Source organism: Paenibacillus psychroresistens (assembly GCF_009728935.1).
Taxonomy (GTDB): domain Bacteria; phylum Bacillota; class Bacilli; order Paenibacillales; family NBRC-103111; genus Paenibacillus_AC; species Paenibacillus_AC psychroresistens.
The window spans coordinates 3,494,741-3,610,083 of sequence record NZ_CP034235.1 but is presented as its reverse complement, the minus strand read 5'-3'; the positions used below and the strand labels follow the sequence as shown (position 1 = coordinate 3,610,083).

General features: G+C 40.9%; 118 protein-coding genes (1 of these 118 cut by a window edge). 4 read left to right on the top strand and 114 right to left on the bottom strand.

The window, feature by feature from the left end; translation table 11 throughout:
• The 93 genes from recA to EHS13_RS15750 all read right to left on the bottom strand — a co-directional run.
• Positions 1–886 carry the 5' portion of a recombinase RecA gene (gene recA, locus EHS13_RS16205; protein WP_227013955.1) on the bottom strand. 158 nt of this gene lie to the left of the window's left edge, so 886 of the gene's 1,044 nt are visible here — the first part of the coding sequence; its start codon is at positions 884–886; its stop codon lies beyond the left edge, outside the window.
• Positions 887–1,148: 262 nt separating this feature from the next.
• Positions 1,149–2,396 carry a competence/damage-inducible protein A gene (locus EHS13_RS16200; protein WP_155701337.1) on the bottom strand — a complete coding sequence of 416 codons (1,248 nt, stop codon included), beginning with the start codon at positions 2,394–2,396 and terminating at the stop codon, positions 1,149–1,151.
• Between the two features lie 63 nt (positions 2,397–2,459).
• A complete protein-coding gene (gene pgsA, locus EHS13_RS16195; RefSeq protein WP_155701336.1) occupies positions 2,460–3,035 on the bottom strand; it encodes a CDP-diacylglycerol--glycerol-3-phosphate 3-phosphatidyltransferase in 576 nt (191 codons plus the stop codon).
• Entirely contained in the window at positions 3,032–4,360 is a 1,329-nt protein-coding gene (gene rimO, locus EHS13_RS16190) for a 30S ribosomal protein S12 methylthiotransferase RimO (RefSeq protein ID WP_155701335.1), read from the bottom strand. Before rimO ends, pgsA begins: the two co-directional genes overlap by 4 nt.
• Positions 4,361–4,469: 109 nt before the next feature.
• Complete coding sequence (locus EHS13_RS16185; protein ID WP_155701334.1) at positions 4,470–4,964, bottom strand: YajQ family cyclic di-GMP-binding protein; 495 nt, start codon at positions 4,962–4,964, stop codon at positions 4,470–4,472.
• A gap of 113 nt (positions 4,965–5,077) precedes the next feature.
• Positions 5,078–5,239, bottom strand: coding sequence for a hypothetical protein (locus EHS13_RS36405; protein WP_193571507.1), 162 nt, complete (start codon positions 5,237–5,239; stop codon positions 5,078–5,080).
• Positions 5,240–5,301: 62 nt separating this feature from the next.
• Positions 5,302–6,156 carry a RodZ domain-containing protein gene (locus tag EHS13_RS16180; RefSeq protein ID WP_227013954.1) on the bottom strand — a complete coding sequence of 285 codons (855 nt, stop codon included), beginning with the start codon at positions 6,154–6,156 and terminating at the stop codon, positions 5,302–5,304.
• Between the two features lie 27 nt (positions 6,157–6,183).
• Positions 6,184–6,945 (bottom strand): DUF3388 domain-containing protein, encoded by a 762-nt coding sequence (locus EHS13_RS16175; protein WP_155701332.1) that lies wholly within the window; start codon positions 6,943–6,945, stop codon positions 6,184–6,186.
• Between the two features lie 86 nt (positions 6,946–7,031).
• The gene (locus EHS13_RS16170; protein ID WP_155701331.1) at positions 7,032–7,763 is read right to left on the bottom strand and encodes a hypothetical protein; all 732 of its coding nucleotides are present in this window, start codon (positions 7,761–7,763) and stop codon (positions 7,032–7,034) included.
• A 77-nt stretch (positions 7,764–7,840) separates the two neighbouring features.
• Entirely contained in the window at positions 7,841–8,089 is a 249-nt protein-coding gene (locus EHS13_RS16165; RefSeq protein ID WP_155701330.1) for a DUF3243 domain-containing protein, read from the bottom strand.
• A 99-nt stretch (positions 8,090–8,188) separates the two neighbouring features.
• Positions 8,189–8,938 (bottom strand): elongation factor P 5-aminopentanone reductase, encoded by a 750-nt coding sequence (gene ymfI / locus EHS13_RS16160; protein WP_155701329.1) that lies wholly within the window; start codon positions 8,936–8,938, stop codon positions 8,189–8,191.
• On the bottom strand, positions 8,935–10,221 hold the full coding sequence (gene yfmH, locus EHS13_RS16155) for an EF-P 5-aminopentanol modification-associated protein YfmH (protein WP_155701328.1): 1,287 nt from the start codon (positions 10,219–10,221) through the stop codon (positions 8,935–8,937). Before yfmH ends, ymfI begins: the two co-directional genes overlap by 4 nt.
• Before the next feature lie 3 nt (positions 10,222–10,224).
• Complete coding sequence (gene yfmF / locus EHS13_RS16150) at positions 10,225–11,508, bottom strand: EF-P 5-aminopentanol modification-associated protein YfmF (protein WP_405083565.1); 1,284 nt, start codon at positions 11,506–11,508, stop codon at positions 10,225–10,227.
• A gap of 74 nt (positions 11,509–11,582) precedes the next feature.
• Complete coding sequence (gene sleB / locus EHS13_RS16145; protein ID WP_155701326.1) at positions 11,583–12,416, bottom strand: spore cortex-lytic enzyme; 834 nt, start codon at positions 12,414–12,416, stop codon at positions 11,583–11,585.
• A gap of 217 nt (positions 12,417–12,633) precedes the next feature.
• Complete coding sequence (locus EHS13_RS16140; protein ID WP_155701325.1) at positions 12,634–15,126, bottom strand: DNA translocase FtsK; 2,493 nt, start codon at positions 15,124–15,126, stop codon at positions 12,634–12,636.
• A gap of 89 nt (positions 15,127–15,215) precedes the next feature.
• Positions 15,216–15,443, bottom strand: a complete 228-nt coding sequence (locus tag EHS13_RS16135) for a YlzJ-like family protein (RefSeq protein WP_155701324.1) — start codon at positions 15,441–15,443, stop codon at positions 15,216–15,218.
• On the bottom strand, positions 15,440–16,189 hold the full coding sequence (locus EHS13_RS16130) for a ClpP family protease (RefSeq protein ID WP_155701323.1): 750 nt from the start codon (positions 16,187–16,189) through the stop codon (positions 15,440–15,442). The genes EHS13_RS16135 and EHS13_RS16130 overlap by 4 nt, the downstream gene beginning before the upstream one ends.
• 148 nt (positions 16,190–16,337) lie before the next feature.
• Complete coding sequence (locus EHS13_RS16125; protein WP_155701322.1) at positions 16,338–18,014, bottom strand: ribonuclease J; 1,677 nt, start codon at positions 18,012–18,014, stop codon at positions 16,338–16,340.
• Between the two features lie 188 nt (positions 18,015–18,202).
• Positions 18,203–19,090 (bottom strand): 4-hydroxy-tetrahydrodipicolinate synthase, encoded by an 888-nt coding sequence (gene dapA / locus EHS13_RS16120; RefSeq protein WP_155701321.1) that lies wholly within the window; start codon positions 19,088–19,090, stop codon positions 18,203–18,205.
• Positions 19,091–19,219: 129 nt separating this feature from the next.
• Positions 19,220–20,437: an aspartate kinase gene (gene dapG / locus EHS13_RS16115; protein ID WP_155701320.1), complete on the bottom strand. Its 1,218-nt coding sequence runs from the start codon at positions 20,435–20,437 to the stop codon at positions 19,220–19,222.
• 49 nt (positions 20,438–20,486) lie between these two features.
• Entirely contained in the window at positions 20,487–21,524 is a 1,038-nt protein-coding gene (locus EHS13_RS16110; RefSeq protein ID WP_155701319.1) for an aspartate-semialdehyde dehydrogenase, read from the bottom strand.
• 33 nt (positions 21,525–21,557) lie between these two features.
• A complete protein-coding gene (locus EHS13_RS16105) occupies positions 21,558–22,154 on the bottom strand; it encodes a dipicolinate synthase subunit B (RefSeq protein ID WP_155701318.1) in 597 nt (198 codons plus the stop codon).
• On the bottom strand, positions 22,151–23,050 hold the full coding sequence (gene dpsA / locus EHS13_RS16100) for a dipicolinate synthase subunit DpsA (protein ID WP_155701317.1): 900 nt from the start codon (positions 23,048–23,050) through the stop codon (positions 22,151–22,153). The genes EHS13_RS16105 and dpsA overlap by 4 nt, the downstream gene beginning before the upstream one ends.
• 186 nt (positions 23,051–23,236) lie before the next feature.
• Positions 23,237–23,716 carry a dUTP diphosphatase gene (gene dut / locus EHS13_RS16095; RefSeq protein ID WP_155701316.1) on the bottom strand — a complete coding sequence of 160 codons (480 nt, stop codon included), beginning with the start codon at positions 23,714–23,716 and terminating at the stop codon, positions 23,237–23,239.
• Positions 23,673–24,926 carry a M16 family metallopeptidase gene (locus tag EHS13_RS16090; protein WP_155701315.1) on the bottom strand — a complete coding sequence of 418 codons (1,254 nt, stop codon included), beginning with the start codon at positions 24,924–24,926 and terminating at the stop codon, positions 23,673–23,675. Before EHS13_RS16090 ends, dut begins: the two co-directional genes overlap by 44 nt.
• Positions 24,927–24,947: 21 nt before the next feature.
• A complete protein-coding gene (locus tag EHS13_RS16085; protein WP_155701314.1) occupies positions 24,948–25,973 on the bottom strand; it encodes a polysaccharide deacetylase family protein in 1,026 nt (341 codons plus the stop codon).
• Positions 25,974–26,246: 273 nt separating this feature from the next.
• Positions 26,247–28,331, bottom strand: a complete 2,085-nt coding sequence (gene pnp / locus EHS13_RS16080) for a polyribonucleotide nucleotidyltransferase (protein WP_155701313.1) — start codon at positions 28,329–28,331, stop codon at positions 26,247–26,249.
• Positions 28,332–28,620: 289 nt separating this feature from the next.
• Positions 28,621–28,890: a 30S ribosomal protein S15 gene (rpsO, locus tag EHS13_RS16075; RefSeq protein ID WP_155701312.1), complete on the bottom strand. Its 270-nt coding sequence runs from the start codon at positions 28,888–28,890 to the stop codon at positions 28,621–28,623.
• A 185-nt stretch (positions 28,891–29,075) separates the two neighbouring features.
• Entirely contained in the window at positions 29,076–30,011 is a 936-nt protein-coding gene (locus EHS13_RS16070) for a bifunctional riboflavin kinase/FAD synthetase (RefSeq protein WP_155701311.1), read from the bottom strand.
• Positions 30,012–30,026: 15 nt separating this feature from the next.
• Positions 30,027–30,938 (bottom strand): tRNA pseudouridine(55) synthase TruB, encoded by a 912-nt coding sequence (gene truB, locus EHS13_RS16065; protein ID WP_155701310.1) that lies wholly within the window; start codon positions 30,936–30,938, stop codon positions 30,027–30,029.
• A complete protein-coding gene (locus tag EHS13_RS16060; protein ID WP_155701309.1) occupies positions 30,935–31,930 on the bottom strand; it encodes a DHH family phosphoesterase in 996 nt (331 codons plus the stop codon). The genes truB and EHS13_RS16060 overlap by 4 nt, the downstream gene beginning before the upstream one ends.
• Complete coding sequence (rbfA, locus tag EHS13_RS16055; protein WP_155701308.1) at positions 31,927–32,283, bottom strand: 30S ribosome-binding factor RbfA; 357 nt, start codon at positions 32,281–32,283, stop codon at positions 31,927–31,929. The genes EHS13_RS16060 and rbfA overlap by 4 nt, the downstream gene beginning before the upstream one ends.
• Positions 32,284–32,290: 7 nt before the next feature.
• The gene (gene infB / locus EHS13_RS16050; protein ID WP_155701307.1) at positions 32,291–35,074 is read right to left on the bottom strand and encodes a translation initiation factor IF-2; all 2,784 of its coding nucleotides are present in this window, start codon (positions 35,072–35,074) and stop codon (positions 32,291–32,293) included.
• Between the two features lies 1 nt (position 35,075).
• On the bottom strand, positions 35,076–35,396 hold the full coding sequence (locus tag EHS13_RS16045; RefSeq protein WP_155701306.1) for a L7Ae/L30e/S12e/Gadd45 family ribosomal protein: 321 nt from the start codon (positions 35,394–35,396) through the stop codon (positions 35,076–35,078).
• On the bottom strand, positions 35,383–35,697 hold the full coding sequence (gene rnpM / locus EHS13_RS16040) for an RNase P modulator RnpM (protein WP_155705386.1): 315 nt from the start codon (positions 35,695–35,697) through the stop codon (positions 35,383–35,385). Before rnpM ends, EHS13_RS16045 begins: the two co-directional genes overlap by 14 nt.
• A gap of 32 nt (positions 35,698–35,729) precedes the next feature.
• A complete protein-coding gene (nusA, locus tag EHS13_RS16035; RefSeq protein WP_155701305.1) occupies positions 35,730–36,827 on the bottom strand; it encodes a transcription termination factor NusA in 1,098 nt (365 codons plus the stop codon).
• 75 nt (positions 36,828–36,902) lie between these two features.
• Positions 36,903–37,361: a ribosome maturation factor RimP gene (gene rimP / locus EHS13_RS16030; protein WP_155701304.1), complete on the bottom strand. Its 459-nt coding sequence runs from the start codon at positions 37,359–37,361 to the stop codon at positions 36,903–36,905.
• Positions 37,362–37,543: 182 nt separating this feature from the next.
• Positions 37,544–41,872: a PolC-type DNA polymerase III gene (locus EHS13_RS16025; RefSeq protein ID WP_155701303.1), complete on the bottom strand. Its 4,329-nt coding sequence runs from the start codon at positions 41,870–41,872 to the stop codon at positions 37,544–37,546.
• Between the two features lie 112 nt (positions 41,873–41,984).
• Positions 41,985–43,433, bottom strand: coding sequence for a proline--tRNA ligase (gene proS, locus EHS13_RS16020; protein WP_155701302.1), 1,449 nt, complete (start codon positions 43,431–43,433; stop codon positions 41,985–41,987).
• Between the two features lie 30 nt (positions 43,434–43,463).
• A complete protein-coding gene (gene rseP / locus EHS13_RS16015; RefSeq protein WP_155701301.1) occupies positions 43,464–44,720 on the bottom strand; it encodes an RIP metalloprotease RseP in 1,257 nt (418 codons plus the stop codon).
• 212 nt (positions 44,721–44,932) lie between these two features.
• Positions 44,933–46,075 carry a 1-deoxy-D-xylulose-5-phosphate reductoisomerase gene (locus EHS13_RS16010; protein ID WP_155705385.1) on the bottom strand — a complete coding sequence of 381 codons (1,143 nt, stop codon included), beginning with the start codon at positions 46,073–46,075 and terminating at the stop codon, positions 44,933–44,935.
• 18 nt (positions 46,076–46,093) lie between these two features.
• Entirely contained in the window at positions 46,094–46,900 is an 807-nt protein-coding gene (locus EHS13_RS16005) for a phosphatidate cytidylyltransferase (RefSeq protein ID WP_319633427.1), read from the bottom strand.
• Positions 46,901–46,917: 17 nt separating this feature from the next.
• The gene (locus tag EHS13_RS16000; RefSeq protein ID WP_155701299.1) at positions 46,918–47,682 is read right to left on the bottom strand and encodes an undecaprenyl pyrophosphate synthase; all 765 of its coding nucleotides are present in this window, start codon (positions 47,680–47,682) and stop codon (positions 46,918–46,920) included.
• 7 nt (positions 47,683–47,689) lie between these two features.
• Complete coding sequence (frr, locus tag EHS13_RS15995; RefSeq protein WP_155701298.1) at positions 47,690–48,244, bottom strand: ribosome recycling factor; 555 nt, start codon at positions 48,242–48,244, stop codon at positions 47,690–47,692.
• A complete protein-coding gene (gene pyrH / locus EHS13_RS15990; protein WP_155701297.1) occupies positions 48,244–48,972 on the bottom strand; it encodes a UMP kinase in 729 nt (242 codons plus the stop codon). The genes frr and pyrH overlap by 1 nt, the downstream gene beginning before the upstream one ends.
• 75 nt (positions 48,973–49,047) lie before the next feature.
• Positions 49,048–49,698: a translation elongation factor Ts gene (tsf, locus tag EHS13_RS15985; protein WP_155701296.1), complete on the bottom strand. Its 651-nt coding sequence runs from the start codon at positions 49,696–49,698 to the stop codon at positions 49,048–49,050.
• 145 nt (positions 49,699–49,843) lie between these two features.
• Entirely contained in the window at positions 49,844–50,542 is a 699-nt protein-coding gene (gene rpsB / locus EHS13_RS15980) for a 30S ribosomal protein S2 (RefSeq protein ID WP_155701295.1), read from the bottom strand.
• 212 nt (positions 50,543–50,754) lie between these two features.
• Entirely contained in the window at positions 50,755–51,297 is a 543-nt protein-coding gene (locus EHS13_RS15975) for a hypothetical protein (protein WP_155701294.1), read from the bottom strand.
• The gene (locus tag EHS13_RS15970) at positions 51,290–51,811 is read right to left on the bottom strand and encodes a DUF6115 domain-containing protein (protein ID WP_155701293.1); all 522 of its coding nucleotides are present in this window, start codon (positions 51,809–51,811) and stop codon (positions 51,290–51,292) included. Before EHS13_RS15970 ends, EHS13_RS15975 begins: the two co-directional genes overlap by 8 nt.
• 31 nt (positions 51,812–51,842) lie before the next feature.
• Positions 51,843–52,175 carry a hypothetical protein gene (locus EHS13_RS15965; RefSeq protein ID WP_155701292.1) on the bottom strand — a complete coding sequence of 111 codons (333 nt, stop codon included), beginning with the start codon at positions 52,173–52,175 and terminating at the stop codon, positions 51,843–51,845.
• Between the two features lie 16 nt (positions 52,176–52,191).
• Positions 52,192–53,601, bottom strand: a complete 1,410-nt coding sequence (locus EHS13_RS15960; protein WP_155701291.1) for a flagellar assembly protein A — start codon at positions 53,599–53,601, stop codon at positions 52,192–52,194.
• Between the two features lie 22 nt (positions 53,602–53,623).
• Positions 53,624–54,412, bottom strand: coding sequence for a FliA/WhiG family RNA polymerase sigma factor (locus EHS13_RS15955; RefSeq protein WP_155701290.1), 789 nt, complete (start codon positions 54,410–54,412; stop codon positions 53,624–53,626).
• 15 nt (positions 54,413–54,427) lie between these two features.
• On the bottom strand, positions 54,428–54,814 hold the full coding sequence (locus EHS13_RS15950) for a hypothetical protein (protein ID WP_155701289.1): 387 nt from the start codon (positions 54,812–54,814) through the stop codon (positions 54,428–54,430).
• A 3-nt stretch (positions 54,815–54,817) separates the two neighbouring features.
• Positions 54,818–55,312: a chemotaxis protein CheD gene (locus tag EHS13_RS15945; RefSeq protein ID WP_155701288.1), complete on the bottom strand. Its 495-nt coding sequence runs from the start codon at positions 55,310–55,312 to the stop codon at positions 54,818–54,820.
• The gene (locus EHS13_RS15940) at positions 55,309–55,896 is read right to left on the bottom strand and encodes a chemotaxis protein CheC (protein WP_155705384.1); all 588 of its coding nucleotides are present in this window, start codon (positions 55,894–55,896) and stop codon (positions 55,309–55,311) included. Before EHS13_RS15940 ends, EHS13_RS15945 begins: the two co-directional genes overlap by 4 nt.
• Before the next feature lie 39 nt (positions 55,897–55,935).
• Positions 55,936–56,397 (bottom strand): chemotaxis protein CheW, encoded by a 462-nt coding sequence (locus tag EHS13_RS15935; RefSeq protein ID WP_155701287.1) that lies wholly within the window; start codon positions 56,395–56,397, stop codon positions 55,936–55,938.
• Between the two features lie 30 nt (positions 56,398–56,427).
• Entirely contained in the window at positions 56,428–58,485 is a 2,058-nt protein-coding gene (locus EHS13_RS15930; RefSeq protein ID WP_155701286.1) for a chemotaxis protein CheA, read from the bottom strand.
• A 35-nt stretch (positions 58,486–58,520) separates the two neighbouring features.
• Positions 58,521–59,576 carry a protein-glutamate methylesterase/protein-glutamine glutaminase gene (locus EHS13_RS15925; RefSeq protein ID WP_155701285.1) on the bottom strand — a complete coding sequence of 352 codons (1,056 nt, stop codon included), beginning with the start codon at positions 59,574–59,576 and terminating at the stop codon, positions 58,521–58,523.
• Positions 59,577–59,628: 52 nt separating this feature from the next.
• The gene (locus EHS13_RS15920) at positions 59,629–60,504 is read right to left on the bottom strand and encodes a MinD/ParA family protein (protein WP_155701284.1); all 876 of its coding nucleotides are present in this window, start codon (positions 60,502–60,504) and stop codon (positions 59,629–59,631) included.
• On the bottom strand, positions 60,497–61,741 hold the full coding sequence (gene flhF / locus EHS13_RS15915; RefSeq protein ID WP_155701283.1) for a flagellar biosynthesis GTPase FlhF: 1,245 nt from the start codon (positions 61,739–61,741) through the stop codon (positions 60,497–60,499). Before flhF ends, EHS13_RS15920 begins: the two co-directional genes overlap by 8 nt.
• On the bottom strand, positions 61,738–63,771 hold the full coding sequence (gene flhA, locus EHS13_RS15910; RefSeq protein WP_155701282.1) for a flagellar biosynthesis protein FlhA: 2,034 nt from the start codon (positions 63,769–63,771) through the stop codon (positions 61,738–61,740). The genes flhF and flhA overlap by 4 nt, the downstream gene beginning before the upstream one ends.
• A 39-nt stretch (positions 63,772–63,810) precedes the next feature.
• Positions 63,811–64,902 carry a flagellar biosynthesis protein FlhB gene (gene flhB, locus EHS13_RS15905; protein WP_155701281.1) on the bottom strand — a complete coding sequence of 364 codons (1,092 nt, stop codon included), beginning with the start codon at positions 64,900–64,902 and terminating at the stop codon, positions 63,811–63,813.
• A gap of 34 nt (positions 64,903–64,936) precedes the next feature.
• On the bottom strand, positions 64,937–65,713 hold the full coding sequence (fliR, locus tag EHS13_RS15900) for a flagellar biosynthetic protein FliR (RefSeq protein WP_155701280.1): 777 nt from the start codon (positions 65,711–65,713) through the stop codon (positions 64,937–64,939).
• Between the two features lie 9 nt (positions 65,714–65,722).
• On the bottom strand, positions 65,723–65,992 hold the full coding sequence (gene fliQ / locus EHS13_RS15895) for a flagellar biosynthesis protein FliQ (RefSeq protein WP_155701279.1): 270 nt from the start codon (positions 65,990–65,992) through the stop codon (positions 65,723–65,725).
• Between the two features lie 23 nt (positions 65,993–66,015).
• Positions 66,016–66,816 (bottom strand): flagellar type III secretion system pore protein FliP, encoded by an 801-nt coding sequence (gene fliP, locus EHS13_RS15890; RefSeq protein ID WP_155705383.1) that lies wholly within the window; start codon positions 66,814–66,816, stop codon positions 66,016–66,018.
• Positions 66,816–67,427 carry a flagellar biosynthetic protein FliO gene (locus tag EHS13_RS15885; RefSeq protein ID WP_155701278.1) on the bottom strand — a complete coding sequence of 204 codons (612 nt, stop codon included), beginning with the start codon at positions 67,425–67,427 and terminating at the stop codon, positions 66,816–66,818. Before EHS13_RS15885 ends, fliP begins: the two co-directional genes overlap by 1 nt.
• Positions 67,428–67,465: 38 nt before the next feature.
• Positions 67,466–67,828 (bottom strand): response regulator, encoded by a 363-nt coding sequence (locus EHS13_RS15880; protein WP_155701277.1) that lies wholly within the window; start codon positions 67,826–67,828, stop codon positions 67,466–67,468.
• Between the two features lie 26 nt (positions 67,829–67,854).
• Complete coding sequence (fliY, locus tag EHS13_RS15875) at positions 67,855–69,171, bottom strand: flagellar motor switch phosphatase FliY (protein ID WP_155701276.1); 1,317 nt, start codon at positions 69,169–69,171, stop codon at positions 67,855–67,857.
• Positions 69,161–70,159 (bottom strand): flagellar motor switch protein FliM, encoded by a 999-nt coding sequence (gene fliM, locus EHS13_RS15870; protein WP_155701275.1) that lies wholly within the window; start codon positions 70,157–70,159, stop codon positions 69,161–69,163. The genes fliY and fliM overlap by 11 nt, the downstream gene beginning before the upstream one ends.
• Before the next feature lie 37 nt (positions 70,160–70,196).
• A complete protein-coding gene (locus EHS13_RS15865) occupies positions 70,197–70,673 on the bottom strand; it encodes a flagellar basal body-associated FliL family protein (RefSeq protein ID WP_155701274.1) in 477 nt (158 codons plus the stop codon).
• A complete protein-coding gene (locus EHS13_RS15860) occupies positions 70,674–70,898 on the bottom strand; it encodes a flagellar FlbD family protein (RefSeq protein ID WP_155701273.1) in 225 nt (74 codons plus the stop codon). It lies immediately after the preceding gene.
• 66 nt (positions 70,899–70,964) lie between these two features.
• Positions 70,965–71,786, bottom strand: coding sequence for a flagellar basal body rod protein FlgG (gene flgG / locus EHS13_RS15855; RefSeq protein WP_155701272.1), 822 nt, complete (start codon positions 71,784–71,786; stop codon positions 70,965–70,967).
• A 109-nt stretch (positions 71,787–71,895) separates the two neighbouring features.
• The gene (locus EHS13_RS15850; RefSeq protein WP_155701271.1) at positions 71,896–72,282 is read right to left on the bottom strand and encodes a TIGR02530 family flagellar biosynthesis protein; all 387 of its coding nucleotides are present in this window, start codon (positions 72,280–72,282) and stop codon (positions 71,896–71,898) included.
• A gap of 4 nt (positions 72,283–72,286) precedes the next feature.
• The gene (locus EHS13_RS15845; protein WP_155701270.1) at positions 72,287–72,745 is read right to left on the bottom strand and encodes a flagellar hook capping FlgD N-terminal domain-containing protein; all 459 of its coding nucleotides are present in this window, start codon (positions 72,743–72,745) and stop codon (positions 72,287–72,289) included.
• Positions 72,746–72,775: 30 nt separating this feature from the next.
• On the bottom strand, positions 72,776–74,266 hold the full coding sequence (locus tag EHS13_RS15840) for a flagellar hook-length control protein FliK (protein WP_155701269.1): 1,491 nt from the start codon (positions 74,264–74,266) through the stop codon (positions 72,776–72,778).
• A 36-nt stretch (positions 74,267–74,302) separates the two neighbouring features.
• Positions 74,303–75,205: a MotE family protein gene (locus EHS13_RS15835; protein ID WP_227013953.1), complete on the bottom strand. Its 903-nt coding sequence runs from the start codon at positions 75,203–75,205 to the stop codon at positions 74,303–74,305.
• Between the two features lie 26 nt (positions 75,206–75,231).
• Complete coding sequence (gene fliJ / locus EHS13_RS15830; protein ID WP_162463133.1) at positions 75,232–75,672, bottom strand: flagellar export protein FliJ; 441 nt, start codon at positions 75,670–75,672, stop codon at positions 75,232–75,234.
• A 2-nt stretch (positions 75,673–75,674) separates the two neighbouring features.
• Complete coding sequence (gene fliI, locus EHS13_RS15825; protein ID WP_155701267.1) at positions 75,675–77,000, bottom strand: flagellar protein export ATPase FliI; 1,326 nt, start codon at positions 76,998–77,000, stop codon at positions 75,675–75,677.
• Positions 76,993–77,814: a FliH/SctL family protein gene (locus EHS13_RS15820; protein ID WP_155701266.1), complete on the bottom strand. Its 822-nt coding sequence runs from the start codon at positions 77,812–77,814 to the stop codon at positions 76,993–76,995. Before EHS13_RS15820 ends, fliI begins: the two co-directional genes overlap by 8 nt.
• Positions 77,807–78,823 (bottom strand): flagellar motor switch protein FliG, encoded by a 1,017-nt coding sequence (fliG, locus tag EHS13_RS15815; RefSeq protein WP_155701265.1) that lies wholly within the window; start codon positions 78,821–78,823, stop codon positions 77,807–77,809. The genes EHS13_RS15820 and fliG overlap by 8 nt, the downstream gene beginning before the upstream one ends.
• 15 nt (positions 78,824–78,838) lie before the next feature.
• Positions 78,839–80,434 carry a flagellar basal-body MS-ring/collar protein FliF gene (gene fliF, locus EHS13_RS15810; RefSeq protein ID WP_155701264.1) on the bottom strand — a complete coding sequence of 532 codons (1,596 nt, stop codon included), beginning with the start codon at positions 80,432–80,434 and terminating at the stop codon, positions 78,839–78,841.
• 44 nt (positions 80,435–80,478) lie between these two features.
• Positions 80,479–80,781, bottom strand: coding sequence for a flagellar hook-basal body complex protein FliE (gene fliE / locus EHS13_RS15805; protein ID WP_155701263.1), 303 nt, complete (start codon positions 80,779–80,781; stop codon positions 80,479–80,481).
• Between the two features lie 17 nt (positions 80,782–80,798).
• On the bottom strand, positions 80,799–81,251 hold the full coding sequence (gene flgC / locus EHS13_RS15800; protein ID WP_155701262.1) for a flagellar basal body rod protein FlgC: 453 nt from the start codon (positions 81,249–81,251) through the stop codon (positions 80,799–80,801).
• Between the two features lie 3 nt (positions 81,252–81,254).
• Positions 81,255–81,662: a flagellar basal body rod protein FlgB gene (gene flgB, locus EHS13_RS15795; protein WP_155701261.1), complete on the bottom strand. Its 408-nt coding sequence runs from the start codon at positions 81,660–81,662 to the stop codon at positions 81,255–81,257.
• Positions 81,663–81,894: 232 nt separating this feature from the next.
• Positions 81,895–83,286 (bottom strand): ATP-dependent protease ATPase subunit HslU, encoded by a 1,392-nt coding sequence (hslU, locus tag EHS13_RS15790; RefSeq protein WP_155701260.1) that lies wholly within the window; start codon positions 83,284–83,286, stop codon positions 81,895–81,897.
• A 90-nt stretch (positions 83,287–83,376) separates the two neighbouring features.
• Positions 83,377–83,919, bottom strand: a complete 543-nt coding sequence (hslV, locus tag EHS13_RS15785) for an ATP-dependent protease subunit HslV (protein ID WP_155701259.1) — start codon at positions 83,917–83,919, stop codon at positions 83,377–83,379.
• A gap of 117 nt (positions 83,920–84,036) precedes the next feature.
• Complete coding sequence (gene xerC, locus EHS13_RS15780) at positions 84,037–84,930, bottom strand: tyrosine recombinase XerC (RefSeq protein WP_155701258.1); 894 nt, start codon at positions 84,928–84,930, stop codon at positions 84,037–84,039.
• Between the two features lies 1 nt (position 84,931).
• The gene (gene trmFO, locus EHS13_RS15775; protein ID WP_155701257.1) at positions 84,932–86,251 is read right to left on the bottom strand and encodes an FADH(2)-oxidizing methylenetetrahydrofolate--tRNA-(uracil(54)-C(5))-methyltransferase TrmFO; all 1,320 of its coding nucleotides are present in this window, start codon (positions 86,249–86,251) and stop codon (positions 84,932–84,934) included.
• A 113-nt stretch (positions 86,252–86,364) separates the two neighbouring features.
• Positions 86,365–88,461, bottom strand: a complete 2,097-nt coding sequence (topA, locus tag EHS13_RS15770) for a type I DNA topoisomerase (RefSeq protein ID WP_155701256.1) — start codon at positions 88,459–88,461, stop codon at positions 86,365–86,367.
• Between the two features lie 45 nt (positions 88,462–88,506).
• The gene (gene dprA / locus EHS13_RS15765) at positions 88,507–89,604 is read right to left on the bottom strand and encodes a DNA-processing protein DprA (protein WP_155701255.1); all 1,098 of its coding nucleotides are present in this window, start codon (positions 89,602–89,604) and stop codon (positions 88,507–88,509) included.
• Positions 89,605–89,720: 116 nt separating this feature from the next.
• Positions 89,721–90,653: a succinate--CoA ligase subunit alpha gene (gene sucD, locus EHS13_RS15760; protein ID WP_155701254.1), complete on the bottom strand. Its 933-nt coding sequence runs from the start codon at positions 90,651–90,653 to the stop codon at positions 89,721–89,723.
• A gap of 29 nt (positions 90,654–90,682) precedes the next feature.
• Positions 90,683–91,852: an ADP-forming succinate--CoA ligase subunit beta gene (gene sucC, locus EHS13_RS15755; RefSeq protein WP_155701253.1), complete on the bottom strand. Its 1,170-nt coding sequence runs from the start codon at positions 91,850–91,852 to the stop codon at positions 90,683–90,685.
• A gap of 216 nt (positions 91,853–92,068) precedes the next feature.
• Positions 92,069–92,305 carry a hypothetical protein gene (locus EHS13_RS15750; protein WP_155701252.1) on the bottom strand — a complete coding sequence of 79 codons (237 nt, stop codon included), beginning with the start codon at positions 92,303–92,305 and terminating at the stop codon, positions 92,069–92,071.
• A gap of 166 nt (positions 92,306–92,471) precedes the next feature.
• Between EHS13_RS15750 and EHS13_RS15745 the strand changes: the two genes are divergently transcribed.
• On the top strand, positions 92,472–94,028 hold the full coding sequence (locus EHS13_RS15745) for a YifB family Mg chelatase-like AAA ATPase (protein WP_155701251.1): 1,557 nt from the start codon (positions 92,472–92,474) through the stop codon (positions 94,026–94,028).
• A gap of 445 nt (positions 94,029–94,473) precedes the next feature.
• Here the strand turns inward: EHS13_RS15745 and EHS13_RS15740 are convergent, their stop codons facing one another.
• Entirely contained in the window at positions 94,474–95,064 is a 591-nt protein-coding gene (locus EHS13_RS15740; RefSeq protein ID WP_155701250.1) for a hypothetical protein, read from the bottom strand.
• A gap of 24 nt (positions 95,065–95,088) precedes the next feature.
• Positions 95,089–95,256, bottom strand: coding sequence for a hypothetical protein (locus tag EHS13_RS15735; RefSeq protein ID WP_155701249.1), 168 nt, complete (start codon positions 95,254–95,256; stop codon positions 95,089–95,091).
• Positions 95,257–95,498: 242 nt separating this feature from the next.
• Here EHS13_RS15735 and EHS13_RS15730 point away from each other — a divergent pair, with 242 nt between their 5' ends.
• A complete protein-coding gene (locus tag EHS13_RS15730) occupies positions 95,499–96,338 on the top strand; it encodes a cohesin domain-containing protein (protein ID WP_155701248.1) in 840 nt (279 codons plus the stop codon).
• A 124-nt stretch (positions 96,339–96,462) separates the two neighbouring features.
• On the opposite strand, the gene EHS13_RS15725 is transcribed toward EHS13_RS15730, so the two are convergent.
• On the bottom strand, positions 96,463–96,714 hold the full coding sequence (locus EHS13_RS15725) for a YolD-like family protein (protein ID WP_155701247.1): 252 nt from the start codon (positions 96,712–96,714) through the stop codon (positions 96,463–96,465).
• A gap of 181 nt (positions 96,715–96,895) precedes the next feature.
• On the opposite strand from EHS13_RS15725, the gene EHS13_RS15720 reads away from it, so the two are divergent.
• Complete coding sequence (locus EHS13_RS15720; protein ID WP_155701246.1) at positions 96,896–97,126, top strand: LSm family protein; 231 nt, start codon at positions 96,896–96,898, stop codon at positions 97,124–97,126.
• 60 nt (positions 97,127–97,186) lie between these two features.
• Here EHS13_RS15720 and EHS13_RS15715 read toward each other — a convergent pair whose 3' ends face one another.
• From EHS13_RS15715 to EHS13_RS15695, 5 genes are read right to left on the bottom strand one after another with little or no spacing between them, the layout of a single operon-like run.
• Positions 97,187–97,567, bottom strand: coding sequence for a YraN family protein (locus tag EHS13_RS15715; protein ID WP_155701245.1), 381 nt, complete (start codon positions 97,565–97,567; stop codon positions 97,187–97,189).
• Positions 97,564–97,857, bottom strand: a complete 294-nt coding sequence (locus tag EHS13_RS15710; protein ID WP_155701244.1) for an EscU/YscU/HrcU family type III secretion system export apparatus switch protein — start codon at positions 97,855–97,857, stop codon at positions 97,564–97,566. Before EHS13_RS15710 ends, EHS13_RS15715 begins: the two co-directional genes overlap by 4 nt.
• Positions 97,854–99,656 (bottom strand): hypothetical protein, encoded by a 1,803-nt coding sequence (locus EHS13_RS15705; protein ID WP_155701243.1) that lies wholly within the window; start codon positions 99,654–99,656, stop codon positions 97,854–97,856. Before EHS13_RS15705 ends, EHS13_RS15710 begins: the two co-directional genes overlap by 4 nt.
• A gap of 59 nt (positions 99,657–99,715) precedes the next feature.
• Entirely contained in the window at positions 99,716–100,324 is a 609-nt protein-coding gene (locus EHS13_RS15700) for a ribonuclease HII (protein WP_155701242.1), read from the bottom strand.
• 13 nt (positions 100,325–100,337) lie between these two features.
• Positions 100,338–101,252: a LysR family transcriptional regulator gene (locus tag EHS13_RS15695; protein WP_155701241.1), complete on the bottom strand. Its 915-nt coding sequence runs from the start codon at positions 101,250–101,252 to the stop codon at positions 100,338–100,340.
• Between the two features lie 107 nt (positions 101,253–101,359).
• Here EHS13_RS15695 and aroA point away from each other — a divergent pair, with 107 nt between their 5' ends.
• The gene (aroA, locus tag EHS13_RS15690) at positions 101,360–102,715 is read left to right on the top strand and encodes a 3-phosphoshikimate 1-carboxyvinyltransferase (protein ID WP_155701240.1); all 1,356 of its coding nucleotides are present in this window, start codon (positions 101,360–101,362) and stop codon (positions 102,713–102,715) included.
• 68 nt (positions 102,716–102,783) lie between these two features.
• On the opposite strand, the gene ylqF is transcribed toward aroA, so the two are convergent.
• From ylqF to fabF, 13 genes are all read right to left on the bottom strand, one after another.
• Positions 102,784–103,644, bottom strand: a complete 861-nt coding sequence (gene ylqF / locus EHS13_RS15685) for a ribosome biogenesis GTPase YlqF (protein ID WP_155701239.1) — start codon at positions 103,642–103,644, stop codon at positions 102,784–102,786.
• Positions 103,645–103,660: 16 nt separating this feature from the next.
• On the bottom strand, positions 103,661–104,233 hold the full coding sequence (lepB, locus tag EHS13_RS15680) for a signal peptidase I (protein WP_155701238.1): 573 nt from the start codon (positions 104,231–104,233) through the stop codon (positions 103,661–103,663).
• A gap of 66 nt (positions 104,234–104,299) precedes the next feature.
• On the bottom strand, positions 104,300–104,641 hold the full coding sequence (gene rplS / locus EHS13_RS15675; RefSeq protein ID WP_155705381.1) for a 50S ribosomal protein L19: 342 nt from the start codon (positions 104,639–104,641) through the stop codon (positions 104,300–104,302).
• Positions 104,642–104,788: 147 nt separating this feature from the next.
• Entirely contained in the window at positions 104,789–105,535 is a 747-nt protein-coding gene (gene trmD, locus EHS13_RS15670; protein WP_155705380.1) for a tRNA (guanosine(37)-N1)-methyltransferase TrmD, read from the bottom strand.
• Positions 105,535–106,056: a ribosome maturation factor RimM gene (rimM, locus tag EHS13_RS15665; RefSeq protein ID WP_155701237.1), complete on the bottom strand. Its 522-nt coding sequence runs from the start codon at positions 106,054–106,056 to the stop codon at positions 105,535–105,537. Before rimM ends, trmD begins: the two co-directional genes overlap by 1 nt.
• A gap of 73 nt (positions 106,057–106,129) precedes the next feature.
• On the bottom strand, positions 106,130–106,360 hold the full coding sequence (locus EHS13_RS15660) for a KH domain-containing protein (RefSeq protein WP_155701236.1): 231 nt from the start codon (positions 106,358–106,360) through the stop codon (positions 106,130–106,132).
• A gap of 24 nt (positions 106,361–106,384) precedes the next feature.
• Positions 106,385–106,657 (bottom strand): 30S ribosomal protein S16, encoded by a 273-nt coding sequence (gene rpsP, locus EHS13_RS15655; RefSeq protein WP_155701235.1) that lies wholly within the window; start codon positions 106,655–106,657, stop codon positions 106,385–106,387.
• Between the two features lie 140 nt (positions 106,658–106,797).
• Complete coding sequence (gene ffh, locus EHS13_RS15650; RefSeq protein ID WP_155701234.1) at positions 106,798–108,168, bottom strand: signal recognition particle protein; 1,371 nt, start codon at positions 108,166–108,168, stop codon at positions 106,798–106,800.
• Positions 108,169–108,194: 26 nt separating this feature from the next.
• Positions 108,195–108,557, bottom strand: a complete 363-nt coding sequence (ylxM, locus tag EHS13_RS15645; RefSeq protein ID WP_155701233.1) for a YlxM family DNA-binding protein — start codon at positions 108,555–108,557, stop codon at positions 108,195–108,197.
• A gap of 108 nt (positions 108,558–108,665) precedes the next feature.
• The gene (ftsY, locus tag EHS13_RS15640) at positions 108,666–109,655 is read right to left on the bottom strand and encodes a signal recognition particle-docking protein FtsY (RefSeq protein ID WP_155701232.1); all 990 of its coding nucleotides are present in this window, start codon (positions 109,653–109,655) and stop codon (positions 108,666–108,668) included.
• A gap of 41 nt (positions 109,656–109,696) precedes the next feature.
• Entirely contained in the window at positions 109,697–113,275 is a 3,579-nt protein-coding gene (gene smc / locus EHS13_RS15635) for a chromosome segregation protein SMC (RefSeq protein WP_155705379.1), read from the bottom strand.
• Positions 113,276–113,379: 104 nt separating this feature from the next.
• A complete protein-coding gene (gene rnc / locus EHS13_RS15630; RefSeq protein ID WP_155701231.1) occupies positions 113,380–114,078 on the bottom strand; it encodes a ribonuclease III in 699 nt (232 codons plus the stop codon).
• 9 nt (positions 114,079–114,087) lie between these two features.
• On the bottom strand, positions 114,088–115,332 hold the full coding sequence (gene fabF / locus EHS13_RS15625; RefSeq protein ID WP_155701230.1) for a beta-ketoacyl-ACP synthase II: 1,245 nt from the start codon (positions 115,330–115,332) through the stop codon (positions 114,088–114,090).
• Positions 115,333–115,343 lie beyond the last annotated feature (11 nt).

The window sequence follows — 115,343 nt, the reverse complement described above, 5'->3', positions numbered from 1 at the left end:
TTTCACCTTCGAATGAATACCAAGCACCGCTCTTATCCACGATATCCATCTCGGTACCAATATCAATCAGGCTGCCTTCTTTGGAAATGCCTTCACCGTACATGATATCAACTTCAGCTTGTTTAAAAGGAGGAGCGACTTTGTTCTTCACTACTTTAATGCGTGTACGGTTACCCACTACATCGTTGCCTTGCTTGATGGATTCAATCCGACGTACATCCAAACGAATAGTGGAATAGAATTTAAGAGCTCGTCCACCTGGAGTAACCTCTGGATTACCAAACATAACGCCGACTTTTTCCCGAAGCTGATTAATGAAAATTGCGATAACCTTGGACTTGTTGATTGCACCTGATAGCTTTCTTAAAGCCTGTGACATCAATCTTGCTTGTAGGCCGACATGTGAATCTCCCATGTCCCCTTCGATTTCAGCCTTAGGCACCAAAGCCGCTACGGAGTCAACAACAATAATATCGACCGCACCGCTTCGTACAAGTGCTTCTGCAATTTCAAGTGCTTGCTCGCCTGTATCGGGCTGTGAAAGCAACAACTCATCTATGTTGATCCCAAGCTTGGCTGCATAGGCTGGATCCAATGCATGCTCGGCATCAATAAAAGCAGCCGTACCGCCATTCTTCTGTACCGATGCAATGGCATGTAGCGCAACTGTAGTCTTACCTGAGGATTCAGGTCCGAATACTTCAATAATACGCCCGCGTGGAAAACCACCAACTCCAAGAGCAATATCAAGGGCTAATGCTCCAGTGGAAATAGCTTCAATTTGCATATGCGTGGATTCGCCAAGCTTCATTATGGAGCCTTTTCCAAATTGTTTCTCAATATTACGTAAAGCCATTTCTAACGCAGCACGACGATCAGCAGCCAAAAGACTCACTTCCTTCTTTGATTATATTTACATGATAACTTCTTTTTGCCTTCTTGCCAAGTGTTTTTTCGAACATACATTCGTTTTTTTGATAAATGCAGCTTTTTAGCTAAGTCCAAACAAAAAAACCGCTACAAAAGAAGGTCTCTTTTGTAACGGTTCTTCCGCTAACTATTGATACCAATATATACCAAACTTTTTATTTGTGCAATAGTTTTTTTAAGACGGCTAAGCCATTTATCCTTGCATGTTAAATATACAGCTACTCCACTAGCCTTTTCCATAAATGATATAAAGCCGTTTTGGCAGATTTAAGCTTGATTAAATCACGGCCGCCTGAATGTGTCACATTAACTACTAATGTGGGTTGCCCCTTTTGAGCAACTCCAATATACACTAGCCCAACAGGTTTACCTTCAGATGGGTTAGGGCCTGCAACGCCTGTTATTGAGATAGCATAGTCCGACTTCATCAAAATTAATAATTGCTCTGCTAATACTTGAGCCGTTTCAGCACTAACCGCACCTGGCGCACCTTCACCTTCTAACATCGTGGTTGGTACTCTCAGAAGCTCATGCTTTACTTGATTGGAGTAACAGATGATCCCGCCAAGAAAGCTAGTAGAACTGCCTGAAATAGAAGTAATTAGATCACTTAGCAAGCCACCTGTACAGCTCTCAGCTACGGCTAATGTAGCATTTTTCTCAGCCAATAGCCGCAGAACAGCTTGCTCAATCCCAATATCTTCTTGCGCATAAAGATAGAGGCCCAAACGATCACGAATCATTTGCACTGTGGAAGCCATTTGTAGATTAGCTGCTTCTTGGGAATGTGCTTTGGTAGATAAGCGAATCGTGACTTCCCCTTCTTTTGCGTAGGGGGCTATGGTTGGATCCTGCTGACTCTCGATTAAATCAAGCAGAGCATGCTCTAACGAAGACTCGCCAATCCCGCAAAATTTAAGCATTGTTGAGTATAGCGGCATTTCATCCCTCATGACCGTACGCAGCCAATCTTTGGCATAATTCTCGAACATGGGCTTCATTTCACGAGGTGGACCCGGCAGCAGCACATAATGTGTACCGTCTAACGTCATTGCGTTCCCAACAGCCATTCCAGTATCATTCAACAGGGCATCGCTGCCAGCGATCATTAAGGCTTGTCTAGCATTGCTTTCAACCATAGCTATGCCCCGTGCTTCGAAGAAAGCAGTTATCCTGTCCATGGAAGGCTGATGCATAATTAATTCGCGTTGGAGAAATGCAGCAAGCACATCTTTGGTTAAATCGTCTAACGTCGGCCCTAAGCCACCTGTAAAAATAATCAGCTCTGCCCTATCTTTAGCAAGGCTGATTGCCTGCTTCAACCGTGCTTCATTATCACCAACAACGGTTTGAAAATAACCATCTATCCCCATCGCTGCACATTGCTGAGCAAGATACTGTGCGTTGGTATTAACAATTTGACCTAACAAAAGCTCTGTTCCTACTGCGATTATCTCTGCTTTCATCTAAGCTTCATCCTTCCCTATTCGAAAAAAAAACAATAGGAGGTCCTATTGTTTTTTTCATCCTCAATCTGAAAAATTGATTACATGTTTGTTTTTGACAAAATAATCAACACCCGAGTAGACCGTTATGATAACGGCTGCCCAGCTAGAAATTAAATCGAAACGAATGTCGATAAAGTTAAATGGAAAATTGTTAAGCAACAAAGCAATAATCGCTGTGATCTGAATGCCTGTCTTCCATTTCCCCAGCTTGCTTGCCGCCATAACGATACCTTCTAATAGCGCAATTTGCCTCAACCCTGTTACAGCGAACTCTCTGCCAATAATGACAATAACTATCCAAGCATCAATTTTCCCGAGTTCAACCAAATAAACCAATACCGCCGTTACCAGTAATTTATCAGCAAGTGGATCTAATAGCTTGCCCAGATTGGTAACAAGCTTACGCTTACGGGCGATATAGCCGTCTAAACCATCCGTACTGGCAGCAATTATAAAAACAAAGGTAGCCAGAATTTGATTATAGGTAATGGTAAAATCAGAAAGATGGATAACCGGGAATGTTTTGACCTGGAGGAAAACCATAATCACAGGTATAAGAGCTATTCTTGCAACCGTGATTCGGTTGGGTAAATTCATACAATACCCTCCCCAGACAAATCATACTCAAACGAATGCGTGATTCTTACTTTGGTCATAGAACCAATGGTTGCCGTGCTGCTTGTTACAAAAACCTCTCCATCTATTTCTGGAGCATCATATTGTGAACGTCCAATGTAGACATCATTACGCCCGTCATAACGTTCGATCAGAATATCCAAATCCTGTCCAATGCGATTGCCATTGCGGGTTTTGGAGATTTCACGTTGAATTTCCATCAAGGTGTTGTTGCGGAACTCTTTAACATCCTCATCTACTTGATCAGGCAAACGTGATGCTGGCGTATCTTGCTCCTGTGAATAACTGAAGACACCCAAACGGTCAAATTCCATTTCGCGCACAAAAGTAACCAAATTATCAAAATCCGTTTCTGTTTCGCCCGGAAACCCGACAATAAGTGAAGTACGTAGGGAAACATTGGGAATTTTGGCACGAATTTTGAGAATCAGCTCTCTTGAATCGCGTTGTCTGCCAGGTCTATTCATCCGTTTCAGGATCCGATCTTCGCTATGCTGAAGCGGCATGTCCACATATTTACAAACTTTTGGGTTATTTGCTATGGTATCAATTAATTCATCTGTAAAGAATCCAGGATAGGCATAATGCAATCGAACCCATTCAATTCCGGGTACATCTGTAACTTTATTCATTAAGGTAGGCAGCATAAAGGAATCATATAAATCCGTACCATAATTAGTCGAATCCTGTGCAATCAAGCTGATTTCCTTTACACCCTGTGATGCCAATTCAGTCACTTCACGGATAACAGACTCCATACTGCGACTACGGAATTTACCACGCATAATCGGAATACTACAAAAAGTACACGCGTTATCGCAGCCTTCAGCAATTTTCACATAAGCCGTATAACGTGGTCCGGATGAGCGTCTTGGCAATGCTTGCTCGTAATTAAACACGGGATTTCCGACCATCACCGGCTTATGGCCTGCTAATGCCTGCTCGACAATGTCATTAATGTTATGAAAATCGCCAGTACCTACGATTCCGTCAATCTCAGGCATTTCCTTCATTAATTCTTCCTTGTAACGTTGTGTCAAGCAACCTGAGACGATAAGCGCCTTTAAATTCGCTGTTCGTTTCAAATCCGCCATATCTAGAATAGTATTAACGGATTCTTCTTTAGCTGCATCAATAAAACCGCAGGTATTCACGATAATAACCGTTGCATCCTCTTTGTTGTCGGCTATTAAGTAGCCTTTTTGATGGACTAAACCGGTCATGATTTCAGAATCAACTAGATTCTTCTCGCATCCGAGTGTAACCACCATTATCTTTTCTGTCATTACGAGATCCCCCAATATAGTGCAATTCATTGCAATTCAAGATGAACGGGCTACAAAGAATAAAGTAGCCCGTTAACATTATAATTATAATACATCGTTATAGGAATTGCTACCCGCGAAAATTGTTGAACTGCAGCTCCAAGGGTAAATCCGCTTGTTTAACAATTTGCATAATCTTCTGCAAGTCATCCCGATTTTTGCCTGTAACTCGAATTTGATCGCCTTGAATTTGGCTGGTTACTTTTAATTTGGAATCACGAATGAGGATATTAATTTTCTTAGCGTCCTCTTGGCTTATCCCTTGCTTTAAGGTAATTCTTTGTCTAACTGTTGTCATAGCTGCTGGTTCAACTTTACCATGCTCCATATTTTTCAAAGAAATTCCACGCTTGGCCATCTTCGAAGTCAATATGTCTACAACGTTCTGCAGCTTAAATTCATCATCGGAGACTAGGACTAGCTCTTCTTTTTCTAGCTTGATGCTGCTTTTGCTGTTTTTGAAATCAAACCGAGTGTCAATTTCTTTCTCGGCTTGGTTAATCGCATTATTCAATTCGGCCATATCAATTTTCGAACAAATATCAAACGAGTTTTCTGTACTCATGCCAAACACTTCCTTTTCTAAACAATCGTTAGTTCATTATAGCAAGTTTTTCTACATAATAAAAGAAGACACCCCATTAAGCTTAAGGATGTCCTCTAAAATACTGCTCCGAACTAATGTCTTCGAACTGGCACACGAAACATATCCAGCAGCCCTAACACAATATGTGCAAGACCAAAACCAAAAATTCCGTATCCCCAAGCACTAGGTGTTAAGTACCAGCCCAATAAACTGACTATAACCCCCAGCCCTGTTACAACCCAGCTTGTTGGCATTTGCTTAACCTCACTTTTACAGGAATGAATAACTACCGTTATCCTCCCCTATAGCAAGGCGTTTATGCGAGCTCAAATTGAAATTTCTTTACATTAGGTAAATCTCCCACGGGGATAATCACACCGTTTACTTTCACTTCTGCCGCATTGGCTCTTCCCAGCTTAACATAGACAGGTTTTTCCAAGCTCCAGATTTTCTTACCAGTGGTGGTCTCCAGATTGCCGGTCTCAATCAACTTCTTGCTATTGACTCCACTCACTTCATCAATTTCAAACCAACATTTATCTGTGGCAACACTTAGCTCTAATTCAATTTTGGTGGCGTTCGAAATAATATAATAATCAACTCCATTAGCACTAGAAGCCAACTTAACTTCTGCTAGGGGACTGGATGCCTGTGGGGTTGGAGTATTCGGTTCAATTGTCGCAATAGGTGTTGCGTTAGGGTCAACCACATCAACTGCTTTGTCAGTTAGGCGAGGACCTTGTTCCTCGGTATTGTTAGTATTATCCGCCGTTTTACTGTTCTTATCTATAAAATAATAGGCTAAAACAATAATTAAAACCAAGAAAGATATAAAAACAAGCGTAGTGATTCTTTTGCTCCAACGGTCGTTCGTTTTAATACCCGATCTTTTGCGATGGTTAGGCTCTACCTTAGATTCGACTTGAGAAGCAGGAATCACATTCCGATAAAGACGAAGCACCTCATTAGGGTCTAAGCCCACACTCTCCGAATAGCTCTTAATAAATGCCCTTACATAAAAATTTCCTGGCAGCAATTTATAATTGCCATCTTCAATGGCTTCTAAATATCTTTTTCGAATTTTAGTGGTTTCTTGCATATCCTCCAAGGATATCCCTTTTTCCAGCCTAGCCTTTCGCAACAACTGTCCCAATTCCGACAAATGGTTCACCTCCCGTCAACGTATCTACTATAATTTTTAAAAGCCTTCATCAAATGGAGTCGTAAAGCTATCATAGGAAATCTCTTCATCCGGTGAATTACGCAATTCGATAATATAATCAAACGTATGATAATCATATTCCGATTCGCGAATAAAAATATCGGGGTGTTCTATGACCTTGGTCGATGGCATAGCCATAATTTGTTTCAATAAGCTGTGATGCTTTTCATTAGATCGCATGGTCGAAACAATACCGTCAATTATAAATATATTGTTGGGATTCAATTCATCCTCAGACATTTGATTACGAACCGTTTGGCGAAGCAATGTGGAAGAAACAAAATTCCAACGTTTATTCGAGCATACACTTCCAGCAATAATGGACTCTGTTTTGCCGACACGCGGCATCCCGCGCAAACCAACGACCTGATTGCCGTCTCTCTTGAAAATCTCACCTAAAAAGTCCACAAGTAAACCAAGCTCGTCCCGTGTAAACCGGAAGGTTTTGCGATCATCCGAATCACGTTCTATGTAACGGCCATGCCTAACAGCGAGAATATCGACTAATTTAGGGGTGCGTAAAGCCGTAATAGTAATATTATCTACTTTACTTAGCATTTTACCCATAAGCTCAATGGTTTCATCATCATCGGTTTGCAGAAGCATGCCGCGAGTACGATCTTCGACTCCATTAATCGACATAATATTAATTTCCAGCATTCCCATTAAAGAAGCAATATCACCAAGCAAACCAGGGCGATTCTTATGAATCCTGTATTCCATGTACCATTGTTTCATTCTGTGGTCCAACCCCTATTCGATGACAGACTATTATTCTACATTATTCTACAACATTTGCTTATTTCCTTTATTGCCTTCATTAATTAGTAATTAATCTTCATTTGCTGAGTTGTGTAGTAATGCAGCCCTTTTTCAAAGCTATTCAATTGAATCACTTTTAACTGATCTGCCCAAATGGAAGGCCAAATTAATATAACAGCTCCCGGCTTTTGGAGATTAATTGGCGGAATATTCGGACTTGGTGTTGGTGTTGGCGTAGGTATGTTTCCATAAGTAACGGAGCCAACAGAATGATAAATTCCATTCATAGTTAGCTGTTGTTGCTGAGCTTGTTGTGTGCGGGCAACCGCTTCATTCCATTGAGTCGTCAAAAGGCTAGCATTCAATTGATATACAGCAACATTATCTGGTATGGTCGTTGGGATAGCTTCCAGATGGGTAGCATCAGAAAGCACAATCCAGCGTTTATCTGGAGCTTTTCCAGCTTCTGTTAGTGTGGTAGGCGTTAAATCTGAGCTTATAACCATAATGTAGGAATATGGAATCTGATTTATTTTATTAATAAGCAGGTCGTCTACCACGTTCACCTGCTGAAGCCATTCATAGGTAATCAACTCAGTTTGCTTCCAAGTATTAAGAGTTTGAACTAGCTGATTCTGTAAAGACTTGTCTAACGAAGGTGAGGTTAAGATTAGAATAGCTTTCTTTTGCTTAAGCAAATCAACTGAAGCTGTTGGAATGGGGTGACCACACGCCGTTAAAAGGACAAGAAGAAACAAATAAACAAAAAATAGCCTTATTTTATGAAAATACATCGACATTATTCCTTTTTAATTTCAGTATATCACGAACTACAAAGAAAAGCCCCCCTATAGAGGAGGGCGAGTCAACTTTACTTGCTAACTAATTTGACCATCAAACTCGCCATCGTTTTACGTTCTTGTTCATTCCCGATATCCCAAAGCTCCTTCAAAATACGTTCCTCGGGATTTTCTGGATCAATTTTATCCTGCAGGAATTCACCAATTTGAAAGGCCAGCTTGGTCACCGTCTCTTCACTCATCCCAACGGATTCAGCTTGTGAAACACGTTCACCTAAGAATTGCTTCCACTTGTCAAACGATTTTAATACAGTTGCCATACGTAAACCTCCTCATCTTAGACTAATAGCAATAACAGTTGTACTATTCGCTTTTTAGCCGGAGTTTATTCACGCAAAGCATTTCCAATTTAAGGTGATTTATGTAAGCCATCCACCATTTGGGCTAATAATTTGCCCAGTAATATAGCTAGATTCCGGCAAAGCCAAAAAATAAACCAATGATGCGATCTCGTCCGGCATGGCAAATCGTCCAGCAGGAATCTCACTTTGAATAGCAGTTACTTCCTCAGCAGCTAAATGGTTCATCATAGCTGTATCCACAGCCCCCGGTGCCACTGCATTCACAGTGACATTCGAAGGGGCAAGCTCCTTGGCTAAGGCTTTTGTAAAGGCATTAATGCCTCCCTTGGTTGTGGAATAGGCTACTTCACAGGAGGCACCTGATATTCCCCAGATAGACGAAACGTTAATAATTCGACCATATTTAAGCTGGACCATTCGTTCCATAAAAATCTGCGAAGTAAAAAAGGTACCTTTAAGATTAACATTCATCAGATCATCCCATTGCTCTTCGGTGACATCCGCCAGCATCCCATAATGGCTAATGCCAGCGTTATTCACCAGAATATCAGGCAGCATCTCATGTTTAGCGAGCTTCTCCTGCATCTTCAATAGCTGCTCTTTGCTGCGAATGTCAGCAGAAATGGTAAGCACCTTAGATCCCTGCTGCATACAGCTCCGAGCCACCTCATTAGCGGCCTCATGCCCCTGATTATAGTGAATCACAATATTCATGCCTACAGCAGCAAATCGTTGCGCTACGGCAGCCCCTATACCTCTGCTCGCCCCAGTAATCAAGACGGTTTGTTGCTTAAAAGGGGTTGTCATGCCTGCTCACTTGAGACTAGAGATGCTGCCATCTGCTCCCAATTAAAATGCTTGCGCATCCGCTCATTTACATGGCCCAATGTCATTTCTTGATAGATCTGCAGCATGCTAAACAGATCACCACCCCTGAATTGGTATTTAGTAAATTCATTGGCAATGGATTCCGGTGAATTCAGCATCCGCAGAAAACCACCTGTTCGCTTCTTGCGGGTTCGCTCGAAATCTGCTTCGGCTACTCCTGATTCAATAACCTCCCCAAGCAATTCCTTAATACGATTCAGCAAAGCTTCTGGATTCTTCGTGTCCCCGCCAATAATTGAAAAGGCATAATCCCGATCACAATTGTATTCATGCCCGAAATTATCCGAGATTAAATTCTCATCATACAGAATTTGATAAATCGTTGAGCTCGGTCCGAATAGCACATCCATCATAACCTTCATCGTCAGCTCTAATCGCAGCAATTCCAGTCCTTCCACGTGCGGTGGAGTTTCTTTAAAGCCGAACAAATATTTCGGTAAGGAAACCGGCAATTGGGTCGCTTTAAGCTTGATGGCTACCCCGCTAGGCTCATTGTCAAAAATCCGCCGTATTTCACCCTGAGCTTTATAGCCTTTAGCTGCTTGGTTGTCACGGACGAGCTGCATAACCTGCTCGGGATCAACTCCGCCAACAATGAACAACATCATATTGCTTGGGTGATAGAACGTGTGGTAGCAAGCGTATAACGTCTCTTTCGTAATATCTTTAATCGACTCAATCGTGCCTGCGATATCAATATGAATCGGATGCGTTTTGTACATAGCCTCAATCAATCCAAAATAAGAACGCCAATCCGCATTATCCTGATACATCGTAATTTCTTGATTGATGATCCCCTTTTCTTTCTCGACATTTTCATCGGTAAAATAAGGGTTTTGCACGAAATTTAACAAAGTGGTCAGATTAGCGTGAATCTGTTCGGTTGCTGAGAACAAATAAGCGGTACGATCAAAGCTAGTAAAAGCATTGGCCGATGCGCCTTGTGAAGCAAATGTGGCAAAAATATCACCTGTTGGCTCTTCAAACATCTTATGCTCCAAGAAATGGGCAATTCCGTCGGGAACTCGAACTTCAGCTTCACCACTAGCTTGAAAATGGTTATCAATAGAACCATAACGAGTGCTAAAAGTCGCATATGTTTTCTGAAAGCCTTCCTTTGGCAAAATAAAGACCTTCAGCCCGTTATCCAGCTGCTCGGTATATAATTTTTCATTCAAGTGCTCATAATTCAAAATTTCCATCGTTTAATCCCCCTTTTGATCGCGCAGGAAGTATAGGGTATCCAATTGCACCTTTTGGGCAACCTTGGTGATTTGAGGGCGGTCGACTTTCTCAATGGCATCGATAAGCTCGATGACGGAGCGTTCAACCCCAGACAATACACTATTGTAATCAAACGAGATCATCTCGAATGCCGAATCATTAATTTCCCTTAGCTGATTAGCAATCATCGCTTGGGTTTGTGAAAGCTCGAGCTCGGTAATATCACCTTGGCGCATAGCTTCAAGCTGTTGCTGAATAATCTCGGAGGCTTTTTCATAGTTCTCCATTTCGATACCGGAACGAATCGCCAGGATGCCTTTATGGCCATCTAAACGTGAGGAAGCATAATAAGCTAAGCTTGCTTTCTCTCTCACATTAATAAATAGCTTGGAATGTGGATAACCACCCAATACTCCGTTATACATGAGCAGAGCACTGTATAATTCATCGGCATAAGTCGCATTGGTCCGCAGTCCCATATTCAGCTTGCCTTGCTTAATATCTAATTTTTCAATGACCGTCCGAACCTGCTTGACTTCATGATAAGTTGATCTCAAGTTATAGGTAGCGGCTGATTCACGTTTTAGCTGAATGGCGTTAGCCACATATTCAGACACTTCTGCTAATGTCGTATTGCCTACCACATAAATATCGATCGGCGCTTCCTGTAACCATGCCCTATATTTCTCATGCAACGAAGCAGCACTTAAGCTCTGTAAAGCTTCAATGGTCCCTAGCTGGAATAAACGATACGGCTCGTTTTTGCACATTTCTTGCATGCAGCGTTCTTCGGCATAACGAATTTTATCATTAATGACCGCTTCAATCTTGCGACTCACTGTGAGCTTCTCAGCTTCCACATATTTCTCTATAAAATGATTATCCTCCAGTGCAGGCTCTGTTATAGCACCACCGAGAAAACCAATGGCTTGCGCTAATAAAGATTTCCCACTCTCATTCACATAACGATCTTCAATGATGTCCATTCGAAATTGCACAATTTGATAATCCCCACGTTTGAAAATATCAAAACCAAAGCCTGCTCCATACAAATCATCTAATTTCTCACGGAAGGCTTTCGTTTCGGGATAAGCTTTAGTCCCTCTTCGTAGTACATGGGGCGTTAAAGCAATTGGGGTAACCGTTTCTTCGGTTAATGGACTGCCAATATATACCGAGATAGCAAAGGTCTTAAATTGCTTTGTCGGCAATACATGAACTCGAATATTATTGATGCTGCTGCGTTCGAACGTTGTATTCTTCAAGCTGCTGCCTCCCTTCATTTCACCATACCATTATATTCCAAGCTCGAGAAAAGAAGCAACATGGGAGAAATAGTTTATATGGCAAAAATATGTTTGCCAATCGTTTTAACTTGCTTGCGTGTCCAAATCCATTTAGAGGTTGCCGTTTCTGGGTTAAAATAATAGATACAGCCATTTGTAGGATCAATGCCGCCAATTGCATCATTCACGGCTTTTTTAGCTGTCTCATTTGGCGTTAAATTGATTTGGCCATCTGCAACTGCCGTAAATGCACCTGGCTGATAAATAACGCCGTATATGGTGTTGGGGAAGCTTGCATTTCTCACGCGATTGAGAATAACCGCTGCCACAGCGACTTGACCAATATAAGGCTCGCCTCGAGATTCGCCATAGACTGCATTTGCCATCATCCTTAAATCATTAGCCGTCATACCCGCCATGGAGCTCGGTGTTAACGAAGCTGTATCATCTTTAGGTGCATTCGAGGGATTACCTGCAACCGGTTTATTCTGCTTCCAATCAGCCGTAGGTGCCCAATTTTTAGTCGCTTGCCATAGCTTGAGCTTGGTTTTGGCACCAACAATTCCATCCACCTTCATACCAAACTCAGATTGAAAATATTTCACTGCTTTTAAGGTTTGGAATCCGTATTGTCCGTCCACACTTCCTTTAAAAAAACCAAGATGCTTCAATCTTCCCTGCAGCTCAAATACATCTTCCCCTTTAGCTCCGTAATGAACGGCCGAATTACTAAACGTCTCTTGAGCATCATGAGCAATTTTTGCATGCTTAAATTGATAACCTCCGTACAGCACAACTACCAACAATACAGTAAACACTACAAGTCGATTTTTCTGGTTTTTTTTCACTTCACTCAACCTTTCTAATTTACTGTTAGCAGTCAACATATAACTATTGCCGGTTAACAGTGTAACTGCATCAATTTCAGTTTGCAGTTATTATTGGAAAGGAAGAATTGTTCTATGCATCAAAGGATAAATGTCTACACCGTCTTTCTGAAAGAAAACGGTGCGTTTGTTTGAATTATATGAGCTGCATATAGGTGAAACCTAATCTTTCTTATATTGCAAAAAAATAAAACGGTTGGGATTTCTCCCTACCGTTTTATGAGCTCATGCGGTTATGATGAAACTGTTCAATCGAGAGTAACACCTCTCTTGGTTTGCTGCCTTCATAAGGTCCTACGATCCCCTTGGCTTCCATGGAATCAATTAAACGAGCTGCTCGGGTATAACCAATTCGCATTCTCCGCTGCAATAAAGATACAGAGGCTTGCTTGGCTTCAACTACAATCTGCACAGCTTGATTGAAAAGATCGTCTTCCACTTCTTGGGGTATATCGTCTTTCTCTTCCAGCTCAGGCACCATTTCTTCCTGATATTGCGCTTCCTCTTGTTTACTTACAAAGTGCACAACGGACTCGACTTCCTCATCGGAAAGGTAAGCACCCTGCACACGGACTGGCTTCGATGCACCTACAGGTAGGTAGAGCATGTCTCCACGTCCTAGAAGCTTCTCTGCGCCCCCCATATCGAGGATAGTTCTCGAGTCAACCATAGAGGAAACACCAAAGGCAATTCGCGAAGGAATATTGGCTTTAATGACCCCCGTAATAACATCCACAGAAGGTCTTTGTGTTGCAATAATCAAATGGATTCCCGCTGCACGTGCCATTTGAGCTAATCGCGTAATGGAATCCTCGACATCGTTCGCTGCGACCATCATTAAATCCGCTAACTCATCAACAATTACAACGATTAATGGTATTGGAGGCATTGGGTTGCCGGCTTGTCCGTTTGCAAGCAAGTTATTGTAGCCTTCAATATTACGTGTACCCGTTTTGGAGAAGGCTTCATAGCGTTTCTCCATTTCTAGCACGACTTTCTTCAATGCAAGCGAAGCGCGCCTTGGATCTGTTACAACAGGTGCCAAAAGATGCGGAATCCCATTGTACATATTCAATTCGACCATCTTCGGATCAATCATCAGAAATTTGACTTCTTCTGGCTTAGCTTTATATAAGATGCTCGTAATAATTCCATTAATACAAACTGACTTCCCTGAGCCCGTAGCTCCTGCTACAAGTAAATGCGGCATTCGAGCTAAGTTAGCTACGATAGGCTGTCCCGAAATGTCGCGTCCCAGTACAACGGATAACTTGGCGGCTGAATCACGGAATGCAGAGCTCTCCATGACTTCACGCATAGTTACAATCGATACCTCTGAATTGGGCACTTCGATCCCAATGGCAGATTTACCTGGAATTGGAGCCTCCATCCGAATGTCTTTTGCCGCTAAAGCAAGTGCGATATCATCCGTTAAACTAACAATACGACTGACCTTAACACCTACGTCAGGCTGAATCTCATAGCGAGTTACAGCAGGCCCAATGACAACGTCAAGCACCTTTACTTTAACGCCAAAACTCTCTAATGTGGTTTCCAGTTTTCTAGCATTCGCTTTATAGTCCAAGGAGCTTCCAGCTTTACCTGGAGCGGGCAAGGACAATAGACCTAGCGATGGGAGTTCATATGGCTTATCTGATTTTTTACCTGTTGCTTCGACAAAAGGAATATCCGTTGCCTCTGCTTGTCCTTCAGCAGGCTTCTTAATCACTATTACAGGAGGAGGAGACATATCTATAATAGGCTCCACTTGATCTTGAAAATTTCGAATGAATGGAAGTGGTTCCTCTTCTTCTACGGGACTTACAGGCTGAGGCTGGGCCCGTTTAACTTCCTTAGGTAAAAGCTGAATTAACGGCGCTATCGGATGAGCAGGCTCCTCATCATGTTCCTCAGGAGTAGATGGGAAAATTTCAAAGAAAACCGATTTAGGCTTACCTTTAGGACGATCGGAGAAATAATTCTCTTCATCGAGCTCATCATCCATCGGGTTATGTATTTTTTGTTTTTTCACTTGAATGACTGGGCCTTTGCGGATCGGACCCTCATCTTTGGCTGTAAACCAGCCTGATACTCGTTCTAGAACACCTGACTGCATGCCGCTAGTCCGGTTTCTTAGCTTGCCTATTAAGTCAACAACAGAGATGCCTGTTATCAAGATAATACCGATTAAACAAAGCGTGTAAGCAATTAAATTCGACCCCAAATTACCAAACAAGAAATAAAGTGTCGCATATAATAAAGCTCCAACCATTCCTCCGCCAACATTTGTAGCTAGAATGGGTGCGTCTGGCACATCTGGCTCTAAGCCATCCATCATGCTTGCCCAGGTAACTTGAATAATATTAACCGGTATCTTAAGATCATCTGTTGAGTTTATGGAGTGGATCATGGACATATGATTGATCACTAACCAACCAAATAAACCAAGGACGACACCCGTTTTCCATCTGCTCCAGCTCGAAGGCCAAACACGCTTCATCATTACATAAAGTCCGATATATATACAAATAATCGGGATCACCTTATCGGAGGTTCCAATTAAGAATCGAAACATATAAGTTAAAGCTCGGGCAACTCGACCTCCACCAGATAATGCGATGACCGACAATATTAAAATAACAATGCCGTATAGCTCGTACCTTAAAGAGGTTTTAGCTGCTGTTTTCTTCTTTTTCTTGCCTTTGGCCAAAATGTTCACCCCCATCCTTGCTAGTATAGCATACAATAGGGGGCGATATAAGTGGTTACAGTCCTAAATTGAATACAGGCGTTCTCATTTCACAGTTCAACACTAGGCTGATAGAAAATCATCGTCCCAGGGTTATAAAGTGGATTTAAGTAATCTTCAGGACGGCAGCTAAGCAAACGCACAATTTTGGCTTGGTCTACACTTACTCTTTCCACTTGCATGGGGATTCCTCCCACCACTACTTCAACATAATTGTAGGTTTGTTGATCCATGCCTGCAAATATTACCTCCATGGGCATGATGGAATACATCGTCATTGAACTAAGCCTCCTCGCATGTTTCGCTCAGCTTCAATTCGCTGGTTTAACTCTCTAATCGCATCCCCTACGCCACCAATTGCATTTATCAAGCCAAATTTAACAGCATCTCTTCCGACGACAGTTGCCCCTATATCGCGTGATAGCTCACCCATCCGAAACATTAATTCCTTCAGCTTTTCCTCTGTCATTGCCGAATGGGATGTAATAAAGCGAATAACTCGTTCCTGCATTTTTTCTAGGTATTCAAAGGACTGAGGAACCCCAATCACCAAACCATTCAATCGAATGGGATGGATAGTCATCGTAGCGGATTCCGCAATAATTGTATATTGAGCAGAAACAGCAATTGGCACACCGATACTATGCCCGCCTCCAAGCACTAGGGCGACTGTTGGCTTAGATAAGGATGCAATCATCTCAGCAATAGCCAATCCAGCCTCTACATCCCCGCCTACGGTGTTTAGAATGATTAAGACCCCTTCAATCTTCGGGTTTTGCTCTGCCGCTACCAATTGTGGAATGAGATGCTCATACTTCGTCGTTTTGTTCTGCGGAGGCAGGATCAAATGACCTTCAATCTGACCAATGATAGTCAAACAAATAATATTCGATTCGCCAGGTGTAGCAAGCACAGTTTGACCAAGCTGTTGGATATTTTCTAGAATCGGATTTCTCTTCGGATCATTTGGATCGATGGGTTGTGGAAACTCTTCTTGTTTCTCAGGATTAGATGGGGTTAGCATAGTTCCTCCTTGAATTGTACTCCGTATTATCAGTCTATCGTAGTATGGTTTACCTCATCATTCTTATCCCACTTTTCGCAACAAAAAACTCCTCAAACCATAATGGCAAGAGGAGTCATATTGAAAAATTATAAGAGTGGTAACGGGATTATACTTCCATGATGATCGGAAGAATCATCGGTCTTCTTTTCGTTTGCTCATATAAGAATCGACCAAGCGCGTCTTTAACATGTGTTTTTAGTGAAGCCCACTCGTTTACATTCTCGCTCATCAATTTGTTCAAGGTTGTCGTTACAATCCGATTTGCTTCATCCAGCAAGCCTTCAGATTCACGTACGTACACAAATCCTCTTGAAATAATATCAGGTCCAGAAAGTACTTTACCTTCTTGCTTACTCAAGGTAACCACGACAACTAGAATACCATCTTGTGATAATAATTTACGATCACGAAGTACGATATTGCCTACATCGCCAACCCCTAGCCCATCAATCAATACATTACCTGCTTGTACTCTGCCTGCTTTACGAGCGATACCATTGACAATCTCAACGGTTTCCCCATTATCGACGATGAAGATATCTTCTTTAAGCACACCAACATCTTCTGCTAAATTTGAATGCAATTTCAACATGCGATATTCACCATGAATCGGCATAAAATATTTGGGTTTCATCAAGTTAAGCATCAGCTTCAATTCTTCTTGACTGCCATGTCCCGATACGTGAACACCAGATACAGATCCTGGTCCATAAATAACATGTGCTCCTAAACGGAACAATTCATCTACAGTTCGTCCCACGTATTTTTCATTACCTGGGATAGGTGTTGCAGCAATAATAACGGTATCTCCTGGCATGATATCGACTTTACGGTGAGTAGCTCTTGCCATACGTGTTAACGCAGACATAGGCTCGCCTTGACTTCCAGTCGATAGAATAACAACACGATCTGAAGCCATTCGATTAACTTCTTCCGGCTCAATAAGCATACCTTCCGGTATACGCAAGTAGCCAAGCTCAGAGGCAATGGAAACCACATTAACCATACTTCTACCAATTACGGTTACTTTACGGTTGGTTGCTTCTGCAGCGTCAATAACTTGCTGAACCCGATGAATGTTGGATGCAAAGGTAGCTACAACAACACGTTGCTTCGCCTTGGAAAAAATACTTTCAAGCTCAATCCCAACACTTCTTTCAGAACCCGTAAAGCCTGGACGTTCTGCATTCGTACTATCGGATAGTAGCATTAATACACCTTTAGTACCAATTTCCGCCATGCGATGCAAGTCTGCGAAATGACCATTCACTGGTGTTTGGTCAAATTTAAAATCTCCAGTATGCACTACATTACCTTCTGGTGTTTCCAAGCATACCCCTACGCAATCCGGAATACTGTGATTGGTTTTGAAGAAAGTTGCTTTAATGACACCTAAAGGCAATTCTGATTCTGCTGTAATAATATGGCGTTTGGTATCACCAAGTAAATTGGCTTCTTTTAATTTGGATTCGATTAATCCCATGGTCAATCTTGTAGCATAAATAGGCACATTCAATTGGCGTAATACATAGGGTAAACCACCGATATGATCTTCATGTCCGTGAGTAATTAAGATGGCTCTAACTTTATCTCGATTATCGAGTAAATAAGTAATATCTGGAATAACAATATCAATTCCCAACATTTCTTCTTCTGGAAACTTCAAACCCGAATCCACGACTACGATATCGTTGCCATATTGCACCACATACATATTTTTACCAATTTCGCCCACGCCGCCTAGAGCGAAGATGACCAATTTTTCATTTATTTTCTTTGACAAGACAATACCTCCTAATTTTGAATTGACGACGATCCTCCGATTCGCGCACCTATACTGCTAAATCGCAACATGATGTTTTTGTTGCCAGCTAGCCGTTTGAAAGAAACCGCACCATTCTCTTGACCTTATTATACATGAACAAAAACTACAAAAACAAGCCATGCTCCGTTACCAATACTTATTACATGCTATTGGATGCTCGTTTTCAGGGTATCCATTAACGATTTTAAAAACTGCTCTTCTTTTTCTGTAACATCGATTAAAGGCAATCTGACGCCACCCACTTTTATGCCTCTTAATTGCAAGGCATGCTTGATAGGAGCGGGACTTGGCATCCGGAAGATCCCTTTAAAAATCGGGAATAGCTCTGCATGAAGCTGAGTAGCCTTAGCATTCTCACCTTGTAAAAAATGAGTAATCAATTGTTTCATTTCAACGCCAATTATATGGCTGGCAACACTAACAATTCCATAGCCACCAATTGCCAAAACCGGCAAAGTTAGCGAATCATCACCACTATAGACTTTAAAATCTTTAGGTACTCTTGTCACAATTTGTGTCATGTGATCCAGATCTGCATGCGCTTCCTTTGAAGCTACAATATTAGGAATTTGCGCTAAACGCACAGTGGTTTCATAAGCGACAGATATCCCCGTGCGATGTGGCACATTATAAAGCATGATTGGTAATTTAGTGGCTTCAGCTACAGCCTTGAAATGCTGATATAAGCCTTCTTGCGAAGGGCGGTTATAATAAGGCGCAACTACCAGAACACCGTCTACACCCAGCTTTTCCGCTTCTTGTGTGGCATGTATGGAGCTAGCTGTTGCATAACTGCCTGTACCTGCAATAATTTTGCAACGTCCTTTGGCAATTTTCACAGCCATTTTGAAGAGTCTAAACTTCTCTTCTTCTGTCAGCGTTGGAGATTCACCCGTTGTCCCACAAATGACAATACTGTCGGTTTTCTGAACCTCGATCAAATAATTAATTAAAACCTCTACCTGTGACCAATTTACTTGAAGATTTTCATCAAAAGGTGTGACCATCGCTGTCACTAATCTCCCGAAATCCATGTGTTGTCCTCCTCAGGGTTTTCGTAAGAAAACCGTCATCGTAAGCATAGTCTTGGGTTTTCATAAGAAAACCGTCGTCGTAAGCATATGCTGGGCTTGCTTTGGCAAGCCTGCATCGTAAGCATAATCTTATACTGCTAACTTAAATTTGGCATGAAGCGTGCGAACTGCTAGAACCATGTCCACTTCATTAACAAGCACCCAAATGGTTGTATGTGAATCCGAGGACTGAAGAATAGTAATGTCCGCATCCATTAATGCTTCGACAATATTCGCCATAATTCCCGGTACTTCATTCATTCCTCCACCAATAACAGAAACCTTTGCACAATGCGAAGTACTTTTGACATGATAGCCTAACGGCTCTAATGCTTCTAAAGCAAGTGCAGCATCGCTTTCAAATACCGTATAAATAACTCCCATTGGATTAACATTTATAAAATCTACGCTAATCTTATGCTGTGCCATTGCTTTAAAAACATGCAGCGAAGTATCATATTGTCCTTCTCCATTCAACACAGTAAGCTGTGTTAACGAAGGCACATAGGCAATTCCTGTTACATAACGATCAATAACTGTATTCGTTTCCAGCTTTAAAGCTTCCAGACTAGCTACCAAAGTCCCTGTACCTTCGGTAAAAGTAGAACGAATACGTACAGGCAAATTAGCTTGCATGGCAATTTCTACAGCTCGAGGATGGATTACTTTGGCTCCATGATGTGCCAAATGGCAAATTTCATTAAAGGTTACATATGATAAAGGCTTGGCATCCTCGACAATACGCGGATCAGCTGTGAGCACCCCATCAACATCTGTAAAAATATCGACTATTTCTGCGTTTAGGGCTACACCTAAAGCTGTAGCCGTGGTATCACTGCCACCTCTTCCAAGTGTAGTGAAATCGTGATCCACTGTCGCGCCTTGAAAACCTGTAACAATCACAACCTTCTGTTGCTTCAGCAAATCCAAGATCCTTTGAGGATTAATGGACAGAATCTGCGCATTGCCAAAACGATCATTCGTTGTGATTCCTGCTTGCTCACCGTTTAACACGGCCGCCTCAATATGCTCTGCGTTTAATAAGCTGCAAAGTGTAACCGCAGATATGGTTTCCCCACAGCAGAGAATCATATCTCGCTCTCTTGGAGAAAGCTGATTGCCATTTAATCCAACCCAATCAAGCAAAGTGTCTGTGGCGTATGGATCGCCCCTTCTTCCCATTGCGGATACGACGATTACGAGATTGAATGCTTCGACTAAAGCTCGCTTAATATGATTAATTACATGGATTCTAGCTTCTACGGAAGAAAGGGAGGTGCCACCGAATTTTTGAACTAAAATTCGCATGAACAAACCTCCTCTTAAAACAAGGATATACGGCTATACAAATAAATTTTTATTGTTCTAACGCAATGTATTCAGCAATTTGCACAGCATTCCATGCTGCGCCCTTTAATAAATTGTCAGATACAATCCACATATTTAAAGCTTTGGGATTGCTTAAATCTCTACGTACACGGCCTACAAAAGTTTCTAGCTTCCCTGCTGCTTCAGATGCTAAAGGGTACAGCTGCTCGTTTGGATTGTCTTGGAGTACAATACCAGGCGCATTTGCCAGCAAGGACTTTACTTCATCGATATCAAAATCTTCTTTTAATTCGACATAAACCGACTCCGAATGACCATATACAACAGGAATACGTACGCAAGTAGCTGTAACCTGCAACGTTTCGTCCCCCATAATTTTCTTGGTTTCGAGAATCATCTTCATCTCTTCATTAGTGAAACCATTGTCTAAAAACTTATCAATTTGTGGAATGGCATTAAACGCAATTTGATGTTTCACTGGCAAAGAAGATACCGGTAGAATTTCTGGCTGAACTTGCTTTTCATCCAAAACATCACGTGATTGACTTAACAATTCATCAATCGCCCGAGCTCCAGCTCCCGAAACAGCTTGATAAGTAGATACAATAATACGAGAAATTCCATAACGATCATATAATGGCTTTAGCGTTGCAACCAATTGAATGGTCGAACAATTGGGATTAGCAATGATCCCTTTGTTTTCATTAATTTTCTCGATATTCACTTCTGGAACTACGAGTGGAGTCTCTGGATCCATACGATATGCACTAGTATTGTCAATACATACAGCACCGCTTGCAACTGCATGTGGAACCAGCAGCTTGCTTATATCTCCACCTGCACTAAAGAAGGCAATATCAATACCATCAAAGCTTTCTGGTGTTGCTTCTTCCACAGTAATTTCCTTGCCTTTAAAAGCAATTTTAGTTCCAGCTGAACGCTTTGAAGCTAACAGCTTTAACCGATCAATCGGGAAATTCCTTTCACTCAGCAAACGAATGATTTGTTGACCAACTGCGCCTGTTATTCCAACAACTGCAACATTAAAAAGCTTCTGGTTCGACATCGCCTGTAACTCTTCCCTTCAATAAAAATGATTCTATGAAAAATTGAATCTTTCGATAAGCATGGGTTGAAATTGTTTTCCCTGCAGTGCACTTTCACACGTTGGCATAATCAAATCCATGCGAGCTACCAAAGAATTCGGCTTGGCAATGGGTGCGTCTTGCCCATAAGGCACAAAATAAATATTCTTAGTGATTAACAGCTTTGCTATATTAGCGGCGTTCAGACCAAGTCCATCATTAGTCGAAATCGCCAAAACGAGCGGTCGTTGATTGCGCATCTGAGCCTTGGCAGCCATTAATACGGCACTTTCGGTCATTGCATTTGCTAATTTACTTGTGGTATTGCCCGTACAAGGAGCAATAACCAAGACATCTAATAATTTGGAAGGTCCGAGCGGCTCGGCAGAGACGATTGTAGAAATAATGTCATTCCCTGTTATATCTTTCAGCTGTTTTTGCCAATGTTCAGATGTACCAAATCGTGTATCTGTTGACATCAAGGTGTTGGAAGCAATTGGAATGACTTTGGCTCCGGCATCTATAAAACCTTGAATCTGTGGCATAACCTCTTCAAAAGTGCAATGAGATCCTGTTAAAGCGAAACCAACCGTTATCCCTTGCCAATTCATTGTCCATTCCCCCTCGTCATAAGCTGATTCATAAGCAATTCGCTAAGCGTCTTGGCTATGATTCGTCCAGCTGTTCGAGGAGCAACTATTCCTGGTAAACCCGGTGCTAACATGGCTTTGATCCCCCGCTTTTCCGCAAAACGGAAATCGGTGCCTCCTGGTTTGGAAGCTAGATCAATAATTAGGGCGCGGTTTGGAATATTAGCAATAATTTGTGCTGTGACTATCATAGTCGGAATTGTATTAAAAAGCAAGTCAATATTAGTGACTTGATGGCTTAATTCCGTTGTGTAGAAGGGCTCCAGCCCCATCTCCCAAGCACGTGCGAACTGCTCTGGTTTGTGTACTCCGATCTTTACATGAGCACCTAAAGCTTGCAGCATTCTAGCCAGTGTCAATCCCGTTCGGCCAAGTCCCAACACCATACATTGCGAATCGTGTATAGTAAAATCCGTATTCTGGATGGCCATCATTAAAGCACCTTCCGCTGTAGGAATGGAGTTAAAAATCGCCACATCATCCCGTTCAAAAAGCTCAATAAGTTCAATAGCTTGATCCGAGCATATTGTTTTTAGATAATTTTTAGCCATACCCGTATAGACCTTTGCATGCTTTGGCAATGCAGCGATATGCTCACTCGTCAAAATCAATTCACTGGTTGAGAAAATAGATTCCACACACCCTTTTTCATCTGTACCTACAGGCGGCAGAATTATCGCATCCATCGTGTGCAAAACCTCTACGCTTAACGTCGATTTGGTGATCCCGTTAAATGCATATTGCAAGTTATCAAACCCGATTAATTGTACGGATGCATCCAGCTCAGAAAATTTACGAATAACTTCAAGCTGCCTAGCATCTCCTCCGATTAATGCGATCTGTAATCCCGTTAGCATCCGTTTCCCTCCATCGTAAAGCCACTTTCGAATACAGTATAGTATGCTTAAGCCTAAAGATGGGTTACAGGTTTGCTTTGCTTTCAGAACCCGATTATTAAATGGTGATAACATAAAAAATCGCATTCTCTAAGACATACTGTCTCAGTAGAATACGATTTGTATAATCATTTATTCTTTTCACAATCACTTGCCTGTATGCCCAAACCCACCGGTCCCACGAACCGTATCACTTAATTCTTCAACCTCTTCAAGCTGAATCTGCGGAACGATTTGGAATACCATTTGGGAAATGCGTTCATTGCGTTGAATAATAAAAGCTTCTTTACCGTGATTGATCAATAAAACCTTAATTTCGCCTCTGTAATCAGCATCGATAGTGCCAGGAGAATTCAAGGCTGTGATCCCGTGCTTAAAGGCTAATCCGCTGCGAGGACGAATTTGAGCTTCCAGCTCAGCTGGCATTGCAATCGCAAAGCCTGTTGGGACTAGCACTCGTTCACCGGGATTAAGCGTTAATGGTTCAGCTACAGCAGCGTACAGATCGAAGCCGCTCGCTAAATCAGACATTTTCTGTGGCAGCACTATATCTTCATTTCCGGGTAATCGTTTGATTTCCACCTTATAGGACAAGCTGATCCCTCCTGAAATCTTTAATCGCAACATCGCTTTGTCCAACCATTGCTAAGGCAAATGGACTAGCAAATAATTGCTTGATCAAGGAGTCAATTTGCTCCATTTCAACGGCTTCGATTCTGGCTAAGGTTTCATCAAGCGTATAATGCTTGCCAAGCATTAGCTCATTCTTCCCCATGCGGTTCATTCGACTGCTTGTGCTCTCCAGACTTAAAATCAAGCTTCCTTTTAGCTGCTCCTTGCCCTTACGTAATTCGGATTCTGTCATACCCGTTGCAATCATTTCACCAATGATATCCAAAGAAACCTTAAGAACTTCCTCTGTTTGTTTAGGCGCAGTTCCTGTATATAACGTGAATAACCCACTGTCCATATAGGAGGAATGATAAGAATAAACCGAATAGGCTAACCCTCTTTTTTCTCGAATTTCTTGGAATAACCGCGAGCTCATCCCGCCGCCAATCGTATTATTCAACAGAATCATCCCATAAATCCGTTCATCCAATATCGAGCAGCCTGGTAAGGAAAGACAGATATGATTTTGTTCGGTTTGTTTGGTTTGATATACGGCTTCTCCTGTGAAAGGTGGTGCTATATATTCAGAGCTAACACCGTTATTGGCAAATTGGCCGAAATGCTGTTCAATCAATTCAAGAATGCGATCATCCACATTGCCCGCTACACTTATTACCGTATTTTGAATATTGTAATGATCCTTCATGAACTGACGTAAATCCTCCGAAGCCAGCGCATTTAAATTTTCTTCCGTACCTAATATGGTATAACCTAGGGAATGCTCACCGTAAGAAGCTTTAGCTAATAAATCATGAACCAAATCATCTGGAGTGTCATCATACATTGAAATTTCTTCTAGAATGACATTGCGTTCCTTATCGAGCTCTTGCACATCAAATTGGGAATGGAAGAACATATCTGCTAAGACATCTATTGCAATCGGTAAATGTTCGTCTAGAACCTTTGCATAATAACATGTATATTCCTTGGTAGTAAATGCATTAACATTTCCGCCAATTCCGTCAAATACTTCTGCAATATCTTTAGCCGTATATCTATCCGTTCCTTTAAAAAGCATATGTTCAATAAAGTGCGAAATCCCGTTTTGCACAGTCGATTCGTTTCTAGAGCCAATTTTCACCCAGATGCCGAAGGAAACGGAACGTAAAGTCGGCATTTTTTCTACTAATACTCTTAAGCCATTTGATAATTGATGCTTGTTCATGTGCAATCTCCTCTACCTGCTTTAATGAATTTCTTGAACAGTCTTTACGCGATCTGACGATAACAATTCACTTACAGTGCCTACAACTAAGCCTTTTCGTTTCGCATCTTTAATTATCGCTTCCAACGCTAAGCTAGAAGCTGCCGTGGGATGCATCAGAATCATAGACCCAGGCTCGAGCCCTTTTGTTACCCTTTGGATAACCGTTGCAGGACTAGGCTTAGTCCAATCCAAGGTATCAATGGACCATAAAATCGTTTTTAATTGCAGCTGATGGGCAATCTGCACCGTTTCCTCATCGAAATCACCAGATGGAGGTGCAAACAATGTATTCTTAATCCCTAAATTTGTTTCAAGCAATTGCTGCGTTTTTACAATTTCGCTTGTAGCTCTCTCTCGACTTAGCTGACTCATGTTCTTGTGGGAATAAGCATGATTGGAAAGCTCATGCCCTGCCTTGCCGATTAATGCCGCAGTGTCCAAATGCTTGGATAGCCAAGAACCGTCAAAAAAAAATGTAGCATGAACATTCTCATTATTCAACACTTGAAGGATAGTAGGAATAAATTCATCCCCCCATGCCACATTAATTAGCAAGGAAATCATCGGTTTTTGCGGATTCCCTTTGTAAATCGGATTAGCCCCTAGATCTCGCAATTCAATCTTTGGCTTTATCTCTTTATATACGAAATGAATCGGTTGGTCAAGATTGGCATGCTTGCTGAGCTCAAAAGTTTTCTGAATATCTACCTCTAAGCCATTATAGCCCGGAATAGCTTTCCATACACGATCTACCTTTGCATCAATCGCAGGAATCCTTTTTTTGTCTGCTTCCGCAGTTATCTTATCTAACCAAGCTTGATCATTGGTTGATGATAATGGCGCTGCAGTTGTGTCACTTACAAACACGAAAGCTCGATTAGTGCCCAGCTTGACTTGTTTGATGTAATCCTCGACACCTGTCATTCTCGCAAAGCTCCAAGCAACCATTACAAAGAGACAACTTGTTACCAGTATCAGCCAAGGGTTATTCTTCGTTTCATTCATGATCCTATCTCCCCATATTCGTCTATGGGACTTTATATGCGAATTGGGACAAGATTAGACCTCTCTAAGCAAGGATAAACGGCTCGTCGTTTTTCTAAAAGAAAACGGTACGTTTGTCCGGAAATATAAGATCAGTATAATATAAAATTAATACTTTCTTAGATTTCAAGCAAAAAAAGAGCAGATTAACACGGATAATGGGCAACTAAAACGTTGTCCATTTTCCGTGCTAATGACTCTTTCCATTCCAATCTATACATGATACTCAACTAATTAAGGAGTTAATACCGCTTTACGTGAAAGATTTACGCGACCTTGTGCATCAATTTCTGTTACTTTAACCGTAATTTTATCTCCTACGGAAACAACATCAGAAACATTAACTACTCGTTCAGAGGATAGCTGTGATACATGCACTAAGCCTTCTTTGCCAGGCAGTACTTCTACAAAAGCGCCGAATTTCTCTACACGTTTAACCGTACCTAGGTAAACCTCACCAACGATTAACTCACGAACTATACCTTCAATAATCAATCTAGCTTTTTCGATCATTTCAGCATTGGATGAAGCAATGAAAACTCGTCCATCTTGTTCGATATCGATTTTAACGCCTGTTTCTTCAATAATCTTGTTGATGATTTTACCACCAGCCCCAATGACATCACGGATTTTATCCGGGTGAATGTTCATGGAGATGATTTTTGGCGCATATTGGGAAAGCTCTTTTTTCGGCTCACTGATACGTTGCAGCATTTTGTTAAGAATAAACAATCTGCCTGCTTTAGCTTGTGCTAATGCTTCATCGAGAATCGCACGGTCGATACCGTTAATTTTGATGTCCATTTGAATCGCTGTGATTCCTTTTGCTGTACCTGCAACTTTAAAATCCATATCTCCAAGATGATCTTCCAATCCTTGAATATCCGTAAGAATCGAGAAGAAGTCGCCTTCTTTAATCAATCCCATAGCAACACCAGCAACCGGTGCAGTAATTGGAACGCCTGCATCCATCATAGCCATTGTGCTTGCACAGATACTAGCTTGTGAGGATGAACCATTGGATTCAAGTACCTCTGAAACTAAGCGAATCGCATAAGGGAAATCGACCTCAGAAGGAATAACCATTCCTAATGCACGTTCTCCTAGAGCACCATGTCCAATTTCTCTGCGGCCTGGAGGACGCAACGGACGGGCTTCGCCTACGCTAAACGGAGGAAAGTTGTAGTGATGCATGAAACGTTTGGATTCTTCTAAATCTAGGCCATCCACTCTTTGTACATCGCCTAAAGCACCCAAAGTACAGATACTAAGTGCTTGCGTTTGCCCACGTGTGAACAAACCAGAACCATGCACACGAGGAAGAATGCTGATATCGCAATCAATCGGACGGATTTCATCCAAAGCTCGTCCATCAGGGCGGATTTTATCTACTGTAATTAAACGGCGAACCTCGTCTTTAATAATGTCATGTAAAGCTTCATGCAAATCAGCTATTTTTTTCGGTGTTTCTGCATATGCTGAACTAAAGTGTGCGGCAGTTTCAGCATTAATTGCATCAATTGCTTCTTCTCTTTCCAGCTTTTCTTTTATTTTTAAAGCATCGATTAAACGAGCTTCTGCATAACCACGAACGTCAGCATTCACTTCAGGATCAATCACCTGCAATTTAACTATCATTTTCGGTTTGCCCACTTCAGCAACAAATTGTTCAATGGCTGCAACAATTTTCTTAACTGCTTCATGGCCAAACATAATCGCTTCAAGCATGACTTCTTCTGTAACTTCATGAGCTTCGGCTTCTACCATCATGATAGCATCCTTAGTTCCAGCTACAACAACGTAAATTTCTGTTTTTTCATTCTGTTCTACAGACGGATTAATGATAAACTCTCCATTAATTCTGCCTACAATAACACCAGCCACAGGTCCGTTAAAAGGTACGTCAGATATAGCCAATGCTGCAGAAGTACCAATCATAGCTGTCATTTCTGGCGAACACTCTTGGTCAACGCTCATTACTATATCAACGATTTGGATATCATTACGAAAGCCTTCAGCAAATAAAGGACGAATCGTACGATCTGTTAAACGACTGGATAGAATCGCTTTTTGTGAAGGTCTGCCTTCACGTTTATTAAAGCCTCCAGGAATCTTACCAACCGCATACATTCTTTCTTCATAATTCACGGTTAGTGGGAAAAAATCCAATGGTTTAGGCTCTGTTGATGACGTTACCGTACATAATACAGCTGTATCTCCGTAACGTGCCATGACCGAACCATTGGCTTGCTTAGCTAGACGGCCTGTCTCTAAAATCAATGTTCTGCCGCCAACCTCAATTTGTATTCGCTTTTCCATATGTTTCCTCCTACATTCGTTTGTTAAATATAAGCATTCATTTCTTATCTGCTGATAACGAGCAACAATTGAAGATTCCATTCCTAAATTGTACGAGCATTTTCATGCAATTTAGGAATAGATCTGGCAACAAGCTGCCCGTTATCAGGCATAACGTAAACTTTCTGCCAAGGAATATCAGTTTAAAAGTATAAAATATATACTTGCTGATATTACAAGAAAAAGCAACCCTGTTGCCCATGCAAACAAGCAGCAGGGTGGAACAATGGTTGCTTTCCATCTTAATTCATTATCTACGAAGTCCTAATTTTTCAATTAGCGCGCTGTAACGTCTAACATCATTATTTTTCAAATAAGTTAGAAGCTTACGACGTTGACCAACCATCTTCAACAATCCGCGACGGGAATGATGATCTTTCTTATGCTCACGAAAATGTGTCGTTAAGTTCACGATATTTTCCGTAAGGATAGCCACTTGTACTTCTGGTGATCCAGTATCGGATTCATGAACTCTATGTTCTTGAATCACTTGATTCTTACGTTCTTGTGTAATTGCCATCCTATTCACCTCCTTCAATCGATATGATCCCCAATAGCCGAGAATTCGTTGGTGATACGAGCATCCAAGCTACGGTTCCAGCAATAAAAATTCGACTCTTCATTGCCAACGAAAATTATACCATAGATCACTTGTAGAAGTAAACAAAACTTAACCGAATATTGAGCCTAATCAAGAGTATCCAATTAACTCAGTATTCTTTTAGCTTCTGCAGCATCTTGATTAATTTGCTGAACGAGTTCATCTTTAGAAGCAAACTTGCGTTCAGAGCGAATGTAGTTGATAAATTCAACTTCAATAGTCTCCATATAGATCATTTGGTTAAAATCAAATATATGCGCTTCTAGAGTGATTTTCACTTCATTTTCGTTAAAGGTTGGCTTTGTGCCAATATTCATTACCGCATTGTACACTTTACCATGAAGGTTGCATCGTACCGCATAAACACCTTTTCGGGGAATTACGTAATCTTCAGCAGGCTCAATATTAGCTGTTGGGAATCCGATCGTTCTCCCTCGTCCATCGCCAGTTACAACTTGTCCACGAATCAGATAGGTCCGTCCAATTAACTCATTGGCTGCTTCAATAGAGCCTTCAAGTAAATTTTCACGAATGCTCGTACTGCTTACCTTCTCTCCCGATAAATGAAAAGGCGGAACAATTTCAACAGAAAACTTACCCAGTCCCATTAGCTCTAAACCTTCTGGGGTTCCTCTACCTTCACTTCCAAAAGTGAAATCAAACCCAACAATAACAGAAACCGCGCCTAAAGCTACAAGCACACTTTCAACAAACTCCTCAGGGCTAATTCTTGAAAATGCCAATGTGAAGTCCATTAAATAAACATATTCAATCCCCATCGCCTCAAATAACTTCATCTTATCCTGAAGTGGAGTTAGATTTTGCTCATATTTGGACTGTCCTAGGACAACACGCGGGTGTGGATGAAAAGTCATAATGGAGGCTGGCAGCCCTAGACGTTTAGCAGCTGATGTTGTTCGCTGAATGACTTCTTGGTGTCCCAAATGAATGCCGTCAAAATCTCCTAAAGCCATCACTTGTTTAACAGTATTCAGTTCATTAAAAGTTGCGGAAGGGTAGTTTACTTCTATAATTTGCATATCGATCTCCTACAATCAATTAAATACTTTTTCGGGCGAAAAGCTTTTGGACTCGTCCTGCCAACGAAAAAGGCCAAGAAAACGTTCATCGTTTGAATATAGCCGAACTATTTCTTGATCTTCATATACATCGTTAGGTAGCGAGCTTAGATGAATTTTTTTTCCTTGCATTGCATGAAGGGCTTCCAATTCTGAAACCTGACAAGAAGGCAAATGTGCGATTGCTTGATCCGTTGCTATCATTCTGGATGAAACATCGTTTTTCTTAGCAAGCTCAGAAAGCTCCTCTAACGTGATGCAATCAGCCAATAGAATGGGGCCTGTTGCTGTTCGCACTAACTCTGACATCACTGCTGGATATCCCAATGCTTGGCCCATATCTACACACAAAGTACGAATATAAGTACCTTTAGAGCATTTAACACGAAATTTGATCTGTGGATGGTCAAGCTCCAAATCCAACTTGATTAACTCAAGCTCATAAATTTCAACCTGGCGTGATTTACGCTCGATAACCTGTCCTTGTCTGGCAAGATCATATAAACGCTGCCCGTCTACTTTTATTGCTGAATACATGGGAGGAACCTGATCGATGATGCCGAGAAATTTAGCAAATACTCTATGAATATCAGCCTCTGTCAAATCGACTTTCTCCACTCGTTCTATTACGGTTCCCGTCATGTCTTCTGTATCCGTTGCTAGCCCAACCGTTAGAACAGCTTCATATTGCTTGGGTAAATCCTGAATGTATTCTACCACACGAGTCGCTCTACCAATACATAACGGCAACACACCGGTCACCTTAGGATCCAGTGTGCCGGTGTGACCAATTCTACGAATGCCGAGAATGCCTCTGACCTTAGCAACAACATCGTGGGATGTAAAATCCACCGGTTTAATGACCGGCAAAACTCCTTCTAATGTCATTGCAGCTTCAGACCTACTTCCTTGACAACCTTAGTTATAGTAGCTTGTAGTTCGCCAGGTATCGTACAGCCAGCAGCACGGAAATGACCACCACCGCCAAATGATTTGGCAATAAGGGCAACATCGGCGATTCCGGCAGAACGCATACTGACTTTATATTTATTAGTCTCTACTTCTTTGAATAAAATCCCTACTTCAATTCCCTCTATATTACGCGGGTAATTGACCAAGCCTTCCAGATCTTCGTTAGACGCTCCAGCTTCGGCAATATCCTGCAAAGATACGCTAACCCATGAGATTCTCTTATCTGCTGTAAAAGCAAGTGTACTTAATGCCTTTTGCAGTAAAATAACATGTGAATAAGTTAGCTTTTCCAGTAAACGGTCAGCTAAATCATTGCCATCAACACCTACTTGCAACATTTCTGCAGCAATACGCATTACTTTAGGTGTGGTGTTTGCATATCGAAAACCACCTGTATCCGTTAATAGACCCGTATAAATAGAATCTCCTAACTCAGTAGACCAATTTAGCTGCAGCTCCATCGTTAAATCATACAAAACTTCTGCCGTTGCAGCAGCATCTTCGCGGATTAACTGGAAAGCACCATAAAAATCATTGGTACGATGATGATCTATATTGAGAATTTGCGTTGTTGGGCTAAATAGAGATTTTACTTTGCCAATACGTGAAAAATCAGCACAATCTACCGCAATGACATGCTCAAAAGTCCGTGATGGTGCTGCCTTAGAATAATCAATAATTCCGTCAAAACCCCATAAAAAATTAAACTTACCCGGTGTATGACCTTCATTAATCATCGTAAATTTTTTATTCAGCTGCTTAAGCATCCAACCAATGGCTAACGTAGAACTAGCGGCATCTCCATCAGGATCGATGTGAGATACCACTAGAAAATCATCGTTGCTAAGAATAAATTGCTTGGCAGCTGCCAATTGTTGCTCGTATGTGGTTGCTGTATTTCGACTCATAGCTCTGTTTTTCCTTCATTTAGTTTGCTTATGATATGCTCAATTCGGCTGCCATAAGCAATCGATGAATCCAAAATGAAAAACAATTTAGGTACAATCCGCAAGCGGATCCGTTTGCCTAGCTCTGTACGAATATAGCCATTCCCTTTACTAAGCGCCTTCAAGGTGTCTTCCTTTTCTTGATCAGATCCAAGAACACTAAGATAGACTTTGCATTCCGAAAGATCGTTGGTGATTTCCACACCTGTTACAGTAAGAAATCCAATTCGCGGATCTTTTAGCTCGCCTTGTATAATTAAGCTTAATTCTTTTTTAATTTGCTCACTGACTCTGCCTGTGCGGACTTTTGCCATTATCTAATCACCTCTCAACGGTTTCCATTACGAATGCTTCTATAATATCTCCATCTTTAAAGTCATTAAATCTTTCCAAAGTTATCCCACATTCATACCCTTGAGCAACTTCCTTAGCATCGTCTTTGTAACGTTTAAGTGAATCAATTTTACCTTCAAATACGACAATTCCACCACGAATCAAGCGAACTTCAGCGGAACGTGTAATTTTACCTTGAGTGACCATACAGCCAGCGATTGTTCCGACCTTAGTTACTTTAAATGTGCTGCGTACTTCAGCATGGCCGATAACAACCTCTTTAAAGATTGGATCGAGCAAGCCTTTCATAGCTGCTTCAATTTCCTCTATGACGCTATAGATAACACGGTGTAGACGAATATCGACTTTTTCTTGGTCAGCTGTTGCTTGAACGGCTGCATCTGGGCGAACATTAAATCCGATAATAATCGCATTAGAAGCGGAAGCAAGAATGATATCTGATTCCGTAATCGCGCCAGCACCCATATGGATGATTTTAACACGAGCGCCTTCAACTTCAATTTTCTCTAATGAGCCTTTGAGTGCTTCAACTGAGCCTTGAACGTCACCTTTAATGATTACGTACAAGTCCTTCATTTCGCCTTCTTTAATTTGCTTATAGAGATCATCCAATGTAACGCGTGTGTTAGCACCGATCTCTGATTGACGTAATGTAATCGCTCTGCGTTCTGCAATATTTCTTGCTTTACGCTCGTCTTCATAACATAGGAATGGATCGCCTGCTTGTGGAACTTCATTAAGTCCTGTAATTTCTACAGGGGTTGAAGGACCGGCTTCTTTGATTTTCTTGCCTTTGTCATTAACCATGGCACGCACGCGGCCAAAGCAAACACCAGCTACAAAGCTATCTCCAACTCGCAAAGTTCCGTTCTGAATCAATACGTGTACAACAGGGCCTTTTCCTTTATCAAGCTGCGCTTCAATAACTGTTCCTCTAGCTCTTTTGTTAGGGTTTGCTTTTAGCTCTTGCACTTCTGCAACAAGTAAAATCATTTCCAACAAATGCTCAAGCCCCAAACGTTGTTTAGCGGAAACCTCGACATAGACAGTATCTCCACCCCATTCTTCGGGAACCAAAGCGTACTCAGTCAATTCTTGTTTGATCCGATCGATATTTGCACCGGGTTTATCAATTTTGTTGATAGCAATCAGAATTGGCACATTAGCTGCTTTCGCATGGTTAATTGCTTCAACCGTTTGTGGCATAACGCCATCATCCGCTGCAACAACTAGAATGGTAATATCCGTTACTTTCGCACCACGCGCACGCATTGTTGTAAAGGCTTCGTGACCAGGAGTATCAAGGAAAGTAATTTTCTTACCGTGTACTTCCGTTTGATAAGCACCAATATGCTGTGTAATACCGCCTGCTTCACCTTCAGTAACACTCGTCTGACGAATCGCATCCAGCAAAGTTGTTTTACCATGATCGACATGACCCATGATGGTTACAACAGGAGGTCTTTCGCTCAAGTCACCATCTTCATCTGTTTCCAGAATAAGCTCGAAATTATCTTCATCTACTGGAATTTTCATTTCAACTTCAACACCAAAATCTGTGGCAAGCAATTGAATGGTTTCCAAATCTAATTCTTGGTTAATATTAGCCATTACACCTAGGTGTAATAACTTTTTAATAACCTCTGATACATCTTTGTGCAACGACTTGGACAACTCGCCAACTGTCATTTCACCGCGTACGATAATTTTCTTCGGTGTGTTGTCCACCTTTTCTTTATAAACAACGGGAGCCTGATTTCTACCTTTGCCGTAACGACTGTTTGAACGGTTTTGTCCGCCTTTGTTCGTTCCGCCACGATTGTCATCAAACCGCTTTGTTGGTGGTTTTGCTTTTTTGGCAACACCATTGCTGTCTAGGTCCTCGTTAATGGAAGGAGGCGCCACAGTTGGTTTAGTTGCTCTAGTTTCATTGAATCTTTGTGGAGGCGCAGAGGATTGACCGCTGCTGCGATTCGTACTTGGATCAAATGTACGGCGTGAATTATCCGTACCTTGGTTACGATTAGTATTAACCGCCCCAGTTGTACCTGTACCAGCGCTTTGCCCTTGCGGACGTTGGCCTTGGCCTGATGATGATGTCGGACGTTGTCCCGATGATGCAGGACGTTGTGAACTGGAGCTATTATAACCGCCTGTTGAGCTGCCACTTGGTCTAGCACTTGAGCTTGAGCCTGTAGAAGGTCTGCTCTGTCCTTGACCTGATGATGCTCCAGCAGGACGATTGTTGTTATAAGGCTGAGAAGGACGTGAAGTACTGCCTTGACCCGGTGTATAAGGTCTAGCTGGCGTGGATTGCGAATTCGAACGCAATTGTCCACCCTGCGAGCTTGAAGATGTGCTGCTTGTAGCTGAGCTTACTGCAGGACGTGGTGCTGCCGCTACCGGTTGGCTAACCTTTGGTTGCTCCGCAATTGGCGCTGCAACAGGCGCGTTAGCTGCTTGTTGTGCGGCTGCCTGAGCTTTCGCTGCGGCTGCGGCTGCTGAAGCTGCTGTTGCAGCGGCTTGCTTAGCTGCATTTTCCGTTGCCGCTCTCTTAACTGCTGCATTGGATTTAATATCATGAAAGAACTTCTCTACTGAAGATACGGCATCATTTTCCATTACGCTCATGTGGTTGTTAACACCGATTCCTAACCTCTTTAATATGGTAATGATCTCTTTACTGCTCATGTTTAAGGATTTCGCATATTCATATACGCGCAGCTTATCTTTATTGTCTTGTTTATCCAAACTACTCCACCTCCGCGGGTTTTACCGAACACTTTATTATCATTTGTGCAAAGCCTGAATCCATTATCGCAATGACAACTCGCTCGGCCTTGCCGATACTTGAACCTAATTCATCACGACTGCCGCTTTCCAGTAGACGAACCTGGTAAGAGCTGCATTTATCTCTATATTTTTTCTGTGCATTGCTCGAAGCATCTATAGCTAGGATAACCAATTTGGCTTCACGCGATCGGATAGCGCTCATTACACCTTCATCGCCCGTTACCAACTTGCCTGCACGCATCGCCAAGCCCAAGTAAGAGAGCATTTTATTGTTCGTCATCAGGTATCTCATCTCTGCTGAGTAAATATTCATCTTCGACCCGAATAAAGTCTTGGGCCAGCTGTTCATAAATAGAAATACTCACGTTTTGTTTCAAAGCACGATCAAAGGCTTTGCTTTTTTGTGCAAGCTTAAAGCATGCTATTTGGGCACACAAATAGGCGCCTCTTCCTGCTTTTTTACCGCTCTGATCAATTTGAATTTCTTCCTGCGGGGTACGTACAACCCGGATTAATTGCTTTTTAGGCTTCATTTCTTGGCAAGCCACGCATTTTCTTAAAGGAATTTTTCTTTGTCTGATCATGACTGACCACCTACTTTATCGTACGACGTTTAATCAACACTAACGGAATCTTGACGCATTTCATCGGATTGCGATTTAGGCCTGCCATATTCCTGCTCAGCTTGAGTTTCGCTCTTAATATCTATTTTCCATCCGGTTAACTTAGCTGCTAAACGTGCATTCTGTCCTTTAATCCCAATCGCTAAAGACAATTGATAATCAGGAACAATCACACGAGTCATTTTCTCGTTTTCGAATACGTTGACCTCAATGACCTTGGAAGGACTGAGTGCATTTGCTACGTATTCTTCAACGGAGTCTGACCAACGAACAATATCAATTTTTTCTCCACGCAATTCGTTGACAATGGTCTGCACACGAACCCCTTTTGGACCTACACAAGATCCAACAGGATCTACTTCCAAATTACGTGAATGTACCGCAATTTTTGAGCGGAAGCCAGCTTCTCTTGCAACAGAACGAATTTCAACAACCCCATCAAAAATTTCAGGAACCTCAAGCTCAAAAAGGCGCTTTAGCAGCCCCGGATGTGTACGAGATAAGAAAATTTGTGGTCCTTTTGTCGTATTCTCCACTTTGGTAATGTAGGCTTTAATCCGATCTCCATGCTTGAACTTTTCAGTTGGCATAAGCTCGTTCAACGGCAATACCGCTTCTACCTTGCCCAAATCCACATATATATTACGTGCATCCTGACGTTGGACAATACCTGTAACAATATCATCTTCTTTTTCAATGAATGCCGTATAGATCAAGCCGCGTTCAGCTTCACGAATACGTTGTGTAACTACTTGCTTTGCCGTTTGAGCAGCAATTCGCCCAAAATCACGTGGCGTCACTTCAATCTCAACAATATCAGCTAATTGAAAATTGCCACTGATGTCGCGCGCAGCTTCAACAGAAATTTCTAATCTAGGATCCAAAACTTCTTCGGTAACCGATTTGCGAGCATAAACTCGGATCAAGCCAGTTAATTTGTTGATATCCACACGCACATTTTGCGCCGTGTTAAAATTACGTTTATAGCTCGAGATTAATGCAGCCTCAATGGCTTCAAGTAAGATGTCTTTGCTAATGCCTTTTGTACTTTCGATTTCGTGGAGCGCATCAATAAAGTCAGTATTCATTTGGTAGGAATTCCCCCTTTCAAAATTAAAAACATACAAGAACCGTATAATGTGAAACTTATACTTTCTAATATTTTAAAAAAGAATCGCTTGTCTTGCACTCGCGATCTTGGCGCACTCAATGTTAACTTTTTTCTTACGCGTCTGAATTGTTAAAGTTTCCTCATCATAAGACAGCAGCTTTCCTTCAAATTCCTTCAATCCATCGATTAGCTCATAGGTAGTGACAAAAACCTGCTTATCAATTACCTTACGATAATCATCCGGCTTTTTAAGCGGGCGCTCTGCGCCAGGCGAAGAAACTTCAAGAAAATATGCAGTCGGAATAGGGTCATTCTCATCCAGCTTTTCACTCAAAAATTCACTAACACGTCCGCAATCATCAATATCTATGCCTTGCTCTTTATCTACATAGATGCGTAGAAACCAATTGCTGCCCTCTTTTAAATATTCAACATCTACCAGTTCAAAACCATGTTCATCCATAAAAGGTTGGAGCATAGCTTCAACGATTGATTTGATTTGCGAACTCAATTTAAAACCCTCCTAAGGATAATTCAAAGTATTTCCAATTTTTTACTAAGTCTATATCAAAATGTAAAGAGTGGGTTTCCCCACTCTTCAGTCGCGTAATGATATCAACAAGTTTACCAAAATAGATTATACCATAACAGAACTTTCCACACAAGGGTTAGCCTTTTCAACTGAATCCGTGATTAAAATAATGAAAGCTGGTTGGATTCAGGCATTGCCCCAAAGCAGCCTAACGCATTTAGAAGCTCAATTACTGTTTTGGAAACTTTGGATTTTTGCTGAAAGTCTTCTATTGATAAGAAGTCACCATACTCCTTCGCCACCGCTATTAGCTTAGCGGCATTTTCACCAACACCTGCTACCGATGAAAAAGGTGGAATTAGCGAATCTCCTTCTATAATAAAGCGCGATGCATCCGATTTATAGATATCAATGGATTTGAAATTCAACTTGCGTGACGTCATCTCCAAGCCCATTTCCAGAATGGAAATCATCGCTCTTTCTTTAGGCAAAGCTTGAAAGCCTTTTGATTCAATCTCCAATAATTTTCGTAGAATTGCGTCATACCCTTTACAGAATAACTCCACATCAAAATCTTCGGCACGAACGCTAAAGTAGGTCGCGTAATAGGCAATAGGATGGTACACCTTAAAATAAGCCGTTCGTACTGCGGAAATAACATAAGCGGCGGCATGCGCCTTAGGAAACATATACTCAATTTTTTCACAGGAATCGATATACCAAGCAGGTACTTTATGCTTTTTCATATCGTCTTTCCATTCCTCGGTTAACCCTCTACCTTTACGTACACTTTCCGTTATTTTGAAAGCTAAGCTTGCGTCCATATTAGCTTTATAAATCAAATAAAGCATGATGTCATCCCGACAGCCGATAACCGTTTTAATATCGCAAGTACCCTTTTTAATTAACTCCTGAGCATTCCCAAGCCATACGCCTGTACCATGAGACAAACCAGATATTTGCAATAAATCGGCAAATGAGGTTGGCTTTGTTTCTTGAAGCATTTGGCGAACGAATTTAGTGCCCATCTCGGGTACTCCGAAGGTAGCAACTGGTGAACGGATTTGGTGAGGTTCAACCCCAATTGCCTCAGTTGAATTAAAAATACTCATAACCTTTTGATCATTCATCGGAATGGTTGTTGGATCAATTCCTGTTAAGTCCTGCAGCATTCGCATCATAGTCGGATCGTCATGACCCAGGATATCGAGTTTAAGGAAATTTTCTTCGAATGCATGGTAGTCAAAATGAGTTGTCTTCCATTCTGAGCTTTGATCATCCGCAGGGAACTGCACTGGGGTAATCTCTTCTACATCGATATAATCCGGAACAACTACAATTCCGCCAGGATGCTGGCCTGTGCTGCGTTTAACTCCTGTACAGCCTGAAGCAAGCCGGTTTAACTCCGCATTACGCCAGCTTTTCCCTTTATCCTCTTCGTACTTCTTCACATAACCAAATGCCGTCTTATCCGCCACAGTACCAATGGTTCCTGCACGAAAAACATTTTCCGGACCGAACAAAATTTTTGTATAATTATGAGCAATAGCTTGATATTCCCCAGAAAAGTTCAAGTCAATATCGGGAACTTTATCGCCTTTAAAGCCAAGAAAAGTTTCAAAAGGAATATCCTGACCTTCTCCTCTTAGGTTTTCTCCACAATTGGGGCATGGCTTACTAGGTAAATCAAATCCGCTTGGAATACTGCCATCCGTAAAGAATTCATTATATTTACAAGCTCTGCAAATATAATGAGGCGGCAAGGGATTTACTTCCGATATACCGAGCATAGTCGCTACAAAAGAAGATCCAACTGATCCCCGAGATCCAACCAAGTAACCATCTTCATTTGATTTTTTAACTAGCTTCTCTGAAATTAAATAGTTGGCGGAGAAACCGTATTGAATAATCGGTTTCAATTCCTTTTCTAGACGGGCTATAACAATTTCCGGTAATGGCTCTGCATAAAGCGAAGCCGCTGTTCGGTAACAGGTTTCGCGGATTTCATCGTCTGCACCTTCAAAGATTGGGGAAAATAAGCCATTATCAGCAGGGCCGCCTTTTTTAGGAAACAACGATATCTCTTCAAATTCATCTGCTAGTTTAGAAGTATTGCTTACCACGACTTCCATCGCCTTGGACTCGCCAAGAAATTGGAACTCACGCAGCATTTCCTCCGTTGTACGAAGGTGAACATCTGGTTTATTCTGGTCCTTCAAAGGGCTAAACCCTGTTATCCCAAAGATGGTAATATCGCGATTTATTTTTTCGCGTGGATGGAGATAATGGACATTGCCCGTAGCAATGACCGGCTTATTCAGCCGATCTCCCATCTCGCAAATCCGGCGAACCGTCAGCTCCAGACTTTCCCTGCTGCCGACAAACCCTCTGTCCACTAAATGCATATAGTTGCCAATAGGCTGAATTTCCAGAACATCATAGAATGCGGCAACTTCTTCCGCTTCCTCTAAGGATTTATTAAGCACAGCTTCAAAAAACTCGCCTTTATCACAGCCTGAATTAATGTGCAGACCTTCTCTTAATTGAATTAATTTACTCTTGGGAATCGAAGGTACTTTGTTGTAATGCTCGGTATGAGAAATAGAAATTAACTTATATAAATTCTTTTTGCCAATCGCATTTTTTGCATAAATACAGCAGTGAAACGGGCGTGTATTACGCAAATCAATCCCTGCGTAATCGTTCAAATGATGCAAATTACGGATATTACGCTCTGATGTCTCTTTGATTAAACTTGATAAAATGTGGCCAAGTGCTTCAGCATCCGCAATCGCCCGATGATGATTATCCAAGCTAATCTTAAATTTATCTGCCAATGTGTTTAAACGGTGGTTCTTCATGCTAGGAAATAAAAAACGTGCAAGCTCCAATGTATCTAGGACCGGATTCATGAGTTCTGGCATCCCTAATGTTTTGCAATTGGCTTGTATAAAACCCATATCAAATCTAGCATTATGGGCAACTAATACGGCGTCTCCAATAAACTGGGCAAATTGCGGAAGCACAGATTCGATTTCTGGGGCATCCTTTACCATATCGTCGGTGATATGAGTTAGCTGCGTAATATTATAAGGAATAATTTCGTGCGGATTAACAAAGCTTGAGAACTCACCAATCACCTTGCCATCTTGCATTTTCACTCCAGCGATTTCAATAATTCGATTGTTCATAACAGACAGACCTGTCGTTTCTATATCAAAAACAACATAGGTTGTACTCTCTAAATCCAAGTCAATAGAGTTAAGTACAATAGGAATAGAGTCATTTACAACATTAGCTTCAACCCCATAAATGATCTTAACTCCATGTTTCTTCCCTGCCTTATTCGCATCTGGATAGGATTGCACACCGCTATGATCGGTAACCGCAATAGCTTTATGTCCCCAGCGAGCTGCTGTTTTAACATATTCACCTATAGGTGTAATTCCATCCATAGTGCTCATAGTCGTGTGTAAATGAAATTCGACCCTTTTGTGTTCAGCATTATCCATACGGTCCATTGGTGCGACGATTTCATTGATATCATTAGGAATAAGCATCAGCTCTGGCGGCTGCCCAAAACGATCATACTCCACTTTGCCGCGAACCTTTATCCACTTGCCATTTGCTATTAAATTATATATTTTTAGATCTTCTTTTGTTTTGACAAAGGCCTTCACCATTAAGGAGTCCGTGAAATCCGTTATATAAAATTGATAGAGGGTTGTACCGGTTTTGAGCACCTTGACCTCAATTCCAAAAACCATGCCTTGCATCGTAATTTTCTTCTCTTCTTCAACAATTTGTTGAATGGGTACCGGAATATCTCTGATTTCATAACCTACCATGAGCTTTAATTCGCCTTCAGTAGCTTTGGAAGCTTCCACATCCTTCTCAATCGCGGAAACTAAGTTCTGCGTAAACATTTTATCTTCTTGCTCGTTTTGTTGAAAGTATTGCACTCTTTTTAACTCAATTTCGTTAGATTCAGTCACATTAAAACGTACGGTAAATTCTCGAGCAAAAAAATCACGAAAATAACGCTGGATCCATAATTCTCCGCTTTTCTTTTTGACTATCTCCATGCCAATTTCTTCTAAAATACTTACCGTAATCACATCGCCATTGAGCTCATATTTGGCATCTCTAATATAACCATTAATCGACGGCACCGCCTTTTTGATCCATTCACTGCAATGCGCCCAATAGGTATTTATTAAGCTATCTGACGAAACTTCTGCTAAATCATATTTCACGATAAAGTCAATCTGAGCAATGTGAGCAAACTTATCACGGATCGTTTTACAGAAGATTTGGTAAATGTCAGAAGGTAGGATTTGTTTCTTAGCAAGCGTAAAGGTCCATTGACTGTTACTGCGACTAACCTCAACCTGGTCTATGTATCCTTCAGCAAAATGCCCATTAATGATCTCACTGGAAAAAAGTGCTTGTTGCAGCAATAATTCAAATCGTTCGCGTTTTTTAATCATTTCATTTCTCCTAAAAGTTTTCGTTGGAAAACTCGCATAATCTCGTTAAAAAAAGCAAAGGGCAATGGACTTACTCATCCGCTGCCCTTCTCTATTATATACATAAATCAAATTAATAGGAACGTCCAAAAACTACTGTATGCAAAGCTGGTTCTTCACAAACCAAGCAATGCGTTTTATGCTCCGCTGGCGAGAATGGAATATTGCGGCTTGTTGCACCTGTCTCTTCTTTAACCTCCGCTTCACATGCTGCTGAACCACACCAGCCTGCTAAAATAAATCCACGTTTTTTCTCCAGATATTGCTTCATTCCATCCAAGGAATCAACCGAAGTAAAGTTATCCTCACGGAATTGCTTAGCCTTTTCGAACATTTCTGTTTGGATTTCAGCTAGTATTTGTTCAACCTCTTGAACAAGGTTTTCTTGTTTTATAATTCTTTTTTCACCACTCACTCGCGAAACTAGCACCATTTGGCCATTTTCCATATCACGAGGCCCCAACTCAATACGCAAAGGAATTCCACGCATTTCGTATTCATTGAATTTCCAGCCAGGTGTAACGTCTGCACGATCATCAACCTTAACTCTAATTCCAGCTTGTTTTAATAATGTGTATAGTTCATTCGTTTTTGCCAAAACAGGCTCACGTGATTTAGGAGGACCAATTGGAATCATTACCACTTGAGTAGGAGCTACTTTCGGTGGAATGACTAGTCCGCGATCATCTCCATGAACCATGATCAATGCTCCGATTAAGCGCGTGCTTGATCCCCATGAAGTGGTGTGTACAAATTGATGCGTATTCTCACGATCCAAATATTTAATATCAAAAGCCACGGCGAATTTAGTTCCTAGGTAATGAGAGGTTCCTGCTTGAACGGCTTTCCCATCTTTCATCATAGCTTCAATCGAATACGTATCTACTGCGCCAGCGAATCGCTCAGAAGGTGTTTTTTGACCTACTATAACTGGAATGGCTAGGAAATCTTCAACAAAATCACGATAAATTTCTAGCATTTGCATGGTTTCTTTCCGAGCATCTGCTTCATCTTCATGCGCCGTATGGCCTTCCTGCCACAAAAACTCACTTGTGCGGATAAAAGGAAGCGTACGTTTTTCCCATCTTACCACATTAGCCCATTGGTTGATCAATAAAGGCAAATCACGATAGGAATTAATCCATTCCGCATACATATGGCCAAACATGGTTTCTGAAGTAGGACGAATAGCCAGACGTTCTTCTAGCTTCTCACCTGCTGCTTCCGTTACCCACGGCAGCTCTGGATTGAAGCCTTCGATATGATCCTTTTCCTTTTGAAAAAAGCTCTCTGGGATAAATAATGGAAAATAAGCATTACGGTGGCCTGTTTCCTTAAAGCGCTTGTCCAGCTCACGTTGAATATTCTCCCAAATTTCATAGCTGTCCGGTTTAAAGACAATACAGCCGCGCACAGGTGAATAACTCATTAAATCTGCTTTTTTAATAACGTCCAGATACCACTTTGAGAAATCCTCACTTTGTGGCGTAATTTCTTTTACAAATTGTTTTTCATCTGCCAACTAGACCACCCAATCCCTCTATACCTTCCACTAACCATTAATTAAGCGGAGAATATCGTTATATGTTACAACAATCATTAATAGCATTAACATCGCAAACCCAATAAAGTGAACTACACTTTCCCGACTAGGATCAACAGGTTTGCCTCTAACAGCCTCAATACCTAAGAATACCAATCGACTTCCGTCTAATGCCGGGAATGGCAAGAGATTAAATAAGCCTAAATATAAGCTCAAAATTCCTGACCAGAGGATCATCGGCTTGATGCCTTCATGGGCTATCTGCGAAGTAATTTGAATCGTTCCTACGGGTCCGCTTAATTCATCCATTTTGAATTGTCCAAGCACAAGCTTTTTCAAGCCTGAAACAATGCTTTTCGTCCAATAAACCATAGTATCCCAGCTGCTAGTGACTACTTCCTTAAAAGAAGCATTACGGCTGTCAAAACCTACGACTACCCCAACTTTAGGACTTCCATTGTCAAGCGCAGGTGTAACCTCGGTTTGTTTTTCCTCTTGGCCTCTTATAATAATCCAATTCATTGGTTGATCTTTCGATTTTTGAATCAAATCGATAAATTTCTCACGATCTGCATTTATTGGGATATGATTGACTTCTTTAATAATGTCTCCAGCTAGTAAACCTGCTTTTGCAGCAGGTGAATCAGCATTTACTGTATCCAGCTTAACATTGCTTGCCACACCGCTCAATGCTACAAAAAGCACAAACAAAACAAAAGCGAGCAAGAAATTCATCAGTGGACCAGCGAATATCGACAAAGCACGCTGCGACACTGTTTTGCTGCCAAACTGACGATCCAATGGAGCAATTTGCGTTTCGCGACCTTTAGTGACCATTATTGCTTGTGGGTGCACGTCAAAGCGCTCCGTATCACCTTCAATACTCAGCATAACAAATAATTGCTTTTCCAGATCAATTTGCTCCACAGTCCCTTGAATAGCCAGAGAGCGCTGATCTAACTGATCTGTGAATAAATGAGTGACCTGATTGTCCTTGATCTGAAGTGCAACACGTTGCCCAGGCTGAATAATCACAATCTCTGGATCTTCACCCGCCATGCGCACAAACCCGCCAATTGGCAGTAAACGTAGTGTATATCTAGTTTCACCTTTGGTATAAGAGAAGATTTTGGGGCCAAAGCCGATGGCAAATTCGCGTACTAATATGCCCGCTCTTTTCGCAAAATAATAATGCCCCCATTCATGCAGCGACACCAAAACAAAAAACATGAGCACGATCTGTAAGCCGATTTGGATCGATTGCATTATGGTTCCTCCTTAGAGTTTTCTTCAAGAAAACTCACATCGTAAGCATAAACCAAGCTTGCCTTGGCAAGCTGTCATCGTAAGCATAAACTTCATAAGCATGAGCTCATTATCTGAGTTTGCTTAATGTTTATGATATAAGATTAACATTATTCATAACAATAATACAAACTCACAGCTATTCCCATTCATCTTTCCCTTACGGACTGAGATCAGTTGATAGCAGCAGCCTTTTCCCTTGCCCAACGATCTGTATAAGCTATCTGCTCTAAATCAGGATTAGCTACGGATTGATGCAATTGCATCACACGTTCAATAATTTCTTCAATTTGGAGAAACTTAATTTCACCAGCCAGAAATCGAGCAACGGCGATTTCATTGGCAGCACTATATACAGTTGGGACAGAGCCACCTTCTTTACCTGCTTCAAATGCCATACGCAAACAAGGAAAACGTTCATAATCCATCTCTTGGAATTGTAAGGTACCTATCTCTGTTAGCTTCAACGGCTTCGTTGGAGTTGGGAACCTATTCGGGTAAGTTAGAGCATATTGAATCGGCACACGCATATCCGGATTGCCTAATTGAGCCATGACACTATAATCGACGAATTCAACCATGGAATGAATGATACTCTGGGGATGAAGCATGACTTCAATTTGCTCATACGGAAGCTGAAATAACCAATGTGCCTCCATAACTTCTAGTCCTTTATTGACCATAGTGGCTGAATCAATTGTAATTTTTGCTCCCATAGCCCAATTGGGATGTCGCAGCGCTTCTGCTACGGTAACATCTTTTAATTGCTCACGGCTTCTATCCCGAAACGAGCCACCCGATGCCGTAATAATTATCTTCGATAGCTGAGCTCGTTTTTCTCCATTCAAGCATTGAAATATAGCCGAATGCTCACTATCAATGGGAATCAGCGAAACTCCATGTTTAAGTACCTTCTCAGTCACCAAATGGCCTGCTGTAATCAAAGTTTCTTTATTAGCTAGTCCAATATTTTTGCCTGCTGCAATGGCTGCTAAGGTCGGCCTTAACCCTTGGCTTCCCACTAGCGCAGAAACAACAAAATCAGCATCCGTTGATGCTGCAATCTCAATTAGTCCAGCTTCACCATAGAAAACCTCGGTTGCCCCTGTTATGTAAGACGATACTTCATCAGCTAATGCTTTTGTTGCTACCGATACTTTTTTAGGCTGAAATTGTTTGATTTGTTCCAGTAATAACGAAACATTCGAGCCTGCTGAAAGTGCTTCAACCTGATAGCTTTCCCTATCATGTGCAATGACATCTAGTGTTTGCGTCCCAATGGATCCAGTAGATCCTAGAATGCTGATTCTTTTTATCATATTGCCTCCCAAGCCTTATAAATGCGGAATTAATCCTAAAAAATGAACGAAGGGAAATACAATCAGCCAGCTATCCACTCGATCTAACACGCCGCCGTGACCAGGTAATAACGCTCCTGTATCTTTAATCCCGTAGGTACGTTTATAGGCTGATTGGATAAAATCACCGACTTGTCCAATTATCGCAATGACAACTCCTAAGATAATAGCATCACGTATCGACAATAACTCCGGCTTAAAATAGGAGAATATTAAACTCACAATAACAGCTAAAATAATACCGCCCACTGCACCTTCATATGTCTTCTTAGGACTGATTGCAGGCCATAATAAATGCTTACCAAACAGTACGCCGCCAAAATAAGCTCCTGAGTCTGCAGACCATATGCCAATTAGCACAAGTGAAGTCCAGAATAACCCATTTGAATCCAACAATCGTGTTTCCATAATATAATGAAAGCCTAAGCCCAAATAGACAATACCAATAAAGACTAATCCTGCTTGATTTAACGATACTTTATTCTTTGTAACAACAGTAGTGAATAAGAATAATAACATAAACATCCAGATGATCTTTTCCCATGAAAGTATTTGTTCGATTCCAAATTGATGCCATGGAACACCAATGATAATCACACCGATTAGCCCCAGAAGATAGAGGATTCGGCTTTCTTTCAATTTAAGCATTCTCATGTATTCATCAAAACCAATTACGGCGAGTCCCATAATAAGTGCGGTAAACAAATAGCCTCCGAGAATTAATACTCCTAGAAAAAAAACGCCTGCGATAAGTCCAGTAACTAAGCGCTGCTTCAACTTCATTCCTCCATCATAAAAACTTACAGACCACCATATCTACGAATACGCTGCTGGTATTGTTCGATGGCTTCAAAAAAATGCTCTTTGGAAAAATCCGGCCAATAACAAGCTGTAAAATATAATTCCGTGTAAGCCAGCTGCCAAAGCATAAAATTGCTTAAACGCTGCTCACCACTTGTTCGGATTAATAAATCCGGATCTGGCAGCTCGTCGGTCTGTAAATAACTGGAGAACATTTCCTCATCGAGCTGCTCTAAATGGACTTTACCCGCTTGAATATCCACAGTCACTCGTTTCATGCCTTCGAGCATTTCTTTGCGACTGCCATAATTCAAAGCAAAGTTAAGGATAAGCCCGGTATTGTTTTTCGTTCTATCTACCGCTTCATCCAATGCTTCAAGAGTGTACTCAGGGAGACCTTCTCGCCATCCAATGACGCGAACTTGAACGTTCTTCTCAATAAGCTCGTTTAGTTCAAGTAATAAAAATTGCTGCGGAAGCTTCATCAAATAATCAACCTCATCGCGTGGACGAGACCAATTCTCTGTGGAGAAGGCGTATAAGGTCAAAATTTTAACACCTATTTCGTCAGCAGCAATGGTTATTCTCTTAACAGCTTTCATCCCAGAATGATGACCGGCAATACGCGGCAAACCTCGTTTTTTAGCCCAGCGCCCATTACCATCCATGATAATGGCAACATGATGAGGTACCTTATGCACCGATATTTCCGATTGTAAGCTCACGGATTTTTTTTTACCCAGCCCTTTTATCCAGTCCATCATCGTGTGGTTACACTTCCATTATTTCTTTTTCTTTGGTAACTAAGGTCCTATCTACTTCTACAATATATTTGTCCGTAGTTTTTTGGATATCCTCTTGATGACCTCTGGACTCATCCTCAGATATGCCCGCTTTTTCTAATTTCTTGATAGCATCATTAGCATCACGACGAATGTTACGAATAGCCACTTTTGCCTCTTCACCCGAACGTTTTGTTAATTTCACTAAATCTGCACGTCTTTCCTCGGTTAAAGCAGGAATGCTAATGCGAATTGCGATCCCATCATTGGAAGGATTTAAACCCAAATCAGATTTCAGAATTGCTTTTTCAATGGCTCCCATAGACGACTTATCCCAAGGTTGAATCAGCAAAGTGCGTGAGTCTGGTGTATTGATATTAGCTAGCTGTGTCACAGGTGTTAGTGCGCCGTAATATTCAACTTGAATCCGATCCAAAAGCGCAGATGAAGCACGGCCTGCACGAAAAGAAGCTAATTCTTTTTTTAATGAAACGATCGCTTTTTCCATACGTTCTTCTAAGTCTTTTTTAATTGCCAGTGGCATTAGGATACACTCCCTCTGATAATAGTACCGATTTGTTCACCAAGCACAACACGTCTAATATTGCCCTCTTCTGTGATTGAAAAAACAATTAGTGGAATATTGTTATCCATACAAAGTGAAGCGGCTGTTGCATCCATGACGCCTAAATTCTTATTCAGCATGTCCATATAAGTTAACGTTTCAAACTTCACTGCTGTCGGATCTTTGGAAGGATCGGCGGAATAAACACCATCCACTTTGTTCTTAGCCATTAGGATGACTTCGGCTTCAATTTCAGCTGCCCGAAGTGCTGCAGTTGTATCTGTTGAGAAGTAAGGATTGCCTGTGCCAGCCGCGAAAATAACGACTCTGCCCTTTTCAAGATGCCGCATGGCTCTTCTTCTTATGTAGGGCTCTGCGACCTGCTGCATGGTAATTGAGCTCTGTACACGTGTAGGTACGCCAACATTCTCTAATGCATCTTGTAATGCAAGTGAATTCATTACAGTAGCTAGCATTCCCATATAATCTGCAGTAGCCCGATCTATTCCTTTAGCACTGCCTGCAATGCCGCGCCAGATATTACCGCCACCGACTACGATCGCGATTTCAATGTTTAATTCGTGGACTTTCTTAACTTGCTCCGCAATGGATACAATGGTCTGCGAATCAATTCCATATCCCAATTGACCTGCAAGAGCTTCCCCGCTTAATTTGAGTACGATACGTCTGTATTTGGGTTGTTCCATTTTAATTCCTCCCGTTACTAAAGCTTAAAAAAGAAGGAACACATAGGTGTTCCAACATAGTTTCAGCTTGTTTGTTTATTTTTGTGTTTGTGCCATAACTTCTTCGACAAAATTATCTACTTTTTTCTCAAGTCCTTCGCCTAGTTCGAAGCGTTGGAAACGACGAATGGTAATGTTTTCGCCAATTTTACCGATTTTTTCATTCAACAAAGATGCGATAGTTTTATCGGGATCTTTAATAAATGATTGCTCCATTAAACAAAATTCTTCGTAATATTTGGAAATGCGGCCATCGACCATTTTCTCAACAATTTTCTCTGGTTTGCCTTCGTTTAGAGCTTGTGCTCTCAAGATTTCGCGTTCTTTATCCAAATCTTCCTGAGGTACTTCTTCTCTTCTCACATAACGTGGGTTAGAAGCTGAAATTTGCATAGCAATATCTTTAACAAACGCTTTAAATTCATCCGTGTTAGCTACAAAATCAGTTTCACAGTTAACTTCAACTAGCACACCAATTCGTCCGCCTGCATGAATATAAGAACCTACTGCGCCTTCAGTTGCAATCCGTCCAGCTTTATTAGCAGCCGCGGACAAACCTTTTTCACGAAGCAAATCTAATGCTTTCTCAATATCACCATTTACTTCATCTAGTGCTTTTTTACAATCAAGCATTCCTGCTCCAGTTCTTTCACGAACCTCTTTAACCATTGCTGCTGTTACTGCCATTTATAATTCCTCCTTAGAGTTTTTGTATAATAACTTTCTTCGTAAGCATCATCTGAGTTTTTGTAAAAAAAATTTCGTAATCTTAAAAAAAGAGTGGTGATGGGTTACTACACCATCAACCCACCCTTTTGTGTTTGCTATATGATTAAGCAGTTGTTTGTTCGCCTTGGCGACCTTCAATAATAGCATCAGCCATTTTTGCAGTCAAAAGCTTTACGGCACGAATCGCATCATCATTACCAGGAATGACATAATCGATTTCATCCGGATCGCAGTTTGTATCAACAATGCCCACGATTGGAATACCTAATTTGCGAGCTTCTGCTACTGCAATACGCTCTTTACGCGGATCAATAATGAACAATGCGCTTGGTAAACCTTTCATGCCTTTAATTCCGCCTAAAAACTTCTCTAGACGATCTTTTTCTTTACGAAGAATGATTACTTCTTTCTTAGGAAGTACTTCGAATGTTCCATCAACTTCCCATTTCTCTAATTGATGCAAACGGTCAATACGCTTTTGAATCGTTTGGAAGTTTGTTAAAGTACCGCCCAACCAACGTTGGTTGATATAGAACATTCCACAACGTGCTGCTTCTTCAGCAACTGAATCCTGAGCTTGCTTTTTTGTTCCTACGAACAAAATCGTTCCATTGTCGGCACCGACGGATTTTACAAAGTTGTAAGCCTCGTCAACCTTCTTGACCGTTTTTTGTAGGTCAATGATATAAATACCGTTTCTTTCTGTGAAGATGTAACGATCCATTTTCGGGTTCCAGCGACGCGTTTGGTGACCGAAGTGTACTCCGGCTTCCAATAGCTGCTTCATGGAGATTACTGCCATCTTCTTTCCTCCTCATGTTTTGGTTTTTTTTGTTTACCTCCGCTAGTCGCACCTTCAACATAAGACTTTCATAGAAAGCACCCTTACCTGAATTGAATAGCGTGTGTGATAACACCGTCAATTACTATATCATAATTGATAGTTCTGATGCAAGTTTAAAAACGTCTTTTTAAAAGTGATTAACCTTAGTGTCCTATTGAAAGAATGAAGCTTTATTTACGAGTCGTTATTTTATTAATGATATCTTCGTCCTTCTCATCGGGGAGAAATGTGAATGTACCAATCCGAATGATCCGATCTAGCTTGAGTTGACTAAGCGCATTATCAAATGCTTTTTTGTCCTCAATAATCCCCTTTTCGAATAATAAGCTCGAAACCTCTGATGAGGTCATTCCATTTTCAATGATCACAGACGTACCAGAAGGATCTACAATAGTTGCTGCTGGAGCTGTAGTAGGGACAGCTGGCTCATCTGTTTTAGATGCGGCTGGAGTTTCTACGGGAATTGTTGTTGGAGTTGAGCTTGGTGCAGCTGGAATATCTGTAGTTTCTGTTGGTTTAGTTGGTTTAATGGTTGAGAAAGGTGCTAGGGAGGCCGTTGGTACTACAGAAGGCGAAATAGATGGCGACGGGCTTTGAATTTCATTGTTAATCGTCTTGTCATCCATTACAGAAAAATTCATTAATTGCAAAAGACCCGCCCCCAAGATCAGGCCTAGCCCTAACCCGTACAGGAATCCTTTATTTTTAAACACGATTTTGTTCCTCCTGCTTCGCAAGCTGAATAATCAACTGGACTTCGCCTTTATTCAAATTCAATTTTTTAGCTATATATTCAACAGCCTTTCCTTGTTCATGTAAGGAAAAAAGCTCCGAATAACGCTCTTTCATCTGCATAGGCAAAACTTCTTTTACTATTACAGGAGTCACTTCTTCAGACTGATCTCTTGTAGGCTGCTTGTTCTGCTCATGCCATTTATTTAAGACGATGCTCTTTATTTCACTGGAAAGATCATAATTTTGCTTTTCTAATTGATCTACTTTAGCTATAAGACGATTCATTTGTTGTTCATGATCCGTTTTAATTTGAGCAACGGATTGGAGAAGTTGATTATTCTCTTCTTCAATTTCGTTTGCAAAATGCTCCATAGTATCTTCGATTTCTTTAACCATATTTGCGTTATCATTCGTGACCGATCTAGGCGCAAAAAAAGAAATGACTATACATACCAGACCAAGCAATACTACTAATATCCAGGGTTCATACATTGCGATCACCTTCTTAATTTACTGAAACAATTTATAATGAGAAATCAATATGTTTACCTTTATAGGGATGCCCTCCACTAACAGAAGACCGTGATCCCTCCATAGTCTCCGCGGCTTTAACTTGTTTCTTTTTAGTCTGCTTCAACATTCTGTTTTTGCCATTTTCTTCATCATCACGTATTACGTGGTTAACGGACTCATCCACTTTACTACTCTTTTGCCGTGAAGATTCAGCACCTCTCTCGAGTGTTGTAGCTAACATGGCTTGATCCAGAACAGGCTTATGCATCAGCTGATTCTGCTTCATGCCTGTTTCCGTGCTTTTCTGAACAGCAATTTGCATGTCGATAGCTTTGAAACTCATAGGATCGCCTCTTTACTTAGCGTATGGTCATCATTACAATATCGCCATCTAATAATCTAAAATAGACTCTTGAAATGGGGTCTTTAATAAACTTGGTATACCTGCCGATTACTATCTTGGTTCCCCCATACATCATGGAAGCTACCTCTACTCGTGCTTTTTCTGTATCCTCTAACGACTTCTCTATTTCAAGGACACGATCCTTGCATTGATTTTGTTCATCTATGGTCTGTTTCTTAGAGTTCGCCAACCTAATTTTCATCGAGACTTTTTCAGGTGATAACAATCCGGCCGCTGCCATTTGATCTAGCATTCCAAGTGCTTTATCCGTCTTCTCCAAAGTTTCCATATGTACTCTCAATTGACCTCTCAATTGAAGCATTTCATTGCGTAATTCAGGCAGTACGCCAACCTCAATAACGGTATTGGTAGCCATAGAATTTCCAATGGTTCTGGCAGCTACTTTTTCCCCTGCTTGAATCATTCCACCAACAATTAGCCCTTTAACACCTTGGCAGATCACATCTTTACCAGCACGAATCGTGGAATGCATAATGCTCTGAGATACAAGCACATCTTCGCCTGCTTCAACAATCCCATCCTGGATAAATGCCGTTTTAACATTCTTGCCTGCTTTAACAAGACCTTTGTTCTGACCAATAATACCGGCGCTAATTTCAATTGAGCCTGCAGCATCTAGTTCTGCACCCTCCACACTGCCAATGATCCGAATATCTCCATCTGCTTTCACCTTGAATCCTGATCTAACGTTGCCACGAATGACAATGGTACCTACAAAATCTATATTGCCAGTGTTATAATCAACATCGCCATTTACTTCGAAAATTGGAAAAACATTGATTTTTTCACGATCTGTAGAGACAACCATCCCGTCAATGGCAGCAAATAAGAAAACTTTATCAGCATCCATAACGACATTTTTACCTATTTTGAAGCGATCTTCCTTGCCTGTTTTTGCGAATAACACTTCACCTGTAACTGCCTTGCCATTAATTCCATCTTTAGCGACAATTCGTTCAGCAATTAACTCGCCTTTACGTACATTGTTGATGTTTGCTACTTCTTTATAATCAACTGTACCGTCTTCCATTTCCAATGGTTTTTTGCCCTTGCGTTTTAATTCGAATAAAAAGTTTATATAACCGCTTTCACCTTCAACAGGCGTATCCCCAGAAGCAACTATTGTCTTCGATTTAAGATATTGATGCGGATTATTAGCAATGTTATTTAATACTTCGTGTTGGACACCATAAATTATAAAGTTTGTTTTAAGCACAGCATCCAGCTGCGCTTTGGAACATTTAAAATCTTCATCGCAATTAGTGAAATGAATAGTAGCGGTCAATTTATCATTAGATACCGTTACATTGATATAAAAATCAAGTGGAAAAGTTTGGTCGCTCATATTAATTCACTTTCCTTCCGCTTTATTGCTCATTAAATAATTGGATTTTCATTCTACCTAACGTTCCTTTTAATCTAAGAATAGCTTTAGAATGTAATTGGGAAATACGAGAAGGTGACAATGACATCACTTCCGCAATTTCACTTAATGACAATTCGTCAAAGTAAAAAAGCGAAACAACTATTCGTTCTTTTTCAGTTAAGCGTTCGATGGCCTTTTCCAAGGTTTCTTTCAAGAAAAATTCATTGACTTTATGTTCAGGATTTTTAGCTTTCTCATCAATGAGCAGTGATAATCTAGTTTCCGACTCTTCTTCACGAATAGGTTCATCAATCGAACAAATCGTAGTGATCGCCACATCCTGAACCATTTGTTGGAATTCAGCTTCTGATATTTGTAAAAATTGACTAATTTCAACATCCGTTACAGAACGCAGGTGTTTTTGCTCCAGCTTCTGATAGGCGTCTTCTATTTTTTTTGCTTTTTCTCTAACAGAACGAGGTACCCAATCACCTTGCCGAAGCCCATCAATAATGGCACCACGAATTCGCCAGGAAGCATAGGTTTCAAATTGCAGCCCTCGTTGATAATCAAACTTTTCTATAGCATCAATTAAGCCCATTATACCATAACTGACCAAATCTTCTTTGAATATATTTTTGGGCAGGCCTATTGCTAAGCGATTAGATACAAAGTCTACTAAAGGAATATAGTATTCTATTAAAGATTTCTTTGCCTCGATCAATTCTTCTTCTTTCCACTGCTTCCACAAATCCATATTGGATAAATGAGATTGCTTTGGAGCAATCATGAACGATCACCATCCTTAATCTTCTGACATATGGCGAATTGCCTTTACCATTTCCTCAGGCTCTAAGACACGTTTTGAAACTAATTTAGGTGGGTTTAAAGGAATAAACTCAGATGACTCTGCTTCTTTTTCCTTATCATTCCGTATAAGCTGGTGAATTTCATCCGACTCATCAGGTGTAATCAGATCAAATTTATTACCAATGTGCGTTTCCCCTGGAGCTGTCAATAACAGCGTTCCAAAAATCCATCTAAACAGGAATGCGACTAAGAAAAGAATAATACCGCTATAGATCCCGTTTTTAAGGGCTGTAGTAAAAATATTATTCGGAATTGAAATAATAAAACTAAGAATAAAACCAAATACTCCTAACACTACATTCCATAGAATGGTGCCAATCATCGCTTATAATTCCTTAATTCCATGTTGGACACTTCGAATAAGAAGCATTCCTGTTTCGCAATTAAACTCAATAGTTCTTCCATAGCTTCCACCCGTATCTTCAGCTTTTAATGGTATCGCAAATTTTTTCAGCATTTCTTTGCAGGATTCCGCATTCCGCGGACCAATTCTCATCGTATCACTTTGACTGGAAAAAGCGAACATTTGTGCTCCACCAGCCATTTTCGCTTCTAATCGAGATACATTTGCTCCAAGTGCTTTCATTTTTTCAATCATATCCGGAATAGCCGTATCTGCATATTTGGCTACATTTAGCGTACCTTCTTTGGCTATTTCAGATGAAGGCAGCATAACGTGCGCCATGCCTGCAACCTTAGCTTTGGCATCGTACAAAGTAACTCCCACACAAGAGCCTAAACCAGTTGTTTTTAAGATACCAGTTAAATTAACAACCTTTAGGTCAGCCATAGCAACTTTTATAAAATTGTCTTGAATCATTGTGGGGATACTCCTAAAGCTAAGAATATTTTTTGAAAGGATTCTGGGTCAGGGATTAAAAAGAAATGCCCTTCGATTTCATCCGTGCCATCCAAAAATTTGGTATCAATAAAGAGAGCATGATCCCCCATTTCCCCATATTGCAATAAACCATAGCTCAGAATTGCACCTGCCATATCTATAGCCAAAGAGGGGACGGTAGGAACCATATAAAGATTAGTGAAATCTGCAAGAGAGGTTAAATAGGAGCCTGCTAGAATATTGCCGATTTCATTCAATGCTGATATTTCCATCTCTGAGTAGCTATCTTCGTTTTCGACTTCTATCCCTACCAGGTTTCTCAGCATTTTTTTGGCAGACTCTTGACTTAGAATAAAAAAGATATTACCAGGTGTTTCTCCTTCTACTCTTAAGAAAATAGCAATAACAACCTGCTCTGAGCCTCCCACACTATTGGAGATTTCCTCAAATGGAACCATTCTTACGGTTGGCACGAGCATATCCACTGGCTTATCAAGCAGTCTAGATAAAGCGGTAGCTGCATGGCCTGCGCCGATATTACCCACTTCTTTAAGAACATCCATATGAAAATCGGCAAATGGTTTAAGTTCGCTCACGTTGTTTTACTCCTCAATATTCTCTAATTGAATAATTTCGCTTTTACTTAATACTTCACCTAAGTTTAGAAGCACCAACAAACGTTCTTCTGTCACTCTAGCAACCCCACGTAAGTATTTGGCTCTAATTCCGCCTACTATCTCAGGTGGATCATTAATCGTATCCGAATCCACATCGATAACATCATTCGCTGAATCTACGATTAAACCAACTTCCAATTCATTAGCAGCTACGATGATAATACGCGTGTTCTCTGTATATTCTTTCCCTTGCATTCCAAATCGTTCTCTTAAGTCAATAATTGGAATTACGATACCTCTTAAGTTAATTACACCTTTGATAAAAGGCAGCGTTTTGGGAACGCGAGTAATCGGCTGCATTCTTTCAATTGTTCTAACTTTTTCAACTTCAACCCCATATTCTTCTTTACCTAATGCAAAAACAATGACTTTTACCTCTTCGCCCATATCATGTACCTCCATAAAGTAAAATAAGTGCTATTTAATCAAAGCGTTCGTATCGATAATTAAGGCGACTTGTCCATCTCCTAATATCGTAGCCCCAGATATGGCAACAACATTGGCCAAATATTTACCTAATGTCTTCAAAACAATTTCTTGCTGGCCAATGAATTCATTGACGATTAGTGCGGCTAGTTTTTCGCCTTTTTTGATAACAACAATCTCTGTTTCATTGCTAACAAAATTAGGATCAGCAGGTATCTCAAAAAATTTCGTTAAAGATATTAACGGAATTACATTGCTGCGGAAATTCACGAATAAATTCCCATGAATGGTACGAATCTTATCATTCTGGATCACAGCCGTTTCAACTATTGAACTGAGTGGAATTGCATACTTCTCATTCTCAACACGCAATAGCATTGCTGATATTATGGATAAAGTCAGTGGCAGCTGTACAGAAAATTTAGTTCCTGCTCCTAGCTTCGACTCTATGGTTACATGTCCACCTAACGAATGGATCTTCGTCTTCACAACATCTAAACCAACACCGCGACCAGAAATGTCTGATATTTTGTCTGCTGTACTGAAACCAGATGCGAACAAGAGCTGATAAACATCTTCATCTGTCATTTTACTAGCTTGATCAGCGGCAACAATCCCATTCTTAATCGCTGTCTTTAGGACTTTTTCACGATTAATGCCTCTGCCATCCTCTTCGATCTCAATAAATACGTGATTCCCACTATGGAAGGCTCGCAGATTAATGGTTCCTGTCTCTGTTTTCCCAGCTGCAATTCGATCCGTGATTGGCTCAACTCCATGATCTACTGCATTTCGCAATAGATGAACCAATGGATCACCAATCTCATCAATAACGGTTCTATCCAACTCTGTATCTGCACCTGTAATGACTAAGTCGACTTTTTTATCTAATGATTTAGCAATATCACGAATCATTCTTGGAAAACGATTAAACACGGTATCAACAGGTACCATGCGTAATTTTAAGACGATGTTCTGAAGATCACTACTTACGCGAGATATATGTTCAACGGTTTCGATTAAATCATTACGACGAATTTCACTAGCAAGCTGCTCTAAACGTACTCGATCAATCAATAGCTCACTAAATAGATTCATTAAGGAATCCAATCGTTCTATATCCACTCGTATCGTTCGATTGGATACGGGCACATTAGCTGGAGCTGCTTGTTGACCAGATGTATCTTTAAGAGCTGCCGTGTTAGGGCTAGGTGCTGCAATGGATACATTTTCTGGAGCTGCAGTTGCCGCAATTTCATTTGCTGCATTAAAGTTCTCTCTAGTAACCATCTTCAAGCTTTCACTATCAATAGGAACAACGCTGACACTTTCAATCTCAGAAACATTAGAAATGCTTTTTTCAAGTATTTCTTGTGAGATACTAGAGATGAAATAGACGGAGAAAACCTTTTCAAATTTCTCTTGTTCAATTTCTTGAACAGAAGGAGTCGATTTAACAACTTCACCGTTTCTTTCAAAAACATCAAAAACCATATAAGCTCTCGCTGCTTTCAAGACACAATCATCACGTACAGCCACTTCCACATAAAAAACTTGATGTCCAGAAGCTAATGCCTGCTCCATTACGGAGTATTGAAACTCATCGATAATTGTAGCTGGAATAGTTTCCTTGGCTACAGCCACTGTAGAAGCAGTTTGTTTCAAATGATCACCGGCAACGATAGCCTTCAAATTCGTCACAATTAACGAAACATCCGCTCGTCCAGTTCCACCTTGCACAATATCCTCTACCATGGCTTCTAATGCATCCGTACTCTTAAATAAGCAATCAAAAATCACCGCATCCATCTGCAGCTTAAGGTTACGCAATAAATCCAGTACATTCTCCATTTGATGCGTGAGTGAAGCAATATCCTCATAACCCATTGTAGCGGACATGCCTTTTAACGTATGCGCGGAACGAAAAATGTTGTGAACGATCGCAATATCATTTGGATTTTGCTCCAAATTCATCAGGTTATCATTCAATGCTTGCAAATGCTCTTTTGATTCTTCAATAAACATGGAAAGGTATTGATTTAATTCCAATTGCATACACCTCCGTAAAGTTTCAATATATGCCGCTATTTCACAATATCTAAAATCAATTGCTCAGCAATTTTTTGTTGTGGCAGGATATGATCTACACAAAGTAGCTCTACCGCTGCCCTAGGCATGCCGTACACTATACAAGTTTCTTCGGACTCCGCAATGGTTGATACGGCTCCTGCTCTTTTTAAAGCTAGCATCCCTTTGGCTCCATCACTTCCCATTCCCGTCATCAACACCACATATTTCTTAAGCTCTGTAAAAGGAATCAATGATTCAAACATCATATCTACTGAAGGTCGATGTCCAGAACGCGGATCTTCCTTAGAAGTACGTAAACAAAAGTTTTTCAAGCCATCTTTATAAATGGTCATATGGAATCCACCAGGTGCGATGTATGCCGTACTTGCTTCTAAAGGCATGCCGTCTTCAGCTTCAACCACACGAATATTCGAAATCGCATCCAATCTTTGTGCCAAGGACTTTGTAAAATTAGGCGGCATATGTTGCACTATGACAATAGGTGCAGGGAAAGCTTCTGGAATCATGCTTATCACCTGCTGCAAGGCTCTCGGTCCTCCTGTAGAAGTACCAAGAGCAACAATTTGATTGAAGCCTTTGTGTATGGACCTATTGACTGACGTCGGTTTACGTTCCAAGATACTAGGTTGAATAACGTTATTCTTCACTTTTGAATGTACCGCGATATCAAGCTTCTCAAAAAGCAACTGTTTGACTTTATGTAAGTCCAAAGAGATAGACCCTGAAGGCTTCTTAACAAAATCCACAGCACCCCACTCTAGGGCTTGAATCGTTTCATTGGCCCCTGCTTTCGTTAAATTACTCAGCATTATGACCGGTGTAGGGGATTCTATCATAATGATTTTTAAAGCTTGTAAACCATCCATTTCTGGCATTTCTACATCCATGGTAACAACATCTGGCTTATGCAGCTTGGTTTTCTCAACAGCATCTCTACCATTCTTTGCTGTTGCTATCACAGTGTAAAGCGGGTTTTCTGAGATTAAATCGGAAATGAGCTTTCGCATAAATATTGAATCATCAACAACAAGTACCTGATAGGGTGGCATGCGCTTTCCCCTCCTTCATGATGTAATAGCTAAATTGTTAGGAAAATTCACTTTATTTAAGCAGTTTAATCATTTTACTTAAAAAACCTTTTACACCTGAAACCTGAGTTTCAACTTCTGTTATGTTTTGACCTTTGATGAAATGATCCGCTAACTCTTTAATGCTTCTTGAAGCATTGCTGTTGGGAAACGCTATCGTAAAAGGAATTTGCCTTTTTACTGCTTTGGAAACAAAGCTATCGTCAGGTACATAACCCAATGTTGGAATTTCAATCTGTAAGAATTTTCTAGCTACAAGACTGATTTTATCAGCTGTGTATTGTCCCTCTTTATCATCTGTTACGCGATTAATTACTAGACGGAATGGGACCTTATAATCCATATTGTGCACCATCTTGATGATCGCATAAGCATCTGTAATAGAGGTTGGTTCAGGTGTAGTGACGACTATCGTTTCCTGTGCGGCTAAGATAAATTTAAGCGTTTCCTTAGATAAGCCTGCACCGGTATCAAAGATTATAAAATCAACATGACCATTAAGCTGGCCTACTTGTTCTGCAAAATAATCCAGCTCCTGCTCAGTCAATCGCAATAAATCCGTAAATCCAGAGCCTCCTGCTATAAATTCTAAATCGTGATAGCCTTTATGAATAATTTCCCATATTGTCTTCTCACGCTTAAGCAGGTGATATAAATTAAATTTAGGCGAAATCCCCATTAATACATCAATATTGGCTAAACCAATATCAGCATCGAACACCAGCACTTTATAACCTTTGGTCTGTAAAGTAAGGGCAAAATTAAGGGTGAAATTCGACTTTCCAACCCCACCTTTTCCACTTGTGACTGTGATAACCTTTGTTGTTCGTGTTTGAGTTTCATTCTGCGATTGGACCAAATTCCGTAAGCTTTGTGCCTGATCATTCATCGCTGGTAGCCCCCATAATCAGGCTTATGATTGCATGCTCATCAGCCACTGTAATATCGTCTGGAACGTTTTGGCCGTTAGTTACGTAAGAAAGTTTTAGTGGAAAGTCATTCAGTAAATTAACAATCGAACCATAAGAGTCCGTTTCATCCATTTTTGTGAATAACACTTTATCCAAATTGAACTTTGAAAAGTTGTCTGTAATTACTTTCATATCTTTATATTTAGTTGTTAGACTTAAAACGAGAAAGGTTTCACTCTTGCCTCTGCCTTGTAAAAGTGCATGTAATTCGGATACATACATTTCATTCCGGAAATTGCGACCAGCCGTATCCATAAAGATTAGATCGCGATCTTTAAGCTGAGCAAAAGCCTTATTCAAATCCTGAGGTGAAAAAACAACTTCAAGCGGAATGTTCAATATGGTTGCATATGTTTTTAATTGTTCGACTGCTGCTATTCGATATGTATCTGATGTAATAAAACCAACCTTACGGTGATGCTTCAGAACTTGCTCTGCAGCAATTTTGGCAATGGTAGTAGTTTTCCCAACACCTGTTGGTCCAACAAAATGTACGACTTTCGTGTCAGCAGCAATGTATTTGGATGCATCGGTTTTGATCAGATGCAACAAATAGTTTTTGGCAATTGCATGAACATTGCTAGCCGTTAACTCATCACCAGAGCTTAGGAGTTCATCATCCACGCGGTCTAGAACCTGTTGAATAATTAATGGGCTTACTTCCTGTGCAATTAACTGCTCTTCCAAGGCTGCAAGTATAGGATGACGTTCTACTGCTGTAAATTGTGATCGCGATGCAAGCTTACTCATCATTTCTTTCATCTGTCGAATCTCAGTAAGCACTGTATCATCTTTGGCAACTGATTTATCCACAACAATGGGAGGCATATGGTTTAAGATAACATCCGGCACATAAGGCAACGGTTCCTCTAAAACAGCTACTGAGCTGATTTGAGCTAGAACACTTGCTGCTGTAGCTTGAGCTTGTGCAATTGGTGTTTTTATTTCTTGTTTTAGAATAGGCTTTGCTTTATTAGTGCTGGCTTGCGTATCTAACGCTGCAATCACTTCTATTTTCTTTTTGGAGAATAAGCCCAAGAATCCACCAATCCGGATTTCCTTAGTATTCAGAATAACAGCGTCTTTTCCCAAGTCACTTCGAATTTTCTGCAAGGCGTCAGGCATTGAATCCACGATATATTTTTTTACTCTCATAAATTCACAACTCCCATGCTTTGAATTTCAACACTTGGTTCCAATTCACTGTACGATAAAACTGGAATGTCTTGCATGGTACGTTCAAGTAGTTGTCTTAAATACATGCGTATCGTTGGTGAGGTAAGAATAACAGGCTGCTGACCGGATTGAATCGCTTTATTCACCTGTTCGTTTAAACGATGGTAGATCATTTGTGAAGAGGATGGATCAAGTGCAAGGTATGACCCTTGATCAGATTGCTGAACAGCTTCAGCTATCCGTTTCTCCAATGCAGGCCCTACTGTGATTACCTTTAAGGAATCCCCTGATGAAGCATATTGTTGTGTGATTTGACGAGATAATGCCTGCCTTACATACTCCGTTAGAATCTCCGGATCTTTAGTATAACCACCATTATCAGCTAACGTCTCTAAAATGGTAACTAAGTCACGTACGGAAATTTTTTCTCTAAGCAGCTTCGACAGCACCTTCTGCACGTCACCAATCGACAGCATACTTGGGATTAAATCGTCTACTAGCGCAGGATAAGATTCTTTGACACTTTCCACCAAAGTTTTCGTTTCTTGGCGTCCAACCAACTCATGTGCGTGCTTTTTAATCACTTCCGTTAAATGTGTCGCAACTACAGATGGCGGATCGACAACCGTATACCCGGAAAGCTCTGCTCTCTCTTTCATTGCTTCATCTATCCAAATAGCAGGCAGACCAAAAGCAGGCTCTGTTGTTTCAATTCCCGAAATTGAATCATCATCAATTCCAGGACTCATAGCTAAATAGTGATTTAGTAATAATTCACCACGAGCCACCATATTTCCTTTAATTTTGATCATATATTCATTAGGTTTTAGTTGAATATTGTCGCGAATTCGGATAACAGGTACCACTACACCCAATTCTAAGGCACATTGTCGACGAATTAAGATAATTCTGTCTAACAAATCGCCGCCTTGCTGAATATCAGCCAATGGAATCAGTCCATATCCAAATTCAAATTCGATTGGATCCACTTGCAGGAGACTTATAACACTCTCGGGACTTCGAACTTCCTCAATTTGCTGCTCTTCTTCCATCTGGACATTTTCAACCTCTTTACGCTGTAGGTTGGATTGCATTTTTCTCGCTGTTATATAGAGAATTATGGCAATAGGGTAAGTTGTAAAGATCGATATAGGCGTGAATGTTCCCAATAAAAATATGGTTCCTGAAACGATATACAGTAGTTTGGGATAAGAAAAAAGCTGTGTGGTTAAATCAGACGCTAAGTTACCTTCTGACGCAGATCTTGTCACAATTAATCCTGCAGCAGTTGAGATTAGTAACGCTGGAATTTGACTAACAAGTCCATCTCCAATAGTTAGAACGGAGAAAGTCCGGCTTGCTTCACCAAAAGACATACCCGCTTGAGTCATTCCAATAATCAAACCACCAATTAAATTGATGATTAGAATAATAATCCCTGCAATTGCATCGCCTTTTACGAATTTACTGGCACCATCCATGGCACCATAAAAATCGGCTTCTTTTTCAATCTTTCTACGTCGCTCTCTTGCTTGCTGCTCATTAATTAATCCGGAATTTAGATCCGCATCAATACTCATTTGCTTACCTGGCATTGCATCCAATGTAAATCTAGCGCCTACTTCAGCAACACGTTCAGCACCCTTAGTAATTACGATAAATTGCACAATTACAAGAATAAGAAATACTACGAGTCCGACAACAATATTCCCTTCAGAAACGAAGGAACCAAAAGTAGCAACAACATTCCCTGCCTCATGCTTCGCCAAAATATTCCGAGTCGTGGAAATGTTCAGCGCTAATCGAAATAATGTCGTAATCAGCAAGAGAGAAGGGAAAATCGAGAATTCAAGTGCTTCTTTGGTATTCATAGAAACCAGCAAAATAATTAACGCTAATGTGATATTAATAATAAGAAGAACGTCTAACAGTAAAATCGGTAAGGGGACTACCATCATCAAGACAATACCAATGATACTTACTAAAATGACGATATCCTTAATTTTCATTGCTTGACGCTCCTCCTTTGTTATTTCTATTTTTGCTTATTAACTGGATTTACCTTTAATCTTGTAAACATAGGCGAGAACCTCTGCAACAGCCTGAAATAAATCAGCCGGGATTGATTCACCAAGTTCAACCTGATCGTACAAAGCCCGAGCTAAAGGTTTGTTTTCCATCATGACAATATTGTTCGATTTCGCAATCTCTCTGATCTTGAGTGCTAAATAATCTTTACCTTTGGCAATGACTTTAGGTGCTTCCATTGCAGTAGCATTGTACTTAAGCGCAATCGCATAATGAGTCGGGTTGGTAATGATCACATCTGCATTAGGAATTTCCTGCATCATTCGCTGCATGGCAAGCTTACGCTGTCTTTCTTTGATTTTCCCTTTAATTAAGGGATCACCCTCGGACTTCTTATATTCATCTTTAATATCTTGCTTTGACATCTTTAAGCTTTTTTCATGCTCATATTTTTGATAAATGTAATCGAATAGAGCTAGCACCACTAAAATGGCACCTATTGTAATGCCAAGCCTTATAGTAATAGAAGCTACAAAGCTTAACGTATTTTCCAAAGATATGTGTGACAACTTCATAATTTGGTTGATTTGACCTGATAAAGTTATGTAAACTACAACTCCAACAACGGTAACTTTTAGCATTGATTTTAAAAATTCTACAATAGAACGAAGCCCGAATATTTTCTTGGCTCCTTCTAATGGATTAATTTTACTAAACTTCATCAAAAGCGGATCACCCGTGAACAATAACCCGATTTGCAAATAATTTCCCATCAAGGCGAGGAGCATGGTTACGAAAAAAATAGGTGTGAGCAATATTAAGCCTTCAATCATAAGTTTTCCGAATAAAGTAACTACATTAGGGATCGTAATATCAGAAAGCAGGTAATCAGAGAAAGTTAAATTAAATATATTGAAAAAGTGTTTTTTCAAAAAAGCACCAAACATCATAAAAGACAAAAAGGTAAATAACAAAATAAAAGCACCAGGCAGCTCACTGCTTTTTGCAACCTGACCTTTCTTCCTGGCCTCTTGTCTCTTCTTAGGTGTAGCAGATTCCGTTTTTTCTTGTGAAAACAACTGAAGATCAAGCTGTAGTCTAAACTTCGGCACTACTCAACCTCCTAAAACAATAAAACTAAGTATCTTAGCTTCCTAATAGCTCCAACAACTTCTGCATTGCACCAAACATCATCGTGAACAATTCAGAAAATAAGTTTAAAAAGCTTGGAAACAATAATGTTAACAGTATAAATCCAACTAAAACTTTTAGGGGCATGCCAATAACAAAAATGTTAAACTGTGGTGCGGTTCTTGCTAAGATACCTAATCCAACATCGATTAGGAATAAAGCTGCAATCATCGGAGCAGCCATTTGAAAAGCTAACGCAAACACTTTAGCAAACGAAATTAGCAAAAATTCAGATACCTGACCATTATATATGTGAGCAAATGCCTCATTCGATAGAGGTACCCATCTATAACTATCCACAATCGCGTGTATAAAATAATGATCCCCATTAAATGTGATAAACAGTAAGACGGCAAGCATAAATTTCAAATTACCTAGTATCGGACTTTGTGTACCCGACATAGGATCAATGATATTCGCCATACTGAACCCCATTTGCATGTCTATAAAGGAACCTGAAATTTGTACAACTGTGAAAAAGAGATAAGCAACAAAACCAAGTAAAAGTCCGATAACTATTTCTTTCATCATAGCAACAATATAAACACTATCAAAAACCATAGCATTCTGATCAATCGTCGAAAAAGCAAGCAATGAAATAAAAAAAGCTAACCCAATTTTAAATTGCATCGGTACATTTTTAGCTGAGAATACGGGTGCTACGACAAAAAACGAGCTAATTCGACAAAAAACCAGCAACAAATTAGGCAAATACTGCAGAATGACCCCCATCAACTCACCTTACCCAGCATATTTGTAAAGGTTATTGAGAAGATTATAAGTAAAATCTACTAAAGTACTTAGAATCCAAGGTCCAAAGATCAAAATACTAAAGAGCACAGCTACAATCTTCGGAACAAATGCTAATGTTTGCTCTTGTATTTGTGTGGTAGCTTGAAAAATACTGATAATTAATCCAACAACTAAAGCAATGACAAGCATAGGTGCACTGGCTTTGAGAACCGTAAATACCGCTTCTCCCGCTAACTTAATGACAAACTCGGAAGTCATGATAGATCTCCTCTTTATTCATATCAGACTCTAAAACTTAATAATAAGGATTTTACAATCAAGTACCAGCCATCGACCAGAATAAATAGCAATATTTTGAAAGGTAGAGATATCATGACGGGTGGCAGCATCATCATCCCCATAGCCATTAAAGTACTCGATATGACCATATCAATCACTAGAAAGGGGATAAATATCATAAAGCCCATCTCAAATGCTCGTTTCATTTCACCAATTGCAAAAGCTGGAATAAGTGCAGTAAGAGGTGTATCTTCAATTCCGGTTGGCCGTTCCGCTTTGGAATAATCAAGGAAAAGCTTTAAATCCTTTTCACGTACTTGGGCACCCATAAATCGCTTCATTGGCAGTGCTGCATTTTGTAATGCTTGCGTTTGGTTTATTTCATTCTTGAGATAGGGCTGAAGTGCTTGTTTGTTAATATCGCCTAAAGTCGGTGACATTACAAACAGTGTCATGAACATGGCAAGACCAATTAATACTTGATTAGGTGGCATTTGTTGGGTTCCCAAAGATGTTCGAACAAAGCTCAAAACAATGACAATTCTTGTAAAACTAGTCATCAATACTAGAATAGCAGGAGCAATACTAAGAACAGTAAGCATCAAAATAATTGATATTGTACTAGAAGCGCCTGTTGAGCTTGTTGCACCAGACACTCCTTCGTTCCCGCCAATATTAATGTTTATTCTAGGTATTATATCAATGCCAGGGTTGATAGGTTCGTCTGCGGCCGTAGCAATAGCAGAAGCAGAAATCATCAAAAAAAACAAAGTAATGAGTAATATTGAAAATTTCTTCTTCATCATTTATCATTCAACCGATCTGATTCATTGTCATTATGAAGCAATTCATCCACACGTTGCTTGCGGTTCGAAATCCGTTCCATTTTCTCATGAAATACCTGCTGGAACGATGGGGATAAGTCTTCTTCTTCAATATGCTTTTCGCCCTTTAAACCTTTGAACCATTTACCAAGAGATGGAAAATCCATATTACCACGGATTTGCATATTATTGATAATAAACTCAATTTCTTCGGCATCTTCAACCTTGGAAATAAGCTGAACATTCTCGCCTACCCCTACAACATATAAGGTATGACCTACTTCGACAACTTGAATGGTTTTATTCTGTCCAATCGCTACTCCGCCAATTAGTTTAACGGAACGTCCTGACATCATTAATTTATTCTTTTGGGAGATTACTTTAATGATGACAAAGAATAAAGCAATAATAAGAATAAGGCAGAATATCACGTAACCTACCATTTTGATACTGCTGCCAATATTTCCAATGCTGCCTATGTCATTGTCTGGTTCATCGATAGCGGCAAAGCTATAAGAGGCAAATCCAAAAGATAAAATAATACCTAATAGAGACATGAAAATGAATGGAGATTTACTTAGTTTTTTCAATCTTTACATCCCTTTCGTGTGGCGCTTAGGCTTTGATATTAACCCAATGTCTTCTTGATTGCTTCAATAACACGATCAGGTTGGAATGGCTTAACAATAAAATCTTTTGCTCCTGCTTGAATAGCATCAATAACCATCGCTTGTTGACCCATTGCAGAACACATGACTACTTTAGCAAGCGGATCAATCTTCTTAATTTCTTTAAGTGCAGCAATTCCGTCCATTTCTGGCATTGTGATATCCATCGTAACTAAATCTGGTTTAACTTCTTTAAATTTCTCTATTGCTTGTGCACCATCATTGGCTTCTCCGCATACTTCATAGCCATTTTTTGTTAAAATATCACGGATCATCATTCTCATAAATGCTGCATCGTCTACAATTAAAATTCGGTTAGCCATCGGTAAACAATCCTCCTAGAATATATTTATTGTAACTTTTGAATCCGATCCCACTGATTAATAATATCCGTGACACGAACCCCAAAGTTTTCATCAATTACAACAACTTCTCCTTTAGCAATGAGCTTGTTGTTGACAAGGATGTCAACTGGTTCCCCTGCAAGCTTGTCCAGTTCGATAATCGAACCTTGAGAAAGCTCAAGAATGTCCTTTATTACTTTTTGAGTTCTTCCTAGCTCAACGGTTACCTTAAGTGGAATGTCCAAAAGCAGACCTAAATTCGTTTCATCTGCTTGCATTCCTGGGCCGGCATTTAAATTATTGAATTGTACAGGTTGAACATTCACATTACGATTATTCATCATGTTCCCGTACTGTTGTGGCGGCTGTTGATACATGGGCTGCTGTTGATTCATCGGTTGCTGATACATCGGTTGTTGTTGGTTCATAGGCTGCTGATACATCGGCTGCTGTGGATTCATAGGCTGCTGATACATAGGTTGTTCATACATCGGTTGCTGGTACATCGGCTGCTCATACATGGGTTGCTCATACATCGGTTGTTGCATAGGAGGTTGCGCAGCTGGTATGTCCATTGGGATGGAATAATCAATCTTCGGAGGTTGAACCGCATCAATATGATCATCCACCATTTCACTGCCACCCATTAAGATCGAAACCATGTCTCTTGCAAAAGAAACCGGTAAAAGCTGCATAAGGGTTGAATCAATTAAATCACCTATAATTAAACGGAAGGATATCTTAATAAAAATATCTTCCTGAGGGATTTCAGCTTGACCTTCTCCACCCGCCAAGTTAAGTATATTAATTCCAGGCGGTGAGATGTTAACAAAACGATTAAATATGGTTGACATGGACGTAGCAGATGAACCCATCATTTGGTTCATTGCTTCTTGAACTGCGCTAATATGAATTTCGCTCAGCTCACCTAACTGTCCTGCGCCATCTCCACCCATCATTAAATCTGCAATTACTTGGGCATCTCTTGTTTTGATCACAAGCAGATTCATGCCGTGAAAGCCATCCACATAATTCACATTAACCGCTACGTGTGGGATCGGAAATTCGTCTTGCAGCTCTTCATGCGTAATCATCGAGACTTTAGGTGTAGTGATATCAACCTTCTTACCTAACAATGTAGAAAGTGCGGTTGCAGCACTACCAAAAGTAATATTACCAATCTCACCCAGTGCATCTTGCTCTAAAGAAGACAAGTAATTGTCAATTCCTGTGCCAGATGGGCTATCCATTGGATCATCAGATGATTGCTTTAGTAGAGCATCGATTTCCTCTTGAGACAAATAATCCTTATTATTCGTCATCTTCTTCCACCCCTTCACTCACGATTTCACTAATTTGTAAAGCTACTTTTCCTTTTACGATGCCTGGACTACCGATAAATTTCAATTTCTCGCCGACCTTGACATGAAGCCCTTCATCAACCGACTTATCCAGACTTATCACATCACCAACTGCTAAACCTAGGAATTCTCTGATCGATATGGAAGAATGCCCTAATTCTGCAATAATCGGCAGCTTTGCTTTGTTTACTCTGCTTTGCAAAGCCTCGGTTTCTTCATCCGTCTTGGTTTTCTTATGTGTGACAAACATATGGTGAACAGATAATCTAGGCATAATCGGCTCAATCACAACATGTGGAATACATAAATTGATCATCCCTGTTGTGTCGCCAATCTTGGTACTTAAAGATATCAAGGCAATTGTGTCATTAGCAGAAGCAATTTGCATGAATTGCGGGTTAGTTTCCAAAGCTTCTAAACTCGGAAATACATCAGCCACAGTCTTCCATGCTTCTTGTAAGGTTTCCAATGCTCTACTAAAAATTCGCTCTAAAATGATATTCTCAATTTCAGTCAATGCGTTAATTTTAGTTGGCGAGGCACCCGTACCTCCTAATAGCCGATCCAACATAGCATAAGCAACATTGGGATGGACTTCCAGTACCATTCTGCCTTCTAACGGATCTGCTTCAAAAATATTCAAAATAGTCATTTTCGGAATGGAACGAATAAACTCGTCATAAGGCAGCTGCTCTACTTGTACCACGCTTATTTGTACGAAGGTTCTTAGCTGCGTAGAAAAATAAGTGGTCAACAATCGAGCAAAATTCTCATGAATTCGCGTCAAGCTGCGAAGATGATCTTTAGAGAATCTCGTAGCCCTCTTAAAATCATAAGACCGCACTTTCTTTTGCGTTTCTTCTTTTTTTAGTTCTTCTGCATCCATCTCACCAGATGATAGCGCCGCAAGCAGGGCATCAATCTCATTTTGCGAGAGTACGTCAACCAATAGAGTCACCCCCTTCAAACAGATTAATAATAAGACATTATTGGGTTATGATATTAGGGATATTAATCTCTGTTACTTTGCCTTCTTCCATGAAAGCATTAATTTTATTCATTAGCGTAGATTTTAAAGTATCTTGCCCTGCAGACCCTGTCACTTGCTCGACAGTTAAATCAGCTAAGGTTTGATTAATCACAGATTTAACCTTTATTTCTAAATCAGTAAATTCGTGCATGGCCGCTTTATTCTCCAAAACAAATGCAAATCCGACAACAATTATTTTATTTTTTGTAGCGAGATTTGTCGTTATATCTTTCAAAGTAACCGTTAATGATTTTACTTTGGCAGCTGAAGGCGGTTTAGGTGTAACATGTTTTACTGAGCTTATCGCTTCAGTAGCTGGATCTGTTGTTTTGTCTTTATTCATGAAAACATCCCATAAAAAATATGTAGCAATCAGAATCAAGGTGATTACGACAAGAACTGCAATCATAACCGGTAGTAATTTTTTAAACACCTATGATTCCTCCCTTACTTCTAAACTTTTAATTGTTGCATTTACCGTGCCAATACGCTTTAAATAAGATTCTACTAAGCTTACCACATCAGGTGCCTTCTCGAGAACCATAATTTTTTTCCCCGTAATTAAGGTAAGCATGGTGTCCGGAGTTTCTTCTATCGATTCGATGAGTAAAGCATTTACTATCAACTGTTTTCCATTCAACCGAGTTAGAGCAAGCATTAGAGTCCCTCCATCATGAAAGTGCCGGGGTGGAAGCAATCCACCCCGTTATTCCATTACTAAATCTTAGTGTTTCAAGTTTACAATTTCTTGTAGAATTTCATCAGATGTTGTAATAATGCGCGAATTCGATTGAAAGCCACGCTGTGCAATAATCATTTCTGTAAATTCAGAGGTTAAGTCAACATTCGACATTTCCAGTTGGCCGGAAACGATCGAACCTGTTCCTAATGCCGCATCGTTGGGCGCTACAACATCTGGTGTTGGATTTACATCCGAGTTAGAGTTAGTACGGTATAAATTGCCGCCAATTTTCTCTAAACCTGAAGGATTGGTGATTTTAACTACCCCAATTTGAAAATCCGTAATAGTGGATGCTCCGTTATTATCTATCCCAATAATTCGACCATCTTGTCCAATGGTAAATGCAGTTATTTCTACTGGTAAACTTATTTTATCTGTACCCCCAAAATTCATAACATACATACCGTCAGAAGTGACGAGATCTCTGTTGGCATCGATAGTGAAATTACCTGCTCTAGTTAAATACGGTGTTTCTTGATCAGTACTTGCTTTGACGGCAAAGAATCCATCTCCATCAATACGTAAATCAGTTGATACATTGGTTGTTTGTGCACTACCAGGTGTATGAATGGTGTCAATCGAGCCAATAGCAACACCTAAACCAACTTGCTTAGCATTTACCCCACCTTGGTTTTCTCCTGGTGCTGTAACTCCACCAACAGTTTGGCTTAAAATATCTTTAAACATTACACGGCCCATTTTAAAACCAATTGTGTTGACGTTAGCAATATTATTACCGATGACGTCAAGCTTGTTTTGAAAACCGCGCATACCTGAAACGCCTGAATAAAGTGATCTTAACATATATTTTGGGTCCTCCTTTAAAGTATGGTATCTGAAATTCTTGTTGATTGGCGGTTGCTTCGTTCGGTCCACAACCTAGGCTTCCAATAATGAGGTCCAGCCTATTGATTTAAGTAATAACTACAGCACTATCAATTTGAGTGAAAACGTTATCCTGCATAGATGCGCTATCCAAAGCGGTGACAATTGTGCGGTTTTTAACATTCACAATGAAAGCCATATCTTTGAATAAGATTAAAGAGTCCTTCGCACCCTTAGCAGCAGCTTTATCAATGGCAGATTCAATCTTGGCCAGTTGCTCTGGCTGTAGCTGGATACCTCGTTGTTCTAATCTTTGCTCTGCATGATGACTAAATCGCACCATTTTATCTTTGAAAATTTGATCAAACGACTGACCATTCTGCAGAGCCTTATTTAAATTAGCTTTGGGTTGTCGCAGAGATGCAGGTGTTACGGTTGTTGGGTATAGTTGCCCAATTGAAATTTTTTCGGTCATGGCATTACTCTGGAGTTTCAGTCTCGGACTTGGTTTCGGTTGCGTTCGTTACCTTAACGATCTGATCCAGAGAAACCTCCTCTCCTCCAACACTTGCATATTGAATACCGTCTTTATATTTTAACGCATCCACTATACCTGTGTTTACAACTGTATTGCCTAACGAGTCTGTTTTGGACCAACTGATCTCTTTACCAATGAAGGCAGGAGAAAGTCCCATTGTTTGACGTAAGGCTTTCATTTCTGTATTCATGTTTGAAAGCTGCTCAAGTGAAGTGAACTGTGCCATTTGAGCAATAAATTCTTTATCCTCAAGCGGTTGTGATGGATCTTGATGTTGAAGCTGAGTAATCAATATCTTCAAAAAATCATCTTTACCTAGTGTTTTTGAAGCATCTTTTGTTGTACCTCTTGGGCTATTCTGAGCAATAATATCCTTAACATTACCAATTGGTGATGCCATGGTTTCACCTCCTGTATAAACTATGTTGCATTAAGCTGTTGCATTAAACGCATTACCGTAAGCCTTGCTAGCTTTAGCCATATTCGCCATTTCGACTGAAAAGGATTCAGGCAAAGCATCCAAAGTACTGTAATTGCTCTTATTCTGACGTGCAAATTGCTGACTGAATTGCTGTTGTCTTTGATCTTGAAACATGCTTGATTGTAAGTTGCTGCTTTGAGTTACCTCAAGTTTTTCAACTTGCAAGCCTTGACCTTGTAAAGATAGCTTTAATTGTGATAATTGACCTTCTAGCATCTCTTTACCAAGCAATGTCTGTGCTGCGAAATGAGCGACAAGCTGACCGTTATGCATAGTGAGTTTTACATTCACTTGACCCAAGTTTTCTGGTGACAATGTTAGATTAGCTTCTGAGAAACCGTTCAACGCATCTACCTTGAAATTCTTCATAACCAATTGGCTCATGTCTTGTACAAAGCTTTGAGCTGTGATTGGTTGTGCTGCTTTAACTTGCTCCGTTTGCAGCATACGCGTTAAATCTTGAAAAGCAAGTGTATTGGTTGGGGCTAATACATCAGTAGTCGCTTCTTCATCTGAACCGATACCCGATTGCATAGCAGCTATCATCATGCGATCTGCCATTCCACTTTTGGCGGATAAAGCATCAAGCTGTGCGAATTGCTTATTCCCTTGCAGTGCTTGTATCTTGAAGGCTAATTTAGAATCGCCTTCTTTAACTTCAGCAGTTTCTGCCGTTGAACTATCTCCAAGCAATGCTTGGACAGTTGCTTGCAGCTTTGATAATGATTCGTTTACTTTATTGCTTACCTCAGGAATTAAGCTGTTGTTTGAAGCTTTAGTCGGGTTCGCTAGCACTTTAGGTGCTGCTTGTGCTATAAGCACAGGCGTAACGATTTCTTGAAAGCTTTCGACTAATTGCTGAAACAATAAGCTGTCTTTATTCTGACTAAGCGCAGTCATAAACTGATTCACAATCGCTTGAGCTTGCACAGCTGTTTTCGGTAAGGCTTGTTCATCAGAAACTTGCAAAACATTCTCAGTATCAACTGTTGCAACAGCTTTAGGATCAGCAGGTTTCATCGAAGTCAACAAATCGCTAACTTTTGAGAGCCATTGTTGAAATGCACCACTGTCGATGAGTTGATTTAAAGCATCAGATTGCTCATCTAAAGCTTGCAATGCTTTGACAATTGCTGGGTCTAATTCTGTTTTTTCTACCTCACCTGTTTCAAGCTTATCTGCTTGACCTTGGGTAATAAGTGCCATTAACAAGGCAGGGGAGAGAGTTTGCAGCAAGGCTTCTAATCCTGTTGCTTCATCACTGGGTTGATCTTCAGCTTGGCCAGTCAAAGCTTGACTAAGCACATCTGTAAAAGATTTAGTTTCTTTCCCATTTACTTGCACGGTTTGAGCTGTTGCCTTAGCAGAAGCAGCAGTTCCACTTGCGGGAGTAACGGGTGCTAGTATTGCAGCTACTGTAGATTGGGCTGTCATATCCATATTTTTTCACCTCCTCTCAAATAATAACTCTATCTATCATGGTGCTAGTTTAGTTGTAATGGCAGCCGCTGTTTCTTTAGAAAGATCAGCTAAAGCAGTCATTACTTTGGCTCGGCTAGCATTATCCATGGCATTAAGAATATCAACAACCTTAGCCGGCGTTATAGATTGCATTTGGAGCAGCACGGTAGCAGCACTCTTCGCGGTCATAGCAGCAAAGGTTTGCCCCAAATCATTCCTAGTAATTTCCTGTGAAGCTACTGTGCTGTCATTTAGTTTAATTCGATCTTGGAGTGCAGCAATTTCACGATCCTTGGCACTGACAACATCTTTCAGGTAAATGGATGCCTCTGCTGCCTTAATCGGATCCATTTTTTCCAGAACCTTAACCTGATCAGCTTGTTTCATTTGGCTAAGCACCAAAACTCTTTCTTGCAAAGTCAGATTTTCTAAGATAGGTGCTGACTTGCTTGGATTCATTTTGGCATACATTTCAGCTGTAAGCTTTATTTGATTGTGATATTCTTCATCACTCTGTGTTTTCGTTTTTAATTGTTCTTCCAAAGCTACACCTTTGGCTTGTAGATCTTTGATCGTCTGATCTTTTTGGAGTGTTGATGTATCTGCGGCTTTCATCGCATTTTCTTGATCAGCGAGTTTTTTAGTTAGATCGGCAATTTTCTGATCTTGATTCTTAATTCGAATCTCTGGTATCTCAGTTGCTGGATCTTCTGTCTTTACTTCAGTTTTGGGTTCAGGTACAAGCGCACCTATAAAAGGAATCTTATTGCCTTGTTTAAGAATGTCATTATAAATATTGGTATCGAACAAAGAGAGTAGCACACCTATACCGATGACTGCAAAAACAATCGGAATGAAGAATATATACAAAAATCTTTCAAAACCACTAAGTCCCGATTCTTCCATTTCTGCTTTCAACTGTGTCAACTCCTTTGCTCTTAGAATTAAGAAGAATATTTATGTCTGGTTGTTGCCATCTCATCTAAAACTTGTTGCTCCTTGGTGCGCGCTACCGCATCAAAAATCATTTTTGCTTTATCTTTGGCTTTGGACCATACTTTTTCGTCGATCATTTTTGCCGATAAATGTCCTTTTTTGTGGAGCACATTTTGTTCAGCATGTTCAACATCTTTTAATTTTTTTGTAATGCGGCTATCCAAATGGGTCATATAATTCTGATAGGTTCTTAGCTGCGAAATATTGGCGCTAGTTCCGACTGCAGAAGTGAGATCCGCATGAATTTCACTTTTCTCAGAATTTAGTGATTGGAGTGATAACTCTTCTTCTTGCAGTACGCCCATGGCATGTGAAAGAATCCATTCAGCCTGTGTCTTCTCATTTACCTTCAAATCGACAATTTTTTGTAGCGGATAGCGAAAGCTCACAATCATCCTCCTCCAGAAAATTCAGTTGTCAATCTTTCTTGCGCTTCTTCGTAATTCACTTTTTCATTAGTCTTTTGACGTGTGAAATTCCAGATGCTTTGTATATATCGCAAGGACATGTCAATTTCTGCATTTGATCCTTTTTGATAAGCGCCAATATTAATTAGATCCTCAGAATCTTTGTATACGGATAGCTGTTTTTTCAAGAATTCCGCAGCATCCTTTTGTTCCTCTGAAACTATCTCATTCATTACACGACTTACGCTTGATAGTACGTCAATAGCAGGATAATGTCCACGATGTGCCAAATTTCGATCTAATACGATATGCCCATCCAATATTCCCCTCACTGCATCAGCGATAGGTTCGTTCATATCGTCGCCTTCCACAAGAACAGTATAGAAGGCAGTTATTGAACCTTTCGGCCCTGTACCTGATCGCTCTAATAGCTTAGGTAGTCCAGCAAATACGGAAGGTGTATAGCCCCGAGTTGCAGGAGGCTCACCGACGGCTAGTCCAACTTCACGCTGTGCCATAGCATACCTGGTAACAGAATCCATCATCAGCATGACATTCAAGCCATGGTCTCGAAAAAATTCGGCAATGCTAGTTGCAATTAGTGCTCCCTTAATCCGAATCAGCGCTGGTTGATCTGAAGTTGCTACAATCACAACCGATTTTGCTAAACCTTCCGGGCCTAAATCTCGCTCAATGAAGTCAAGCACTTCTCTGCCTCGTTCTCCAATTAGAGCAATAACGTTGACATCTGCCGAAGTATTACGGGCTACCATGCCTAATAGAGTGCTCTTTCCAACTCCTGATCCGGCAAATATACCTACTCGTTGACCTTTGCCAATAGTTAACAACCCATCAATACAACGAATGCCTACGCTTAAAGGCTCATTAACTCTAGGCCGATTCAGCGGATTACTTGGTGCTCGATGTGTGGAATATTGTGTCATTCTTGAAGGTAGAAAAGAACCATCAAGCGGCTGGCCCAACCCATCCAGTACTTTCCCCAGTAATTCGTGTCCAACAGCTACTGTAAGCGGCTTACCCGTTGCAACAACGTCACAACCCGGTCCAATGGAATGCAGCTCACCTAGTGGCATTAGAATCACTCTATTGTTACGAAAACCAACGACTTCTGCTTTTAAAGGCACTTTGGATTTCAACGGGTAAATATGACATACATCGCCAATACTTGCATCTGGACCTTCTGATTCGACGGTAAGTCCGATTACCTGAATGACTTTTCCATTAACCCGAACGGGGTCCATCTGTTTGAGATGTTCAATGTACTTGGTGGCTTCTAGAGGTTTACTCATGGTCCAGAGCACTCTCATTTCTTTTTGCTATGAGCTGCAAGGCATCTTTAATTTCTTTTAATTGGGTATCTATTCTAGCATCTACACTTAAAAATGGAGATCGAATCACACAACCATGATCGGAGACGGTTGCATCAGGCAAGATTTGCAATTCTGCCTGAGAATCAATATGTAACATGAATTCATCTTTAGCATCCTGCATAAATGTGAATTGCTTGGGAGCAACACAAATCGAAATTAAGCCCTTTTCTCTGCGGCGAGATAAAATCCCTTGTGTGTATTCGATTATCCAGGACGGTTCTATATTTAACTGTCTTTGAATTATTTTCTCTGCTATTGAACAGCTGAGTTCAATTAGAAAAGGTTCAGCCTCTTGAATAATCTGTTCTTTCATTTGTGATGCTTGCTCTAATATAGTTTGAGATTCATGAATCATCTCAGCATAGGACGCTTTAACAAATGTTTCTGCTTCTAATTGTCCGTGGATATAGCCTGCTTCATATCCATTGCTTTGAGCTTCCGCAATTGTACGCTCGTCTTCTGTTCGTCGTTCCTGCCACCATTGTTGGATTTCGAGTAAGGCATTTTCTTTAATAGTATTGGCTTCTGCCATCGCAAGATTAATTTGTTGCTCTGCGATTTCTTCAGCATCTTTAAGGATTTGAGATTTAATCATTTCCAATTCATGATGTTCTTCGCTTTCTATTTGATCCTCCGAATGATCCACTATTCTCACAGTTTGGATAATAGGTGTTTCAATTTGTTTTAATTCGGTTAAAGGAGTATAGAAGTCCGATTTAATAAGCTTAGACAATGATATCGTCTCCTCCGCCACGTGCGATGATAATTTCACCGGCTTCTTCTAAACGGCGAATCGTAGCCACAATCCGAGTTTGGGCTTCTTCCACATCACGTAACCGTACAGGTCCCATGTATTCCATTTCTTCTCTGAACGTTTCGGACATGCGTTTGGACATATTCTTGAAAATGGCTTCACGAACTTCTTCACTAGCCACTTTAAGGGCAAGCTGAAGATCGGCATTCTCAATATCGCGTATAATTCGCTGAATCGAACGATTATCAACATTAACAATATCTTCAAAGACAAACATTCTTTTCTTAATTTCTTCAGCCAATTCAGGATCTTGAATTTCAAGTGCGTCGAGAATTGTTCTTTCCGTACCACGGTCAACACCATTCAAGATTTGGACAATCGCTTCGATACCACCTGCAGAAGTATAATCCTGGGTTACAGTAGCTGATAGCTTTTGTTCCAATACACGTTCAACCTGACTCACTACCTCTGGAGAAGTACTGTCCATCAAGGCAATTCTTTTGGCAACCTCAGCTTGTTTATCCTGAGGCAAGGCCGACAAAATAATCGAAGCCTGTTCGGCTTGCAAGTAAGATAAAACTAATGCAATGGTTTGCGAGTTTTCATTCTGAATAAAATTCAGGATTTGAGCAGGATCTGCTTTTCTAGCAAAATCAAAAGGCCTAACTTGTAGTGTTGCCGTTAAACGATTGATAATGTCTAACGCCTTCTGAGACCCTAATGCTTTTTCTAGAATTTCTTTTGCATAAGATATACCTCCTTGAGAGATATACTCTTGTGCCATACATATTTGATGGAACTCTGATAATATGGATTCTTTTTCGGAAGAGTCTACTTTTCTCACATTGGCAATCTCTAAAGTTAGCTGTTCAATCTCTTCATCTCGTAAATGTTTGAAAATTTGTGCTGAAACTTCTGGCCCTAAACTGATGAGAAGCAGCGCAGCCTTTTGTCTACCCGATAATCCTACTTGAACTGCTTTTGCCAACTTTTCTCACCGCCTCTACTCATCAACTAACCAAGTCCGCAATAGATTAACAAATTCATCTGGCTTCTTCTTGGCAAGCTGCTCTAATTGTTTACGCACTTGGCTATCATTGCCTACTTGATCAAAATCAAGTGTTGGAAATTCTGCTTTAGTAGAAACAGCCATTTCAGCTAAGGCTTGTGCTTCTGCTGTTTTTCTTCTTCTCGAGAAAACAAAGCCAACAATAGCAGCCACTATCAAAGCTAAAATACCAATTCCAATATATACAGCAGTACTGCTGCTTGCCTTATCGGTTGTCGTATCTAGTTCAGCAAAGGTGTGTGCAAAAACAGTAACTTTCTTCGCTAGCTCATCTTCCGTGTACACTTTCCCACTATTGCCCAATGATGCACTTACAACACTTAATAATATTTTCTGAATGTCATCCCTGACAGGTTGAGTTAACGACTCTGGTTTTGTCTTATCAGGCGGTTCTATTCCGACACTTAGTGATATGTCCGTAACTGTAAAAGGGCTGTTTTTGATTTCATTGGTGTAATGGTTAACTTCATTGTTCACCGTTTTTTGATTTTCTTCTTTTGTGGTTTTCCCAGTGCTTCCTGTACTCCCAGGATACCCTGGAACATCTGTTGATCCCGTGCCAGCAACACCTGCATCCGTTCCACCATCACTCTCATACGAGTTTTGGATATCTTGAATGCTTATTGCAATCCCCGTGTTATCTTCTAAATTTACAGGCGTAACTAGCTTCTCTACACTTGTTCTCTGATCAAAATTAATATTAGCTATAACCATAGGAATGACTTTAGCATTACCAAGAATTCCACCTAAGATGGTCTTCACACTTGCTTGAAGACTTTGTTCAAAGGCTTTTTTTATTGCAAATTGGTTTGATGCTTCCCCTGTTCCGCCTCCTGCTACTCCACCGGACTTGGAATAACCTAGAGTATTTCCATCAGAATCACCTATGGTTATGTTCTCAATGGATAGGTTTTTAATGCTTTTGGAAACCAGATTATAAATCAAATCTACATTGGCTTGATCTAATTTATAGCCGTTTTTTATCTGAATGACAACAGAAGCCGTAGCTTTATCGCTCGTATCCCCTTGCGGTAGAAAAAGCGTTTCTTCTGGCAAATTAATCAGTACCTGGGAGCTGCCAACAGCTTCTATAGAATTAATTAATTTCTGAATCTCACCATTCAAAGCATCTTTTTTCTTCATATTAAACTCTTGATCCGTAGTTCCGAAAGTACCGCTTGTACGAAACATTTCATAACCAATAGAAGAACTTTTATTAATTCCCTGTGACTCAACTGCAAGCTGTACATCGGATACCTTACTTCTCGGCACTTGTATGCTTTTGTTGTCTGGACTAATTTTATAAGGAATTCCTGATTCCTTCAGATAAGTAGTGATTGCTGCAGCGTCATTCGTCTGTAAATCTGTGTACGCCAATGCATATTCCGTTTTGGATGAGCTTGATATGACAATAACAATGACTAATATAAATAATAATAAACCGACACCGATAGAGATTTTTCTATTTCTACTAAGCTGGTTCCAATATTGGGTAGTTCGGTTCCAATATTGAAGTAGAGTTTCGTTCACTATGTCACCCCATCTAAAAACGTTGGTTATGATGAATTGATAGATTACATCTGCATTCTCATAACATCTTGATATGCTTCAATCACTTTATTTCTTACTTGTAATGTCAGCTCTAGTCCAAGGGAAGCTTTCTCAGCAGCTATAGTTAATTGATGAACATCCGCAAGATTGCCAGAAATAAACTGATTACTAAGCTGTTCCACTTGTGCTTCTTGATTCGATAGATTGGACATAGCAGTATTTAAAAAGGAGCCAAATTGTTGTGCAAGATCCGTGCCTCCGACTTCAGTCGTTACTTGTGGCTTAGTAAGCATAGTTAACGGTTTAAGCCCAATTGCATCTATCATCTAAAAGCCCCCTTTTCTTATCTTCCTATTTCTAATGCTTTAGTTATCATAGCTTTTGATGCATTGAGAGCTGTTACATTGGCTTCGTAGGAACGAGTAGCTGAAATCATATCAACCATTTCCTTGAGAATATCAACATTTGGCATCAATACAAAACCATTCTCATCCGCATCTGGATGACTGGGATTGAAGACCTGTTTAAAAGGTGTAGAGTCATCAAAAATCTTCGTGACCTTGACACCTTCACCTGTCGAATCTCGCATATTGGTATCTAAGATTTTGGCAAAAGGCGAGCTTGATTCTTTTGGTTCCATTGTGACAATCTTGCGTGAGTAAGGCACCCATTTACCATTAACTAGCTTTGTTCGTGTTGTATCCGCGTTAGCAATGTTAGAAGAGATAACATCCATACGTAACCTCTGTGCCGTTAACGCGGAAGAGCTGATGTCAAAGCTGTTAGTTAATTTCATTTATTATTTCCCTCCCGATATCGCAGATCGCATAATCTTAAATTCGTGATTTACCATTTGGATTTCAGTGTTATAAGAAAGTTGATTTTTCGCCATTTGTGACATTTCAGTATCCATATCCACATTATTTAAATTGTTATTCATGATTGAAGCCTGATCTTCCGAAATCTGAGGCGAAATTTGTTGTAAGCTGCCCCCGAAAGAAAAATGTCGAGCATCCGTTCGATAACTTGCTAGTGTAGGCGATGTGCCCATTTCTTTCTGCAGTAAGCTTTCAAAGGTAACATCTGATCTTTTAAAATAGGGAGTGTCTACATTGGCAATGTTGTTGGTGATGGTTCTCTGTCGCATTGTGGCGGCATCTAAAGATTTCTCCAATAACTGAAAGCTTGGTTTATTAATAGAAAACATAGTTCTCCCTCGCTTCAAATAGTGATTATGTATTCATATTCAACATAGGATAACTAAATCCTTCTTCAATCGGCAACATTTACAAAAATATTAGCAGAATATGTCGAAAACTACGAAATATGAAATAAAATTAATCATGCATGATAATGGGTACATTTTACAATAAGAAAATAGCCCCATTTTTTAGAAAAATAGGACCATTGACCCAGACACAAAAATTTTAATTATAAACCTATAAAATATATTGGCTTAAATCACGATTCTGTGAAATGTCGAAAAGTTTATCTTTCACGTATTCAGGTGTTATAGTTAAATGCTCTAAAGTTATCTCGGAAGCTTCGAAAGAGAGGTCTTCTAAAAGCTTTTCCAGTATGGTATGGAGTCTTCTAGCACCAATATTCTCCGTATTTTGGTTGACTTCTACGGCTATACGAGCTATTTCTTCAATGGCTGCAGTTGAGAAGTCAATCGCAATACCTTCCGTTTCAAGAAGCGCAATGTATTGTTTGGTAAGCGCATTTTTCGGCTCCTGCAGTATCCGCACGAAATCCTCATGCGTCAAGCTGCTTAGCTCTACTCGAACTGGAAAGCGGCCTTGCAACTCTGGGATTAGATCAGATGGTTTCGAGACGTGAAATGCTCCTGCTGCAATAAATAAGATATAATCTGTTTTTACAGGACCATATTTTGTAACAACCGTTGAGCCCTCCACAATCGGCAGGATATCACGTTGAACGCCTTCCCTTGAGACATCTGGTCCATTCGCTTTTCCAGGACTGGCCACTTTATCAATCTCATCTATAAAAATAATCCCGGATTGTTCCGCTCGTTTTATCGATTCCACAATCACTTCATCTTGGTCCATTAAGCGATTAGCTTCTTCTTGACTCAAGACATTACGAGCTTCCTTAATGGTAAGTTTGCGAATTTTCTTTTTCTTAGGCAGCATACTTCCGAGCATTTCTTGCATGTTGAAGCCCATTTGTTCATTGCCTTGCCCAGCTAACATATCCATCATGGAAGGCGAGTTATCCTCGATTTCAATTTCAATCGATTCGTTCTCCAATTCTCCCTTAGCTAAGCTAATCCTAGCTTCTTCACGTTGAGATAATATGGATGGATCTACTCGCTCTTCATCTTGATTACTGTCATTACTGCTATTGAATAACATCTCAAAAGGGTTTTTCTGTGCTTTAGGTTGTTCAACATTAGGCACCAACAAAGTGATTAGCCGTTCATTAGCCAGCTTTTCTGCTTGATCCTTAAGTTTTTCCGCTTTTTCTGCTTTCACTATTCGAATAGAGGTTTCCACTAAATCGCGAATCATCGATTCAACATCGCGGCCAACGTAGCCAACTTCAGTGAATTTGGTTGCTTCTACTTTAATAAAAGGCGCGTTAACTAACTTAGCAAGTCTTCTCGCTATCTCCGTTTTACCAACTCCGGTAGGTCCTATCATAAGAATATTCTTAGGAATAATTTCGTCACGAATGGAGTCATCCAGCAAACCACGACGATAACGATTCCGCAATGCTACCGCCACGGAACGCTTTGCTTTATTCTGACCGATGATATACTTATCCAGCTCCAGCACAATTTGTTTGGGTGTTAACGATTGATTCATAAATTAACCTCCTAAGAATTATTATCAAAAACTGATATCCTATGCATAAACCGAGTTTTCGTCAGAAAACTGACTTCGTAAAATTTGGTGTTATTCAATCTCTTCGACAATTATATTATGATTGGTGAAAACGCAAATTTCAGCAGCAGTCTCAAGAGAGGCTTGCGCAATTTCCTTAGCAGTCATTTGAGGAGCATATCGATGCAAAGCTCTTCCAGCAGCCAATGCAAAGCTGCCGCCAGAACCAATTGCCAGAATACCATCGTCAGGTTCGATAATTTCTCCATTGCCAGAAATTAGCAGCAGACTTGTCGAATCCATGACCAACATAAGCGCCTCCAGTCTGCGCAGGACACGATCTTGACGCCAATCCTTCGCTAGCTCAACTGCTGCACGTTGGAGGTTGCCATGATGCTCCTCGAGCTTGCCTTCAAATTTTTCAAATAAAGTGATCGCATCCGCTACAGACCCTGCAAAACCAGCAATAACTTTACCACGGTGCAGCCGCCTTACTTTTTTGGCGTGGCCTTTCATGATCATGCTATTGCCAAAAGTAACCTGACCATCTCCAGCTATTGCTCCTTTACCCTGATGACGGATTGCAAAAATCGTCGTTGCATGAAATTGTTCCATGGGTTAGCTCCTTTACTTTAACAAGGATAAACTACTATGCCATCTTTTAAGTCGGCGTTTGTCCTGAATTCTAAGATCAGTATAATCATAATTAAACTTTCTTAGAATTTAACAAATTTAGGCTCGTGGATGGGCTTTGTTATAGACCGTTTGTAAATGATCCTTCGTTACATGGGTGTAAATTTGAGTAGTGGATAAATTAACATGCCCTAGCAGCTCCTGTACTGAGCGCAAGTCTGCCCCCGCCTCAAGCATATGTGTTGCAAAAGTATGCCTGAACGTATGAGGACTGACATGATTTAGAGTCGCTAACTGCATAATATATTTATCAATAACTCGTCTTATGCTTCGATCTGTTAATCTTCCGCCGGTATAATTCAAGAAGAGTGCTTTCTCATCTTTATGATGCAGAAGAAGTGCACGGCTAAGCTGCAGATATGCTTGGATAGCTTGGATAGCATGTTCTCCAAGTGGAACATATCGCTCCATAGACCCTTTACCAAAAACTAAGGCTATGCCGTTATCTAAATCAACAGATGCTAAATCTAATTGTACCAATTCACTCACCCGCATGCCACTCGCATAAAGGGTTTCCATTAATGCCTGATCACGAAGCCCTAGAGGGGTTGAGGTATCTGGTGCTTCCAGCATGGCTTTCATTTGCTCTACATACATAAACTGTGGCAGCTTCTTATCCTGTTTAGGAGTTTTAATATAACTAAACGGGCTCACCTTTAGTATGCCTTCCCTTAGCAAATAGAGATAGAAAGAACGCATGGAAGAAAGCTTTCTTGCCACACTGCGTTTAGCATATTGTTGTTCATTTAATTTGGCAAGATACGTCCGTACATTTAAATAATTGACCTCAAGAAAATCATCTATCTTCTGCTTTTCGATAAACTCCATAAATTGCATGATGTCTTTGGAGTAATTTTGCAGCGTATGTTCAGAGCAATTCTTTTCAGCATGAAGGTAATGCATAAAGCCTTCAACTAAAAAATCATTTTTCATCTCATTTCACCCCGTGCGTGGTGGCAAAGCTTTGGATGGCTAGGATAGCTCGCTCAGCCAAAGCCTCATTTTTCAGTTTTTTGCTGCGAACGCGTTCTCCTAAAGGCGGAAAAAGACCGAAATTGGCATTCATCGGTTGAAAATGATCAGGATCCGCAGTTGTAATATAATTCGCCATTCCGCCAAGTGCCGTTTCAGCAGGGAAAAGTAAACAGTCCAACCCCCTTGCCAAACGTCCAGCATTAAGTCCAGCAATTAAACCAGACGCAGCCGATTCAACATAACCTTCTACTCCAGTCATTTGTCCAGCAAAAAACAGCTGATCCTTGCCCTTAAACTGATAAGTCGGTTGAAGCTTTCTAGGTGAGTTAATAAAGGTATTGCGGTGCATGACACCATATCGCACAAATTCAGCATTCTCCAAACCAGGAATCAAACCGAATACTTTTTTCTGTTCTCCCCATTTAAGATGGGTTTGAAAGCCAACTAAATTATATAACGTACCCGCTGCATTATCTTGTCTTAATTGAACAACGGCATGTGGTAGCTTACCCGTATGTGGATTTATTAAGCCAACTGGCTTCATAGGGCCAAAAAGCACGGTTTGCTTACCACGGCTTGCCATCACTTCGATCGGCATACAGCCATCAAAATAAATTTCTTTCTCAAATTCCTTTATCGGGGCAACCTCAGCAGCAATTAAAGCATCATGGAAAATAGTGAACTCTTCCTCGGTCATCGGGCAATTTATATACGCTGCTTCGCCTTTATCATAACGAGATGCCAAGTAAACCTTGCTCATATCAATGGAATCCTTCTCCACTATGGGAGCGGCCGCATCATAGAAGTATAAATATTCTTCACCCATTAACTTTTGGAGGGTCGCAGACAAATCAGGAGAGGTTAATGGTCCTGTTGCCACAACGGTAATCCCTTCAGGTAACTCCAGTAATTCTTCATTTCGTACTTCAATTAGAGGGTGATTGCGCAATTTCGCTGTCACTGCTCCAGAAAATCCATCACGATCGACAGCCAACGCCCCGCCAGCTGGTACGGCATGCTCGTCTGCACATGCCATAATTAACGAATCCATTTGTCGCATTTCTTCCTTCAATACCCCAACTGCATTAGTAAGTCCATTGGCACGCAAGGAATTGCTGCAAACGAGCTCAGCGAATTGGTCGGTTATATGAGCCGGCGTTTTACGCACTGGCCGCATTTCATACAAAGTAACGGGTACCCCTTGTTTTGCAATCTGCCATACCGCTTCGCTGCCCGCGAGCCCAGCTCCAATTACAGTAACTCTTTGAATATCTGACATGATTTTTCCTCCTTAGAGTTTTCGTATGAAAACTTTTTTCGTAAGCATAAGTCTACAAAGTCAAAACTAAGCTCCCTAAAGAACTTAGTTTTATATGAATGCTATTCAATAATTTATTCTGCTGCTTCATCCAAATCTTCTTTTTCTTCTTTAAAGTCACACTCGACGCATTGAATATGAGTACCGCTCTTATTGGTTTTTTGAATAAGCATGGATCCACATTGCGGGCACGGCTTATCGACCGGTCGATCCCAGGATACAAAATCACAGCCCGGATAAAGATTACAGCCAAAAAACACTCTGCCTTTTTTACTGCGGCGTTCGACAATATGACCTTCCTTACATTTAGGGCAAGTAACGCCAATGTCTTTAATAATCGGCTTTGTGTTTCGGCAATTAGGGAAACCAGAGCATGCGAGGAATTTGCCAAAGCGACCCATCTTGTAAACCATCGGCATTTCGCACTTTTCGCAAAGCTCATCGGATACTTCATCTTTTATCTCGATTTCCTTCATTTCTTCTTCGGCAAATTCCAAGCGCTTTTCGAAGGTTTCATAGAAGGTTTCGAGCACTTTCACCCAATTTTCTTTGCCCTCGCCAACGTTATCCAGCTCTTCTTCCATCTGTGCGGTAAAGGCAACATCGAGGATCTCCGGAAAAAATTCGATCATTAGCTCAATAACTAATTCGCCTAGCTCCGTTGGAATAAACTTCTTTTCCTCTAAAGCTACATAACCACGCTTTTGAACGGTTTCTAGAGTTGGAGCATACGTACTTGGACGTCCGATACCCATTTCTTCCAAAGCACGAACCAATCTTGCTTCCGTATACCGCGGAGGAGGCTGTGTAAAATGCTGCTTCGGTAAGATATCCGTCTTTTCAACTTTATTGCCTTCTTTCAATGGCGGAAGCAGACGGTCTTCATCTGTAGTCCCATCATCATTACCTTCAACATATATCTTCATAAATCCTGGAAATTTCATTTTAGAACCAACAGAGCGAAACGTTGCATCCCCAACAGCAAAATCTATGGTCATTGTATCTAAGATGGCGGAAGTCATTTGGCTAGAAACAAAGCGTTCCCAAACAAGCTTGTATAAGCGATGCTGATCCTTGGTCAAAAAGCTTTTGACTTCATCTGGCTCTCTTAATACAGAGCTCGGGCGAATTGCTTCATGAGCTTCTTGTGCGTTTACAGCTTTTTTCGAATAAACTCGCGGTGTTTCCGGTGCATAGCTAGGGCCATATTTCTGGATAATGAACTCCTTGGCTTCTTCTTGAGCAATTGGAGAAATCCGCGTCGAATCTGTACGCATATAGGTAATTAAACCGACTGTTCCTTCTTTGCCAAGGTCAATCCCTTCGTAAAGCTGCTGAGCAACAGACATCGTCTTAGCTGCTCGGAAATTAAGCTTTCTTGCCGCTTCCTGCTGTAAGGTACTTGTAATAAATGGTGCCGAAGGATTACGTAAACGTTCTTTTTCCTTAACTTCACTAACCAGAAAGTCAGCATTAAGGATAGAGTCAAGAATTACTTGCACTTCCGCTTCGGTATGTAGTTCTTTTTTATCCTTGTTCATGGCATGGAATTTAGCCTCAAATGCCGTTGTACCAGCAAGAAGCTGAGCTGTAATGGACCAGTATTCCTCTGGAATGAACTCGTTGATCTCATGCTCACGATCGTAGATCATTTTAACGGTAACGGATTGAACACGACCTGCAGAAAGCCCCTTTTTAACCTTTTTCCATAGCAATGGACTGATTTTGTAACCCACTAAACGATCTAGGATACGTCTAGCTTGCTGGGCATTAACCAAATCCAAATTGATTGGACGCGGGTTTTTAAAGGCATCCTTTACTGCTTGCTTCGTAATTTCATTAAAAACAACTCGGCAAGGCTCGCCTACTTCTAAATCTAGGTAATGCGCCAAATGCCAGGCAATTGCTTCCCCTTCACGATCCGGATCGGCTGCAAGATAGACATTCTTCACACGTTTAGCTGCATCTTTAATTTCCTTCAAAATCGAGCCTTTACCACGAATGGTAATATATTTGGGTTCAAAGTTATTCTTGACTTCGACGCCAATCTGACTTTTTGGAAGATCACGAATATGACCCATTGATGCTTTTACGATGTATTTGCTGCCTAAATATTTACCGATCGTTTTCGCTTTAGCGGGTGATTCCACGATGACTAGTGAGTCTGCCATAATGTATCTTCCTCCCTTCCTTTATGCAAATAGATATAATTTGGTTTAACGAATACTATATATAGAACCGGGAAGCTGGTTAATCGCTAATTTCATTACCAAAGATAACAGAATTGTATGCAAATGTCCAAAATTAGTTTGTGTTTCTTCTAATAGAGAGTCAAATGTGGCAGGTGCAAGTACCAAAATATCGATGATTTGTTGTTCATCTGCATTATATACAGCTTGTGTTGGATTGTCATTAGCATTGCCAAAATATGTTTTTTCAATCTCTATAAAATGCTTATATTCATCAAAAATATCCTCTGGACAGATAACGATCTTAGCACCACTTTTCATTAAAGTGAATACCCCTTGGCTTTTAGGTGAATTAATCGGGCCTGGGATGATAAAAACATCTCTGCCTTCATCAATAGCTTGATGAGCTGTAATGATGGATCCACTCTTTAGCGCTGCTTCAACGACTAATGTCCCTAGGCTTAATCCAGATATAATCCGGTTTCTTAGGGGGAATAATCCAGGCAACGCTGGTGTACCGAGCGGAAATTCGCTAATAAGCAAGCCTTTGCTGGCTATCTCACGATAGAGCGATCCATTCTCTGGAGGATAAACGACATCTACGCCGCTGCCCAGAATAGCAATCGTGCTTGCTTGTTGCTTGAGCGCTCCAATATGAGCACAGCTATCAATACCTCGAGCTAATCCACTAACAACGGTAAACCCAGCCCGAGCCAAATCTTCACCGAACTGCTGTGCAACATTCTTCCCATAAACCGTAGGTACTCTAGTTCCTACTATAGCGATTAACGGGTTCAGCAATAAATCCAAATTTCCTTTACAGTAAAGCACCCATGGCGGTTCTGCGGTATGCCACAGCATGGTTGGATATTCTTCGTCATAAATCGTCAGGATTTGCACACCTTGCCGTTCATAGGCGGACAATTTTCCATTAACAAAATCCTCATTTAAGTTATCACATATCGTTTGGGCTTGTTTAGCTCTAATTCCTAAACGTGTAAGCTCGGATGGCTTAGCATTAAGGACTCCCTTTAAATCCGTATAAAATTGTGTAATTTTGAGGATCGTGATCCAACCTATCTCATTCATCTCATGTAAAGCAAATAAAATCATCCTTGGGTTCATCTTACTATCCGCTCCTTTTTTTAATTGAGTCTAGAAAAACAAAAAACCCTCCAAATCCGCAGAGCGGAAATGAAAGGTTGCTTACCTATTCAGGGTTATTCAATTAATGGCTAAGCTTACTTAACCGTTATACATTTCTCTAATAGGCCTTGTGCTTCAAGAACAGCAACAAGAGTTGAGCCCATTTCGGATGGAGTTGCCGCAACGCGGATACCACAAGCTTCTAAAGTTGATATTTTCTCAGCAGCTGTTCCTTTACCGCCTGAGATAATGGCACCAGCATGCCCCATACGCTTGCCTTCTGGAGCTGTTTTACCACCGATAAAGCCAACTACAGGCTTCGTCATATTAGCTTTAACCCATTCAGCAGCTTCTTCTTCAGCAGTTCCGCCAATTTCACCAATCATGATTACTGCGTAAGTGTCTGGATCGTCATTAAATCTGCTTAGAATATCAATGAATTCTGATCCTTTTACAGGATCTCCACCAATACCAACAGCTGATGATTGTCCAATACCACGAGTAGTCAATTGATGTACTGCTTCATATGTTAAAGTTCCACTACGGGAAACAACGCCAACATGTCCTGGAGTATGAATGTAGCCTGGCATGATACCAATTTTGCATTCACCTGGTGTAATTACGCCCGGACAGTTAGGTCCGATTAGTACCGTACGTTTTCCTTCTAAATACCGTTTAACTTTAACCATATCAAGTACTGGAATACCTTCTGTGATACAGATAACCAAATCTAAATCGGCATCAATAGCTTCAAGAATCGCATCCGCAGCAAATGCTGGAGGAACATAGATTACAGAAGCGTTAGCGCCTGTACCTGCAACTGCATCAGCAACCGTATTATAAACAGGAAGCTTAGCAACTGTACCGTTCTCCAATGTAATATCAACTGTAGTCCCACCTTTACCAGGTGTAACACCGCCTACCATTTGTGTTCCGTAGTCCAATCCACCTTTGGTATGGAACAAGCCAGTTGCTCCTGTTATCCCTTGTGTGATGACCTTTGTATTTTTGTTGACTAATATACTCATGAGTTATTTCACACCCTTTATTGGTTTCATTAACTAATTTTTTTAACTTCATCAACGATCTTCTGAGCACCGTCTGCCATGGAGTCAGCAGTAATAATATTAAGTCCTGACTCATTAATAATCTTCTTACCAAGTACCACGTTAGTGCCTTCAAGACGAACAACCAAAGGACGATCTAAGCCAACTTGTTTAGCTGCTTCAACCACACCATTTGCAATAACGTCACAACGCATAATACCACCGAAAATATTAATAAAAATCCCTTTAACCTTCGCATCAGACAGAATGATTTTGAAAGCTTCTGTAACTTTCTCTGTTGTAGCGCCGCCCCCTACGTCAAGGAAATTAGCGGGTTCTCCGCCGTAATGATTGATAATATCCATTGTGGCCATAGCCAGTCCTGCTCCGTTAACCATACAGCCGATGTTGCCATCTAATGCGATATAGCTTAAATCATATTTGGAAGCTTCAATTTCTTTAGCATCTTCTTCTTCTAGATCGCGAAGCTCAACAATATCTTTACGACGGTACAAAGCATTAGAATCAAAATTCAGCTTAGCATCCAATGCCATGACATCGCCGCCGCCTGTAACTACCATCGGATTGATTTCTAGAATTGAGCAATCCTTCTCCACGAACGCTGTGTAAACGGAAAGAATAAGCTTAACTGCTTTGTTGATCATTTCATTAGGTATGTTAATCGCATAAGCTAGCTTACGTGCTTGAAAGGCTTGTAAACCGATAGCCGGATCGACGATTTCCTTAATAATTTTCTCTGGGCTGTGCGCCGCAACCTCTTCAATATCCATGCCGCCTTCTTCCGAAGCCATCACAACTACTGAACCTGTGCCACGATCTACAACTACACCTAGATAATATTCTTTTTTAATATCGCAGCCTTCTTCAATCAATAAACGTTTTACTTCTTTACCTTCAGGACCCGTTTGGTGTGTGACCAAGATCTTACCAAGAATCTCACCCGCATATGTACGGACTTCATCTAAGCTCTTCGCAACTTTAACGCCGCCTGCTTTACCACGACCACCCGCATGAATCTGTGCTTTAACAACAACAATCTTCGTGCCTAGCTTTTCTGCTGCTTGAACAGCTTCTTCAACGGAAAAGGCAACTATTCCATTAGGAACGTTGACTCCATATTGCTTAAGGACTGCTTTTCCTTGATACTCATGGATGTTCATTGTATAACTTCCTCCTATCAAAATGTCTTTATAGCCCATGCAAAAAGCGGAAATCTACGTTCCGCTCAATAAACCTTTATAATTGTATCATGTTTATCCGACAGTTTCCTTATAAATTATTGTAAAATCAACATTATTTTTCGCTAAAAACGATCTACTTTGTAGATTGATGAAGCTTTTTCTCATTGTTCAGGAAATGTACAGGCTGCGTTTTGATTACATTGTACGGGGTTCTCTTTCGGCTTGTTTAATAAAACGCAGCTCATTGCCAATAAAAGAACAAACTCGGCATTGGATATCTGGGTCCATACTTGCTGTAAACTCATCATCAGCCATTTCTGTAATCGACCCATCATGTGCATTTTTCATAAAAGCTTGGGAGTGTGTGGTTATTAAGCTGAATTTCACACGATTGGAGCGGCAATTTGGACAAAAATACGGTTCATTATTCATTATATTCACCTCGTGCCTAGTATTCCCAACAAAAATGTTTTTATTAACCAAGCAGGAAAATCAAAGCTTGAAATAGAATGTTATAAGCTAGTGAAATTTAATGGACATTGGTAAAAGGAAGCACCTTATCCAATAGTGAACCTACTATGGAGGAGTGTGCTTTTTTATGTATGGAAAAGTGTTTAGCGCATGTGTGCAAGGGATTCATGCTCAATTAATTACCGTTGAAGTTGATATTAGCAATGGTTTACCGCAAATTAATCTGGTAGGTCTCCCAGATTCAGCAGTTAGAGAATCTGTGGAAAGAGTCCGAGCCGCCATTAAGAACTGCGGTTTCTCCTTCCCGATGGAACGGATAACTGTTAACTTGGCGCCAGCAGATGTACGCAAAGAAGGAGCTTCGTTTGATTTGGCGATAGCTCTAGGTATTCTTCTAGCAAGTGGTCAAGTCAAGCATGAGAGCTTGCTTAATGCTTTAATTATTGGGGAGCTATCGCTTGATGGAGTGATTCGACCCGTCCCAGGCGTATTATCGATGGTACATCAAGCCAAAACCTTAGGAATTAGGAACATCCTACTGTCCACACAGAATGCAGAAGAAGCCTCCTATATAGAAGGAATGCATATCTATCCGCTGCATAACCTCCAAGAGATTCGGCAATGTCAACATGATTTAATTAGCGGCATTAATTATTTAGATGGTTTAATTAATCGCAATGAACACCCTCATGCAACCCAGCTAGATGCCAGTTTTAATACCCCCGATTATGCAGATGTCTCCGGTCAGCACCATGCCAAAAGAGCTTTAATGATTGCTGCGGCTGGGATGCACAATATAATCCTCATTGGACCCCCTGGTTCTGGTAAGACTATGTTAGTGCGTCGATTGCCTTCGATTCTGCCTCATATGCAAGACAATGAAGCCTTAGAGGTTACTAAAATTTATTCAGTGGCTGGACAATTAAATGAATCCAAACAATTTATTCGGGCTCGTCCTTTTCGTGCTCCTCATCATACTATCTCAGCTGGCGGGCTAATCGGCGGTGGCTCAATTCCTAAACCGGGTGAAGTTAGTTTAGCGCATCGCGGCGTACTCTTTTTAGACGAACTGCCCGAGTTTTCAAGAAATGCGCTCGAGGTTTTACGCCAACCATTAGAAGATCGTCAGGTTACCATTGCTCGCGCAAGAGCTGTCTTTAGCTTCCCAGCTGATTTCATATTTGCAGCTTCGATGAACCCCTGCCCCTGCGGATACTATGGTTCTGAGAGCCCAGCACATGGCTGTATTTGCAGCCCGTTGAAAATAACTCAATATCGTGCTAAGATATCTGGCCCGTTGTTGGATCGTATTGATTTACATGTGGAAGTACCTAGAATGGATTACGCCTCTTTAACAACTAAAGAGAATCAATTATCTTCCAAGCAGATGCTGGAGTCGGTTTTAATGGCACATCAGAGGCAGCAAAATCGTTATAAAACGCGAGGAATAAGCTTTAACGGTGAATTAACCGGCAGGCTGCTGCGCAAGTATTGTGCTTTAAAGCCTGATGCCGAGCAGCTGCTGGTTCAAGCCTTCGATGCACTCGGACTAAGTGTAAGAGCACATGACCGCATTCTCAAAATCGCCTTAACCATTGCCGATTTAGAGGAAAGCGATACAATAGAGAGTCAGCATCTTGCTGAAGCTATACAATATCGCCATTTGGATCGCAAGCAGATTTAATTTGGAAAGCTTACTTCAGATGATCCAGATAATGAATTCATATTAAATTGATTCTTTAATAATCATGGAACTTTTCGATAAGTTTCTCGTAAACCTATATAACAATCATTAAATCTCCATTAAATTACTTTTCACGAAAGTAGGTTCATTAACAATGTTATCCACTCTGGTTTTTTTAGTTTATCTCTTCATCCTAGCTATTTTATTAATAAGGACAAAACAACGTAAATTCAGGAAGCATATTGCAGAACATACAGGGCTAACGATCATTGGAATTGTTTTAACCCTAACAGTTATGAAGATAATGTTTATTTTTAGTATCCTACTATGTGCGATTATGGTGTATGTTTATATAAGAGGGATTAAAAGTAGTCGATAACAAAACAGATGATGAAACATGGACTTCTTTTAGTTAAGAAGTCCTTTTTTTCTCCTACATACTTAACTATCTTTTTATCACCATACTAAATGTATTCTTATTAACTTGGTTATCCTTATTTGCAACGTACTCATTTAGCTTTATCTGTGTACTAATATAATCGTGATGTGATTTAAGCGGTATTCTTTTTGATTCAGTAACAAACAATTCATTTATTAAGCTAGAATCTACCGTTGAACCCAAGAAGGTTCTCGCTATTTTGTTTTTAAGAGGAATGCTTTTAATAATTTCTGCATCAAACGAACTCAGAGTATATAGCTCAATCTCGTTATTAGAATTAATGCCCCCAAATGCCATTTGAATCCGGAAACTTGAAGGATCTTCTTGATAGTGAGTTTGTAGTTTAAGATCAACAATAAAGAGTTCGAAATGTCTAATCCAATCGTCAAAATCATTAGATAATCCACTAACACTATTTAAAAATAATTCTCCACATTCTATATTTCCTGTGCATGCAACAAAAACGGATCCATCATTATAACTTTTGAATTGTGGATAATCTTCTTGAAGTATTTCTCCTGTCATTTCGTTTGATACTCTTCCGTCAGACATAACGCAGCATAAATTCAAATTGGCTAAGATGGATATAAAGCTCATTCCTATCACTCCTCGTAAAAACAGTTAATTCATTGTAAGTTGTTTTTCGTAAACAACCAGATACTCACCCTGATGTAAACCACTACTTATTTTTAAATAGCCTAATTTCTTATAGTTATTAACATCATCGTAGATACTTTCATTTATTTCATAGTGGACTGTGATCTGCTCAACCTTTTTAACTACTTTCATACATCTACCCTCTCTGACTTACATCAAATTTAAATCTATCATTATTGTTCTTTTTACCATAGATTAACTTCCTTCCGAAAACTATATAATATCGCCATCTGGATCGCAAGCAGCTATAATTCAGAAAACTTAAAATTATGCCTATTTTCGAAAAAATAAATGAATTGAAACTTATAAAATTTTCCTTTATAATTTTAAGTTGATACATTATGTATCCAATTGATTTAGGGAGGTTTTTTGATGTGAATAAATTTCTAACCAGACTAAGTAGTTTAATGGTGATTCTGGCATTAGCCTTACTCTTGATCCCACAAGTACACGCAGCCCCACCAGCTGGTGATATTACATTCGGCACTATGTTTACTCCACGTCCTAATCTTACCGATGGGAGTGGGATAATTCTCGTTCCTCGAAGCTTCGAGTTTGCTGTTCAGATTACTTCGACCAAAGTAATTTCGAAAGTGACTGTTAAAGTCGAAAACTTTACAGCTAAAATGGATTTTTCAACAGATGCTAGCTGCCATTATTGTGCAGGATACATCACAAAGATTGAACTTGGAGCTAAATCTCAAAATGGCTTGAAGAAATTAGTGGTTAAAGCGACAGATATAAATGGATACTCGACAACCCACGATTATTATGTGACTCTAGGCGATCCAGACCACCCTCTACCATCTATCGAATTGACAAGTAATGTCAATGTTTTTTCAGGTAAATCGTTTGATATCATTTATAAATTACGAAATGCATCTTTACCGATATTTGGGCAAGAAATCCTGTTAAACTATGACCCACTAAAAGTAGAATTCGTCTCTGCAAAATCAATGCAGCAGAATGTAAAAATTCTTAATAAAAATACTTTATATGATGGAGTTGTCATATTAAAAGTTGGACGCATGGATATCACAAAGAATACCGATAGTCTTTCTTTAATAAAATTTCAATTTAAAGCAAAAAAATTAAATGCTAGTTCAACGACAACAATGTACTCAATAGTATCAGTTTTAGACGATAAAGGTGTCAAACTAAATCAATTAACTGGCACTGACAATTTCTCCACTATTAATATTATCAAAAAATAAAAAAATATTGAGATGAATTAGAGGGGGATTAACAATCCTCCTTTTTCTCAATTGAGTTTGAGTTAATGGATAAATAAAAAAGCCACTGTTTTAGAGTGACTTTCTTTATGTAGCCTTACTTTATTCAATCTCTAGGATAGTCAACTTTCATTATATCCATATACTTAACCTTAATAGTACCATCTGTTTGTTTAACATGTACTGTCCCTGTTCTGGAATCCATGAGAATGATCTGTCCACGTATTTGTTCTTCCCAACCCCATATAGTAAATAATATTTCAGACTCCTCTTGAAAAGCTTCGACAATTTGATTACCTATTTCCTCCATCGAAAACTCATCTCGTGTTGGTCGTTTAGTTATTTTTGGTTTTGCCATGCGTTACCCTCCCGATACAAGTTAAGAAAGTATTATATCACAGATTTACATAGTATTAATATTTATTTATCTCCTCTTTATCTCCTCATAAAACCAATTGATGTTTTATTGCCAAAACTCCCACACTTATAAAACTAATCTCCCATATACTATCCTATCAACTAAACGAGGAGGATTAGAGATGAACTCTTCAACAATTCGTAAAAAAAGCAATGAGTATTTGCACAAACGGGTAAGAATTAAAGCAAAAAATGGTAATATTTATACAGGTTTCCTTGTAAGGGTCGATGATAACAAATTATTATTAAGAGTCACCGCTATAAGTAACGGAAAAAAAGTTCAAACAGCCTTTTTCCCTTTTTTCTTACCTTTATTTTTCTTCGATTTATTCTTTATCGGTCTATTAATCTAAGTGATCATTCAGCTAGTAGGTTATACCCTCATTTGAGGGCTTTTTTTATTAGTCAACCATTCAGAAGGCATACTTTAAATGATCCAAACGGATAAATTCACTCTGCGAGTTTAATTCGACTGAAATAAGGTCAAACCTGATCTTGCGATCGTGTTTATGTTGCTGGTGCAGATAAACCTGTGCGGTTTCTCTGACCTTTCTTTGTTTACGTTGATCAACGGATTCTTGAGGGGTACCGTAACGGCCAGTCATTCTTCTAGTCCGCACTTCAACAAAGACAAGGATGTCTGCATCCTGAGCAATGATATCCAGTTCTCCGCTGCGGCATCGCCAATTCGTCTGGTGGATTAAATAATTCAAGCTGACCAAATGTTCTTTAGCCAGCCCTTCACCATATTCACCTAGTTTTTTTCTGGGGTCGAGTTTTTCATTCTCACTCATAAATGCTTAATCATCCCTTTGGCTCGTTGGTCAGAACGATAAATAAAGCTGAGGATTTCTGCCACCAATTGGTATAGCTCTGCAGGAATTTCTTGGTTCAATTCGAGCTTGGAAAGCACCTCTACTAAAGAAGCATCCTCCTGCAGCGGAATCCCGAATTCCTTGGCTTTTAACATAATTCTTTCAGCTACCTCACCTTGACCTTTGGCAATAACAACGGGCGCTTGCTGTTTATCTGAGGAGTAGCGAAGCGCTACTGCCTTTTTTATTTCATGCTTCTTTTCAATCATACGCGCAGATCCACACCTTTATAAGGTTTAGAAGCATAAGAAGATACATTGGCATTTCGTGAGTCTTTCGTTAATGCTGCTTGCTCCGAAACATCTTCTGGAAAAGGTGAGATTTTGAGTGAGAGAAATTGATAGCCAACATTTTGTAAGCTTGCAGCAATTTCGTCACGAGAACCTTCTAATAAATTCGCAACAAAATCATGATCATTATGCACATGAACACTGACTATTTTGTTGAATACTTGGACATCAACCAACGTATCTCCGATTGATTTCATCTGCAAATCAAACACCAAGCGACAGTTGTTCGCATCAATTTCTCCCCGACTGCCTTTGCGAGATTGGATATGGACAGCCGCTGTTTGCTGACCTTGCTCATTGTTCATCGGAATCATCATCGTAATATGCGAAAACATGGAAGTCCTATCAGGCGAAAGCAATAGCTGCTGTCCCGTAATTTGCTGGAGTAGCTGCTGAGCACTTTCTTTAAGCGCTGGCGGTGTGTCATCCATGGAGTTCAATTGCAATAATGCAGCTTTTAAAGAATCCGTGACAACTTGTTTGGCTGCTTCAACCGGGGTGCGATTGCCTTCTATTGTAAACTCAGGTTCGAGTACTAGTTTCTGGATTAAATGTCCCTGTTTATCCAACCCAGGTGCTTTATCCAAAGCTTTAAAAAGCTGCTGCTCATGCTCAACGCCTAGTGATTTTAACCATTTACTAATCCATTGGGGAGTTTCGGTTTGACTGGCTTGTTGTGTTCTATTCACAGTTGTTTCGTTGTTTGTACTCGCTAATTTTACGGTCTCGGCATTCGTTAACGGAAGCTTTACAGATTTATTTGCTTCGTCTGCTGCGACTGGATTTGTTGGTTTTCCATCGGCTGCATTTTTCACAGTTGACTCACCTTGCGCTACAATAGGTGGGTTTGATTGCGGCAGTTGATTTCCTATCGCTCCCAATGCTTTGGCAGTTGTTGATTGCTCTGTACCTGATAAGCTTACTGTATTGGAAATTAGCTGATCTTTAGCCGATTGATTTGTATTTATTGGCGTATTTATAATGTTCGTTGTTGTCACGGTTGGCTTACTACTTGTCTGCTCCTCACTTAGAGGACTTTGAAAAGCTTGCGAAGATGCAGCCTGTAATTGGCTGAGTTGCGATTTAATCTGTGTAATCAAATCAGAGACTTCTTTAGATAATGCTGGATTCGTTTGAGCTGCGTTCAATTGCTTAGCTAGTTGATCCAATTGTTGATTGATTGGCGCCCCATATACCACTTGATGCAAGGCACTCACGGTTTCGACCGTGATTGGCAGATTATTCTTCACTGCCAAAAGTGTGGATTGCAGCCATTGCTCTGGTACCGCATTAGCTGGGTTTGCTAACACAACCTTAGCGAAGGCTTGCATATTTTCTTTAGTTAAAGAGATATTCTCCTGATGCATCGTTTGCACGATTTGGCGATTGGCCACTGTATCTTTTAGTCCCATATTGCTTAGCACATCCGCAAGCGATTCATCTGCAATTAGCACAGTTGAATTTGCCATTGGTTTCAATGTAATTTGACCATTAGTGGAATCGGGCTGCACCTGTAGCATCGTAACCTCACCTTGTTTCAGAGGTGTCTCTAAATGAGCCTTTACTTGTACGCCACCAATGTTAATTAGGGCATCCTGACCAGCCAATAGCTGTAGAACCAAGCCTTTGACAATTTGACCGACTTTGAGCTCTAAGGTTTTGGGTTCACCGGGCTGCGCTTCATTCAATAAGCTGCGTAATAATTGGCCTACATCCATTGTAACGCCTCCTTACTTCATCATGTATAGTATATCGGCATCCGACTTAATTTTTAATATTAAAATAATTCCTGTTGAAGATTTAGCAGTTTTTTCAGAAAAGTTAGTCGGTGTAAAGCTGAAGGCCCATGCATCAAAATACGCTCACGATGCAGCTTGGTGGCATAGCCTTTATGTAAGGCTATTCCATAAACCGGGTGCTGTCTATCCCACTCCAGACACATACGATCACGAGTGACTTTCGCTATTATGGAGGCTGCCGCTATAGATTGACTTAATGCGTCACCATGAATTATCGCTTTTTGAGGAATCGAGCTGTCTACTTTTTCCGCATCAACCAGCAAGTATTCAGGCTGTATGGTCAATTGCTCCAATGCTTGCCTCATTGCCAGTCTTGCCGCTTGTTTAATATTAATTTGGTCTACCGTTATGCAATCGACAATCCCCACTCCAATAGCTAATGCTTGATCCCGAATAATGTCATATAATAAATCTCGTTTTTTCTCAGATAATTTTTTCGAATCATTAATCCCCTCTATCACCAGTCCAATAGGCAAAATAACTGCCGCAGCCACAACATCACCAAATAAACAACCTCGCCCTACCTCATCTATGCCTGCTATGTATTGGATTTGCTTGTCCCATAGCTCTTGTTCAAATTGCAGCATGCTAACACTCCATTCATAGATTAATAGTTTCTGAGTACATAGATTCAGGCATTAAAACAAGCATATCGATAAATTTTGTCGTAATCAAAGGTAACGTAATACTTTTCCGTACAGCTATTCCAATACCTCGTGTGGGGATTGGTTCTTTTGTATGGATTTCGAATAAACTGCCGTTTTTTAGTTCATCACTCACAAATGACCTTGAGATAAAGGCTGCTCCAAAGCCACGTTTAGCCAATTCTATGAGTAAATCAATACTGCCAAGCTCGATATCTACCTCTACTGTGATCCCTTGCGCCAAGAACCACCATTCCATAAAAAGACGGGTACTGCTACCTTGTGATAAGCAGAGCAGAGGTAATTCACTTAGCTTAACGGCTGTCAGATGGCCTTTAGCAAGCTCACGATAAGCTTCGCCAACCACGAAACAATCTTGCGTTTGCGTAAGCAGACGTACATCAAGTTGTGGATCCGCTAGCGGCAGATGAACAACTCCACAATCTATCAGACCATCCTTAAGGCGTTGTGCAATTTCACTAGTTTTGCCGTGAGATAAGCGAATGCGAATAGCAGGAAATTCTTGATGGAATTGATCCAATACAGGTAGCATTAAATGTTTAAATACAGAATCACTGGCACCTACACGCAGTTCTCCGCCATTAAATTGCTTAAGATCCAGCAGCTTCTTCTCCCCTTCATCCAACAAGAGAAAGGATTTTTCAACATATTCTAAAAGTGCTTGACCTTCGGCCGTTAATTCTACTCCTTTCGAATTACGATTAAATAGCTTTAAACCAAGTGCTTGCTCCATTTGCTTGATTGCATAACTAATCGATGGCTGAGTGATGAATAACTCCTGTGCAGCCCTTGTAAAATTTCCTGTTTTAGCAGTATGTAGAAAAATTCGATACCACTCTAAGTTAAACATGTGATAAACCACCTCTATGACAAAGCATCAATATTCCAATTATATCTATTTCTTTTTTTTCATTATAATCAAATTAAGAGAGATAAACAATGGAAAGGGTGACCGAAATGAACACAGTAAACCAGCACGAACCAGAAAAGGAAGCACAATCCCCTTGGTCTAACTACATCGATAAACAAGCTGTTCGAATTAGCCCATCTGCAAGTCCAGTGCAAGGTACAATTACCATGCCAGGCAGTAAAAGCTTGACCAACCGCGCCTTAATTATGGCTGCTTTAGCAGTTGGGACCTCTCGCTTGGAGGGAATTCTCAAAAGCGACGATTCCTATTGGTGTATACACAATTTAACTCAGCTTGGGATCAAGATTCAGGTAGATAGGGAGATCGCGATTGTTGAAGGCAATCGAGGCGAATGGACCTTACAGGGAATTGAATTGTATGTAGGCGCTGCAGGAACGATTGCTCGTTTTTTACCGGGAGCTCTGGCGATTGGTCGTGGAGTTTGGCATCTAAAAGGAAGTAATCGAATGCATGAACGTCCTCTTGCTCCACTTCTTGATGCTCTAACTAGCTTAGGTGCAGTTATTCAATATGATGCTAACAGCGGCTTCCTTCCCTTAACGCTTCATGCAAATGGTCTTATGGGTGGGCTTGTATCTCTTGCCGGTTCCGTATCCAGTCAGTTTATTAGTGGGCTTTTGCTAGCCGCTCCCTATGCTGAGGAAGCAATCACTATAAAAATGGAGGGTTCTATCGTTCAGCCTGATTATGTCGAATTAACCCTAGAAATGATGCGAGCGTTTGGAGTTCCATCATCATGGAGTGACAACGGGAGTTCAATTCTAATAAGACCTCAGAAATACAAAGCGCAGAATATTAAGCTTGAACCCGATGTATCGACGTGCGGTTACTTTTGGGCGCTTGCTGCACTTACCAACGGGCGTATTAGGGTAGATGGTATTCACTCCAAAACACGTCAGCCTGATATCGAGCTATTAAATGTCTTGGAAGTCATGGGCTGTACAATTAATTTGGGTGAAAATTATATTGAAGTATGTGGCACCTCTAATCTAAAAGGTGGCTTCACCCTCAATATGCAACGTTGGTCTGACCAAGCTCTTACTCTAGCTGTATTAGCTATTTTTGCTGATGGGCCAATTACACTCTTAGGTATTGAGCATATTCGCCACCACGAATGTGATCGAATTGCAGCCATTTGCAACGAGCTTCGCAAATTAAGTATTCAAGTAGACGAGCATATGGATGGATTTACCGTCTATCCTGGCTTACCTAAAGCTGCACAATTAAATCCGCACGATGATCATCGCATGGCTATGGCGCTAGCCCTAATTGGAAGTAAGGTGGCGGGAATCAGCACTCTGAATCCAAGCTGTGTTTCCAAAACGTGCTCCGACTACTGGGATCGATTATCCACTCTCGGCGTTGTGATAGAATTAATATAACAGTCATACAAATGCACAAAAGCCACTTTATCTAATTAGGATAAGGTGGCTTTATTTAGTATAGCGTATTATGGAGCTTCTAAACTGATCCGCCCCATCTTACCTGCACGCAGTTCTCTGAGAATGACCATGGATGTCTTATCCAAGTCAACTCTTCCACCACTTTGGATGATTCCTCTTTTACGTCCGATAACTTCCATAATTTTCACAATTTCATTGGGATCTGATAAATCCGTTGGTATAGATTCCATGTTAAACCGCTCCATTAGCTGACCTTTATAATGCTCGGCTAAATAGCGAATCGTAAAAAAAGCAATCTCATCGGCATTCAAAAGTACTTCCTTGATGGCACCTGTAGCTGCAAGCCGCATTCCTACATTCTGATCCTCGAATTTCGGCCAGAGTATTCCTGGAGTATCAAGCAGTTCCATTTCCGTACCCATCTTAATCCATTGCTGGCCTTTGGTAACACCTGGACGATCTCCAGTAGCTGCAATTTTCTTACCGGCTAAACGATTCGTCAGCGTCGATTTTCCCACATTCGGTATTCCGACGATTAAGGCGCGAACCGCACGCGGGTTGATGCCTTTACGGATTTGAGTTGCAATCTTATCCTTGAATAACTCTTTACAGCGTGGAGCAATTTCTCTTACCTGATTTCCGGATACTGCATCAATGGGCAATGCGTCCAGTCCTCTTTCTTTGAAATAAGCGACCCAAGCAGCAGTCACTCCCGGATCAGCCAAATCCGCTTTATTCAAAAGCACTAAGCGCGGTTTTCCCTTAAGAATCTCGTCAATCATCGGATTACGGCTGGACATCGGTATTCTCGCGTCCAATAATTCGATCACGACATCGATCAGCTTAAGCTTTTCTTCGATTTGCCGCCGCGCTTTAGTCATATGGCCGGGGAACCATTGAATGGTCATACTTTCACCTCAAAGTCTAATGATGCACAAATTTTATTTGTTTCAGCGGCCAGAAAATGAAATCCGCTCTACCGACAATTTTAGAAAACGGTTGTGGTCCAATAGCACGACCATCGTGGCTTTGGGGACGGTTGTCACCCATTGCAAAAAAGGTGCCTTCAGGTACAGTTTGCTCAGCATAATCAGGAGAATTGTAAATTTCTCCACGGTCAGCAGCTTCCTTAACAGCTTCACGAACATAATCTTCATCCAATTCCTTACCGTTCACATACACTTTATTGTTCTCAACTTTAACTTTTTCACCCGGTAAAGCAATTACTCGTTTGATATAATCTTTTCCTTCTGGTGCATGAAACACTATAACTTCGCCATGCTTAGGTTTACGAATCGTGTATATGATCTCATTAACAATTAATCGTTCACCTGTGTAGAAATTAGGTTGCATGGAAGGACCGTCCACAATAAATGGTGCAAAAATAAACGTGCGAATCACGACAACCAGTAATCCTGCTATAACCAAGGCTTTAATCCATTCCCAAACTTCACTTTTTGCACGCACTGGCTGCTCTACAATGTCATCTTGCTCCATTCGGTACACCTTCCTTATATCACTAAAAATACGAAAAGGAGCTTGCTTCCAAGCTCCCCGTTAAAACTATCGAATTTCTTTGATTCTTGCTTTCTTACCGCGAAGTTCACGTAAGTAGTAAAGTTTAGCACGACGTACTTTACCGCGACGAGCTACATCGATTTTGTCTAGTTTTGGTGAATGCAATGGGAATGTTCTTTCCACGCCAACACCGTACGATATTTTGCGTACTGTAAATGTTTTGCTGATCCCAGTACCGTGGCGTTTAATAACAACACCCTCGAATAACTGAATCCGCTCACGAGTTCCCTCGATAACCTTTACATATACCTTCAATGTATCGCCGGGGCGAAAACTTGGAAGATCGGAACGCAATTGTTCTTTAGTAATCTCTTGAATTAAACTCATTTGGACTTCCTCCTTCCACTCAGGTGTTCTTTCGCCGTTATAAAGTCTCACATAGTTGTAATGCGAAGCGGACCACCAGATTAAACAAAAATTCACAACAGACTAATGTTACCATAGAGCCCTATGAAAAACAATAGAAACTTCTAATTAGATTGAATCCGCGGGATTTCGCTCCCAAGCTTGGATCCATTGACGCTCTTCTTTTGTCAGCTCAACATGGGTCAATAGCTCGGGACGGCGCTGCCAGGTACGACGAAGCGATTGCTTGCGCCGCCAATTTGCCACATTGATATGGTGACCGGAAATCAGCACATCCGGAACCTCCCACTCGCGAAATTTAGCAGGACGCGTATAATGCGGGTATTCCAACAGTCCTGTACTAAAAGAATCCGTAACTGCAGACATCTCATTGCCAAGTACTCCTGGCAGTAAACGCGCTACGCTATCAATAACGACCATAGCAGCCAGTTCTCCGCCTGTAAGTACATAATCCCCAATTGAGATTTCATCCGTTACCAGATGCTCACGAATTCGTTCGTCAAAGCCTTCATAATGCCCGCAAATAAAGATCAGGTGGGACTCCTGTGATAATTCCTCTGCTTTTCGCTGCGTGTAAGGCTCCCCTTGTGGACACATGAGGACTACCCTAGGCTTTGCCGCACCTTCTGAAATTAAAGCTTCAACAGCAGCAAAGATCGGCTCAGCTTTCAGCACCATCCCGCCGCCTCCGCCAAATGGGGCATCATCTACAGTATTATGTTTATTATTCGAATAATCACGAAAATTAATCGCTTGCAACGAAACAATGCCCTTTTCTTTTGCTTTGCCAAGAATGCTCGCCGCAAATACCTCTTCGAACATAGCTGGGAATAAGGTAAGCACATCCATCCGCATCAATCGATCAAACCTTCCATGATATAAACGAGAATTTGTTTGGCAGCGATATCAACCTTCAATACAACATCATCTATAACAGGCAGAAGTACAGGCTTACCGACAGGTCGTGTAACCACCCATACATCATTTGCTCCAGGCGTTAGAATATCCGTAACAGTCCCCAGCGTCTCGCCATCCTCTGTTACGACACTACAGCCAATAATTTCATGATAATAATACTGGTCGTCTTCAAGTTCAAGTAAATCTGAAGCACGGACTTTAAGCATCCAGCCCTTATACTTTTCCACAACATTAATGTCAGTAAAGCCGACAAATTTGACAATATATACGTTTTTTTGCAAACGCCCAGACTCGACTTCGACGATCATTTCCGTCTTTTTATCAGGATCCACCATGATGAGCTTATTGCCTTTTTGAAACCGAGTTTCCGGAAAATCTGTCTGCAGCAGCACCTTGAGCTCGCCTTTAATTCCTTGCGTATTCACGATCTTCCCCACATTATACATGGCTTCACCCATGGGTAACCTCCGATTAAAAATGGTGTTGTTATACAGTAAAAAGGGCTAGGATAATCCCGCCCTTTTTGTACGTCTAAGAGACTATTTCCACTGAAACGCGTTTGTTTTCTTTCACTGCTGCTGATGTAACGACGGTGCGAAGCGCTTTGGCAATACGACCCTGCTTGCCGATCACTTTACCAATATCGGTAGAATGAACAGACAATTCATAAATGGTAGCATTGGCATCCTCAACAACATTCACACGCACATCTTCCGGATGATCAACCAACGCCTTCGCGATAACGGTTATTAGATCCTTCATGATACCCTCCCGACTGCAACAGAATTACTTCTGTAGTTTAAGCTCGTGAAATTTGGTCATGATGCCGGCTTTGCTGAATAGACTACGAACGGTATCAGATGCTTGAGCACCTGTTTGCAACCACTTAAGTGCTTGCTCTTCGTCGATGTTAACCGTAGCTGGTTTTGTTAACGGGTTATAAGTACCGATCTCTTGGATAAAACGACCATCACGCGGAGAACGGGAATCGGAAACGACCAAACGGTAAAATGGAGATTTGTGTGCACCAATACGTTTTAAACGGATACGAACTGCCATGAATTTTCACCTCCTTAAAATAATAAACCCAAGGATAACCGGCTATGCCACTTTCTGAAAGAAAGTAATGCGTTTGTCCGGAAATATAACATCTGTATAGGAAGATACCTATACTTTCTTATATTTTTCTATGTTAAGCATCAGCCAAAAGGAAACTTCATCCCTTTGCCAAGCTTGCCCTTCAAGCCTTTCATACCTTTGCCGCCTGAGCCCATCATGCCTGAGAATTGCTTCATCATCTTGCGCATATCGTCAAATTGCTTAATCAAGCGATTGACTTCCTGAACCGACGTTCCGCTGCCTAAAGCCAAACGTTTACGACGGCTTGCATTGAGAATTTCGGGCTTGCGTTTCTCTTGAGTCGTCATCGATTTCACAATAGCTACAGTGCGGGCCATTTGTTTATCGTCAACCTTCAAATCCTTAGCACCCTTGAGCTTATTCATGCCAGGCATCATATCCAATAACTGATCCAATGGCCCTAGCTTCTTAACCTGCTCAAGCTGCTCTAAGAAATCCTCAAAAGTAAACTCGTTGTTGCGCATTTTAAGCTCGAGTTCCTTCGCTTTATCTGCATCGATATTCTCCTGTGCTTTTTCAATCAGCGACAGCATATCACCCATGCCAAGAATCCGCGAAGCCATCCGATCTGGATAAAACGGCTCCAAAGCGTCGACTTTCTCACCCGTAGCAACAAACTTAATCGGACAGCCTGTTACAGCTCTTACCGATAAAGCCGCACCACCACGTGTATCACCGTCTAGCTTTGTAAGAATTACACCGGTTAATTCCAATTGTTTATTAAAGTTATCCGCTACATTTACGGCATCCTGACCCGTCATCGCATCGATCACCAGTAGAATTTCATCTGGATCCACTTCTTTGCGAATATTAGCCAATTCTTCCATAAGCTCTTCATCAATATGTAGTCGACCTGCTGTATCAATGATTAAATAATCGTGACCATTGTCTTTAGCATGCTGTAATCCGGCTTTTGCAATCGCAACTGGACTTACTTGATCTCCCAATGTAAAGACAGGAACTTTGATTTGCTCACCGAGCACCTGCAATTGTTTGATCGCAGCGGGACGATAAATATCACCTGCAACTAGCAAAGGACGATGATTTTGCTTTTGGAGCAATTTGGCTAACTTCCCAGTTGTGGTTGTTTTACCAGCTCCCTGCAAACCAACCATCATAATAACCGTTGGCGGTTTATTCGAGCGTGCTAGCTTGCTTTGAGTTTCACCCATTAAGGCGGTTAGCTCTTTATTAACAATATCGATCACAAGCATGCCAGGTGTAAAACTCTTCGTGACATCTAGACCAACAGCTTTTTCTCTAATTTTGGCGATAAAATCCTTGACTACCTTAAAGTTCACATCGGCTTCTAGTAAGGCTAGACGCACCTCTCTCAGAGCTTCATTGACATCTTCTTCGGATAGTCTGCCTTTTCCTTTGAGCTTACTGAACACGTTTTGCAAGCGACTTGCTAAACCTTCAAACGCCATAATCGTTCACCTCCGGAGGATAACCGTTAACCTAATGTTTCCATTTGCTCTAATAGAGCTTTTAGCTGCTGCTTGACTTCTGACGATGCTGAGTCTTGAATAGCTGTGATCTGCAATTCTATTTCCTGGATCATTTGTCCCCGCTGCTGATGTTTTTCCACCAAATGCAGCTTACTTTCATAGTCCTCTAGAACAAGCTCAGCACGTTTAATGTGCTCATAAACCGCTTGTCGCGTAATATGAAAAAGCGAGGAAATTTCACCAAGTGTATAATTATCTTGAAAGTAATAACGTGTGAAATTCTGCTGCTTCTCTGTTAATAATGCTTCATAGAAATCAAATAATAGATTAATACGAGTATTCTTCTCTAAGGCTTGATCCTCTGTCACCGCACACTCACCTCCCGTAAAGGGAAAACACTTTACAGCAACAACATGCTTTAGTTTACTAATTTCGGAATCGCTTGTCAAGTCTTTTTACTTTACAGTCCAATTCGATTAATCTTCATTCTCATTAGTCATCAAACCAGTAAATAAGGCATGCACGAATTGCTCCGAATCAAATGGCTGCAAATCATCCATTTTTTCACCTAAGCCAACGAATTTAACCGGAATGTCCATCTCTTGGCGGATCGCAATGACGATACCACCTTTAGCTGTTCCATCAAGCTTGGTAAGAACGAGCCCGGTTAAGCCTGTTTTATCGCTAAAAAGCTTGGCTTGGCTTAAGGCATTTTGTCCTGTAGTTGCATCTAACACCAACAATACCTCGTGTGGCGCTTCGGGAATTTCACGACGAATGACTCTATAAATTTTGTTCAGCTCTTCCATTAGGTTAGTTTTATTCTGCAATCTCCCAGCGGTATCACACAATAATACATCGACATTACGCGTTTTTGCGGCCTGCAAAGCATCAAACATCACTGCGGCAGGATCTGCGCCGGATTGTTGTTTAATCACGTCCACACCTACACGTTGCCCCCACACTTCAAGCTGCTCAATCGCTCCTGCACGAAAAGTATCACCAGCAGCCAAAAGGACTTTTTTACCTTCCTGCTTCAGCATGTGTGCCATTTTGCCAATCGTTGTTGTTTTTCCTACGCCATTAACACCAACGAACAAAATAACAGTTAATCCACTCTCTGCTATATTTAACGTTGTTTTAACTTCTCCTGGCTGCAGCAAGGCAACTAACTTCTCAGAGAGGATCGGCTGTAGAGCAGCGGCTTCTTCAATCTTCTGCTTGCGTACTTCTACGCGCAACTCGTCAATCAGTTTCATCACTGTATTTACGCCAACATCTGCACCAATTAGAATTTCTTCCAATTCCTCATAGAACTCTTCATCAATTTTTTTGCGACGTGAGAATAGATCCTCAATGCCCTCAACGAACGCATTGCGTGTTTTACTCAAGCCATCCTTGAATTTATTCGTTACGGCTTCTGCCTTTTGCGAAATACTGTCTTTCAGCTTCTTAAAAAAACTCATAGGAATCTCCTTTGTTATGCTAATTAAATCTAAATATCATTTTAAGCCGGTACAAGCTGTTCATCTCGATCTTCCAATCGCACGGAAACGAGCTTGGAAACCCCGCCCTCTTCCATCGTAACACCATAAAGCACATCGGCTTCTTCCATAGTTCCTTTGCGGTGAGTTACAACAATGAATTGTGTCTCATGTGAAAACTCACGTAAATACTCGGCAAAACGCGACACATTCGCTTCATCTAGAGCTGCTTCAACCTCATCCAGCACACAGAAAGGAACTGGCTTAATCCGCAGAATAGCAAACAGCAAAGCAATCGCCGTTAAAGCGCGTTCTCCGCCTGAGAGCAGCTGCAGATTTTGTAGTTTTTTGCCTGGAGGCTGTGCGATGATTTCAATGCCCGTATCCAACGGATGACTAGGCTCTGACAAAATCAGATCAGCCCGTCCACCGCCAAAAAGCTTGGAGAAGACGATTTCAAATTGCGTGCGAATCAATTCAAAGGTTGTGGTAAAGCGCTTGGACATCTCCTCGTCCATTTCGCGAATAACTTCATATAAAGTCGCTTTGGCTTCCATTAGATCATGCTTCTGCTCATTAAGGAACTCATAGCGTTCACTGATCCTTGTGAATTCTTCAATCGCCCCTAAATTCACATCACCTAAACTGGTAATTTCGCGTTTTATTTCTTTTACTTTAATTTGGGTCAAATTCACATCTTCCGGCAGAGCATAGCGAGATTTCGCCAGCTCAAAGCTCAGCTCATACTCCTCAGACAGCTTCTTCAGCAGATGGTCCAGTTCAACATCCAAACGAGTCGATCTTACTTCTGTATGATGAAGATCCTCTTCAACACGCTTAAGTGCAATTCTTTGCTCTTTCGTTTCATTCTCTGCTGTTTCAAGCTTTTGCATCCAACCCACTCGTTCTGCACGAGTAAAGTCTGTTTTCTCCGTGCAAGCTTGCTTCTTGAGCTTATGATCGTTCATTTGCTCAAGCTGCTTCACTGTATCCGCATTGCATATCGCAATTTCTTCATTCAGCTGTTGAATTTGCTTATGATTGGCTTCAAGCTCATCTCGAATCTCACGATAGTCCGCTTGCATCCGCTGCTGCTGTTCCATCAACGACTGCTTCTCTTGCGTGCTAGCCGCTGCTTTCACTTTAAGCTCAGTGAGCTGTGCCTGCAGCTCCTCCTTAGCCGATTCGCTCGCCTTGCGCGCTAGCTCAGCATCACGAATAGCCTGTGACAATTCCACTTCTTTGCGTTCTGCCTGCTGCAGCGTTACTTCTGCTGCCAGCTTCTTCCCGGCAAATTGGGTGACCTCTTCGCCGAGGACTACATTATCCTGTTCCGCCACATACAGCTGATCTTCCATCGTTTGGGCTTCATTCTCCAAAGGATTCATTTCTGCGACAAATTGTTGTTCCTCAATTCGCTTCAATTCGCCCTGCTGCCGCAATTCCTCAAGCTGGCGACTGCCAATCAGCAATTCAGCCTTAGCTTCTTCTGCTTTTTCTTGCAATTGCTTAAGCTGAGCTTTGGATTGGGCAATTTCTAGGACCATTTCATCAATTTGCCGCTGACGACCCAATAAGCTGGTTGTCTTCTTATGCTGACTACCACCCGTCATTGAACCACCTGGATGCACAACATCGCCTTCAAGCGTTACGACTCGAAACCGATATTGAACCTTCGCAGCCAGATGATTGGCATCCTCCAGTGTTTTAGCTACAACAACATTCCCTAATAAGCTTGAAAAGATCTGCTCATACTTGGCATCAAACTTAACCAAATTAACGGCAATACCCACATAACCTGGCGAACCTTCAATTCCACGCCGTTCATGATCACCAATTGTTCTGCCCTTAATAACATCCAAAGGCAGGAATGTAGCTCGCCCAAGCTGACGTCTTTTCAGAAAATTAATTGCCTCGCGGCCATTAGCTTCATTCGCAACAACTATATTCTGCAGAGCTCCGCCTAAAGTCGTTTCAATGGCCAGCTCGACATCTGCCGGAACTTTGATCAGCTCAGCCACCGCGCCATGAATTCCTTTTAGGCCATCTGGACGATCCTTCGCCTTCAGTACTTCTTTAACCCCTTGTTGAAAGCCATCATAGTCATTCTGCATTTCACGCATCGTATCGCTTCGTGAAACCAACGCATCCAGCTTCTGCTCCCAACGGCGAATTGTACCCAGTATCTCTTCGTACAAGCCTTGTTTGGTTTTAAGCTGATTGGATAAAGCTATGTAATTATCTCGAGTCTGCGAAATTTCAGTCGAAATCTCAGCCAACTTAATCGTTAAAGCCGCCTTTCGCTTCGCCAGACCTTCCTTTTGCTCATTCCATTTCTTACGTTCTTCTTCTAAACGATCGCCTCGACGCCCAATTGTTTCCAATTGCTGCTCCACATAACGGATTTCATTACGGCTCTGCGCAATTTGATTCAATGTTTCCAACAGCTCGGATTTGAGATTTTCCTCAGCTTCACTGCTAAGACCGCCAACAACGCCTAGAAGCCGCTCTTCCTCCGCTCGCAGTTGGGCATTATGCTCAACCAATAACGCGCTGACCTGATCCATTTTGAGCTTGAATGTATCCATTTCTAATTGCTTATCAGCTAAACGCTTGGTTTGAACAGCAATAGTCTGTTCATCACGCGTAAGATTGGCGGATAGATACTTATGCCTTTCCTTCAAAACTTCGCCTTGGCCCTCGCATTTATCATACTCTTCGCTAATTTGCAGGAGTTGTGCATGGAGCTTTTCCAGCTCCTCATCCAGCCGCTTCGTCTCCCAACGGTGCTTCTCCAATTGTGCGTCATGCTGGTTAACTACCGTTGCAAAGGTCAACTGCTCGACTTGCAGCCTAGCTAGCTTATCGTTCGTATCTTGCCAGGAGATATGCATCTGCTCAATCTGATGAACGTACAACGAAATCTCACTATTCTTCAATTCATCTTTAAGCGCTTTAAACCTAAACGCTTTCTCCGATTGATCCCGCAACGGCTCTACTTGATCTTCCAGCTCCGAAACTAGATCATGAATCCGCAGTAAATTCTGCTCTGTATCACTAAGCTTTTTTTCTGTTTCTTTTTTACGCGATTTATATTTGACAATCCCCGAAGCCTCTTCAAAAATACCGCGGCGATCCTCTGATTTCGTACTGAGAATTTCTTCAATCCGCCCTTGTCCAATAATAGAATACGCCTCTTTACCGATTCCCGTATCCATGAACAGCTCTGTAATATCTTTAAGCCGGCAAGACTGCTTATTGATCAAGTATTCGCTTTCTCCGCTGCGATGAACCCGTCTAGTAACCGTAACCTCGCTAAAATCCAACGGCAGCGCATGATCCTGATTATCCAGCGTTAAAGAGACCTCGCCATAATTGACCGCTTTACGCGCATCACTTCCAGCAAAGATAACATCCTCCATCTTTCCACCACGCAACGATTTTGCGCTTTGCTCACCAAGCACCCAGCGAATTCCATCGGAAATGTTGCTTTTACCGCTTCCGTTTGGGCCAACTACGGCAGTTATGCCTTGGACGAATTCCAATTCTGTTTTGTCCGCAAAAGATTTAAAGCCCGTCAATTCAATTCGCTTTAAAAACATCATCTCACCCCACACCTATTGTACCATGCGAAACTTAAAGAAAAAAAGAGCAGATTAAGGAACCCATTGCTGGTTCTTCATCTGCTCTACGTTGTAGTTCATCATCATAGAACCGTTACATTCATTTTCAGTAAGGCTTGCGAAGCCGCTTGCTGCTCTGCCTCTTTCTTAGACCGCCCATTGCCTCGACCAAGCTGAGCTTCATCCATCCATACTTCCGAAACAAACTCTTTCTCATGCGCAGGACCTCGTTCATCGACTATTTTATACTCAATCACGCCAAGACCATGCTGTTGTGTATGCTCTTGCAGCAACGTTTTGTAATCGATAATCTGCGGCTTGCCTTCACCAGAAATTTTCGGGAATAAGTAGGTCTTCAGAAAACTAATCACAGCTTCAAGCCCTTGGTCCAAGTAAAGGGCACCAATGAAAGCTTCAAACACATCAGCAAGCAAAGCTGGACGTGTTCGTCCGCCTGTGATTTCTTCCCCTTTGCCGAGATGAACATAATGGCCAAACTCGAGATCCTCTGCGAACAAAACTAAGCTGGGCTCACAAACAATCGAGGCTCTCAATTTCGTAAGTTCACCTTCGGACCGATGAGGATGCATTTCAAATAAATAATGCGATACTGTCAATTCCAATACAGCATCTCCCAAAAACTCCAAGCGTTCATTATCCTTATGGTTAGCCATGCGGTTCTCGTTCACATAAGAGGAATGAGTAAAAGCTTGTTTGAGAATATGTTGATCACGAAAAGAAATACCGAGCTGCGTTTGAAGCTGCTTTAAATCTCGATTCATGTATTTCACCTAAGCTTCGAATTTTTTCAAAATGATCGTCGCATTATGACCGCCGAACCCAAAAGAGTTCGACATCGCGATATTCACATCTGCCTTACGTGACACATTCGGTACATAATCCAAGTCGCATTCCACATCTGGATTCTCCAGATTAATCGTCGGCGCAAGCTCACTATGCAAAATAGATAACCCACAAATCACGGCTTCAATCCCACCTGCTGCCCCTAATAAGTGTCCTGTCATCGATTTAGTCGAGCTGGCAGGAATTTTATAAGCAGCCTCACCAAATGTAGATTTGATCGCTTTAGTTTCGGCAATATCACCTGCACCCGTTGAAGTACCATGCATATTAATATAGCTTACATCCTCAGGTGCTATCTTAGCATCCTTCAGTGCTTTAACCATACAACGTGCTGCACCTTCTCCACCTGGAGACGGTTCGTACATGTCATAAGCGTCCGAGCTCATCCCGTAGCCCACGACCTCAGCATAGATTCTTGCTCCACGCTGCTGTGCATGCTCAAGTGATTCCAGAATAAGAATACCTGCGCCTTCACCCATTACAAATCCATCGCGGGCCACATCAAATGGACGACTAGCATGCTCTGGATCATCATTTCGCTGAGACAAGGCACGCATAGCGCCAAAGCCACCCAAGCCAGTTGGGCATATCGGAGCTTCCGCTCCTCCACATATCATTACATCCGCGTCACCGCGCTGAATAATTTTGAAGGAATCGCCAATCGAATTCGTACCAGTAGCACAAGCAGTAACTGCTGTACTGCTAGGACCCTTTGCTCCGGTATGTATGGAGATTTGGCCTGTGCCCATATTCGCGATCATCATTGGAATGAAGAACGGACTAAGACGTTTAGGACCTTTTTCAAGGAGAATTCTATGCTGCTCTTCCCAAGTAGACAAACCGCCTATTCCTGAACCCACATAGACCCCAACTCGCTCTGGATCTGTATCTTCATTAACATTCAAGTTTGCATCCTTTAATGCCGATAGGCTTGCAACCACAGCAAGCTGAACATAACGATCCATCCGCCGAGCTGCTTTTTTATCAAAATAATCCTCGGGATTAAAGTCTTTAATCTCACCGGCAAAACGTGTTGTATATTCGGTCACATCAAAATTCTCGATCATAGAAATACCTGATTTGCCTGAAGTAAGATTGGACCAGAAGGTTTCCAAATCTTTACCTAGAGAAGTCATAACACCCATACCTGTAATTACAACGCGATGCGCCATATCTTCACCTC

What these genes read in the sequence shown, in the direction of transcription:
- EHS13_RS16200 (WP_155701337.1), bottom strand. Translation starts at nt 2,396, where the DNA reads ATGAAAGCAGAGATAATCGCAGTAGGAACAGAGCTTTTGTTAGGTCAA.
- pgsA (WP_155701336.1), bottom strand. Translation starts at nt 3,035, where the DNA reads ATGAATTTACCCAACCGAATCACGGTTGCAAGAATAGCTCTTATACCT.
- rimO (WP_155701335.1), bottom strand. Translation starts at nt 4,360, where the DNA reads ATGACAGAAAAGATAATGGTGGTTACACTCGGATGCGAGAAGAATCTA.
- EHS13_RS16185 (WP_155701334.1), bottom strand. Translation starts at nt 4,964, where the DNA reads ATGAGTACAGAAAACTCGTTTGATATTTGTTCGAAAATTGATATGGCC.
- EHS13_RS36405 (WP_193571507.1), bottom strand. Translation starts at nt 5,239, where the DNA reads ATGCCAACAAGCTGGGTTGTAACAGGGCTGGGGGTTATAGTCAGTTTA.
- EHS13_RS16175 (WP_155701332.1), bottom strand. Translation starts at nt 6,945, where the DNA reads ATGAAACAATGGTACATGGAATACAGGATTCATAAGAATCGCCCTGGT.
- EHS13_RS16170 (WP_155701331.1), bottom strand. Translation starts at nt 7,763, where the DNA reads ATGTATTTTCATAAAATAAGGCTATTTTTTGTTTATTTGTTTCTTCTT.
- EHS13_RS16165 (WP_155701330.1), bottom strand. Translation starts at nt 8,089, where the DNA reads ATGGCAACTGTATTAAAATCGTTTGACAAGTGGAAGCAATTCTTAGGT.
- ymfI (WP_155701329.1), bottom strand. Translation starts at nt 8,938, where the DNA reads ATGACAACCCCTTTTAAGCAACAAACCGTCTTGATTACTGGGGCGAGC.
- yfmH (WP_155701328.1), bottom strand. Translation starts at nt 10,221, where the DNA reads ATGGAAATTTTGAATTATGAGCACTTGAATGAAAAATTATATACCGAG.
- sleB (WP_155701326.1), bottom strand. Translation starts at nt 12,416, where the DNA reads ATGTTGACTGCTAACAGTAAATTAGAAAGGTTGAGTGAAGTGAAAAAA.
- EHS13_RS16135 (WP_155701324.1), bottom strand. Translation starts at nt 15,443, where the DNA reads ATGACGATGTATTCCATCATGCCCATGGAGGTAATATTTGCAGGCATG.
- EHS13_RS16130 (WP_155701323.1), bottom strand. Translation starts at nt 16,189, where the DNA reads ATGCTAACCCCATCTAATCCTGAGAAACAAGAAGAGTTTCCACAACCC.
- dapA (WP_155701321.1), bottom strand. Translation starts at nt 19,090, where the DNA reads ATGGATTTCGGGAGATTAGTGACAGCGATGGTCACACCTTTTGATGAA.
- dapG (WP_155701320.1), bottom strand. Translation starts at nt 20,437, where the DNA reads ATGCGAATTTTAGTTCAAAAATTCGGTGGCACCTCCCTTTCTTCCGTA.
- EHS13_RS16110 (WP_155701319.1), bottom strand. Translation starts at nt 21,524, where the DNA reads ATGTCGAACCAGAAGCTTTTTAATGTTGCAGTTGTTGGAATAACAGGC.
- EHS13_RS16105 (WP_155701318.1), bottom strand. Translation starts at nt 22,154, where the DNA reads ATGAATTGGCAAGGGATAACGGTTGGTTTCGCTTTAACAGGATCTCAT.
- dpsA (WP_155701317.1), bottom strand. Translation starts at nt 23,050, where the DNA reads ATGCTAACGGGATTACAGATCGCATTAATCGGAGGAGATGCTAGGCAG.
- dut (WP_155701316.1), bottom strand. Translation starts at nt 23,716, where the DNA reads ATGTTGCGATTAAAGATTTCAGGAGGGATCAGCTTGTCCTATAAGGTG.
- EHS13_RS16090 (WP_155701315.1), bottom strand. Translation starts at nt 24,926, where the DNA reads ATGAACAAGCATCAATTATCAAATGGCTTAAGAGTATTAGTAGAAAAA.
- EHS13_RS16085 (WP_155701314.1), bottom strand. Translation starts at nt 25,973, where the DNA reads ATGAATGAAACGAAGAATAACCCTTGGCTGATACTGGTAACAAGTTGT.
- pnp (WP_155701313.1), bottom strand. Translation starts at nt 28,331, where the DNA reads ATGGAAAAGCGAATACAAATTGAGGTTGGCGGCAGAACATTGATTTTA.
- rpsO (WP_155701312.1), bottom strand. Translation starts at nt 28,890, where the DNA reads ATGGCAATTACACAAGAACGTAAGAATCAAGTGATTCAAGAACATAGA.
- EHS13_RS16070 (WP_155701311.1), bottom strand. Translation starts at nt 30,011, where the DNA reads ATGCAAATTATAGAAGTAAACTACCCTTCCGCAACTTTTAATGAACTG.
- truB (WP_155701310.1), bottom strand. Translation starts at nt 30,938, where the DNA reads ATGACATTAGAAGGAGTTTTGCCGGTCATTAAACCGGTGGATTTTACA.
- EHS13_RS16060 (WP_155701309.1), bottom strand. Translation starts at nt 31,930, where the DNA reads ATGAGTCGAAATACAGCAACCACATACGAGCAACAATTGGCAGCTGCC.
- rbfA (WP_155701308.1), bottom strand. Translation starts at nt 32,283, where the DNA reads ATGGCAAAAGTCCGCACAGGCAGAGTCAGTGAGCAAATTAAAAAAGAA.
- EHS13_RS16045 (WP_155701306.1), bottom strand. Translation starts at nt 35,396, where the DNA reads ATGACGAACAATAAAATGCTCTCTTACTTGGGCTTGGCGATGCGTGCA.
- nusA (WP_155701305.1), bottom strand. Translation starts at nt 36,827, where the DNA reads ATGAATACTGACTTTATTGATGCGCTCCACGAAATCGAAAGTACAAAA.
- EHS13_RS16025 (WP_155701303.1), bottom strand. Translation starts at nt 41,872, where the DNA reads ATGATTAAAAAACGCGAACGATTTGAATTATTGCTGCAACAAGCACTT.
- rseP (WP_155701301.1), bottom strand. Translation starts at nt 44,720, where the DNA reads ATGCAATCGATCCAAATCGGCTTACAGATCGTGCTCATGTTTTTTGTT.
- EHS13_RS16005 (WP_319633427.1), bottom strand. Translation starts at nt 46,900, where the DNA reads ATGAAGTTGAAGCAGCGCTTAGTTACTGGACTTATCGCAGGCGTTTTT.
- EHS13_RS16000 (WP_155701299.1), bottom strand. Translation starts at nt 47,682, where the DNA reads ATGATGGACTGGATAAAAGGGCTGGGTAAAAAAAAATCCGTGAGCTTA.
- frr (WP_155701298.1), bottom strand. Translation starts at nt 48,244, where the DNA reads ATGCCACTGGCAATTAAAAAAGACTTAGAAGAACGTATGGAAAAAGCG.
- pyrH (WP_155701297.1), bottom strand. Translation starts at nt 48,972, where the DNA reads ATGGAACAACCCAAATACAGACGTATCGTACTCAAATTAAGCGGGGAA.
- tsf (WP_155701296.1), bottom strand. Translation starts at nt 49,698, where the DNA reads ATGGCAGTAACAGCAGCAATGGTTAAAGAGGTTCGTGAAAGAACTGGA.
- rpsB (WP_155701295.1), bottom strand. Translation starts at nt 50,542, where the DNA reads ATGGCAGTAATCTCCATGAAGCAGCTATTGGAAGCCGGAGTACACTTC.
- EHS13_RS15970 (WP_155701293.1), bottom strand. Translation starts at nt 51,811, where the DNA reads ATGTATGAACCCTGGATATTAGTAGTATTGCTTGGTCTGGTATGTATA.
- EHS13_RS15965 (WP_155701292.1), bottom strand. Translation starts at nt 52,175, where the DNA reads ATGAGTTTCAAAGCTATCGACATGCAAATTGCTGTTCAGAAAAGCACG.
- EHS13_RS15960 (WP_155701291.1), bottom strand. Translation starts at nt 53,601, where the DNA reads ATGAGCGACCAAACTTTTCCACTTGATTTTTATATCAATGTAACGGTA.
- EHS13_RS15955 (WP_155701290.1), bottom strand. Translation starts at nt 54,412, where the DNA reads ATGATTGCTCCAAAGCAATCTCATTTATCCAATATGGATTTGTGGAAG.
- EHS13_RS15950 (WP_155701289.1), bottom strand. Translation starts at nt 54,814, where the DNA reads ATGATTGGCACCATTCTATGGAATGTAGTGTTAGGAGTATTTGGTTTT.
- EHS13_RS15945 (WP_155701288.1), bottom strand. Translation starts at nt 55,312, where the DNA reads ATGATTCAAGACAATTTTATAAAAGTTGCTATGGCTGACCTAAAGGTT.
- EHS13_RS15940 (WP_155705384.1), bottom strand. Translation starts at nt 55,896, where the DNA reads ATGGATGTTCTTAAAGAAGTGGGTAATATCGGCGCAGGCCATGCAGCT.
- EHS13_RS15935 (WP_155701287.1), bottom strand. Translation starts at nt 56,397, where the DNA reads ATGGGCGAAGAGGTAAAAGTCATTGTTTTTGCATTAGGTAAAGAAGAA.
- EHS13_RS15925 (WP_155701285.1), bottom strand. Translation starts at nt 59,576, where the DNA reads ATGCCACCCTATCAGGTACTTGTTGTTGATGATTCAATATTTATGCGA.
- EHS13_RS15920 (WP_155701284.1), bottom strand. Translation starts at nt 60,504, where the DNA reads ATGAATGATCAGGCACAAAGCTTACGGAATTTGGTCCAATCGCAGAAT.
- flhF (WP_155701283.1), bottom strand. Translation starts at nt 61,741, where the DNA reads ATGAGAGTAAAAAAATATATCGTGGATTCAATGCCTGACGCCTTGCAG.
- flhA (WP_155701282.1), bottom strand. Translation starts at nt 63,771, where the DNA reads ATGAAAATTAAGGATATCGTCATTTTAGTAAGTATCATTGGTATTGTC.
- fliR (WP_155701280.1), bottom strand. Translation starts at nt 65,713, where the DNA reads ATGGGGGTCATTCTGCAGTATTTGCCTAATTTGTTGCTGGTTTTTTGT.
- fliQ (WP_155701279.1), bottom strand. Translation starts at nt 65,992, where the DNA reads ATGACTTCCGAGTTTGTCATTAAGTTAGCGGGAGAAGCGGTATTTACG.
- fliP (WP_155705383.1), bottom strand. Translation starts at nt 66,816, where the DNA reads ATGAAGAAGAAATTTTCAATATTACTCATTACTTTGTTTTTTTTGATG.
- EHS13_RS15880 (WP_155701277.1), bottom strand. Translation starts at nt 67,828, where the DNA reads ATGGCTAACCGAATTTTAATTGTAGACGATGCAGCATTTATGAGAATG.
- fliY (WP_155701276.1), bottom strand. Translation starts at nt 69,171, where the DNA reads ATGACGAATAATAAGGATTATTTGTCTCAAGAGGAAATCGATGCTCTA.
- EHS13_RS15860 (WP_155701273.1), bottom strand. Translation starts at nt 70,898, where the DNA reads ATGCTTGCTCTAACTCGGTTGAATGGAAAACAGTTGATAGTAAATGCT.
- flgG (WP_155701272.1), bottom strand. Translation starts at nt 71,786, where the DNA reads ATGTTAAGATCACTTTATTCAGGCGTTTCAGGTATGCGCGGTTTTCAA.
- EHS13_RS15850 (WP_155701271.1), bottom strand. Translation starts at nt 72,282, where the DNA reads ATGACCGAAAAAATTTCAATTGGGCAACTATACCCAACAACCGTAACA.
- EHS13_RS15845 (WP_155701270.1), bottom strand. Translation starts at nt 72,745, where the DNA reads ATGGCATCACCAATTGGTAATGTTAAGGATATTATTGCTCAGAATAGC.
- EHS13_RS15840 (WP_155701269.1), bottom strand. Translation starts at nt 74,266, where the DNA reads ATGGATATGACAGCCCAATCTACAGTAGCTGCAATACTAGCACCCGTT.
- fliI (WP_155701267.1), bottom strand. Translation starts at nt 77,000, where the DNA reads ATGAGTAAACCTCTAGAAGCCACCAAGTACATTGAACATCTCAAACAG.
- fliE (WP_155701263.1), bottom strand. Translation starts at nt 80,781, where the DNA reads ATGATAGATGCAATTGGGCTTAAACCGTTAACTATGCTTACTAAGCCA.
- flgC (WP_155701262.1), bottom strand. Translation starts at nt 81,251, where the DNA reads ATGAAATTAACTAACAGCTTTGACATCAGCTCTTCCGCGTTAACGGCA.
- flgB (WP_155701261.1), bottom strand. Translation starts at nt 81,662, where the DNA reads ATGTTTTCTATTAATAAACCAAGCTTTCAGTTATTGGAGAAATCTTTA.
- hslU (WP_155701260.1), bottom strand. Translation starts at nt 83,286, where the DNA reads ATGAATCAATCGTTAACACCCAAACAAATTGTGCTGGAGCTGGATAAG.
- hslV (WP_155701259.1), bottom strand. Translation starts at nt 83,919, where the DNA reads ATGGAACAATTTCATGCAACGACGATTTTTGCAATCCGTCATCAGGGT.
- xerC (WP_155701258.1), bottom strand. Translation starts at nt 84,930, where the DNA reads ATGAAAAATGATTTTTTAGTTGAAGGCTTTATGCATTACCTTCATGCT.
- trmFO (WP_155701257.1), bottom strand. Translation starts at nt 86,251, where the DNA reads ATGTCAGATATTCAAAGAGTTACTGTAATTGGAGCTGGGCTCGCGGGC.
- topA (WP_155701256.1), bottom strand. Translation starts at nt 88,461, where the DNA reads ATGGCAGACTCACTAGTCATCGTGGAATCACCCGCTAAAGCGAAAACG.
- dprA (WP_155701255.1), bottom strand. Translation starts at nt 89,604, where the DNA reads ATGAACCCAAGGATGATTTTATTTGCTTTACATGAGATGAATGAGATA.
- sucD (WP_155701254.1), bottom strand. Translation starts at nt 90,653, where the DNA reads ATGAGTATATTAGTCAACAAAAATACAAAGGTCATCACACAAGGGATA.
- sucC (WP_155701253.1), bottom strand. Translation starts at nt 91,852, where the DNA reads ATGAACATCCATGAGTATCAAGGAAAAGCAGTCCTTAAGCAATATGGA.
- EHS13_RS15750 (WP_155701252.1), bottom strand. Translation starts at nt 92,305, where the DNA reads ATGAATAATGAACCGTATTTTTGTCCAAATTGCCGCTCCAATCGTGTG.
- EHS13_RS15745 (WP_155701251.1), top strand. Translation starts at nt 92,472, where the DNA reads ATGTATGGAAAAGTGTTTAGCGCATGTGTGCAAGGGATTCATGCTCAA.
- EHS13_RS15740 (WP_155701250.1), bottom strand. Translation starts at nt 95,064, where the DNA reads ATGAGCTTTATATCCATCTTAGCCAATTTGAATTTATGCTGCGTTATG.
- EHS13_RS15735 (WP_155701249.1), bottom strand. Translation starts at nt 95,256, where the DNA reads ATGAAAGTAGTTAAAAAGGTTGAGCAGATCACAGTCCACTATGAAATA.
- EHS13_RS15725 (WP_155701247.1), bottom strand. Translation starts at nt 96,714, where the DNA reads ATGGCAAAACCAAAAATAACTAAACGACCAACACGAGATGAGTTTTCG.
- EHS13_RS15720 (WP_155701246.1), top strand. Translation starts at nt 96,896, where the DNA reads ATGAACTCTTCAACAATTCGTAAAAAAAGCAATGAGTATTTGCACAAA.
- EHS13_RS15715 (WP_155701245.1), bottom strand. Translation starts at nt 97,567, where the DNA reads ATGAGTGAGAATGAAAAACTCGACCCCAGAAAAAAACTAGGTGAATAT.
- EHS13_RS15710 (WP_155701244.1), bottom strand. Translation starts at nt 97,857, where the DNA reads ATGATTGAAAAGAAGCATGAAATAAAAAAGGCAGTAGCGCTTCGCTAC.
- EHS13_RS15705 (WP_155701243.1), bottom strand. Translation starts at nt 99,656, where the DNA reads ATGGATGTAGGCCAATTATTACGCAGCTTATTGAATGAAGCGCAGCCC.
- EHS13_RS15700 (WP_155701242.1), bottom strand. Translation starts at nt 100,324, where the DNA reads ATGCTGCAATTTGAACAAGAGCTATGGGACAAGCAAATCCAATACATA.
- EHS13_RS15695 (WP_155701241.1), bottom strand. Translation starts at nt 101,252, where the DNA reads ATGTTTAACTTAGAGTGGTATCGAATTTTTCTACATACTGCTAAAACA.
- aroA (WP_155701240.1), top strand. Translation starts at nt 101,360, where the DNA reads ATGAACACAGTAAACCAGCACGAACCAGAAAAGGAAGCACAATCCCCT.
- ylqF (WP_155701239.1), bottom strand. Translation starts at nt 103,644, where the DNA reads ATGACCATTCAATGGTTCCCCGGCCATATGACTAAAGCGCGGCGGCAA.
- lepB (WP_155701238.1), bottom strand. Translation starts at nt 104,233, where the DNA reads ATGGAGCAAGATGACATTGTAGAGCAGCCAGTGCGTGCAAAAAGTGAA.
- rplS (WP_155705381.1), bottom strand. Translation starts at nt 104,641, where the DNA reads ATGAGTTTAATTCAAGAGATTACTAAAGAACAATTGCGTTCCGATCTT.
- trmD (WP_155705380.1), bottom strand. Translation starts at nt 105,535, where the DNA reads ATGCGGATGGATGTGCTTACCTTATTCCCAGCTATGTTCGAAGAGGTA.
- rimM (WP_155701237.1), bottom strand. Translation starts at nt 106,056, where the DNA reads ATGGGTGAAGCCATGTATAATGTGGGGAAGATCGTGAATACGCAAGGA.
- EHS13_RS15660 (WP_155701236.1), bottom strand. Translation starts at nt 106,360, where the DNA reads ATGAAGGATCTAATAACCGTTATCGCGAAGGCGTTGGTTGATCATCCG.
- rpsP (WP_155701235.1), bottom strand. Translation starts at nt 106,657, where the DNA reads ATGGCAGTTCGTATCCGTTTAAAACGTATTGGTGCACACAAATCTCCA.
- ffh (WP_155701234.1), bottom strand. Translation starts at nt 108,168, where the DNA reads ATGGCGTTTGAAGGTTTAGCAAGTCGCTTGCAAAACGTGTTCAGTAAG.
- ftsY (WP_155701232.1), bottom strand. Translation starts at nt 109,655, where the DNA reads ATGAGTTTTTTTAAGAAGCTGAAAGACAGTATTTCGCAAAAGGCAGAA.
- smc (WP_155705379.1), bottom strand. Translation starts at nt 113,275, where the DNA reads ATGTTTTTAAAGCGAATTGAATTGACGGGCTTTAAATCTTTTGCGGAC.
- rnc (WP_155701231.1), bottom strand. Translation starts at nt 114,078, where the DNA reads ATGAATCGAGATTTAAAGCAGCTTCAAACGCAGCTCGGTATTTCTTTT.
- fabF (WP_155701230.1), bottom strand. Translation starts at nt 115,332, where the DNA reads ATGGCGCATCGCGTTGTAATTACAGGTATGGGTGTTATGACTTCTCTA.